The sequence below is a fragment of the Enterobacter cloacae complex sp. 677-3DZ2D5B genome (genome assembly GCF_004136695.1).
Lineage (GTDB): Bacteria > Pseudomonadota > Gammaproteobacteria > Enterobacterales > Enterobacteriaceae > Enterobacter > Enterobacter hormaechei_C.
Genome location: NZ_QFLS01000004.1, coordinates 1 through 115,343, shown reverse-complemented (window position 1 = coordinate 115,343; position 115,343 = coordinate 1). Strand labels below are relative to the sequence as shown.

Below are 115,343 nucleotides of genomic sequence, written 5' to 3'. Positions count from 1 at the left end.
CAACAAACTGTTGCAGGCAGTCCTGGCAAAACAGGAAGCCTGGGAATATGTGACCTTCGAAGACGAAGCTGAACTGCCGCTGGCGTTCAAAGCACCGACTATGGTCCTGGCGTAACGGTTAAACCCGTTTCGTAAGAAAAGCGACTGGTTCACCTGGTACTCTCTCCGACCAGGGAAGCCAGTCGTTTTTATTTCTGCCCTTCTTTAATTTGTCCCTTTCACCCCTGGCCTGTGTCGGGTGCCGAATAACGGTGTGTTCGCTGCATTATTGACCGTTTTTACCTGCTGCAAGGTGTCATTCCTGCTGCCGTGTATTGGCTTTAGTGGTAATATCTGGGCGCTAAAAAAGAATAACTAAACTCAGCCTGCACTGGCGGGCGAACGTGGTGGAGCAAGTGAGCGGAATACTGACGCGCTGGCGACAATTTGGCAGACGTTACTTCTGGCCGCATCTCTTATTGGGGATGGTCGCGGCGAGTCTCGGCTTGCCTGTGCTCAGCAACAGCGCAGACGCGGCAACGCCAGCACGTTCCACGACGACCAAACACGATCTCACCACACGGGTTAACTTCACTAATCTCGCATGGCTTGAAGCCAGCCGTCGTCCCAATTTCTCCGTTGATTACTGGCAGCAGCACGCGATTCGCACGGTTATCCGCCATCTGTCGTTCGCGATGGCGCCGCAGACGATGCCTGTTGCGGAAGAAACGCTGCCGGTCCAGGCTCAGCATCTTGCCCTGCTCGATACGCTTAATGCGCTTCTGACGCAGGACAACCAGCCGCCAGTGACCGTGAATCAGACGGCGAAAACGGATTTTGTTTCCCCTGCATCCTTCTCTGTTTCGACATGGATTAGCCAGGTTCACGGCATCCGTGCCGGGCCTCAACGCCTCAGCTAAATTAACCTTTTTCAATACCTTAATTTATCTGCCCGACTGGGGCGTTTGAGAATTTATTATGCTAATCAAATTGTTAACCAAAGTTTTTGGTAGTCGTAACGATCGTACCCTGCGCCGCATGCGCAAAGCGGTAAACGTCATCAACGGTATGGAACCGGCGATGGAGAAGCTCTCTGATGATGAACTGAAAGCAAAAACCGCGGAGTTCCGTGCGCGTCTGGAGAAAGGCGAAACCTTAGAAAGCCTGATCCCGGAAGCCTTTGCCGTAGTACGTGAGGCCAGTAAACGCGTGTTCGGCATGCGTCACTTCGACGTGCAGCTGCTGGGCGGGATGGTGCTCAACGAGCGCTGCATCGCGGAAATGCGTACCGGTGAAGGTAAAACCCTGACTGCAACGCTGCCGGCTTACCTGAATGCGCTGACGGGTAAGGGTGTTCACGTTGTTACCGTCAACGACTATCTGGCGCAGCGCGACGCCGAAAACAACCGTCCACTGTTCGAATTCCTCGGCATGACCGTGGGCATTAACATGTCCGGCCTGCCGGCACCTGCCAAGCGTGAAGCCTACAACGCGGACATCACTTACGGCACCAACAACGAATACGGCTTCGACTACCTGCGTGACAACATGGCGTTCAGCCCGGAAGAGCGCGTCCAGCGTAAACTGCACTATGCGCTGGTGGATGAGGTTGACTCCATTCTGATCGATGAAGCGCGTACCCCGCTGATCATCTCCGGCCCTGCCGAAGACAGCTCCGAGATGTACCGTAAAGTCGACAAAATCATTCCTCACCTGCTGCGTCAGGAGAAAGAAGACTCCGATACCTTCCAGGGTGAAGGTCACTTCTCCGTTGATGAAAAAGCGCGTCAGGTCAACCTGACCGAACGCGGCCTGGTGAAAATCGAAGAGCTGCTGGTTGCTGAAGGCATTATGGAAGAGGGCGAGTCTCTGTACTCCCCGAGCAACATCATGCTGATGCACCACGTAACGGCTGCACTGCGCGCGCACGCGCTGTTCACCCGCGACGTTGACTACATCGTTAAAGACGGGGAAGTCATCATCGTCGATGAACACACCGGCCGTACTATGCAGGGACGTCGCTGGTCCGATGGCCTGCACCAGGCCGTGGAAGCCAAAGAAGGCGTGGATATTCAGAACGAAAACCAGACGCTGGCATCCATCACCTTCCAGAACTACTTCCGTCTGTACGAGAAGCTGGCGGGGATGACCGGTACCGCAGATACCGAAGCGTTTGAGTTTAGCTCCATCTATAAGCTGGATACCGTGGTAGTACCTACCAACCGTCCGATGATCCGTAAGGATATGCCGGACCTGGTATACATGACTGAAGCGGAAAAAATTCAGGCGATCATCGAAGATATTCGCGAACGTACCGCGAAGGGCCAGCCGGTACTGGTGGGGACCATCTCCATCGAGAAGTCCGAAGTGGTGTCTAACGAGCTGACTAAAGCAGGCATCAAACACAACGTTCTGAACGCCAAGTTCCACGCTAAAGAAGCAGATATCGTTGCGCAGGCGGGTTACCCGGCAGCCGTAACCATCGCCACCAACATGGCGGGTCGTGGTACCGATATTATGCTCGGCGGTAGCTGGCAGGCTGAAGTGGCGGAGCTGGAAAACCCAACCCCAGAGCAAATCGCGCAGATCAAAGCCGACTGGCAAGTGCGTCACGACGCGGTGCTGGCATCCGGTGGTCTGCACATCATTGGTACCGAGCGTCACGAATCTCGTCGTATCGATAACCAGCTGCGCGGTCGTGCGGGTCGTCAGGGTGATGCCGGTTCTTCCCGCTTCTATCTGTCTATGGAAGATGCGCTGATGCGTATTTTCGCCTCTGACCGTGTGTCCGGCATGATGCGTAAACTGGGCATGAAACCTGGCGAAGCGATCGAGCACCCGTGGGTTACCAAAGCGATTGCCAACGCCCAGCGTAAAGTGGAAAGCCGCAACTTCGATATTCGTAAGCAGCTGCTGGAATATGATGACGTTGCCAACGACCAGCGTCGTGCGATCTACACCCAGCGTAACGAACTGCTGGACGTGTCCGACGTGAGCGAAACCATCAACAGCATTCGCGAAGATGTGTTCAAAGCCACTATCGACGCTCATATTCCACCGCAGTCTCTGGAAGAAATGTGGGATATCGAAGGCTTGCAGGAACGTCTGAAAAACGACTTCGATCTCGAACTGCCAATCAAAGAGTGGCTGGACAAAGAGCCTGAGCTGCACGAAGAGACCCTGCGCGAGCGTATCTACGAAACCGCGCTGGACGTCTACAAGCGTAAGGAAGAAGTGGTTGGCGCAGAGATGATGCGTCACTTCGAGAAAGGCGTAATGTTGCAGACCCTGGACTCCCTGTGGAAAGAGCACCTGGCGGCAATGGACTACCTGCGTCAGGGTATCCACCTGCGAGGTTATGCGCAGAAAGATCCGAAGCAGGAGTACAAGCGTGAATCCTTCTCCATGTTTGCTGCCATGCTGGAGTCGCTGAAGTATGAAGTTATCAGCACTCTGAGCAAAGTTCAGGTGCGTATGCCGGAAGAAGTGGAAGCGATGGAGCAGCAGCGTCGTGAAGAAGCTGAGCGTCTGGCACAGATGCAGCAGTTGAGCCATCAGACCGATGAGAGCGAAGCCGCAGCAGCAATCGCAGCGCAGACGGGCGATCGTAAAGTTGGTCGTAACGATCCGTGCCCATGCGGTTCCGGCAAAAAATACAAGGCGTGCCACGGCCGTCTGAGCTAAGAACATAACAAACTGAAAAGGCGCAGATATCTGCGCCTTTTTTATGGAAGTGACATGATGAAAACACTGCAAATTGCTGTCGGGATCATTCGCAACCCGCAAAACCAGATCTTCATTACCCAACGTGCCGCCGATGCGCACATGGCCAACAAATGGGAATTCCCCGGCGGGAAAATCGAATCAGGTGAAACGCCGGAGCAGGCGCTGGTGCGTGAGCTTCAGGAAGAGGTGGGGATCACCCCGCTTGGCGCAACGCTGTTCGATAAGCTGGAGTACCAGTTTCCGGATCGTCACATCACGCTGTGGTTCTGGCTGGTGGAAAGCTGGGAAGGTGAACCGTGGGGTAAAGAGGGGCAGCCGGGTAACTGGATTGAGCTTCAGGCCAGCGATGCGGAAAAATTCCCGCCCGCCAATGAGCCTGTGATACTCCGGCTGGTTGCACAACCGTAGGCCTGCTAAGCGAAGCGCCAGCAGGCTTTGAACGTTACTGCTGGTTTTCGCTCCAGTCATCGCTATCCGAGAGATCGCCTTCGCTCGGAATGCGTTTCTCTTCCGCCGCCCATTCGCCCAGGTCTATAAGCTGACAGCGCTTGCAGCAGAATGGGCGAAATGGACTCACTTCTCCCCAGACGACAGTTTTCCCACAGGTTGGGCAGTTTACGGTGGTTACGTCAGACATCGGCACTCCTTAACAACAGGCCAGTTCAAAATCGAGGCGTTCCGGCACGGTGCCATGTTCACTGTCCAGCGGCATAAAGCGGATCGCGAAACGGCTTTTATGTCCGGAAATTTGCGGGTAAAGCTGCTCGCTAAGAGACAGATTCAGGCGCAGAAGATCGGCGTCGTCGCCGTTATCCTGATAGAAACCGTTGAGACTGGTTTGTTTGCGGAACGGGGCAGAGTTACGCACAAGATCGAGGATCAAGGATAACGTCTGATTCATCGGCTCCAGGCTGCCCAGCCAGCTGTTCACCTGGCGATCGCGCTGTTCCTGCGGCATGTGCAACCACATATGCAGCGTTGGCAGGTCAAAGCTACAGCAACCGCCCGGTATGCTCAGGCGCTGGCGCACCAGCGCAATCAGACGATCCTCTCGTAAAAACTGGCCAACGCGCGGCGCGGCCATCAGCGTCGTGCTGCTGTTTTTCAGCTGCTGGCGTAAAGCGTCAATACGACTTTGATCCACGCCCGGTACTTCGGCCCAGGCCTGTAATTTACGCTGCTGGCGCTCCAGCTCTTTCAACAGCTCAGTGCGGACGTCACCGCGTTCAATCACATCCAGCAGATCGCCCACGTTGCGGAAAAAATGCAGCGCGGTGGCGTGATCGTTGACAGGCAGATGTTGTGAAAGCTGTTGAATAAGAAATTCTATGCGTAGCCAGGTACGCATTTTTTCGTTAAGCGGGTGCTCAAAAAGGATATGAGTCGACATTATGGTTTTTCCTGTGCAACGGCCTGCGCGGCGAAGGTCAGATACTGCGCGTGCAGACGAGCAACATCCGATGCAATGGCATCTGGTGCGCCGTTATTATCAATAACATCATCCGCAACGGCGAGGCGCGCTTCGCGCGTGGCCTGTGCGGCAAGAATTTGTTCAGCATGTTCGCGTGAAACATGGTCACGCGCCATGGTTCTCTGGATTTGCGTTTCGCGGGAAACGTCAATCACCAGCGTTCTGTCTGCTTTATTCTGAAGCTGATTTTCCACCAGTAACGGGACGACCCACAACACATAGGGCGAACGGGCTGCGGCAATTTGACGCTGAGTTTCCTGGTGGATAATGGGGTGGAGCAGGGCATTAAGCCAGGCTTTTTCCGCTGGATCGGAAAATATGCACTCACGCAGCTGCCGACGATTCAGGGTGCCGTCAGCCTGTATCACACGGCGACCAAAATGCGCTTCGATGGCGTTTAAGGCGGGTGTATTGGGTTCTACCACATGACGGGCAATGATATCGGCGTCGATAATCGTGATGCCGAGACGAGCAAACGCGTGCGCAACGGTGCTTTTACCACTACCGATGCCGCCGGTTAATGCGACGATATACCCCATTAAATCAGATCCTGGGAATTATTCAGTTTTAAAATCAGTTGCTTAAAATTCAAACTTACAACAGCCAATGTTTAGCTCTCTTTACCCGCTTTTTACCAGGTAAATTTATAGGATTGTAGCGTAAAAAAAGAGAATTTCGCAGTCTTGCGGAGCAGGTATTAGTGCGTATGATAGCGTCACTGGAGTTGTGCTTTTAATATATTTGCCTCTAACCCCAGGAATCCGCACATGCGTATCGAAGAAGATCTGAAGTTAGGTTTCAAAGACGTTCTTATCCGCCCTAAACGCTCTACACTGAAAAGTCGCTCAGACGTTGAACTCGAACGTCAATTCACCTTTAAGCATTCCGGTCAGACGTGGTCTGGCGTGCCGATTATCGCGGCCAACATGGACACCGTCGGGACCTTCGAGATGGCGACCGCACTGGCGCAATTCGACATCCTTACTGCGGTACACAAACACTACAGCGCTGAAGAGTGGGATGCGTTTGTCGCCTCCGCCTCGGCTGAAGTGGTGAAGCATGTGATGGTCTCGACCGGTACGTCTGATGCAGATTTCGAGAAAACCAAACAGATCCTGAACGCCAATCCGGCGCTGAATTTTGTCTGCATTGACGTGGCAAATGGTTATTCCGAACATTTCGTCCAGTTCGTCAGCAAGGCGCGTGAAGCCTGGCCAACCAAAACCATCATCGCGGGCAACGTGGTGACCGGTGAAATGTGTGAAGAGCTGATCCTCTCCGGAGCCGACATTGTGAAAGTGGGCATTGGCCCGGGCTCCGTTTGCACCACGCGCGTGAAAACCGGTGTGGGTTATCCGCAGCTGTCTGCGGTAATTGAATGCGCTGACGCTGCGCACGGTCTGGGCGGCCAGATCATCAGCGACGGTGGCTGCACCATGCCAGGCGATGTCGCGAAAGCCTTCGGCGGCGGCGCGGACTTCGTGATGCTCGGCGGCATGCTGGCAGGCCACGAAGAGAGCGGCGGTACCGTGGTGGAAGAGAACGGCGAGAAATTCATGCTGTTCTACGGAATGAGCTCTGAATCCGCGATGACCCGTCACGTGGGTGGTGTCGCGAAATACCGTGCGGCGGAAGGCAAAACCGTTAAGCTACCACTGCGTGGTCCGGTCGAAAACACGGCGCGCGATATCCTCGGCGGACTGCGTTCTGCCTGCACCTACGTTGGGGCTTCCCGCCTGAAAGAGCTGACTAAACGCACGACGTTTATCCGCGTTCAGGAGCAGGAAAACCGCGTTTTCAATAGCCTCTGACGGCTACGGCTGGCGCGCGTCCGTGCGCCAGCGTTACCCCGCGCTCATTGCATCCCCCAGATGGAAAATCGGCAGATACATTGCCACCACCAGCGTGCCAATAATCAGACCTGTCACGACCAGTAGCAAAGGCTCAAGAAGCGCCGCCAGATTGTCTGCCTGCTGAAATGTCTGTTCCGTATGATGGCGGGCCAGATTCATCAGCATGACATCCAGTGAACCCGACACTTCTCCGGTGCGAATGAGCTGAATACACAGTGGCGTAAAAACAGAGGCCTTCTGGAAGGAGGACCACACGGGCGTCCCCTGTTCGATATCGCTGCGTATCTCACGGATTTTCTCCTGCAAGTAGCCCCTCACAACGGTCTCCTCCACACTCTCCAGTCCTTGTAAAAAGGCAATTCCGGCCTGCTGGGTTAATGACAGCACGGTAAAAATTTGCCCCAGTTTTTGCCCACGCATCAGCGTGCCCATCACCGGTACATGTAACAGGACGTACTGCCAGCGCGGATGCCGCCGCAGCTTACAGGCGATGACAACCATTGCCACGAGCAGGGCCAAAAGGGTGAGGATATGCGCCTGAACCAAGGCCGCCAGCCCCATGACTGCCTGCGTGAGCAAAGGGAGCGGGGTGTTGAACGTTTTGTAGATTGCAGCAAACTCAGGCAAAACCAGCGTGACCATCGCCAGCACCACGAAAACGGCCAGCGTCAGGATGATCAGCGGATAGCGCAGCGCTTTCTTCACCTTTGCACTGAGCTGCTGCTGGGATTTTTGTTGCTGCGCAAGCTGACGGCAGCAGGCTTCGAGCTTACCCGTCAGTTCACCCGTCTTCACCATCGAGACATAAAGGGGGCTAAACACCTCTGGCCATTTCTTCATGGCCTCTGACAGAGCGAAACCTTCGCTCAGGTCATCAGCAAGACTGTGCAGCAGCGCCTGCCAGTGCTGCAAAGGATGCTGTTCCGCCAGCATGTGCAGGCTTTGGGACAGCGTGAGTCCGGCCTGTAGCAGCGTGGCGAGCTGGCGAAAAATATCGTAGCAGTGCTGCACCTGCCATCGGTGGCGCTGCTGGCAGCGTTTTAGCGCCAGCGGGTGCAGCTGTTTAAGCACCAGAGCCGTGTAAGCTGCGTTACGGTCGATGGCCCAGAGGGTGCCGGTTTGCACCTCCCCCTCGGTGGTCAGGGCACGCCAGCGCCAGAGCGAATTAGCAGCCATCTGGCATTCCCAGGACGCGCAACAACTCTTCGAGCGTAGTCAGCCCTTGCTCTACGGCCATGCAGCCATGCTCAAACAAAGAGGTCATTCCCGCCTGACGAGCGCTGGACCCAATCACCTCCGTGCTTGCTCCGCTGGCGATGGCCTGCCGCAGCGTGTCGTCGATGACGAGCACTTCAAAAATGGCTACGCGACCATAAAAACCGTGGTAGCAGCGATCGCAGCCGGTGGGTTGCCAGCGAGGAAGCGGCCGGGGCCACAGCGTGCGGGGTAATTCGGTGTGGCGGCTGGCTTCCTGTCGGCAGTACGGGCATAAACGGCGCACCAGCCGTTGGGCAATCACCATCGAGAGCGCCGAAGAGATCATCCAGCGCGCGACACCCATCTGTTGCAGCCGTACCAGCGTTTCAGTCGTCGAATTAGTATGGAGGGTGGACAGCACCAGATGCCCGGTTTGTGCCGCCTTAATGGCAATTTCTGCCGTTTCGCCGTCACGAATTTCACCTACCATAATGATGTCAGGATCCTGCCTGAGCAGGGCGCGCAGCACGCTCTGGAAGGTCAGCCCCGCACGCGGATTAATCTGCGTCTGGTTTAAGCCTGCAAGCGGGATTTCAACGGGATCTTCCACGCTGCAAATATTAACGTCAGGTGTATTTCGCGCCTGTAACGCGCTATACAGCGTCACCGTTTTCCCGCTACCGGTCGGGCCGGTGACCAGAATCAACCCCTGAGGGCTGTTAAGCGCCTCGGCAAAACGGGCCTGCTGGTCTGCGCTCATCCCCAGCTGTTCAAGCTCCAGAGCCTGCTGTACCTGGTGAAGCAGACGAAGCACGATTTTTTCTCCACCGCTACAGGGAAGGGTTGCGATACGAAAAGAGACGGGGACGCTTGCCAGCTCCACCGTAAACTGACCGTCCTGCGGCAGGCGGCGCTCCGCAATATCCAGTTGACCCAGCACCTTCAGGCGTGCGGCAAGCGTCGTCCCGAGGGCGGCAGAGATCGGCGGTTGAGGGTAGAGAACACCGTCGATTCGCAAACGGATCTGGTAACCGTGCTCCGTCGGTTCAATATGGATGTCAGAAGCCCGCTGGTTTACTGCCTGCTGCAAGGTTGTACTGAGCACGTCAGCGGCTGAGTTTGGCGCGATGCCCGGCAGGTGTGATGATGAGAGGGACTGAAGCCGTTTTTCCATCCGTTCAGCCGTCCAGCACTCAATATCAATACGTTTCTGCGTGGCGAAGCGTAACGCTTCCATCAGCTCAGAGGCAGGATTACCCACCACCGCAATGCTGATCATCTCGGTGTCGCTTGCGAGTAGCAGTGCGTGATGGCGCTGACAGAGCGTCATAAGCTGCTCGGTATTCATTGTCCACTCCTTTCAGTTGTTGTCGAAGCGGAAAACATCTTCACAGGCTTGTCTGAGCGCCGTGTCGGACGCAATTTTGCAGTCACGCGTCCAGCCCGTCATACCGTTACCGTCGCTCCAGATCGGTGTCATGAGCACTTCAAGTCCGTTAAGGCTTTCCTGCCCTGTTAACGATACGATCCCCTTCGCCACGCTCATCGCTGAAACGTAACGTGTGGTTGTCGGGGAGGGGATGCCATTGGTGCCTGCGTCGCAGCGATCCACACCACCACGATCCAGGGCGCAAAGCTCAATGGCGGTGCGGTAGGGGATGAACGTTTGCAGCATATCGGTGAGCGCCGCTTTTCGCAGGTAGTTCTGATAGGCCGGGACGCCAATCGCGCTCAGGATGGCAATAATGCCAATGACCACCATTAGCTCAATCAGGGTAAATCCTTGTTGTCTGTTCATGTCTGCTCCTTATGTTAAGTGGCGCTACTGTGGCAGTGACTGCGCGCAGAAACGAGGGGCAAAAGCGTGAACGTGAAGGGGCTTTCAGGGAAATGATTCAGTGTTGCAGAGAAGGACAGCGTAATTGCGAGCGGTTTCGTATTTCCCCTCTCCGGGCGGAGAGGGGGGATAATTTATTTGAAGCGCATCGAGAGGTCGAGGGCGCGGACGTGCTTGGTCAGGGCGCCTACGGAGATGTAATCGACGCCGGTTTCAGCAAATTCGCGGATGGTGTCGAACGTCACGTTGCCGGACACCTCAAGCTGCGCCTGGCCGTTTGTGCGTTTGACCGCTTCACGCATCTGCTCCGTGTCGAAGTTATCGAGCATGATGATGTCAGCCCCCGCTTTAATGGCCTCGTCCAGCTCCTCCAGCGTTTCCACTTCCACTTCGACGGGCACATCCGGATGCAGCCAGAAGGCTTTTTCCACGGCCTGACGCACCGAGCCAGAGGCAATAATGTGGTTCTCTTTGATCAGGAAGGCATCGGATAGCCCCAGACGATGGTTGGCGCCGCCACCGCAGAGTACCGCGTATTTCAGCGCGGTGCGCAGGCCCGGCAGGGTTTTACGGGTATCCAGCAGCTGCGTGCGGGTGCCTGCCAGCAGGTCAACGTAGCGGCGTACTTCACTGGCAACGCCAGAGAGCGTTTGCACAAAATTGAGCGCGGTGCGTTCACCAGTCAGCAAGACGCGGGACGGGCCGTCCAGTTCGAACAGTGGCTGATTCGCCGTGACCGCATCGCCGTCCTCAACGTGCCATGTTACCTGCACCTCGTCGCCCGCCAGTTGGGTAAAGACCTCCTCAACCCAGCGTTTGCCGCAGAAAACCCCTGCTTCACGGGTGATAACCACCGCATGCGAGCGTGTCTCTTTTGGCAACAATTGGGCGGTAATATCGTTATCGGCGCTGACGTCACCGCCGAGGTCTTCTCTCAGGGCATGGGCAACGCTTGCCGGGATATCACTATTAATACGTTCCAGAAGCGCGTCACGTCGGTGGTCGGGGTTATAGCGGCGAGGCGGCATGATAAAACTCCAAATTGGTAACGAATCATAATATTGAAACATGCTACTCTGAACCGAGTAACAGCACCATAGATAAGGAGTTCCAGCATGTTGTTAGAAAACGGATGGCTGGTGGACGCGCGGCATGTACCGTCGCCGCACCACGACTGCCGCCCGGAGGATGAAAAGCCCACACTGCTGGTGGTTCACAATATTAGTCTCCCGCCGGGTGAGTTTGGCGGTCCGTGGATCGATGCGTTATTCACTGGAACGATAGATCCCGATGCCCACCCCTTCTTTGCTGAGATTGCGCATCTGCGCGTATCGGCGCACTGTCTGATCCGTCGTGATGGCGAAGTGGTTCAGTATGTTCCTTTTGATAAGCGTGCCTGGCATGCCGGCGTGTCGAAGTATCAGGGGCGCGAGCGGTGCAATGATTTCTCCATTGGAATTGAACTGGAAGGAACGGACACCACGCCTTACACCGATGCGCAATATGAGAAACTGGTTGCTGTAACGCAAACGTTAATCGGGCGCTATCCCGCCATTGCAGACAATATTACAGGGCACAGCGACATCGCCCCCGAAAGAAAAACCGACCCCGGCCCGGCGTTTGACTGGTCCCGGTTTCACGCCATGCTTACCACGTCGTCAGATAAGGAGATAACATGACGTTGTTTACCATGCTGCTGGTTATGATCGCTGAACGCCTGTTTAAGCTCGGCGAGCACTGGCATCTGGATCATCGGCTGGAGGTGTTATTCCGCCGCATCAGGCATTTTTCCATGCTGCGCACGCTGCTGATGACGGCAGGCGTGATGGTGATTACGTTCCTGTTGCTGCGCTCGCTTTACGGCCTCTTTTTCAACGTGCCGCTGCTGGTGATGTGGATCCTGCTCGGCGTGTTGTGTATTGGCGCGGGCAAGGTGCGTTTGCACTATCACGCGTATCTGAAAGCCGCTTCCCGGGATGATGCCCACGCGCGCGGCGCGATGGCGAGCGAGTTGACGATGATCCACGGCGTACCGCCGGACTGCGATGAACGCGAGTTTCTGCGGGAGCTGCAAAACGCGCTGCTGTGGATTAACTTCCGTTACTACCTGGCGCCGCTGTTCTGGTTCGTGGTGGGCGGGCCCTGGGGGCCGGTACTGCTGATGGGTTACGCGTTCCTGCGCGCCTGGCAGACCTGGCTTGCCCGCTATCTTACGCCGCATGAACGTCTACAGTCCGGCATTGATGCCATCCTGCACGTGCTCGACTGGCTTCCGGTGCGTCTGGTAGGCGTGGTCTATGCCCTCATCGGTCACGGTGAAAAGGCGCTGCCCGCGTGGTTTGTCTCCCTTGCTGACCGTCATACCTCGCAGTATCAGGTTTTAACCCGACTGGCACAGTTCTCGCTGGCGCGTGAGCCGCACACGGACAAAGTCGCAACGCCAAAGGCTGCCGTCTCGATGGCGAAGAAAACGTCGTTTGTGGTGGTGGTGATTGTGGCGCTGCTGACGATTTACGGCACGCTGGTTTAAGCCAGCGCGCCGAAGCCGTTACGGTGTATCTGCGGGCGGGATGCCGAATTCAGGCATCCCGTTTTCGTTCCAGCGGATGAGTTTCAGGCGAGTATGGCGATTGGGATCGTAAAGCGGATCGCCTTCAATTTCAGTGTAGTTTCGCGCGTGGTAGACCAGCACATCTTCGCCTTCCGGCGTCTGCGTAAAGCTGTTATGGCCTGGCCCATACTGACGGTTTTCGTAGCTGGTGACGAACACCGGGCGCGGGGATTTATGCCAGTTAGCCGGGTTTTGCGGATCGGCATTCAGGTCTGCCCACAGTAATCCCATGCAGTAGTTCTCGTCGGTGGCGCTGGCGGAATAGCTGATAAACAGCTTATCGCCATGGAACAGCACCGCCGGGCCTTCATTGACCCAGAACCCGCGGCACTCCCAGTCATATTCCCGTTTACTGAGCATCACCGGCTCGCCTTTCAGCGTCCACGGATTTTCCATTTCACACAGGTAAAGATTCGAGTTACCGGAAATATCCGGGGCTTTTTGCGCCCATAGATACCAGCGTTTACCCTGATGAACAAAGGTGGTGGCATCCAGCGCGAAGGTGTCAAACGGGGTTTTGATTTGCCCTTTTTCTACCCACGTACCGGTGAGCGGATCGCGATCTGCGCATTCAATGGCAAACATGCGATGCTGGAACATCCCGAGATGATCGAGCGCCTGGGTATGCGTGGCGGCAAAATAGATGTACCAACTGCCGTCGATATGATGCAGTTCCGGTGCCCAGATCAGCTGGCTCATCGGGCCGGTGTCGGGCTTGCGCCAGACAACCACCTCTTCGGCATCGCGTAAACCTTCCAGCGAGTCCGCGCGGCGGATCGCCAGCCGATCGTACTCCGGTACGGAGGCGATAAAGTAATATTGCCCATCGTGACGCAGGATATACGGGTCGGCGCGTTGTTCAATAAACGGGTTTGGCCAGGTTTGCATTCGGCTTTCCTTATTTAGTCTCAGCGGCTTTGAGTTCCTGATAATCGTTCAGCTCGCGATAGTTGGTGCGACGCTTTTCCAGATCGGACTGGATCTGCTTCATGGTCTCACGGTCCACTTTCAGCAGACGTACTACGCCCGCGGTAATTAAGTATCCAATGCCAGGAATGACGGTAAAGAGCAGCACGATCCCGTTGATGGCATCCGCGCTCTGCGCTTTTGCGCCCGCATCGTAGCCGTACCAGGAGAGCAGGAAACCGACCATTGCCCCGGCAATCGCCAGACCCAGTTTCAGGAAGAAGATGTTGCCGGAGAAGCTGATCCCGGTGATACGTTTCCCGGTTTTCCATTCACCGTAGTCGTCCACGTCGGCCATCAGGGACCAGTGCAGCGGGGATGGGATCTGGTGCAGGATGTTCAGCAGGACGTAAAGCACAACAATGGTTGTCGTCGCTTTCGGGTCGAAGAAGTAGAAGGCGCAGGAGAAAATCGCAAGCGCGATGTTGGTCCAGAAGAAGACCTTCAGCTTACACCAGCGGTCGGTCAGCACTTTCGCCAGCATACTGCCGAACATCATGCCGATCACGCCCAGGCTGATAAACAGCGTGGCGAAATGGGTGCTTTGCCCCATGACCCAGGTAACGTAATACATGGTGGCCGCCATGCGGATAAAGCCAGGGCAGACGTTGCACAGGGTTAACAGCAGGATCCGCACCCACTGGTCGTTCTTCCACACGTCTTTCAGGTCGTTTTTAAGTTCGTCATGGGTTTGCACCGCCGGACGCACGCGCTCGCGCACCGTGGCGAAGCAGAACAGGAACATGCAGGTACCAATCAGCGCCAGCACGGTCATCGCCATCTGGTAGCCTTTGGCTTTGTTATCCCCACCGAACCAGTCGGCCATTGGCAGGAGCGTTAGCGACAGCAGCAGCGTGGCGATACCAACCATAACAAAACGGTAGGACTGGCAGGCAACGCGCTCTTTCGGGTCGTTGGTGATCACGCCGCCGAGCGAGCAGTACGGAATATTGATGGCGGTATAGGTCAGCGACAGCAGGAAGTAGGTGACAAAGGCATAGATAACTTTGCTGTTATAGCTCCACTCTGGCGTGGTGAACATCAGAATGCTGAACAGCGCATAGGGGAAGGCAATCCACAGCAGCCATGGACGAAACCGGCCATATTTGCTGCGGGTACGGTCAGCAATCGCGCCCATGATCGGGTCCGTTACGGCATCAATGACGCGCACGGACAGGAGTAAAACGCCAACCAGTGCAGGAGCCAGACCAAAAATATCCGTATAAAAATAGTTAACAAATAACATGATGGCGCCAAAGATAATGTTGCATCCGGCGTCACCCATGCCATAGCCGATCTTTTCTTTTACTGACAGTTTGTTGTTATTCATCGACAGCTCTCCGGGTTTCGGTATGGAGAGAATTATTCGCTGGCAAACGAATATATGCGTTGCAATATAAAGGCGGTGATATGGAGGATTTTGCTGTTGGCGCGAATTTGTGAGGAAGGTAACAAGACGCTGTACCCGCAACCGCGAGTACAGCGAGAAAACATTTAGTGCGCTTTCACCGTTTTGGCATTTTTCTGTTTCACCATATAACCCACGCCGAGGATCGCAATCCAGACCGGGATCAGGTAGACGGAAATCGCCATGCCTGGGGTGATGAGCATGATGACCAGTACAGCTGCCATGAACAGCAGGCAAACCCAGTTCCCCAGCGGATAGAGCAGGGCAGGGAAGCGCGTGGTTACGCCCTGCTGCTGCTTGGCGCGGCGGAACTTGATGTGCGCGAGGCTAATCATTGCCCAGTTAATCACCAGGGCGGAAACCACCAGCGCCATCAGCAGACCGAAGGCTGATTCCGGGGCCAGGTAGTTAATCAGCACGCACAGCGCCGTCACGACCGCCGACACGATGATGGTATTAACCGGTACGCCACGCTTATCAACGGTGAGCAGCGCTTTCGGTGCGTTGCCCTGTTGCGCCAGGCCGAACAGCATACGGCTGTTGCAGTAAACGCAGCTGTTATAAACGGAGAGCGCAGCGGTCAGCACCACGACGTTGAGCGCGTTCGCCACGAAGGTATCGCCCAGCTCGTGGAAGATGAGCACAAACGGGCTGGTATCCGCCGTGACGCGCGTCCATGGCAGCAGCGAGAGCAGCACCGCCAGGGAGCCCACATAGAAGATCAGGATGCGGTAGATAACCTGATTTGTGGCTTTCGGGATGCTCTGTTCCGGGTTGTCGGCTTCCGCGGCGGTGATGCCCACCAGCTCCAGACCGCCGAAGGAGAACATAATGATCGCCATCATCATCACCAGGCCGGTCATGCCGTGAGGCAAGAACCCGCCTTGCTCCCAAAGGTTGCGCACGGTGGCCTGCGGGCCGCCGTTGCCGCTGAACAGCAGCCAGCCGCCGAAGATGATCATCGCTACAACGGCAATCACTTTGATGATGGCAAACCAGAACTCCATCTCACCGAACACTTTTACGTTGGTGAGGTTAATGGCGTTAATCAGGACGAAGAAGGCCGCCGCAGACGCCCAGGTAGGGATCTCCGGGTACCAGAACTGAATGTATTTCCCGACGGCGGTCAGCTCGGCCATGGCAACCAGAACGTACAGAACCCAGTAGTTCCAGCCCGAGGCGAAACCTGCGAAGCTGCCCCAGTATTTATAGGCGAAGTGGCTGAATGAGCCTGCGACCGGCTCCTCAACAACCATTTCCCCTAACTGACGCATAATCAGAAATGCAATGAAACCCGCTATCGCGTACCCCAAAATAATGCCCGGACCGGCCGACTGGATAACCGATGCACTGCCCAGAAACAGGCCAGTACCAATAGCACCGCCCAGGGCGATGAGCTGTATATGGCGGTTTTTAAGGCCGCGCTTTAGCTGATCGCCATGCTGTTGAGCTTCCATTTGAAACCTCGTGTGTGGTTGTTATGTTCACGCTGTGCGTGTGTAATTATGAAAGTCCATATTCTGTATTTATTTCTTTACGGTTAACGATACCGAAAAAAGCGGAGATGGCTTCCGTTAGCGCCAGAATAGTGGTAAGCGCTAGCGAATGCACCTGCTTTATGAAGGGGCGATGACGACTTGAATAAAAAGAAACCAATTGTAAATCGGTACGTTAACCCCTCATACCCCAACCTATAGAATAGAAATGCGTCAGAAGAGGGCGAATTTTCATTTTTTGCCTTGTTGAATCGCTTCAGATTGCAAAAACCCTCGTTTCATTATGGTTAAAACTGCCTCTTTGGTAGTAACCATTTCATTTGTGCAAAGTTACATTCCTGAAACGTTAGTTCTGTAAGGTTGTTAAAATGTGCCGGGTTTACTGATTTCAATCAAAACCAATATGGACAGAAGGTGAATACTTTGTTACTTTAGCGATACGAACATGAAATTGGTAAGACCAATTGACTCCGGGCAAAAAGGCGTAAGACAGGGAATATGGCCTACAGCAAAATTCGCCAACCAAAACTTTCCGATGTGATTGAGCAGCAGCTGGAGTTTTTAATTCTCGAAGGGACACTGCGCCCGGGCGAGAAGCTCCCGCCAGAACGCGAGCTGGCAAAACAGTTCGACGTTTCACGTCCCTCTCTGCGTGAGGCGATTCAACGTCTCGAAGCAAAGGGCCTGTTGCTCCGTCGCCAGGGTGGCGGAACCTTTGTGCAAAACAGCCTGTGGCAGAGCTTCAGCGACCCGCTGGTAGAACTTCTCTCTGACCACCCAGAATCCCAGTTTGATCTGCTTGAGACCCGTCACGCGCTGGAAGGTATCGCGGCCTATTACGCCGCCCTTCGCAGCACTGATGAAGACCGCATACGTATTCGCGAGCTGCATCAGGCCATTGAACGGGCACAGCAGTCCGGCGATTTAGACGCCGAGTCCAGCGCCGTCGTCCAGTATCAAATTGCCGTCACCGAAGCGGCGCACAACGTGGTGCTCCTCCATCTGCTACGCTGCATGGAGCCGATGCTGGCCCAGAACGTTCGTCAGAATTTTGAATTGTTGTATGCCCGTCGGGAGATGCTCCCGCTGGTAAGCAACCATCGCACCCGAGTATTCGAGGCGATAATGGCCGGGGAACCGGAGCAGGCGCGCGAAGCGTCGCACCGCCATCTGGCTTTCATTGAGGAAATCTTGCTGGACCGCAGCCGTGAACAATCGCGTCGCGAACGTTCATTACGCCGCATACAGCAACGAAAGGATTAAGCGCCAGGTACTTTTAGAGCGCGGCAACTAAACGCAGAACCTGTCTTATTGTGTTTTCTGGCGAAAATACAATGGGACAGGTTCCAGACAAATCAACGTATTAGATAGATAAGGAATACCCCCATGTCAGAACGTCTCCAAAATGACGTGGATCCGATCGAAACTCGCGACTGGCTACAGGCGATCGAATCGGTCATCCGTGAAGAAGGTGTTGAGCGCGCTCAGTATCTGATTGATCAGCTGCTTTCTGAAGCACGCAAAGGCGGCGTGAAAGTGGCTTCAGGTGCAGGGGCTAGCAACTACGTAAACACGATTGCCGTCGAAGACGAACCGGAATACCCGGGCAATCTGGATCTGGAACGCCGTATCCGTTCTGCTATCCGCTGGAACGCCATCATGACCGTTCTGCGCGCATCTAAGAAAGACCTGGAACTGGGTGGCCACATGGCGTCCTTCCAGTCTTCTGCGACCATTTACGAAGTGTGCTTCAACCACTTCTTCCGTGCAGCTAACGAGAAAGACGGCGGCGATCTGGTGTACTTCCAGGGCCACATCTCTCCGGGCATCTATGCACGTGCCTTCCTGGAAGGTCGTCTGACTGAAGAGCAGATGAACAACTTCCGTCAGGAAGTTCACGGTAAGGGTCTGTCTTCTTACCCGCACCCTAAACTGATGCCTGAGTTCTGGCAGTTCCCGACCGTATCTATGGGTCTGGGTCCAATCGGTGCGATCTATCAGGCTAAATTCCTGAAGTACCTGGAACACCGTGGTCTGAAAGACACCTCTGAGCAGACCGTTTACGCCTTCCTGGGCGACGGTGAAATGGATGAGCCAGAATCTAAAGGCGCGATCACCATCGCGACCCGTGAGAAGCTGGACAACCTGTGCTTCATCATCAACTGTAACCTGCAACGTCTGGATGGTCCGGTAACCGGTAACGGCAAGATCATCAACGAACTGGAAGGCATCTTCGCAGGTGCTGGCTGGAACGTGATCAAAGTGATGTGGGGCGGTCGTTGGGATGAACTGCTGCGTAAAGACACCAGCGGTAAACTGATCCAGCTGATGAACGAAACCGTTGACGGCGACTACCAGACCTTCAAATCCAAAGACGGTGCCTACGTTCGTGAGCACTTCTTCGGCAAATATCCTGAAACCGCAGCCCTGGTTGCAGACTGGACTGACGAGCAGATCTGGGCGCTGAACCGCGGTGGTCACGATCCGAAGAAAGTTTACGCTGCACTGAAAAAAGCGCGTGAAACCAAAGGTAAAGCGACTGTGATCCTGGCCCACACCATCAAAGGTTACGGCATGGGTGATACCGCAGAAGGTAAGAACATCGCTCACCAGGTTAAGAAAATGAACATGGACGGCGTGCGTTATATCCGCGACCGTTTCAACGTTCCAGTGACCGATGAGCAGGTAGAAAAACTGTCTTACATCACCTTCCCGGAAGGGTCTGAAGAACACAAGTACCTGCACGAACGTCGTCAGGCGCTGAAAGGCTACCTGCCTGCTCGTCAGCCTAACTTCACCGAGAAGCTGGAACTGCCAGCGCTGGAAGATTTCTCTCAGCTGCTGGAAGAGCAGAACAAAGAGATCTCTACCACTATCGCTTTCGTTCGTGCCCTGAACGTGATGCTGAAGAACAAGTCGATCAAAGATCGTCTGGTTCCAATCATCGCCGACGAAGCGCGTACTTTCGGTATGGAAGGTCTGTTCCGTCAGATCGGTATCTACAGCCCGAACGGCCAGCAGTACACCCCGCAGGACCGTGAGCAGGTTGCATACTACAAAGAAGACGAGAAAGGCCAGATCCTTCAGGAAGGTATCAACGAACTGGGTGCAGGCGCATCCTGGCTGGCCGCTGCGACCTCTTACAGCACCAACAACCTGCCGATGATCCCGTTCTACATTTACTACTCCATGTTCGGGTTCCAGCGTATCGGTGACCTGTGCTGGCAGGCAGGCGACCAGCAGGCTCGCGGCTTCCTGATCGGTGGTACTTCCGGTCGTACGACCCTGAACGGTGAAGGTCTACAGCACGAAGATGGTCATAGCCACATTCAGTCTCTGACTATCCCTAACTGTATCTCTTACGATCCGTCTTACGCGTACGAAGTGGCAGTCATCATGCATGACGGCTTGCAGCGCATGTACGGTGAAGCGCAAGAGAATATTTACTACTACATCACCACCCTGAACGAAAACTACCACATGCCGGCAATGCCAGCAGGTGCCGAGGAAGGTATCCGTAAAGGTATCTACAAACTCGAAACCATCGAAGGTAGCAAAGGTAAAGTTCAGCTGCTGGGCTCCGGTTCTATCCTGCGTCACGTTCGTGAAGCAGCGCAGATCCTGGCGAAAGACTACGGTGTGGGTTCCGATGTGTACTCTGTTACCTCCTTCACTGAACTGGCGCGTGATGGCCAGGATTGTGAGCGCTGGAACATGCTGCACCCAATGGAAACCCCACGCGTTCCGTACATCGCTCAGGTGATGAACGACGCGCCAGCGGTGGCGTCTACTGACTATATGAAACTGTTCGCTGAGCAGGTTCGTACTTACGTTCCAGCTGATGATTATCGCGTACTGGGTACTGACGGCTTCGGTCGTTCTGACAGCCGCGAAAACCTGCGTCACCACTTCGAAGTTGATGCTTCCTACGTGGTTGTAGCAGCACTGGGCGAACTGGCTAAACGTGGCGAAATCGATAAGAAAGTGGTTGCAGACGCAATTACTAAATTCAACATCGATGCAGATAAAGTTAACCCGCGTCTGGCGTAAGAGGTAAAAGAATAATGGCTATCGAAATCAATGTACCGGACATCGGGGCTGATGAAGTTGAAATCACCGAGATCCTGGTCAAAGTGGGCGACAAAGTTGAAGCTGAACAGTCGCTGATCACCGTAGAAGGCGACAAAGCTTCTATGGAAGTCCCGTCTCCTCAGGCTGGCATCGTTAAAGAGATCAAAGTCTCTGTTGGCGATAAAACCGAGACTGGCAAACTGATCATGATTTTCGATTCCGCCGACGGTGCAGCAGCTGCTGCACCTGCGCAGGAAGAGAAGAAAGAAGCCGCTCCTGCTGCTGCTCCAGCGGCGGCCGCGGCAGCGAAAGAAGTGAACGTGCCTGACATCGGCGGTGACGAAGTTGAAGTCACTGAAATCCTGGTGAAAGTGGGCGATACCGTTGCGGCTGAGCAGTCACTGATCACCGTAGAAGGCGATAAAGCCTCTATGGAAGTACCAGCGCCATTCGCCGGTACCGTTAAAGAGATCAAGATCAACACCGGTGACAAAGTGTCTACGGGTTCCCTGATCATGATTTTCGAAGTGGCGGGCTCTGAAGGCGCTGCGGCTCCAGCGAAAGCGGAAGCTGCTCCGGCTCCGGCTGCTGCACCAGCGGCTGCTGGCGGCGTGAAAGACGTTAACGTACCAGACATCGGCGGTGACGAAGTTGAAGTGACCGAAGTGATGGTGAAAGTGGGCGACAAAGTTGCCGCTGAACAGTCACTGATCACCGTTGAAGGCGACAAAGCTTCCATGGAAGTGCCTGCGCCGTTCGCGGGTACCGTTAAAGAGATCAAAATCAGCACCGGCGACAAAGTCTCTACCGGCTCTCTGATCATGGTCTTCGAAGTGGAAGGCGCTGCACCTGCCGCCGCTCCTGCTGCTGCGGCTGCTCCGGCACCGGCTGCTGCACCGGCTCAGGCTGCTAAATCGGCTGCTGCCCCTGCTGCTAAAGCAGAAAAATCTGAGTTCGCTGAAAACGACGCTTATGTCCACGCGACTCCGCTGATCCGTCGCCTGGCGCGCGAATTCGGCGTGAACCTGGCGAAAGTGAAGGGCACCGGCCGTAAAGGTCGTATCCTGCGCGAAGACGTTCAGGCTTACGTGAAAGACGCGGTGAAACGCGCCGAAGCTGCACCTGCGGCAGCCGCTGGCGGCGGTATCCCGGGCATGCTGCCATGGCCGAAAGTGGACTTCAGCAAGTTCGGCGAAATCGAAGAAGTGGAACTGGGCCGTATCCAGAAAATCTCCGGTGCTAACCTGAGCCGTAACTGGGTGATGATCCCGCACGTTACCCACTTCGATAAGACCGATATCACCGATCTGGAAGCGTTCCGTAAACAGCAGAACGCCGAAGCTGAGAAGCGTAAGCTGGACGTGAAGTTCACCCCAGTGGTCTTCATCATGAAAGCGGTTGCGGCGGCGCTGGAACAGATGCCACGCTTCAACAGCTCCCTGTCCGAAGACGGCCAGAAGCTGACGCTGAAGAAATACATCAACATCGGTGTTGCGGTTGATACGCCAAATGGTCTGGTTGTTCCGGTCTTCAAAGACGTGAACAAGAAGAGCGTCACAGAGCTGTCCCGTGAACTGACCACCATCTCCAAGAAAGCGCGTGATGGTAAGCTGACTGCCGGCGAAATGCAGGGCGGCTGCTTCACCATCTCCAGCATCGGCGGCCTGGGTACCACCCACTTCGCGCCGATTGTGAACGCGCCGGAAGTGGCTATCCTCGGTGTGTCCAAGTCCGCGATGGAGCCAGTGTGGAATGGCAAAGAGTTCGTACCGCGTCTGATGATGCCAATCTCTCTGTCCTTCGACCACCGCGTGATCGACGGGGCTGATGGTGCGCGTTTCATCACCATCATTAACAACATGCTGAGCGACATTCGCCGCCTGGTGATGTAATCGAAAAGCCGGCCAATCGGCCGGCTTTTTTCTGATAATCTCATGGGGTTTTTGAGGTTATTGGTGAAAGCGATAATTCGTGAGCCGTTTGTTGTTTCAAAATTGTTAACAATTTTGTAAAATACGGGCGGATAGAACGACCCGGTGGACGACGGGTATACATTAAGAGGTCATGATGAGCACAGAAATCAAAACTCAGGTCGTAGTACTTGGGGCAGGCCCGGCAGGTTACTCCGCAGCATTTCGCGCCGCGGATTTAGGTCTGGAAACCGTCATCGTAGAACGTTACAGCACCCTCGGCGGTGTTTGTCTGAACGTCGGCTGTATCCCTTCTAAAGCGCTGCTGCACGTAGCGAAAGTTATCGAAGAAGCCAAAGCGCTGGCTGAACACGGTATCGTCTTCGGCGAGCCGAAGACCGACATCGACAAAATTCGTACCTGGAAAGAGAAAGTTATCACTCAGCTGACCGGCGGTCTGGCGGGTATGGCCAAAGGCCGTAAAGTGAAAGTGGTAAACGGTCTGGGTAAATTCACCGGTGCGAACACCCTGGAAGTGGAAGGTGAAAACGGTAAAACCGTGATTAACTTCGACAACGCGATCATCGCGGCAGGCTCTCGCCCAATCGAACTGCCATTCATTCCACATGAAGATCCACGCGTGTGGGATTCCACCGATGCGCTGGAGTTGAAAACCGTTCCTAAGCGTCTGCTGGTTATGGGCGGCGGTATCATCGGTCTGGAAATGGGTACCGTGTACCATGCGCTGGGTTCAGAGATCGACGTGGTTGAAATGTTCGACCAGGTTATCCCGGCTGCCGACAAAGACATCGTTAAAGTCTTCACCAAACGCATCAGTAAGAAATTCAACCTGATGCTGGAAACCAAAGTGACTGCCGTTGAAGCGAAAGAAGACGGTATTTACGTTTCCATGGAAGGCAAAAAAGCCCCATCCGAACCACAGCGTTACGACGCCGTACTGGTGGCTATCGGCCGTGTGCCGAACGGTAAAAACCTCGACGCGGGCAAAGCTGGCGTGGAAGTGGACGACCGTGGCTTCATCCGCGTTGACAAACAGCTGCGCACTAACGTGCCGCACATCTTTGCTATCGGCGATATCGTCGGTCAGCCAATGCTGGCGCACAAAGGTGTTCACGAAGGTCACGTTGCCGCTGAAGTTATCGCCGGCATGAAGCACTACTTCGATCCGAAAGTGATCCCATCTATCGCCTACACCGAGCCAGAAGTTGCATGGGTTGGTCTGACTGAGAAAGAAGCGAAAGAGAAAGGCATCAGCTACGAAACCGCCACCTTCCCGTGGGCTGCTTCTGGCCGTGCTATCGCGTCCGACTGCGCAGACGGTATGACCAAACTGATCTTCGACAAAGAAACTCACCGTGTAATCGGTGGTGCGATTGTCGGTACCAACGGCGGCGAGCTGCTGGGTGAAATCGGTCTGGCTATCGAAATGGGCTGTGACGCGGAAGACATCGCGCTGACCATCCACGCTCACCCGACTCTGCACGAGTCCGTGGGCCTGGCGGCAGAAGTGTTTGAAGGTAGCATCACCGACCTGCCAAACGCGAAAGCGAAGAAGAAATAAGTTTCTTCAGATGAAAAAAGCGGCCTCAGGCCGCTTTTTTTATGCACTGCGTTCAGGGGGTGACAGGCTGCCAGGTTTTATCCGGGTGGTATGCAGCGAGCGCCTGCGCTTTCTGCGCCGAATTGTTGCCGAGATTTGCCTGATAAACCTTGTCTTCCTGGTTAACGACAAAGCTCATTACCCCCGTCTGACCATAGCTTACGGGCCAGGCAACCATCGCAAAGCCATTTTTATCCGACAGAATGCGGAACCGATAGCCGTGATAGCCCATACCAGGCTCCGGCGGGCTAAAGGCGGGACCCAGCGGGCTTGGCGCTTCGCCCGGCGAGATGGGCCAGTACAGGCCGTCTTTTAGCCCTGGCGTGCTGACAATCTTCTGCGCATAGCGGTGGTTCATGGCGTAGTAGCTCCGCTGTGCGTCGACGTAGGCGTGCAGCGCTTCGATAGCCGCGAGTTCGTTGCGGCCGATTTCGCGGGTCAGGATCTCATCAGCCGCTTTCTGCATATCAAATTGCCAGCCCTCTTTTTTCTTCACTACCGGTATGGGGAGTTGCCAGCCGTTATCGCCAACTGACAGATGGGCAATATCGCCGCTGATTTCGGTACGATGGTTTATCTTCCAGTCACGCAGGAATCGAGCCACCGCCTCCGGATCAACCCCTTCAGGTGGCAGATAGTCGCGCCAGTTATCCCCCAGCAGGTCGGCCATCGCGCTCTCATTCTGCTCGCTGATGGCCTTCGTCAGGGCATTGGCCGCCTGCTCAGGTGTGGAGAAAGATTGCTGGGCGAAGGCGAAGGTGGATACCATCAACAACAGCATTCCACCGATCGGTTTCATGTTCATAGCGGCTCCCTTAACGACGGTGGAATTCATGGTGTTCGGTATGGTGTTCGGACAGCTGCTGGCGGAAGCTGGCACGCTGCTCACTGTTCAGCGACGCGTGCTGGCGGCTTTGCAGCCCGCGCTGGTGCTGGGCCTGCCAGCTGGCCGAACGGCTGTCGTTGCCGCTCAGGGCGTTTGCCCGCAGCGGCTGATGCTGAACCTGCGTCGGGCGTCTGGTTTGCGCAAGAGTATTATTCATCTGTTGTGCGTGGGGCCGCGCGCTGTCGTAGCCGCGGTAGTTGCTGCGCTGAGAGAGCTGCTTCAGTTGCTGCGCGGACGCTGAATGTTGCGGGAAATGCGCGTCGCCATGCTGTAGCTGTGTGAGCGTTTTGCCCGTCGACTGCTGTACCTGCGCCATCGCGGCCTGCCGCTGGCTATCGCGGTTGACCGGCTGCTGCCGGGTAGCGCTCAACCCGCCCGGCACTGAAGTCTGATGATAGCGGCTGGCAAGCTGGCTATTGGCGTAGGGCACGCCGTTGCGGTAGGCCGGGTTATGCTGCCAGACCTGGTGATTATCGGTACGGTGCTCGCCGGTGATCTTATTGAAGTTATTAACATTAATATTAATGTTATCGCCGTTATGCGAATAACTGCCGTGGTGATCGTCATCATGATCGTGATGATGATCGTCGTCATCGTCCCAGTCGATGTTACTGAACAGCGCATAGGTGGTGGCTACGCCGAGGCTATAGCCAAAGCCTCTGACAAAACTATTGGTAAACTGCTGGCCGGGAGACGGAGGCAGATACACCGGCGGATAGCTGGCATTTGGCCACGTGCCGTAAACGGTGGAAGGGTTGTAGGTAGGGACATAAACTACTTGTGGATCGGCTGGCTCAATTTTAATCACCGTCGGACTAGCCGACGTTGACGTCGCGGCTGTACTGGCGGAGGCTGGCGCAGATTTTTTCACGGTGGTGACGGTCTGCTGCGGGGTGGATTGCAATGTGCCTGTCTGCTGCGCCAGCAGGCGCAGACGCTGCACGGAATCCATCACATCCTTTGGCTGGGCCAGAAAGGCGTCGCCGAGGCTTTGTACCCACGACGGGTTTTCCCCCATCAGCGACATTAACTGCGGAAAGGCGACCAGCGATTTCACGCTGGCATCCCATGGCTGCCCGCTGACCGCCTGAATGGCGGCATCGCCCTGCATTTTAGGGTTGTCCTTTGACCACTGGGCGGCCTGAATCACGCTCGCCGGATAGGTTGAGGCCATCAGAATTTGCGACAGCAGCGCGTCGGGGTAGAGCGCAATGGGCGCGGTCCACTGATCGATCTGCGCGGCGGTATAGGCAGGGGTGGCCACCGGGGCAGGCTGTGCTGCCGGGTCGGGGAGCTGCGGGGCTACCGGCGCAGGTGCGGGAGCGGGTTCCGTTGCGCGGCTTTTAACGAACATGACGCCCGAGGCGGCAAACAGCCCCGCACTGCAAAGCAGAACAAGAAGATGTGGTTTAAAAGGCAACTTCATAGATTGACTCCAACGAGACGAGTGCAGTGCCGTGAGGCGTTGCTGTTGCCGCGAGTATCATTCACCCGTGTTTTACAGTTTTGACTTTTGTTGGGAAAAACTCTGAAGCATCCGGATAAAGAGTGTGAGTATTTATTACACAATTATATCGGATGGCTGAGCAGGCGACGGAAATTCAGAAGGCCGCTCTTGCGAGCGACCAGCAGCGCGTTGCCGGGGGGACGATAGACTTACGGAACTGCTTCCAGGCCCGGTGACGGGGTGCTACATCATGCTTAACGATTCAGCAAATTTTTTAATGTTGCTTTTTTGTAAACAGATTAACACTGTGCAGAAATCCTGCTATGCTGCCCGACGCGGTATCGGGCATTTACCCTACAAACTGCTGTCTCACAGGAGCGTGAAGAGAACGCCCGCCGCATATGACAATGAGAGCGAGGAGAACCGTCGTGCTAGAAGAATACCGTAAGCACGTAGCAGAACGTGCCGCCGAGGGAATTGTACCCAAACCGTTAGATGCAACCCAAATGGCCGCGCTCGTCGAGCTGCTGAAGAACCCGCCTGAGGGCGAAGAAGAATTCCTGTTAGATCTGCTGATCAACCGTGTACCGCCTGGCGTAGATGAAGCTGCCTACGTAAAAGCCGGATTCCTTGCCGCCGTTGCCAAAGGCGAAGCCACCTCCCCACTGGTTACTCCTGAAAAAGCGATTGAACTGCTCGGCACCATGCAGGGTGGCTATAACATTCATCCGCTGATTGACGCGCTGGATAACGACAAGCTGGCACCGATTGCCGCTAAAGCGCTCTCTTCAACGCTGCTGATGTTCGATAACTTCTACGATGTGGAAGAAAAAGCCAAAGCAGGCAACGTCTATGCGAAGCAGGTGATGCAGTCCTGGGCCGATGCCGAATGGTTCCTGAACCGCCCTCAGCTTGCTGAAAAAATTACCGTTACCGTCTTCAAAGTGACCGGTGAAACCAACACCGATGACCTCTCCCCGGCACCGGACGCGTGGTCTCGTCCTGATATCCCTCTGCACGCCCTGGCGATGCTGAAAAACGCCCGTGAAGGCATTGAGCCGGACCAGCCGGGCAGCGTTGGCCCGATCAAACAGATCGAAGCCCTGCAACAAAAAGGTTTCCCGCTGGCTTACGTGGGTGACGTTGTGGGTACCGGCTCTTCCCGTAAGTCCGCCACCAACTCCGTGCTGTGGTTCATGGGCGACGACATTCCGCACGTGCCAAACAAGCGCGGCGGCGGCCTGTGCCTCGGCGGCAAAATTGCGCCAATCTTCTTCAACACCATGGAAGATGCTGGCGCGCTGCCGATCGAAGTGGATGTCTCTAACCTGAACATGGGCGACGTGATTGACGTTTACCCGTATAAAGGCGAAGTGCGTAATCACGAAACTAATGAGCTGCTGGCAAGCTTTGAGCTGAAAACCGACGTGCTGATCGACGAAGTACGTGCTGGTGGCCGCATTCCGCTGATCATCGGCCGTGGCCTGACCACCAAAGCGCGTGAAGCGCTGGGTCTGCCGCACAGCGACGTGTTCCGTCAGGCGAAAGACGTGGCGGAAAGCAACCGTGGCTTCTCGCTGGCACAAAAAATGGTCGGTCGCGCCTGCGGCGTCGCTGGTATCCGTCCTGGCGCGTACTGCGAGCCGAAGATGACCTCCGTCGGCTCTCAGGACACCACCGGTCCAATGACCCGTGATGAGCTGAAAGACCTGGCGTGCCTGGGCTTCTCTTCCGATCTGGTGATGCAGTCCTTCTGCCACACTGCGGCGTATCCGAAGCCGGTTGACGTGACCACGCACCACACGCTGCCAGATTTCATCATGAACCGCGGTGGCGTGTCTCTGCGTCCGGGCGACGGCGTTATCCACTCCTGGCTGAACCGCATGCTGCTGCCGGATACCGTCGGTACCGGCGGTGACTCCCATACCCGTTTCCCAATCGGTATCTCCTTCCCGGCGGGTTCCGGTCTGGTGGCGTTTGCTGCCGCGACCGGCGTGATGCCGCTGGATATGCCGGAATCGGTGCTGGTGCGCTTCAAAGGTAAAATGCAGCCGGGTATTACCCTGCGCGACCTGGTTCACGCGATCCCGCTGTATGCCATCAAACAGGGTCTGCTGACCGTTGAGAAAAAAGGGAAGAAAAACATCTTCTCTGGCCGCATTCTGGAAATTGAAGGTCTGCCGGATCTGAAAGTTGAGCAGGCTTTCGAGCTGACCGATGCCTCCGCTGAGCGTTCGGCTGCGGGCTGTACCATCAAGCTGAACAAAGAGCCGATTATTGAGTATCTGAACTCTAACATCGTGCTGCTGAAGTGGATGATTGCAGAAGGCTACGGCGACCGTCGTACGCTGGAGCGTCGTATCCAGGGCATGGAAAAATGGCTGGCCGATCCGCAGCTGCTGGAAGCCGATGCTGACGCAGAGTACGCGGCGGTGATCGACATCGATCTGGCGGATATCAAAGAGCCAATCCTGTGTGCACCGAACGATCCGGACGACGCGCGTCCGCTGTCCGAAGTTCAGGGCGAGAAGATCGACGAAGTGTTCATCGGTTCGTGCATGACCAACATCGGCCACTTCCGTGCAGCCGGCAAGCTGCTGGATACCCACAAAGGCCAGCTGCCAACCCGTCTGTGGGTGGCGCCGCCAACCCGTATGGACGCGGCTCAACTGACCGAAGAGGGCTACTACAGCGTGTTTGGTAAGAGCGGTGCGCGTATCGAAATTCCTGGCTGTTCCCTGTGTATGGGCAACCAGGCGCGCGTAGCCGACGGCGCGACGGTGGTCTCCACCTCGACCCGTAACTTCCCGAACCGTTTAGGTACCGGTGCGAACGTCTTCCTGGCCTCTGCGGAACTGGCGGCGGTTGCGGCGCTGATTGGCAAACTGCCAACGCCGGAAGAGTACCAGACCTTTGTGGCTCAGGTGGATAAGACGGCGGTGGATACCTATCGCTACCTGAACTTCGACCAGCTCTCTCAGTACACCGAGAAGGCAGACGGGGTGATCTTCCAGACGGCGGTATAAACAGCAAAACCGTCTCTACGAGACGGTTTTTAGTGTTTGCACCCTCTCCCGTGGGAGAGGGACGGGGTGAGGGCATCAGGCCGCAGGTCTTGCTCTCACCTTTTTATTTTCATTCCTCCCACCTCCCACGCTTTTTTTCTTCCTCGCTGCTGCGATAATTACCTTAATGGCTTTGCAGAGGAAAACACTATGGATTACGAATTTCTGCGCGACATCACCGGCGTGGTGAAAGTGCGAATGTCGATGGGGCACGAAGCCGTTGGACACTGGTTTAACGAAGAGGTGAAAGAGAACCTCGCGCTGCTGGATGAAGTTGAGCAGGCGGCGGAAACGGTGAAAGGCAGTGAACGCTCCTGGCAACGCGCCGGGCACGAATACACCCTGTGGATGGATGGCGAAGAGGTGATGGTGCGCGCCAACCAGCTTGAGTTCTCGGGTGATGAAATTGAAGAGGGGATGAGCTACTACGACGAAGAGAGCCTGTCGCTGTGCGGCGTGGAAGACTTCCTGAGTGTGGTGAATGCCTACCGCGACTTTATGAAACAGAAGTAACTTCCCGAAGCGTCCCTGCTCCGGGTCACGTTTACACGGTCGGAATGTTACGGCCGTAGTAAATTTCGCGCATCTCTTTCCAGAGCAGGTCGGTAATGACCTTTCGCTCTTCCTCACTTAAATCTTCCGGCTTCGTGTGGAACATGTAGTGCTTAAGGTCGAATTCCTTAAGTAACATTTTGGTGTGGAAGATATTCTCCTGATAGACGTTCACATCCATCATGTCGTACAGCGACTTCATGTCCTCGGACATGAAGTTCTGAATGGAGTTGATCTCATGATCAATGAAGTGCTTCATGCCGTTGATATCACGGGTAAAACCGCGTACGCGATAATCAATGGTGACGATGTCCGATTCCAGCTGGTGGATTAAATAATTCAACGCATTCAGCGGTGAAATCACGCCGCAGGTGGACACTTCAATATCCGCGCGGAAGGTACACAGCCCGCCTTCCGGGTGGCTTTCCGGGTAGGTGTGCACGCAGATGTGGCTTTTATCCAGGTGAGCAACCACCACTTCCGGCAGCGGGCCGGGGTGTTCGGTTTTGTCGATAAGCTTCGGGTCAACCGGCTCTTCACTCACCAGAATGGTGACGCTCGCACCCTGAGGCTCATAATCCTGGCGCGCGATATTGAGGATGTTCGCGCCGATAATCGAGCAGGTCTCTGTCAGGATCTCGGTCAGACGGTTGGCGTTGTAGAGTTCATCGATATAGGCGATGTAACCATCGCGCTCTTCTGCTGTTTTGGCGTAGCAGATATCGTAAATACAAAAACTCAGGCTTTTGGTCAGATTGTTAAAGCCATGCAGTTTAAGCTTTTTCAATTAGTTCACCTCCTTTGAGGACAGCGCGTCTTGCAGATATTGAGGCAACGCAAAGGCTGCGGTATGAATAGCCGGATTGTAGTATCGGCACTGTAGACCTGCCTGATGGAAGCGGGCCTGAATAATTTCGGTGGAGAGATGACGTAATACGTCGTTATCCGTCGCCCAGGCAAAGGTCATGATACCGCCGTAGTACGTCGGAATGGCCGCCTGATAGAAGCTGACGTCAGCAAAATAGGTGCTCAGCTTACGGTGGCTATCAAGCGCTTCATCCTGTTGCAGGAAGCAAACGCCGTTTTGCGCCACAAAAATTCCGCCAGGCTTCAGGCAGCGCTTGCAGCCTTCGTAAAACGACGAGGTAAACAGCGACGCGCCCGGACCGATAGGGTCGGTACAGTCAGAGATAATGACATCAAACGTTTGCGTGGTCTGGTTAACAAAATTGACACCATCGTCGATAACCAGATTAAACCGCGGATCGTCATAGCTGCCGGCATTATGGTTGGGCAGATACTGGCGGCAGAACGACACGACCCCGGCGTCAATTTCCACCATGGTGATGGTTTCGACATTCTGATGGCGAGAGACTTCACGCAGCATCGCGCCGTCGCCGCCGCCGATAATCAGCACGTCCTTCGCGTGGCCGTGGGCCAGCAGCGGGACGTGGGTCATCATTTCGTGATAGATAAACTCGTCGCGCTCGGTGGTTTGCACCACGCCGTCCAGCGCCATCACGCGGCCAAAAGCGGCGTTTTCGAATATTATCAAATCCTGATGATCGGTTTTCTCATGATAGAGCACGTTATCCACGGCAAAATACTGACCAAAATGGTCGTGCAGCGTTTCTTGCCATACCGTTTTTTCGGTCATGGGGAGCACCTCCTTCGTTAACATCCATTACATCCGGCAGATGGGCGCAACACAACACCACCGTGAGGCGGTTAGCGGGTCAACAAGGGGCGTCGGGAAGGTTACTTCACGTAGGCGAGCAGGCTGAGTGAATCGCGAGCCAGCGCTTTGCATTTTTTAGCAGTGGGAATGCCAATACCGCTTAAATCACGGTAGCTGTCTTCACCGAGCGCCTTCATGTCGAAGCTGTCGTAGTTGCTGAGGTCCCATTGATTCTGCTGGGCAAAAAAGACCAGTGCGCGACGAATTTGCCCATTGGGTAAATTCTGGTAACCACAATCGTTTTTCAGAAAAACAAAAACTGCCGTCAGATCGGCCATATCTTCCGCTTCGTTTTCACTTAGCGCGTAACTGTTCGCACACATCGCCATCAGGCTGGCGAACAAAATTGTTCTGAAAAACGTCTTCATTGCCTTTACCACTGCATCACGGAAAATTAACGTTAGCATACTTGATGCCAGGCCGACGATCTTTATTATTGCCGCCGTGCTTGACCTTCCGGTAAGGGGAGGGTTTATGCTCAAAAGATCGCCTGCTGGAAATAAGGAAATGCACATGCAACGTCGTGATTTTTTAAAATTTTCTGCCGCGCTGGGGGTTGCCAGCGCGATACCTCTCTGGAGCCGCGCCGTTTTTGCCGCCGACAGACCGGCTTTACCCATTCCTGAATTACTCGCCCCAGATGCCCGCAGCCGCATTCAGCTTGTGGTGCAGGCCGGTAAAACCACGTTCGGTCAGCACGCCGCCACGACGTGGGGGTATAACGGCAATCTGCTCGGCCCGGCGTTGCAGTTACGCAAAGGGAAGGCGGTGACGGTAGACATTCATAACACGCTTGCGGAAGAGACCACGCTGCACTGGCACGGGCTGGAAGTCCCGGGCGAAGTGGATGGGGGGCCTCAGGGCGTCATCAGGCCTGGTGGTAAACGCAGCGTAACCTTTACCCCGGAACAACGCGCGGCGACCTGCTGGTTCCACCCGCATCAGCATGGCAAAACGGGCCATCAGGTGGCGATGGGGCTGGCCGGGCTGGTGCTGATTGAAGACGATGAAAGCCGCCTGCTGCGCCTGCCGAAACAGTGGGGTATCGACGATGTCCCGGTGATTGTGCAGGACAAAAAATTCAGCGCTGACGGGCAAATTGACTATCAGCTGGACGTAATGAGCGCGGCGGTAGGCTGGTTTGGCGATACGCTGCTGACCAACGGCGCGATCTACCCGCAGCATGCCGCGCCAAAAGGCTGGCTGCGCTTACGTCTGCTTAACGGCTGTAACGCCCGCTCGCTGAACTTCGCCACCAGCGATAAACGCCCGCTTTACGTAGTGGCAAGCGACGGCGGCCTGCTGCCGGAGCCGGTGAAGGTGAGCGAGCTGCCGATGCTGATGGGCGAGCGCTTCGAGGTGTTGGTGGATATCAGCGATGGCAAAGCGTTTGACCTGGTGACCCTGCCGGTCAGCCAGATGGGGATGGCCGTTGCGCCGTTTGATAAGCCGCATCCGGTCCTGCGCATTCAGCCACTACAGATCACCGCCTCCGGTACGCTGCCGGAGACCCTCACCACTCTGCCAGCACTCCCGTCGCTGGATGGGCTTACGCAGCGTAAACTTCAGCTCTCCATGGACCCGATGCTCGACATGATGGGCATGCAGGCGCTGATGAAGAAGTACGGCAATCAGGCCATGGCGGGAATGCATCACGGCCAGATGATGGGCCATATGAATATGGACCACGGCAATATGGGCGGCATGAATCACGGCGGCCATGGTTTCGATTTCCACAATGCCAACCGCATCAACGGCAAAGCGTTCGATATGAATACGCCCATGTTCGCCGCCACGAAAGGGCAGTTTGAACGCTGGATGATTTCAGGCGAAGGGGACATGATGCTGCACCCGTTCCATATCCACGGCACGCAGTTCCGTATTCTGTCTGAAAATGGTAAAGCGCCGGAGCCGCATCGCGCGGGCTGGAAAGATACGGTGAGGGTGGAAGGCGGCGTCAGCGAGGTACTGGTGAAGTTCGACCACGAGGCACCGAAAGAGTTTGCCTATATGGCCCACTGCCATCTGCTGGAGCATGAAGATACGGGGATGATGCTCGGTTTTACCGTATAAAAAAAGCCGGGTGGCGGCTTCGCCTTACCCGGCCTACATATGGAAATCGTAGGCCCGGTAAGCGTTAGCGCCACCGGGCTTTTTCGTTACTTAGCGTCGTCAGGCAGTGCATACGCGACAATATAGTCGCCCATCTTCGTGCCAAACGAACCGTGACCACCCGCGGAGATGACAACATACTGTTTGCCATTCACTTCATAGGTCATCGGCGTTGCCTGTCCACCGGCTGGCAGACGGCCTTGCCACAGTTTTTCACCGTTGGTCATGTTGTACGCGCGCAGGTAGTTATCTGCGGTTGCCGCGATAAACAGCACGTTACCGGCGGTGGAGATTGGGCCACCCAGCATTGGCATACCCATATTGAACGGCACTGGAACAGGCATCGGGAACGGCATGCTGTCCTGTGGCGTACCAATACGTTTTTTCCAGACGATCTTATTGGTCTTCAGATCCAGACCGGAGATATAACCCCAGGCAGGCTGTTTACACGGCAGACCGAACGGAGAAAGGAATGGATTCAGGGTCACACCATAAGGAACGCCATACTGCGGCTGGATACCGGCTTCGGTACCGCTGCCTTTCGCATCTTTCGGCTGCTCCATTGGGTTACCCGGACCGCGTGGGATCAGACGGGAAACGAACGGCAGCGCCATTGGGTTAGCGATGGCGACCTGACGGTTAGGGTCAACGGAGATCCCACCCCACTCGAACATCCCCAGGTTACCCGGGAAGACCAGCGTGCCCTGCTCTGAAGGCGGCGTGAAGATGCCTTCATAGCGCAGTTGATGGAACATCACGCGGCACACCAGCTGGTCAAACATGGTGGCACCCCACATGTCTGCACCGCTGAGATCTTTCTTCGGACGGAAGCTCAGGTCAGAGAACGGCTGCGTTTTGGTGACGTAGTCGCCTTTGGCCGCGCCCTGCGGAACCGGTTTTTCTGGCGCAGGAACAACCAGCTTACCGTTGCTGCGATCCAGCACGAAGATGTTGCCGGTTTTGGCCGGGGCGTAAATCACCGGAACGGTTTTACCGTTAACGGTAATGTCCGCCAGCGTCGGCTGGGACGGCATATCCATATCCCACAGATCGTGGTGAACGGTCTGGTAGCTCCATGCCAGTTTACCGGTCGTTGCGTTCAGCGCCACGATGGAGCTGGCGTAACGTTCCTGCTCCGGCGTGCGGTTACCGCCCCAGATATCCGGCGTGGTCACGCCCATCGGCAGGTAAACCAGGTCCAGCTTCGCGTCATACGCTGCCGGTGCCCAGGAGTTCGGTGAGTTAAAGGTAAAGGTGTGTTCATCGGATGGGATCGCGTTAGGATCTTTCGCGCCCGGGTCGAAGGCCCACAGCAGTTTACCGGTGTTCACGTCGAAACCACGGATAACGCCGGAGGTTTCGCGGGTAGAGAAGTTATCCGTTACCGAACCGGCAATCACGATGGTTTTATCAGTGATGATTGGCGGGGAGGTCGGCTCATACAGACCCGGCGTAGTGTCCGGCATGTTGGTCTGAAGATTCAGAATGCCTTTGTTAGCGAAGGTTTCGCACAGCTTACCGGTCTCAGCGTTGATGGCAAACAGGCGGCCATCGTTCACCGGCAGCATAATGCGGCGAGGACAGTCGGCAATGACTTCCGGGCTGGCATTATCTGCGCGCGCTTCGTGGTAAGAGACGCCGCGGCAGGTGATGTGCTGGAACGACGGGTTGGAGTTCAGCTGTGGATCAAAGTGCCATTTCTCTTTACCGGTGGCCGCGTCGAGCGCGAACAGGCGCTGGTGCGCCGTACACAGGTAGAGCATGTTGCCCACTTTAATCGGGGTCACTTCGTTGGTCAGCTCACCCGGATCGTTTGGCATCTTCAGGTCGCCGGTACGGAATACCCAGGCTTCCTTCAGGTTTTTCACGTTGTCCGCGTTGATCTGCTTCAGCGGGGAGTAGCGTTGACCTTCCTGGTTACGACCATAAGCAGGCCAGTCACCGTCCGCCACCTGCGAAATAGCCGCAGCCGGCGTGGATTCCGCGTTCAGCGTGCCATTGATCTCCTGCGGGTCGTTAAAACCGGCCCAGGTCAGGATGCCGCCACTAATCAGCAGAGCAACGACCAGACCGGCCACGGCGCCACTGGAAGGGACAATCAGACGACGCCAGACAAACGGCAGGATCAGCCAGATACCGAAGAAGACCAGAATGTCGCTGCGCGGCGTCAGCGCCCAGAAGTCGAACCCGACTTCCCAGACGCCCCAGATCATGGTTGCGAGCAGTAACGCTGCGTACAACCACAGAGCAGATTGTTTTCTGCGTAAAAGCAGGACGGTTACGCCAACCATAACCAGACCCGCTATCGGGTAGTACCAGGAGCCGCCAATCGCGACCAGCCATACGCCACCGATTAACAAATACAGCGCGCAGAATGCGGCAAACGCGGCTGTTAATGTCACCAGTAGACGCGGCTGTTTAGTTTTTGTTTCAGCCATAGAAAAGTACTCGTCAGTTTTGTTAATTATTTGCTAGCAATTAATTATAGGTATTAACAACTGTGATCGGAATCACAAATATTGCTTTTTATAACTCATACGCCAGGCTTATCCATTTACTGGTATAATGGCTGGCTTGCGTATCGATGCCGGAGCGAGAGTCATCCGCATTGAGAGATTTTCACTAAAATCATTTGGTTAGTAATATGAAACATACTGTTGAAGTGATGATCCCGGAAGCCGAGATCAAAGCGCGTATCGCCGAACTGGGTCGTCAAATCACCGAACATTACAAGGACAGCGGCAGCGAAATGGTGCTGGTCGGTTTGTTGCGTGGCTCTTTCATGTTCATGGCAGACCTGTGCCGTGAAGTGCAGGTGCCGCACGAGGTCGATTTTATGACCGCCTCCAGTTACGGCAGCGGCATGTCCACAACCCGTGATGTGAAAATCCTGAAAGATCTGGATGAAGATATTCGTGGCAAAGATGTGTTGATTGTTGAGGACATCATCGACTCCGGCAACACGCTCTCTAAAGTGCGTGAGATCCTGAGCCTGCGTGAACCAAAATCACTGGCGATTTGTACACTGCTGGATAAGCCTGAGCGCCGTGAAGTGCAGGTGCCGGTGGAGTTCGTTGGTTTCTCCATCCCGGATGAGTTCGTGGTGGGTTATGGCATTGATTACGCACAGCGTTATCGCCATCTGCCGTATGTTGGGAAAGTGGTGATTCTGGACGAATAATTGCGGGCTGATGCCCTCACCCCAGCCCTCTCCCACAGGGAGAGGGTGAAAACCCCCGGCTTTGTTATTTATGGTTAACGTGCTTAAGCTTGAGGTTGGCAATTCCCGAGCGGTAACGCTGTTCCAGCGTTTCGCGGTTGGTGGCGGTCACTTCCAGATTGCGCAGCAGGCCGTCGTGAATACCGTACGCCCAGCCGTGGATGGAGACCTTCTGCCCGCGTTTCCAGGCAGACTGCATAATCGTCGAATGGCCCAGGTTATACACCTGCTCCATCACGTTCAGCTCACACAGCGTGTCGAGACGGCGCTCCTGCGGCATTTCGCCCAGCAGTGAGCTATGTTTGAACCAGATATCACGAATGTGCAGCAGCCAGTTATCGATTAACCCCAGCTCTGTATTTTCGACTGCCGCCTGCACGCCGCCGCAGCCGTAGTGACCACAAATAATGATGTGCTCAACCTCAAGAACGTCGACGGCATACTGAACAACCGAAAGGCAGTTGAGATCGGTATGAATAACCAGGTTAGCCACATTGCGGTGAACAAACAGTTCGCCAGGTTCAAGACCGGTCAGACGTTCGGCGGGGACGCGGCTGTCAGAACATCCAATCCAGAGAAAGCGTGGGTTCTGCGCTTGCGCGAGTTTTCCAAAAAATCCGGGGTCTTCCTCCACCAGCATTTTTGACCATAGTGCATTGTTGCTGATGAGTGTATCTATGTCGTTCATGGAGGTTAGCGACCTGTAACCAAGTGATTGCGTTGCGCTACTATAGGGTAACCCGACTTTTAATGAAACCACACAACGTGTGTCAGAACTTAAGGTAAGTTGAATTCATGGCGATTGCACTGGAGCTTGAACAGCTCAAAAAAACCTACCCGGGGGGCGTTCAGGCGCTGCGCGGGATAGATCTTAAAGTCGAAGCGGGAGATTTCTACGCGCTTCTGGGGCCGAACGGGGCAGGGAAATCCACCACCATCGGGATCATCAGTTCACTGGTCAATAAAACCTCGGGCCGCGTCAGCGTGTTTGGCTACGATCTGCAAAAAGATGTGGTCAACGCCAAGCGCCAGTTGGGGCTGGTGCCGCAGGAGTTCAACTTTAACCCGTTTGAGACGGTACAGCAGATTGTTGTTAACCAGGCGGGTTACTATGGCGTGGAGCGCAAAGAGGCGCTTGAGCGCAGCGAAAAGTACCTGAAACAGCTTGATCTGTGGGAGAAACGTAACGAGCGCGCGCGGATGTTGTCCGGAGGGATGAAGCGCCGCCTGATGATTGCCCGCGCGCTGATGCACGAGCCAAAGCTGCTTATCCTTGATGAGCCGACCGCTGGCGTGGATATTGAACTGCGTCGCTCCATGTGGGGTTTCCTGAAAGATCTGAACGACAAAGGCACCACCATCATTCTGACCACGCACTACCTGGAAGAGGCGGAAATGCTGTGCCGCAATATCGGCATCATTCAGCACGGTGAGCTGGTGGAAAACACCTCGATGAAGAATCTGCTCTCCAAGCTCAAATCAGAGACCTTTATCCTCGATCTGGCGGCGAAAAGCGCGCTGCCGAAACTGGAGGGCTACAACTATCGCCTGGTCGATACCTCGACGCTGGAGGTAGAAGTGCTGCGCGAGCAGGGTATTAACAGCGTGTTCTCACAGTTGAGTGCGCAGGGCATTCAGGTATTAAGCATGCGTAACAAAGCAAACCGACTGGAAGAGCTGTTTGTCTCTCTGGTGCACGACAAACAAGGAGACAAGGCATGACGCATCTTTACTGGGTCGCGCTGAAAAGCATCTGGGCGAAAGAGATTAACCGCTTTATGCGTATCTGGGTGCAAACCCTGGTGCCGCCGGTGATCACCATGACGCTCTACTTCATCATTTTCGGCAACCTTATTGGCTCCCGCATTGGTGAGATGCACGGCTTCACCTATATGCAGTTTATCGTGCCGGGCCTGATCATGATGGCGGTGATCACCAACGCCTACGCGAACGTGGCGTCCTCATTCTTCAGCGCCAAGTTCCAGCGCAACATTGAAGAGCTGCTGGTAGCGCCAGTGCCGACGCACGTCATTATCGCCGGTTACGTGGGCGGCGGCGTGGCGCGTGGGCTGTGCGTGGGTATTCTGGTGACGGCGATTTCGCTGTTCTTCGTCCCGTTCCAGGTGCATTCGTGGCTGTTCGTGGCGCTCACATTATTGCTGACGGCGATCCTGTTCTCACTGGCTGGCTTGCTGAACGCCGTGTTCGCTAAAACCTTTGACGACATCAGCCTGATCCCGACCTTCGTACTGACGCCGCTGACCTATCTGGGCGGGGTGTTTTACTCCCTGACGCTGCTGCCGCCGTTCTGGCAGGCGCTGTCGCACCTGAACCCGATTGTCTATATGATCAGCGGCTTCCGCTTTGGTTTCCTCGGCATCACCGACGTGCCGCTGTTCACCACCGTCGTCGTGCTGGTGGTGTTTATCGTGGCGTTCTACCTGCTGTGTTGGTATTTGATCCAGCGTGGCCGTGGGCTGCGCAGCTAATCCTCTGCCTTCTGCCCGGCGACGTACCGTCTGCCGGGCGCTTTCTTTGACAGTTATCACCGTAAACTAACCTTCACTTCGGTAAACTACTCGCCTGCTAAGGAGAGACGTTATGCTGGGATGGGTGATCACCTGCCACGATGAAGTGGCGCAGGAAATGCTGCTGAAGCTGGAGGCCCGGTTTGGTCCCCTGGCGCAATGCCGTGCTGTAAATTACTGGCGAGGGTTAAGCACCAACATGCTCAGCCGGATGATGTGCGACGCGCTGCATGAAACCGACACCGGTGATGGCGTGATTTTTCTCACCGACAAATCGGGCGCGGCGCCTTACCGTTCAGCGGCGTTAATGAGCCATAAGCATGATAATTGTGAAGTGATCTCCGGTATCAGCCTGCCTTTACTCGAAGCGATGTATCCGCTGCGCGCAACGTTGAGCAGCGCTGAGTTTCGCCACGCCATTGTGGCGCAGGGCTCCCCGGGCGTGAGCAGCCTGTGGCACCAGCAGCAGAAGAACCCGCCTTTCGTTCTGCTTCACGATCTGTATAAGCATTAAACATTGGTATTGATGTCGCTTTTGCTACAATGGCGACTGATTTTCCGTATCGATTTATATCCCATGCTCATGCGCGTTATCTTTATCCTTCTGGTGCTGGTTTCCGGTGGTGCGTCTGCCAGCCTGACCAGTCAGCAAGGCCTTCCTGCCCAATATATGCAAACCACCGAAGATGCGGCCATCTGGGCGCAGGTGGGAAATGCCGTTGTGAATGTGGGGAATGTCCGCGCCGGGCAGATCCTCGCTGTCTTTCCGGCCGCGGCGGATTACTATGAATTTCGTTTCGGATTCGGCACGGGGTTTATTGATAAAGACCACCTTGAAAAAGTGCAGGGCAAACAACGTGTTGAGGATAGCCTGGGTGACTTGAACAAGCCGCTCAGTAATCAAAACCTCATCACCTGGAAAGACACGCCGGTGTATAACGCCCCCAGCAGCGGAAGCGCGCCTTTTGGCACCTTAAGCGCCAATCTTCGCTATCCGATTCTGAATAAGCTGAAAGACCGCCTGAACCAGACCTGGTTTCAAATTCGCATCGGTAATCGTCTGGCGTGGATCAGCAGCCTCGATGCACAGGAAGATAACGGGCTACCGGTTCTGACTTACCATCATATTTTGCGTGATGAAGAGAACACCCGTTTTCGACATACCTCCACGACGACCAGCGTACGTGCGTTTAATAATCAGATGGCCTGGTTACGCGATCAAGGCTATACCACGCTGACGATGTACCAGCTTGAAGGGTACGTGCGTAACAAGATGAACCTACCCGCGAAAGCAGTGGTGATCACCTTTGATGATGGTCTCAAATCGGTGAGCCGCTACGCGTACCCTGTTCTGAAAGAATATGGCTTCAACGCGACGGCGTTTATAATTTCATCACGTATCAAAGGCCATCCGCAGAAGTGGGATCCAAAATCGCTACAGTTTATGAGCGTTCAGGAAATCAAGGGCATCCAGGATGTGTTCGACATTCAGTCTCACACCCATTTCCTGCATCGCGTGGATGGCTATAAACACCCCATCCTGTTGAGCCGTAGCTATCACGTGATCCTGTTTGATTTTGAACGATCACGTCGTGCACTGGCGCAGTTCAACCCGCGCGTGTTGTATGTGTCGTATCCGTTTGGCGGCTATGACAATAAAGCGATTAAAGCGGCGAACGATGCGGGGTTTCATCTGGCGGTGACCACGGTGAAAGGGAAGGTGAAGCCGGGGGATAATCCGTTCCTGCTGAAGCGTTTGTATATATTAAGAACGGACTCACTGGAGACGATGTCGCGGCTGATCAGTAATCAGCCGCAGGGATAGCGGTTAGTCGTATGAAAGGGTGAATACGCCGGTGGCTTTAAACGACCCCGGTTTCACTGTGCTTCCGTTTGCTACCAGTTGAGCAACATAATTAATTTGCTTGGATTCCGGGGTTTGGTAATCCGTTATGACATAGGATGAGTCAGGATTATTCGGCAGGAGTTGAGAGGTTCCGTTATACATAATTTTCACGCCTGCGCCCTCAGCTCCGGACGAAAGCGTATTTCCAAGAAGATCATTATTTTTTCCGGTTAGCTTTGAGGTGGTGAGTTTGGTTGTGATATTTGCCACACTGGTACAATTGCTTAAGCTAATTGAAAAAGGGATATCCTTAACCCGATTGTTTTTAATGTCTGAAACATAATATTCTCCCAGGTTAACATCATTAGTGCCATCTGAAAGCATGGCCATGTCGCAGGTTGGAAGAACGATCGGGATCTGGAATGAGTCTTCGTTGACCACAAATGTCCATGGTTGGTTGTTAGAATCATTTGGATTACCAATAGCCATTTTACCCAGAGTGCCGGGTTTGGGTCTGATTGAGGTTTCTTTGTTCGGGTTGCCTCTGTAACCTGCATCAATATAAATTTGAACTGAGGTGTTTATCCATTTTTCATCCCAGGGATCAGAATTTCCGGAGGATGCAACGGTAGTCCAGTCAGTAGTATTCATAGCGAAATAGCCACCCATGCCTCCATCACTTTCTGCGGTGTGGACCCTTACGGAATAATAAATCCCCGGAATATTTGTTTCAAACATAGCCCTGCCATAACTGCTCCCCTTTAGCAAGGTCGGGTTTGTTTGTGACACGAGGTTAAAACCATCGTTCCCTGGACCACATTCGGCCTGAATGCCCGGTGTCAGGTTAACGTTAAAAAGAGTACTGGCATAATTACCCGGAGGGGGAAGACGTACGGTGCCACCTGAGTATTCGGAATTGATCAGCGTGGTTGTGCCGCCTTTTCCATTATTCATGCGACACTCAGCTGCCCAGCAGGAGTGGCTGAGGGTTAATAACACGCTCGCCATGGCAAACGCCATTGTGCCTTTCACGGTGAAACCCTGTCTTATAAAGTTGAACATTCTCATCCTTTTTCCTGTTCTGATTATTATTCGTAAGTGACGTCAACTAATACTTTACTGGTAACGACACCACCAGCCACTACGCCAATATTTTGATATCGGGCATAGAACTGATAATCCGTTAAAAATGCAGTATCCTGACCGCTTACGTCATAAGTGATTTTTGACGTGCCGTCGTTGTTTAAAACATTCTTTTTATATCTTTCAGAGAAAACGACGACGCCGACATTTTTTGCCGCGCCTGCGGCGGTATCATCACTTTTGAAAACCTGATTTTGTCCTGGCCAGAAACCCGACTGCGGCGAAAAGCTAAAACTCAGCTTTTTAGCCGTACTGCTGTCTCCATAGCAATCATCTACATGGATCTTAAAAGGCGTACCGCCTGCATCATCGGTTGCAGTAAAACGATCGCTACCATCCGGGTTATAAAACCAGCTGCGCATTACATTGGGGAGATAAATTTCGCCGTCATTTTCCACGGTCATCTTACAAGTGCTATTAACAATGTTAGCGGTAATATTTACGTCTAATCCTGAGCTTGCCTGGCCTACGCCAGGCAAGATGCCACCAGCCAAGCCCATAAGCAACACAAGACCGGGCTGGTATAAAGTAAACGGTGATTGTTGCATGCTGGTTCCTGGTATTATGGATAAGTGATAGTAAACGTGACTGGCGCATTAACCGCCCCCGCGCCTACTTCAGCAATGGTTTGGCCTTGTCCGATAACGATACGGGAATTCATCGGGAATTCACCGGTACCATCAGTAATGGTGACATCCTTAGCAGCCGGAGGCGTGTTGCAGCTCATAAGCTCGCCAGTATCGACAACACCCGACCAGATCTCAAAGCCCGTTGCTAAGCCGCCGGAGTAAGAATCACCCGTCTTGTTGACGCCACTGCATTCACCACCAGCGCCTTTCGCAGCGGACACCGTTGCCCTGGTTACTCCAGAACAGTTGGTGAAACTAATCTTGAGCGGCTCGACACGGGTTTTGTTCACCAGATCGGATTTGTATACGTCGCCGAACGCAATTTCAGTGGAAGCTGTGCCTGCATCGTTAAGTACTTTTGCGGTACATGTGCCTGATACAATTTTTGATTTAATCGTTAATTCGACACTAGGGGTGCCTGTAATAGCTGCGCTTGCCATTCCCGAGAACAGAAGGGCAGAAACGGACAGGGCGATAAAAGTAAAATTGAATTTCATAATGTTGCTCCGTTTTCCTGCACTAATCACTCGTAGATAAATTCAAAGGTCGCCACGGCCTGAAAATCACCTATGGTCATCCTGTTTTCCTGTGTTTCACGTAAGGTGGCCACCAGAGCAACTTCCTTATTCTGGATTTCTGTCGGACTCCAGACCAGGCGCTCGTTATCGTCCTCAGAGTTAATGATAAACGGGGCATCCGGTGCGCTGGCTCTGGCAATCTCAACAGCAGAGTAGTCTGCACCTCCGTCGATTTTTTGTATTTGGTTAATAAGGCCTGAGTACAAATATCCAGATCTTGTTCCCGATACTTTGGTTTTCAATGAGGTCAGTGATGCCGGGCATTCAACGAGCACAATTTTGAAATTGGCATTTGCCGTTCCGGCTTTGACATCATCTAAACGTACCTGTCCGTTATTACCGATAGTCAGCATTTGCTGCGTATCTGAACCCGTATCGCCGACCAGTTTCATATCGCAGGTGGTTTCGCGGATATTGGCAGTAAAGTTAACATTGAGATCGGCTGCCGCAGCAGAACCTGACATCGCTAACATTGCTAATGCGATTAATGAATAACCGCAATGATTTTTCTTCATATTATTTCCCATGGGTGTGATTCCCTGTTTTAACATCATTACATTTGGCACTGTTGATTACTCAGAATCGTGGTTAAGCCTGCTTTCTTCGCATTTTCAGGAATCTGATAATGCACCGTGCAGGAGCTGGAACCATCGCTTCCCCATACCACCCGGAGAGCGCCTTTGTTTTCCACACCGCGTACATAAGCTTGTCCTGCCTGGCCTACCGTTCCGATAGATTCGTTTTTCTCATTCAGAACGTCAGCACCTAGCGGAATAAAGCCGTTATCAGAACGTTGTAATTCCAGAACAAGCGAACGGCCTTCATCCGTTTCAAAATTCACAAATACAACGGAGCCATTGCGAGGTACGGCAACTGCGCTTGTATTTTTGATTTCAACGTCTGCTTCGAGAGTGCTGATATCGAGCGATACTCGGTTTTCTCTGTAGGCTGACATATACGGCATAATCCCGTACCCGGAACTGTTAATGCGGCTTTGGCCGTAACCCAGCCGAGCACCCGTTGCGCCACTTGCTTTTACCAGCGCAAGTGAATCCGTTTCGCCGATACTGCCTGATGTAAATACAACGCCACCCGAGTGAACAACCATTCCGCCGTTATAACTCGCGGAATACTGTTTACTATTGTCATCGCCAAAGGACGCCGAGACACCGAGCGGCCCGTAAGGACTGTTCCATGAGCTATAGCCACTGACCTGGTTCAGGTTGCCGTAGTTGCCCCCGCTTGATGAGGCGCTAACGGAATAGCTCACTTCACTGTTTTTGGAGTTGCCGCTTGCCGTAGAGTTAAAACTGGTACCGCCTTTTAAATCAGTGCGCAGGCTCATGTTGACGTTATTAAATCCGCCTGACTGCGCGTTATCCTTATTGAATATGCTGAATGGAATACTGACGTTTAAATAAACGCTGTCATCCTTTTCCCCTGTTTCGTTGTACGTGCGTTGCACAGAAACGCTATAGCTACCGTAAGCAAAACTATTGTTGTAACCCACGCTGTAGTCGGAAGTGGAGCTGGAATTATTCCAGTAATCCTGCCAGGTACCGCTAATATAGAGTGAGCCGTATTCATCACCGTTAACATTCAATGGCTGGTTCAGGCTGACCTGTATCTGGTTTTTGGTACGCTGATAATCAGCATAAAGCTCGGCATTGCTGTCATAAGATCGATTGCCATATTCCTCGTGGTGAATACTGTCCTGCAATGAGGCGGCATCGTTAAGGCTGAGATAATCTTCTGTTGAGAAGCGATAAGCTGCCACGTTAAGAGATGTGTTAGTGGCTTCAAGCATTTTGCTGTAGGTCAGCCGATAACTCTGCCCTTTAAGCGTGTCCAGCCCGTCGATATCGGCATAGGACCCGGTAACATCTAAAGCGAATGCACCAATACGGGTATTCATAGCCAGACCAAGCAGGCCGGCGTAGAAATCCATATCCGTATATTGCGCACCCACGTAACCGGTAAAGGTATTATTCAGACCATACGCGTAAGTTGCGTAGCCAACGTTTGGCTTATCATGCAATGAATCATCATTCAGCTCACCTATACCCACATCCCAGCGGCTGGAGCCAGGGCGGAGCATTTGTGTAACTGAGGAGAACGGAACGGTAAACGTCCGTTTACTTCCATCGGCTTCCTCTACAGTGACAATCAAATCATTACCATAGCCTGTTGTACTGAGGTCATTGATCTCGAAAGCACCGGGTGGAACGGTGGTTTCATAGATTTTATTGCCGCTTTGCATAACGCTAACTTTGGCATTACTGTTTGCCACACCACGAATTACTGGCGCGTAGCCAGAGGTGCCTTGCGGGAGCATGCGGTCATCGTTATACATACGCGCACCACGCAGGCTCACCGAGTCAAAGACATCACCGCGTGTGTAGGAATCACCCATTACCATCTGTGCGTTAAGTGGTGTGATGTCTCGCTGGAGGTATATATCCTGGCTGGAATAATGTGTGCCATTATCACTGTCCCAGTTCAGACTGCCGCGAGAACGTAAACGCCACGGCCCCACGTTCAGGCCATAATGCAAGCCCGCATAAGCGGTATCTGAATTGGTGCCGTTTGACTCGCTGTGCCAGGTATTAAGATCGTATGAAAGTAATCCGGCCGGAACACCATTATCCCATAATGAAGGATCGACATACCCTGCTGGAAGCTTAAGTACGTAGATTTGCGGGAAATTAAGATCCATTTCCTGCTTGCTACTATCAAAATTTTCAGAAGCACCGGGATAATATTTTTTGATATCTACGCAAGACGTTTCGTCGTCTTTGACATCATCGCCTAATATGCTGGTATCAACGCCTGCCTGTGTCAGCGTGAGTTTAGTCAGACATGCTGAGGCACGTGGCGTTTTGTTATCAATGAACGCCATCTCGACCGTGGATTTTGAATTGCCATTCAAATTCACTTTTACACGGTAAGTACCTGGCAGAACTGGGTTGCCATAAGCATAACGATCGACATTGATACCTCCACCATTATCGATAAGGAACTGGTCATTAAATTCAATGGCCGATTCTGTTTCGGATGAGGTGTCTACAGCTTTTTTTTCAGTCTCGCTGGCATGCAGAGGAAATGCTGCACAGATTGCGAGACATAAAATTGATCGTTGAAATAGCATGCTTCATCCAGACAAGTCGTCGTATGAATGCTATGAATCATTCATACGTATTATATTTATAATGTGGCAGTGATGCGGTTATTAGTTTACTTTGCTTTCAAAAGTATCAGAGCCGCCATTGTCATTAATGGTTTCGTAAGCAACAGTGCCGGTGGCAGTACTACCTAAACCTTTTACCTGCATTATTTGAGTACTAAACGGTAAAATAGATTTATGCTCAACCTGGTACTCTTTATTTGCTGATTTCAGCTTTACATTTGAAATAGAAACGTTGTAAGGGGAATCATTGTGTGCAATCAGGTTTAGCGTATTACCTTGTTTTTGTTGCGACCACGTTACCCTGGCTGCTGCATTTCCTGGCGTACCTTTCAGGCCGTCAGGTCGGAAAAAGAGTTTAATACGTGTGCGGAATGCCAGCTGGAGCTGGTTAGGATTTTCACCGTCTTTCACTTTTGACTTCGGTGGAATCTCGAGCACATTGAACCAGAATAGGGATTCGCGATCTTGCGGCAATGAACCACCCAGGTACGAGATCCGAACGGATTGACCTTTTTGGGGATCAATTCGGGATACTGGTGGAGTAATTATAAACGGTAGTTTTAATTCCTGTGGATTGGTGTCATCGCGACCGTCATCGAGCCATGATTGAACTAATAGTGGCTTTTTGCCACGGTTGTCTAAAGAAACAATGACATCTTTTTGCGACTGCTGATAAACAATACGTGTTCCCGAAATAACGATATCTGCGCTTGCCTGGAATGACGCGACAGCAGCAACTGTAAAGCAGGCAGCTTTAAATCCTTTATAAAATGATGTGCTTAACATTTTTCCACTTCCTGTTGGAATGATATCAATAGTCCCCTGACGTACGTCAGGGGATAATATGAGCATTTTATCTATGCTTTTAAAATTACTCGTAGATCATGGTGAATGCAGCTTGTGCCTGAACCACACCAGCTGACACTGGGTTGTTGGCCGCATCCCAGTTCTGACCTTGGGTATACGCTACACGGTAGTAAAGTGCGCCTGCGCCTGTGGTATCAATCGTTGCTTTCTGGGTATTGTTGGTCTGATCCAGTTTGATCTGATCGGTAGCGGAGTTGCCATCGTTTGACAGTACCAGATTGACGTTTTTAGCGGCGCCTTGAGTGTTTGATGGTGGAACCAGCAGACCGCCGGAAGTTGAAGAAGAACCCGCCCAGGAATCAAACTGAGCGGATGCCTGTTTGACGGTAGCAGAATCACAACCTGTCAGGGTGAGGGAGAATTTCTTTTCTCCCAGGGTGCTGGTGGTACCCAGCGCATTAGCGAAGTCTTTTACAAACACGGTATCCAGGTTAACGTCAAAATCATTACCATCCTGGTCAATCTTCTGATCCAGGGATACTTTACAGGTGTTATTAGAAACCATACCGTGGAAAGTAATAGTGCCTGTATCTGAAGGAATATCAGCTGCCATTGCAGAACCCGCACTCAGAACCATTGCTACTACAGTTGCCAGACCTAATTTATTAAAAGACATTTTTTATATCCATATTTAAATGCTAGAAAAGTGCACATAAGCAAGGCTTATGTTCGTTCCGAACAGATGCTTCGGGAAAAGGATTCTAAGTGATGAGTAATGGTTGTGAGAAGCCGTTAGATGTTAGAAATACTTAAACGATCTTTAAGCCAATGTGATTATTTAATAGTGAGTGATAATAATTGTTCATCATTTTGATGATCAGGTGTTCGGCGGGGTGACTTTAATATATTAATAAAAATATATAAAAAGAACGCTATTCATTTTAATTATGTATAAATTACCCAACCTATTTTGCCGGGTAATTTATAACAGTACTATTGGCTTAGGCAACCTGCACCGGAATCGCCTTCGCGGTACGTTTCATCTCATTATCGCCTTCAAAGTAGGCCACTTTAGGCTGCCAGCGACGTGCTTCTTCGTCAGACATCATCACAAAGCTGGCAATAATGACGATATCGCCTACGTCCGCGCAGTGCGCTGCTGCCCCATTAACGGAGATGATTTTAGATCCGCGTTCAGCGGCAATCGCGTACGTTGAAAAGCGTTTGCCGTTATTAACGTTCCAGATATCAATAGCTTCGTTTTCGAGAATACCCGCCGCGTCGAGAAAATCCTGGTCGATCGCGCAGGAGCCTTCATAGTGCAGGTCGGCCTGGGTGACTTTCACACGGTGAAGCTTACCTTGTAGCATTTTGCGAATCATTACGTTTACCTTTCACTTCCGGGTAGTAAAACTACGCCAGTTCAACCACTTTGTTATCGATAAGGCGGGCCTGGCCGAGCCATGCCGCCACCAGAATTACCGCACGTTTGCTGGTCTCTGTAAGCGCCAGAAGCGTATCGGCATCCCGAATTTGAACGTTGTCAGCACGAAGACCTTTCTCGTTCAGCGCCTGTTCAGCCAGAGCGATAATTTCTTCTGCGGTTAACTCTTTTGCCAGCAGTTGCTCTGCCATGGTATTCATGACTTTGCTTAAACCCGGCGCAATTTTACGCTGTTCGGCGGTCAGATAGCCGTTACGGGAGCTGAGCGCCAGGCCATCTTTCGCACGCACAATCGGTACGCCGATTATCTCAATGTCGTAGCCCATATCGGCAACCATTTTGCGGATCAGCGCCAGCTGCTGGAAATCTTTCTCGCCAAAACAGGCGATGTCCGGCTGCACCAGGTTAAACAGCTTGCTGACGATGGTAGAAACGCCACGGAAATGGCCCGGGCGGCTGGCGCCCTCCAGCATGGTCGAAATACCCGGCACATCGACGTAGGTCGATTCAGTGGTGCCCTGGGGATATACATCTGCGGGGGCCGGAGCGAAGACGATATCCGCATGACGTTTTTTGAGCTTCTCGCAATCTTCCTGCAAGGTACGTGGGTAACGCGCCAGATCGTCTTCGCGATCGAACTGCATCGGGTTAACGAAGATACTGACTACCACAATATCTGCACGGGCTCTCGCTTCATCGACCAGCTTCATATGGCCGTCGTGCAGGTTGCCCATGGTTGGAACAAGGGCGATACGTTTACCTTCCTGACGTGCACGGCGGATATGCTGGCGCAGCAGCGGCAGAGTTTCTATGATTAGCACACCTGGACTCCTTAATGGAAACTGTGTTCTTCGCCCGGATAAACGCCGGACTCAACCTCGGCAATATACTGCCGCACAGCAGCACGCATGTCGCCTGCTTCTGTCAGGAAATTTTTAGCAAATTTTGGAATGTGGCCGCCGGTGATCCCGAAGGCGTCGTGCATGACCAGAATCTGGCCATCGGTGACGTTGCCCGCGCCGATGCCGATCACCGGAATCGACAGCGCCTCAGTGATACGCTTAGCCAGCTCAACCGGTACACACTCCAGCACCAGCAGCTGTGCGCCCGCGGCTTCCAGCGCCACGGCATCATCAAACAGCGTCTGCGCCGCATCGCCTCGGCCCTGCACCTTATATCCGCCAAAGATGTTGACAGACTGCGGCGTCAGCCCCAAATGACCACAAACCGGCACGGCGCGTTCGGTAAGCATTTTTACCGTATCGACCAGCCAGGCGCCGCCTTCGATTTTGACCATATTGGCGCCAGCACGCATCACTGTCGCCGCATTTTCAAAGGCCTGTTCCGGGGTGGCATACGCCATAAACGGCAGATCGGAAAGCAGCAGGCAGGCGGGCGCACCCCGGCGCACGGCGCGGGTATGGTAAGCAATATCCTCGACCGTGACCGGCAGAGTGGAATCATGTCCTTGTACCGTCATCCCTAACGAGTCCCCGACCAGCATGACGTTGATCCCTTCTTCGGCAAACAGTTTTGCGAAGCTGTAGTCATACGCGGTGATAGTGGCGAAGCGTTTTTTTTCCTGTTTGCATTTCTGCAATAAGGAGATGGTGGTTGGTTTCATACTGTTTCCTGATGGCCCAATAGCGAATCTTTGCGCATTCTAACAGTAACATTCGAGGGAACAATGATTTTAGGCAATCGATTAACCGCAAATAAGGAATGGTTAATCGATGCAGAGGCGGGATTACCAGCGGGTCGGTTTATCCGCGTTGAGATTTTGCAGAACGGCTTGCAGCGAGGCGCCGTCAGGGAAGGTGAGATCGGGCGCGACTTCAAACAGCGGCCAGAGCATAAACCCGCGGTTTTTCATGTCGTAATGCGGAACGGTGAGGCGTTCGGTGTTAATCACCTCGTGGCCGAAAAGCATAATATCGAGATCGAGGGTGCGCGGTCCCCAGCGTTCGGCTTTGCGGACGCGACCCTGCTGTAGCTCAATACGCTGGGTATTATCCAGCAGCGTTTCTGCGTCAAGGGTCGTTTCCAGCACCACGGCGGCGTTCAGATAATCAGGCTGATCCTGCGGGCCGAGCGGCGGCGTACGGTAAAATGAGGACAGCGCGACGATGCGGCTTTGCGGGATCTCCCCCAGCGCCTGCACGGCAGCGTTAACCTGCTCCAGCGGAGAGGCCAGATTGCTGCCGATGGCGATATACGCAAGGGTCATGCCGTGCCTTCACGACGCGGTGCGCGTTTGCGCGGGCGACGGTGACGACGGCGCGGTGCCGGCTCATCATCGAGATCCGTAAGCATATCTTTCTGCTCTGGTGGTGCAGAGACCTGAAATTCTCCCCACCACTGCGCCAGGCGCTGTAGCTCCTGGTTTCTTTCGACTTCAGCACGCAGAGAGAGCAAATCGAACGCGGCGCGGAACTTAGGATGCTCCATCAGCTTCCAGGCGCGTTTACCCTGACGGCGGGACATACGCAGCTGAAGCTGCCAGATATCACGCACCAGCGTGGTAATACGTTTCGGGATCGCCAGCGTGCGACAGCCTTCGTCCAGCACGTCGTTTGCCGCCAGCGCGAACGCATCATAATAGGCGAGACCACTCTCCTGAGTGATGCGCTGCGCCGTTTCCAGCAGCGGATACCAGAACATGGCCGCGAACAGGAACGCTGGATTCACGCGCATATCGTTATGAATACGGGTATCCGTGTTCTTCAGCACCTGTGCAATCATCCTCTCCATTGCGCTGTCACCGTTTTCGGTGAAGTAGCGGGTAATGGTCGGGAACAGCGGCTGGAACAGGTTGTATTCACGCAGCAAATTGTAGGTTTCAAACCCGTAGCCTGCCTGGAGCAGCTTTAACGACTCCTCAAACAGACGGGCAGGGGGGACGTCGTTAATCAGCGTCGCCAGGCGCGGGATCGGCTCTGCGGTTTCCGGACTGATACGCATGTTCAGCTTGGCGGCGAAACGCACGGCGCGCAGCATTCGGACCGGATCTTCGCGATAGCGCGTTTCCGGCGTGCCGATCAGGCGAATCAGGCCGTCTTTCAGATCCTGCATACCGCCGACGTAATCGCGCACGGTAAAATCCGCCACGCTGTAGTAAAGGCTGTTGATGGTGAAATCGCGACGCTGAGCATCTTCTTCAATAGAGCCGAAGATGTTGTCGCGCAGCAGCATGCCATTTTGGCCGCGCTGGGAAGTCGTGCGATCGTTGACGCCCGCTTCGTGGTGACCGCGGAAGGTCGCCACTTCAATGATTTCTGGTCCAAACATCACGTGCGCCAGACGGAAACGGCGGCCAACCAGACGGCAGTTGCGGAATAATTTACGCACCTGCTCAGGCGTGGCGCTGGTCGTCACGTCGAAATCTTTTGGTTTTTTGCCCAGCAGTAAATCGCGCACCCCGCCGCCGACGAGATAGGCCTCGTAGCCTGCTTTATTCAGACGATAGAGCACCTTGAGGGCATTTTCACTGATATCTTTGCGGGAAATATTGTGCTGCTCACGCGGAATGACCGACATGTGTGGCTGTGCAATAGCGTCGTTCGCCATGCTCTCTTCGCGGCTCAGCACTTTACGGCAAAAATTAGCGACTCGGGTAAAAATAGTACACCTCGTAGTGTGTTTTGTTATCAAAAAAGCGGCTAATCATAGCTCAGCGCAACGCATTTGAGAATGCTGGATTTTTGGCACGGCCATAAGCGCCCAGTCAGCAATTGCCGTTTTCAGCAATTCATCCAGACTCAGATCCTGCCATTCCTGCGTTACATTCTGGTTGAGAAATCGCAGCGCGTCGATCAAAACCGGGCGCGGATCGCCGTCAGGCAGCGCCGGGGCATGATTCTGTTTCGACAGCTTATTTCCCTGATCATTGACTGCCAGCGGCAGATGGATGTAATCCGGCACCGTCCAGCCAAACTGCTGGTAAAGCGATATTTGCCGCACGGTAGGCTCAACCAGATCCGCCCCGCGCACGATTTCCGTAACGCCCTGGAAATGGTCATCAACAACCACCGCCAGGTTATAGGCAAACAAACCATCACGACGGTGAATAATAAAATCTTCACGCGCCAGGCGTTCATCCGCCTGAATGGTTCCTGAGAGAACGTCGGTAAACTGCGTCACCGGAGAACGCTGTATCAGCCGTACGGCAGCATTCTCAGGACCGTTGTGCCGCGTACGACAGTGGCCGTCGTAAACGCCACCCACGCTTTGAATTCGCGCCCGCGTGCAGGTGCAGTTATAGGAAAGGCCCTGTTCAGCAAGCCACGCCAGACGTTCACGGTAGGCATCATGGCGTTGAGACTGCCAGAGTACGTCGCCGTCCCAGTGAAGACCGTAATGTTCCAGCTGACGCAGAATAGTTTCTGCTGCACCGGGAACTTCACGCGGAGGATCGATATCTTCAATGCGGACCAGCCATTGACCCTGACGGGCGCGAGCCTGTAGGTAGCTGCCAAGCGCGGCAATTAATGAGCCGAAGTGTAATTCACCGGAGGGAGATGGCGCAAAGCGCCCGATATAGTGAGATTCAGACATATCAACGGTAACAAGGCGGGAGAGACTCCCGCCTTAGCAGAGTAGTGAGAGGGCAGGCGTTAGCCAGCCATCTGTTTTTCGCGGATTTCTGCCAGCGTTTTACAGTCGATGCACAGATCGGCTGTTGGACGCGCTTCCAGGCGACGAATACCGATTTCAACACCGCAGGATTCGCAGTAGCCAAAATCTTCGTCCTCGACCTTCTTCAGCGTTTTTTCGATCTTTTTGATCAGTTTGCGCTCGCGGTCACGGTTACGCAGTTCGAGGCTGAACTCTTCTTCCTGAGCGGCACGGTCGACCGGGTCCGGGAAGTTAGCAGCTTCGTCCTGCATATGTGTAACGGTGCGATCGACTTCATCCCTGAGTTGATTACGCCATGCTTCAAGAATACGCTTGAAGTGCGACAGCTGGGCTTCGTTCATATACTCTTCGCCCGGCTTCTCTTGATACGGCTCCACCCCAGCGATGGCGAGAATACTCAGGGACGATGTTTTACGGTTTTGCCCTTCTTGCATGTTGCTTCTCCTTAACACGCACTATCGATCCCCGTGTTGGGGGAAAAATCAGGTCGCTATAAATAGCAGATGCTTTTCCGTATGGCAATTATCTAAACGTAACACTTGACAACCCTGTGAGGAAAAGCGTATTTGCGCACGCGGCCAGAACACTTATTAGTCAATCGTCTAATCCCTTATAAGACAATGGGAAGAGAGGATCTCAGAGTCATATTATCGGCAGAAAGTTCCGCTTTATAAGCGAAAATCTCTACCCCCTGCTTTTGTGCCTCATTCAACAATTGCGCGTATTTAGGATCAATATGACGGGCCGGGGAAAACCGTTCAATGGCTGAATGCAGAACCGCAAACAGCAACACGGCGCGCTTGCCCGCCGCCGCTACACTCATTAGCTCTCGCAGATGCTTCTGGCCACGTAGCGTTACCGCATCCGGAAAGAAGCCGTTTTCCTGTTCCGCTAACGTCACTGATTTCACTTCAATATAGCACTCAGGGCGGTCTTCCGCCTGTAACATAAAATCAATTCTGCTGCCTTCATCGCCATATTTCACTTCGCTTTTTTGCGTGCCGTAACCCACCAGTTCAGGAAGCATTCCATTTGTCAGAGCTTCCTTAACCAGCTGATTTGCGCGCAGGGTATTAACGCAAATAAATGCCCCGCTTTGCGTCTCGGTCATTTCCCAGGTATGGGGATATTTGCGTTTAGTATTTTCTGATGTGGAATACCAGACCGTGTCACCCGGCGTGGCGCAACCGGTCATGGCGCCGGTGTTAGGGCAGTGCAGCGTGAGCGTTTCGCCCGCAGGGGTGATCACATCAGCGAGAAAGCGTTTGTAACGCTGGATCAGCGTGGCGGGCTGGAGTGCAGGACTAAACTTCATCAGGATTCCTTAACGTGTCGCCCAGCGTCCAGCGCTGGAGCGGAGTATAGCGGGTGCGTCCTTGTACAAAGGCAGATTCGTACAGCGCAAATTCATTCACCTGAAAGGACCAGTGAAAGCCCGGTGGCGGGATGGCAACGGCCTGACCCGCATCGCGCAGCAGGGTAATGTGGGGATGAAACGGCTGCGGGCTCTGATAACAGCCGCTGCGCGCGGCCTGCGCCCGCAGCATGTTGGCGAGCTGTAGCAGTCCGCGAGGGGGCTGCCGCGTCCCCAGCCAGACCACCCGAGAGCGCAGCCATTGCCCGGCATCGTCAAGATGCAGCGTAAACCCCGGCTGCGAAATGCGTCCGGCCATTGCGCTTAACGCGCGCTGCTTTTCAGCGCTTACTTCACCAAGAAAGGCTAACGTCAGGTGCATATTGGCGGCGACGACGGGGCGGCCCGCTTCCGCGGGGAAGTGGCTGGCGCGCCAGCGAACAATCTGCCGTTGAAGCGTGGTGGGTAATTCAATGGCGAAGAATAGCCGTTTAGACTCAGACATGCGCAAGACTCGGTAATGATATGCGCCGATGCTACAATGTACGCCGATTAATGTTAACCCTCTGGAGCCGTAAGTGTCCTCTTTGCCCGTCGCCGTCGTCCTTCCTGAGCTACTCGCAGCCTTAGAACATGCGCCACAGGTTTTGCTCAGCGCGCCCACCGGAGCGGGTAAATCCACCTGGCTGCCCCTGCAAATTCTGCGCGATGGGAACATCAGCGGGAAAATTATCCTGCTGGAGCCGCGCAGGCTGGCGGCGCGCAATGTGGCGCAGCGCCTGGCGGAACTGCTGAATGAAAAACCGGGTGAGACGGTAGGGTACCGGATGCGCGCCGAAACCTGCGTTGGACCATCCACGCGGCTGGAAGTGGTCACCGAAGGTATTCTTACCCGTATGTTGCAAAACGATCCGGAGCTGACCGGCGTCGGGCTGGTGATCCTTGATGAATTTCACGAGCGCAGCCTCCAGGCCGATCTGGCCCTTGCGCTGCTGCTCGACGTTCAGCAGGGGCTGCGCGACGACCTTCGGCTGCTGATTATGTCGGCGACGCTGGATAACGAGCGGCTCCGGCAGACGCTCCCTGACGCGCCGATGATCTCCTCTGAAGGGCGTGCGTTCCCGGTCGAGCGCCGCTATCAGCCGCTGCCTGCCCATCAGCGTTTTGACGAAGCGGTTGCCATCGCCACCGCCGAATTGCTCCGCCAGGAGCCCGGCTCGCTGCTGCTGTTTTTACCCGGCGTAGGCGAAATCCAGCGCGTACAGGAGCAGCTGGCATCCCGGGTGAACAGTGACGTTATGCTGTGCCCGCTCTACGGCGCGCTGCCGTTGGCTGACCAGCGCAAGGCGATCCTTCCCGCACCGGCGGGGCAGCGCAAAGTGGTGCTGGCAACCAATATCGCGGAAACCAGTTTGACCATCGAAGGCATTCGCCTGGTGGTGGACAGTACGCTGGAGAGGGTGGCCAGTTTTGATCCGCGTTCCGGGCTGACCAGGCTGCTGACGCAGCGCATCAGCCAGGCCTCAATGGTGCAGCGCGCAGGGCGAGCAGGGCGTCTTGAGCCGGGTATTTGCCTGCATTTAACCAGCGCCGAGCAGGCGGAGCGTGCGGCATTCCAGAGCACGCCTGAGATTTTACAAAGCGATCTCTCCGGACTGGTGATGGATCTGATGCAGTGGGGCTGTCCGGACCCTGACCAGCTCACCTGGCTTAATCCTCCGCCTGTCGTCAACCTTTCCGCCGCGCGCAGTCTGCTGACCCAGCTTGGCGCGCTGGAAGGCGAGCGACTGACGGCGCGCGGCCAGAAAATGGCGGCGCTGGGCAACGATCCACGTCTGGCGGCAATGCTGGTAGCAGCACAGGGCGACGATGAAATTGCCACGGCGGCAAAACTGGCGGCTATTCTTGAGGAGCCGCCGCGCGGTGGCGGCAGCGATCTGGGACAGGCCTTTTCACGCCATCAGGGAAACTGGCAAGAGCGGGCGCAGCAGCTGTGTAAACGCCTGAATTGCCGGGGCGGTTCGCCTGACAGCGATAAAGTTATCCCTCTGCTGGCCCAGGCCTTCCCGGACAGAATCGCGCGCCGTCGCGGGCTGGATGGTCGCTATCAGCTGGCAAATGGGATGGGCGCGATGCTGGACAGCGATGACGCCCAGACGCGTCATGAATGGCTGATCGCGCCGCTCTTACTCCAGGGCAGCCACTCCCCGGACGCGCGTATTTTACAGGCGGTTGCCGTGGATATTGACCTCCTGACGCGTGCCTGCCCGCAGCTGCTTCAGCAATCTGACATCGTGGAATGGGATGATACCCAGGGCACGCTGAAGGCGTTCCGTCGTAGCCAGATTGGTAAACTGACGCTCGGGACGAAACCGCTGGCGAAGCCGTCGGAGGAAGAGTTACACCAGGCGATGCTGAATGGCATTCGGGAAAAAGGGCTGAGCGTACTGAACTGGACGCCGGAGGCTGAACAATATCGTATACGTCTGCACTGCGCCGCGAAGTGGCTGCCGGAACAGGGGTGGCCAGCGGTGGATGATGAGACGCTGCTCGCGACGCTTGAACAGTGGCTGTTGCCGCAGATGAGCGGCGTACACTCCCTGCGCGCCCTGAAGGCGCTTGATGTTAAGGCAGCGTTACAGAATTTACTGGACTGGTCGTTACGTCAACGTCTGGATAGTGAACTGCCTGGGCATTACACTGTGCCAACCGGGAGCCGGATTGCCATTCGTTATCATGAGGATAATCCGCCGGCGCTGGCGGTTCGGATGCAGGAGATGTTTGGTGAGGCCACCACGCCGTCCATTGCTGAAGGCCGTGTGCCGTTAGTGCTTGAGCTGCTTTCGCCTGCGCATCGTCCCTTGCAGATCACCCGCGACTTGGGAGCGTTCTGGGCGGGGAGCTATCGTGAAGTGCAGAAAGAGATGAAAGGGCGATATCCCAAACACGTCTGGCCGGACGATCCGGCGAATACCGCGCCGACACGGCGCACGAAAAAATATTCGTAATGGGGAAAGTGCGGGCTGATGCCCTCACCCCGGCCCTCTCCCACAGGGAGAGGGAGAAACAAACTTTGAGAGATTTCTTCTTTCACTGACCTGTGCAAGATAAGAAAATCTGGCCTTTGCGCCTGAATGTTGCGGAGAAAAAGCATGGCGGGGAATGACCGCGAGCCAATAGGACGTAAGGGAAAGCCGACGCGTCCGGCGAAAGAAAAGGTAAGCCGTCGTCGCCTCAGAGATGAGGAGTATGACGATGACTATGAAGACGATTATGAGGATGAAGAACCGATGCCGCGTAAAGGGAAAGGCAAAGGGCGTAAGCCTCGTGGTAAGCGCGGCTGGTTCTGGCTGCTGCTGAAGCTGTTCATTGTTTTTGTTGTCCTGATCGCGATTTACGGCGTTTATCTGGATCAGAAGATCCGCAGCCGTATTGACGGGAAAGTCTGGCAATTGCCTGCGGCAGTATACGGCCGCATGGTGAACCTTGAGCCGGACATGTCCATCAGCAAGAACGAGATGGTGAAGCTGCTGCAAGCCACGCAGTATCGTCAGGTCACGAAAATGACCCGTCCAGGCGAATTTACCGTCCAGGCGAAAAGTATTGAGATGATCCGCCGTCCGTTCGACTTCCCGGACAGTAAAGAAGGGCAGGTGCGCGCGCGTCTGACCTTTGACGGCGATCGTCTGGAAACCATTGAGAACATGGATAACGATCGCCAGTTCGGTTTCTTCCGTCTCGATCCGCGTCTCATCACCATGCTGTCGTCCGCAAACGGCGAACAGCGGCTGTTCGTGGCGCGTAACGGCTTCCCGGATTTGCTGGTGGATACCCTGCTGGCAACCGAAGATCGCCACTTCTACGAGCACGACGGTATCAGCCTTTACTCCATTGGTCGTGCGGTACTGGCGAACCTGACCGCCGGGCGTACGGTGCAGGGGGCGAGTACCCTGACCCAGCAGCTGGTGAAAAACCTGTTCCTCTCCAGCGAGCGCTCTTACTGGCGTAAAGCCAACGAAGCGTACATGGCCGTGCTGATGGATGCGCGCTACAGCAAGGATCGTATTCTTGAGCTGTACATGAACGAGGTGTACCTCGGTCAGAGCGGCGATAACGAGATCCGCGGCTTCCCGCTGGCGAGCCTGTACTACTTTGGCCGTCCGGTAGAAGAGCTGAGCCTTGACCAGCAGGCGCTGCTGGTGGGCATGGTGAAAGGCGCGTCGATCTACAACCCGTGGCGTAACCCGAAACTGGCGCTGGAGCGTCGTAACCTGGTGCTGCGTCTGCTGCAACAGCAGCAGGTCATCGACCAGGAGCTGTACGACATGCTGAGCGCGCGTCCGCTGGGCGTTCAGCCGCGCGGTGGGGTGATCTCTCCGCAGCCTGCCTTTATGCAGATGGTGCGTCAGGAGTTGCAGTCTAAGCTCGGAGATAAAGTGAAAGATCTCTCAGGCGTGAAGATCTTTACCACCTTTGATTCCGTGGCGCAGGATGCGGCAGAAAAAGCGGCGGTAGAAGGTATTCCGGCGCTGAAAAAGCAGCGTAAGCTGAGCGATCTGGAAACCGCGATGGTAGTGGTTGACCGTAACACCGGCGAAGTTCGTGCCATGGTGGGCGGTGCTGAGCCGCAGTATGCGGGCTATAACCGCGCAATGCAGGCGCGTCGTTCGATTGGTTCACTGGCAAAACCGGCGACTTATCTGACCGCGCTGAGCCAGCCGAACCTCTATCGACTGAACACCTGGATTGCCGATGCGCCAATCTCCCTGCGCCAGCCTAACGGCCAGGTATGGTCACCGCAGAACGATGACAGACAGTTCAGCGGTCAGGTGATGCTGGTGGATGCGTTAACCCGCTCGATGAACGTGCCAACGGTTAACCTCGGGATGGCGCTGGGCCTGCCAGCCATCACCGACACCTGGCAGAAGCTGGGCGTACCGAAAGATCAGCTGCACCCTGTGCCAGCGATGATCCTGGGGGCGCTTAACCTGACGCCAATCGAAGTGGCGCAGGCGTTCCAGACCATCGCCAGCGGCGGTAACCGAGCGCCGCTCTCCGCTCTGCGTTCGGTGATTGCCGAAGATGGCTCCGTGCTGTATCAGAGCTTCCCGCAGGCGGAGCGCGCTGTTCCGGCGCAGGCGGCCTATATGACGCTGTGGACCATGCAGCAGGTGGTTCAGCGCGGTACCGGTCGTCAGCTGGGGGCGAAGTATCCTGGTCTGCATCTGGCGGGTAAAACCGGGACCACCAACAACAATGTCGATACCTGGTTCGCCGGTATTGATGGTCGTGAAGTTGTCATCACCTGGGTGGGGCGCGATAACAACCAGCCGACCAAACTGTATGGCGCGAGCGGTGCGATGTCGATTTACCAGCGCTACCTCGCGAATCAGTCTCCGGTGCCGCTGAACCTCGTTGCTCCGGAAGATATCGTCGATATGGGCGTGGACAGCTCGGGTAACTTCATTTGCGGCGGTGGCGTGCGTACGCTGCCGGTCTGGACGACCAACCCGGATGCGCTGTGCCAGCAAAGCCAGCCAGAAGAACCGACAGGTAACCCGTTCGATCAGTCTTCTCAACCTCAGCAGCCGCAGCAGCAACAGCCGCAGCAGCAGGAAGAGAAGAAAGACAGCGACGGCGTCGCCGGCTGGATCAAGGATATGTTCGGCGGGAACTAACCTACTGATACCCCCTTCTCAGGAAGGGGGTATTTTTTCACCTCAGTAACTCATTTCCTTAACCCTGTTTACAATCCTTATTAACGACCCATTTTCCGTTGATTATTTCTTAAACCCTCAATTCTTGTAGGGCCGCATATCGCTTGCTATGCCGTCAGCGTTTCGCATATTATTCTGCGGTCATAATAATAATTCTCGTTTACGTTATCATTCACCTTTTCCATCAGAGATCCATCATGGCGCTTTCCAATACTGCTCAGCCAATTAACACGTCGCTGCGTAAACTCGCAGTCGTCGTAGCCACAGCGGTTGCCGGCATGTCTGCTTACGCACAGGCCGCTGAAACCCCCAAGAAAGAAGAAACCATCACCGTGACTGCCGCACCGGCTGCACAGGAAAGTGCCTGGGGTCCTGCACCGACGATTGCAGCAAAGCGCACTGCAACGGCGACGAAAACCGATACACCGATCGAGAAAACCCCGCAGTCTATTTCCGTGGTTACACGTGAAGAGATGGACATGAAACAGCCGGGAACGGTTAAACAGGCGCTGGCCTATACCCCAAGCGTTTTCGCAACGCGCGGCGCATCAACAACTTACGATGTGGTTTCGATTCGTGGTTTTACGACCTCCAGCACCGTGAATACCAACCAGTATCTGGATGGTATGAAGTTGCAGGGAGACAACTACTCTGAAGCGTCCATGGACCCGTACTTCCTTGAGCGCGTAGAGCTGCTGCGTGGCCCGACGTCTGTACTGTATGGCAAAAGCCATCCGGGCGGCGTAGTGAGTATGGTCAGCAAGCGTCCAACCACGGAACCGTTGAAAGAAATTCAGTTCAAAATGGGGACGGATAACCTCTGGCAGACCGGGTTTGATTTCAGCGACGCGATTGACGATGACGGCGTGTGGTCCTACCGTCTGACCGGTCTGGGGCGCAGTGAAAATGCGCAGCAGGAAATGGTGAAGTCTACTCGTTACGCGATTGCGCCGTCTTTCAGCTGGCGTCCTGATGATAAAACCGATTTCACTTTCCTGAGCAACTTCCAGAGCGATCCGGATGCGGGTTACTACGGCTGGCTGCCGCGTGAAGGTACCGTTGTGCCTTACTATGATGCTAACGGAAAAGCGCACAAACTGCCGACCGACTTCAACGAAGGCGATGAAGACAATAAGATCTCCCGTCGTCAAAAAATGGTGGGTTACAGCTTCGCGCATGAATTCAACGACACCTTCACCGTGCGTCAGAACCTGCGTTATACCAAAATCAACACGCTTTACCGTTCAGTTTACGGTAACGGCTATATCGCCCCGGCCCAGATCAGCCGCGCGTACGTGCGCTCAGATGAAGACCTCAACTCGTTCACGGTTGATACACAGCTCCAGTCGAAATTCGCGACCGGCGCCGTTGACCATACCCTGCTGACAGGTGTGGATTACCTTCGTATGCGCAATGACATTGATGCTGACTACGGTACCGCCGATCCGATCAGTATGAACAATCCGCAGCACGGCAATGCGAACGTTAATGTGAACTTCCCGTATGCCATGCTCAATCGCCAGGAGCAGACCGGGCTCTATGCGCAGGATCAGGCGGAATGGGATAAGTGGGTACTCACCCTGGGTGGCCGCTATGACTTTGCGAAAACGTCTGCCTTTAACCGTAATAACGGAACCACCGCGGAAATTAACGATCAGGCATTTACCTGGCGCGGGGGGATTAACTACCTGTTCGACAACGGGATTACACCATACTTCAGCTACAGTGAATCTTTCGAACCGCTCTCTGGCACTACTCAGGGTGGTAAACCGTTCGATCCGGCACGCGGCAAGCAATATGAAGCGGGCGTGAAGTATGTTCCAAAAGATCTGCCTGTTGTGGTGACGGCAGCGGTATACCAGCTGACCAAGAACAATAACCTGACCGCCGATCCGGCGAACCCGACCAGCGGCTTCAGCGTGCAGGGCGGTGAAATTCGCTCCCGTGGCTTTGAGCTGGAAGCGAAAGCGGCGGTGTCGGCTAACGTGAACGTGACGGCGGCCTACAGCTACACCGATGCGGAATACACCCACGATACCTGGTATGAAGGTCGTCGTCCGGCAGAAGTACCGCGCAACATGGCATCCCTGTGGGCGGATTACACCTTCCACGAGACGGCGCTGAGTGGCCTGACCGTCGGTGCAGGCGCGCGTTACATCGGTAACACGGTGACGTACTACTCCTCAGCGTCGCCTAAAGCCTATGAGTCCTTTAACGTCGCGGGTTATGCCCTGGCGGATGCGACCGTGAAATACGATCTGGCGCGCTTCGGTCTGCCGGGCTCTTCCGTCGGCGTCAACGTGAACAACATCTTTGACCGTGAATACGTCTCCAGCTGCTACAGCGAGTATGCATGCTACTGGGGAGCAGGACGCCAGGTTGTTGCCACGGCGACCTTCCGCTTCTAACCTCTTTATGGGCACGGTTCGCCGTGCCCTTTTTATTTAAGTTGGCTGACATGCAGGATAACAAAACGCAATCCGACTCCACCTTCACGCTCAATAATCTCTCCTTTCGCGTACCCGGGCGCACCTTGCTGCATCCGCTCTCTTTGACGTTTCCCGCAGGTAAAGTGACCGGTTTAATCGGGCACAATGGTTCCGGTAAATCGACGCTGCTGAAGATGCTGGGCCGTCATCAGCCACCGTCCGAGGGCGACATTTTGCTGGATGACCAGCCGCTGGCGAGCTGGAGCAGTAAGGCCTTTGCCCGCAAGGTGGCCTATCTGCCGCAGCAGTTGCCGCAGGCGGAGGGGATGACGGTGCGCGAACTGGTGGCGATTGGACGTTATCCGTGGCACGGTGCGCTCGGGCGTTTTGGCGTTGCTGACAGAGAGAAAGTGGAAGAGGCGATTGCGCTGGTCGGGTTAAAACCGCTGGCGCACCGTCTGGTGGATAGCCTGTCCGGTGGCGAACGTCAGCGCGCGTGGATCGCGATGCTGGTGGCCCAGGACAGCCGCTGCCTGCTGCTCGACGAACCTACCTCCGCGCTGGATATTGCCCACCAGGTGGACGTGCTGGCGCTGGTGCACCGTTTAAGCCAGCAGCGCGGCCTGACGGTGATTGCCGTTCTGCATGATATCAACATGGCGGCACGCTATTGCGACTATCTGGTAGCGCTGCGCGGCGGTGAAATGATCGCTCAGGGTACGCCTGCCGAACTGATGCGTAGCGAAACGCTGGAACATATCTACGGTATTCCTATGGGCATCCTGCCTCACCCGGCCGGGGCTGCACCCGTGAGCTTTGTCTACTGATGCTGGATTCAACATTCATTAGCCGCCGTCGCCTGCTGACGGCCATGGCGCTCTCACCGCTGCTGTTAAAGATGGGCCCGGCCCGCGCTGCCGCTATCGATCCGCACCGCATCGTGGCGCTGGAGTGGTTGCCCGTTGAACTGATGATGGCGCTGGGCGTGACGCCTTACGGTGTGGCCGATATTCCCAACTACACCCTGTGGGTGAATGAGCCAAAACTGCCGGACTCCGTCATCGACATCGGTCTGCGTACGGAGCCGAACCTTGAGCTTCTCACCCAGATGAAACCGTCTTATTTATTCTGGTCTGCGGGGTATGGTCCGTCGGAAGAGACCATGGCGAAGATTGCGCCCGGACGGGGCTTTTCCTTTAGCGACGGTAAAAAGCCGCTGACCATGGCAAAAAATTCCATCCACGAGATGGCGCAGTTCCTCAACCGTGAGGCTCAGGCGAAAAAACACCTCGATGAATTTGATGCGCTGATTGATTCCCTTAAGCCGCGCTTTGCCCGCCGTGGCGATCGGCCTTTGCTGATGGTGACCCTGCTGGATGCCCGCCATATGCTGGTCTTTGGAAATAACTGTCTGTTCCAGGAAGTGCTCGACAGCTTTGGCATTCGCAATGCCTGGGAAGGCGAGATGACGTTCTGGGGCAGTACCGCCGTGGGGATTGACCGTCTGGCGGCGTTTCGTGATGTGGACGTGCTGTGCTTCGATCACGGGAACGAGCGCGAAATGCAAACCCTGATGGCGACCCCGCTCTGGCAGGCAATGCCGTTCGTCCGCGAGCAGCGCTTCCTGCGCGCGCCAGCGGTATGGTTCTACGGCGCGACGCTGTCGGCAATGCATTTTGCCCGCGTGCTGGACAATGCACTGGGAGGCAAGGCATGAGCACGCGTATGGCCCGTTTCCCGATGTTACTGTTAGCAATCATTTTTCTGGCTGCCCTGGCGTTAACCGGCTTTAACCTGACCACGGCGTTGCCGCGCGATCAGTGGGCAGCCGCGTTTTCCGCACCGGATATCGATAATATTCAGCAAATGCTGTTCCACTACAGCCTGCTGCCGCGTCTGGCTATCTCCCTGCTGGTCGGGGCGGGACTGGGACTGGTGGGCGTACTGTTTCAGCAGGTGCTACGTAACCCGCTGGCGGAGCCGACCACGCTGGGCGTGGCGACGGGGGCTCAGTTGGGGATCACCGTCACCACTCTCTGGACCCTGCCGGGAGCGTTAACCTCGCAGTTTGCCGCGCTGGCAGGCGCATGCGTGGTCGGTGCGCTGGTCTTTGGCGTGGCCTGGGGAAAACGTCTCTCGCCGGTCACGCTGATCCTCGCGGGGCTGGTCGTCAGCCTCTACTGTGGGGCGATCAACCAGCTGCTGGTGCTGTTTCACCACGACCAGCTGCAAAGCATGTTTATGTGGAGTACCGGAACGCTCACCCAGACCGACTGGAGCATCGTCCAGCGCCTGTGGCCTCAGCTGTTTGGCGGCGTGGTGCTGACACTGCTGCTGCTGCGTCCGCTCACGCTGATGGGCCTGGACGACGGCGTGGCGCGCAATCTCGGGCTGGCGCTGTCGCTGGCGCGTCTGGCGGCCCTGACCCTGGCGATTGTGCTCAGCGCGTTACTGGTTAACGCCGTCGGCATCATCGGCTTTATCGGCCTGTTTGCGCCGCTGCTGGCAAAAATGCTCGGCGCACGCCGTCTGCTGGCGCGCCTGATGCTGGCGCCGCTGATTGGTGCGCTGATCCTCTGGCTTTCCGATCAGCTCATTCTCTGGCTGGCGCGCGTCTGGATGGAAGTTTCCACGGGCTCGGTGACGGCCCTGATCGGCGCGCCGCTGCTGCTGTGGCTCTTGCCGCGCCTGCGCAGCATTAGCGCCCCGGCAATGGATGCCGGCGATAAAGTACATGCTGAGCGTCAGTCGGTGGTGTGGTTCAGCCTTGCCGGACTGGCAGTGCTGGTTATCGCCTCGTTTGCCGCACTCTCGCTGGGACGCGACGCCACGGGCTGGCACTGGGCGACGGGGGATTTGCTGCATGAACTCATGCAGTGGCGCTGGCCGCGGATCTTCTCCGCGCTGATTGCGGGCGTCATGCTGGCGGTGGCGGGCTGTATTATCCAGCGTCTCACCGGCAACCCGATGGCAAGCCCGGAAGTATTAGGGATCAGCTCCGGGGCCGCGTTTGGCGTAGTGTTGATGTTGTTCCTCGTGCCGGGAAATGCATTCGGCTGGCTGATGCCTGCCGGGAGTATCGGTGCGGCAGTCACGCTGATGATTATCCTGATCGCCTCCGGGCGAGGTGGTTTCTCACCTCACCGCATGCTGCTGGCCGGGATGGCGCTCAGCACCGCGTTTACTATGCTGCTGATGATGTTGCAGGCGAGCGGCGATCCGCGCATGGCGCAGATCCTGACCTGGATTTCCGGTTCAACATACAACGCCACCGGCAGTCAGGTGGTGCATACCGGGATTGTGATGATCGTGCTGCTGGCGATTGTGCCGCTGTGCCGCCGCTGGATGACCATTCTGCCGTTGGGTGGGGATACCGCTCGCGCGGTCGGGGTGGCGCTGACGCCAACGCGCATCGCCCTGTTGCTGCTGGCCGCGTGCCTGACGGCGACGGCCACCATGACTATCGGCCCGCTCAGTTTTGTCGGATTAATGGCGCCGCATATCGCCCGTATGATGGGCTTCCGCAGGACTTTGCCACATATCGTGATCTCTGCGCTGACGGGCGGGGCGATCCTGGTCTTTGCTGACTGGTGCGGAAGGATGGTGCTGTTCCCGTATCAGATCCCGGCGGGCCTGCTGTCGACCTTTATCGGCGCGCCGTACTTTATCTATCTGTTGAGAAAGCAGAGTCGGTAATAAAAGTAAACGGCAATCCTTGGATTGCCGTTTTAGCGTTTGCTCCCTCTCCCTTGAGGGAGAGGGCTGGGGTGAGGGGGAACATACGGCTCTGGTGGTCATTCCGTTCACGTTATGTTCCTTGCTACTCTGTCACGACATGGCCGGTGAACGTGCCAGGGTGGCTCAGTCGCCACCACCCTGGCGACCCGGGCTTCCGGCGGAAAATCGCCGCTTCGCGGTACCTTCGGCTTATTCCTTCCGGCTTATCGGGGACGGGCGGAGGTAACATCCCTGTAAAGCCCGCCCTCTCGGCGCATCCCTGCGCCTCACCCCGTCCTACAGGAAACGCCTCAGCGATTTACAGCCGGACCGAGGCATCGCTGAAAGCCCTCAGTTATTCTGAGGCAACGTTATCGCTTTTGCTTTCAAATTACTGGGGAACCCTCTCCCCTGTGGGAGAGGGTTGGGGTGAGGGCATCAGGCCGCACATTTTACAGCTTCGCAAACACCTTACGCGCTGCGTCGATGGTGTTATTGATATCTTCTTCGCTGTGCGCCACGGACATAAAGCCCGCTTCAAACGCTGACGGGGCCAGATACACGCCTTCTTCCAGCATCAGGTGGAAGAAGCGTTTGAAGCGTTCCACGTCGCATTTCACCACGTCCTGATAGCAGGTCACGGTTTTCGCCTCGGTGAAGAAAATCCCGAACATCCCGCCGACGTGGTTTACCACCAGCGGAATACCCGCGTCTTCTGCGGCTTCCAGCAGGCCGTTTGCCAGCTGCGTCGTCCGGTCCGTCAGGGTTTCGTGGATGCCCGGCTGCGCCACTTCGGTCAGACAGGCAAAGCCCGCCGCCATCGCAATCGGGTTACCGGAGAGCGTACCCGCCTGGTAAACCGGACCGGTTGGCGCCAGCGCGTCCATTACGTCCTTACGGCCGCCAAACGCGCCGACAGGCATGCCGCCGCCAATGATTTTGCCGAGGCAGGTCAGATCCGGCTCGACGCCGTAGTATGACTGCGCCCCCGCCAGTGCGACGCGGAAACCGGTCATCACTTCGTCGATGATCAGCAGCGCGCCGAACTCATCGCACAGCGCGCGCAGGCCCGGCAGGAAATCCGGCTGCGGTGGGATACAGTTCATGTTGCCCGCCACCGGTTCGACGATAATGCAGGCGATCTCCTGCGGATACTGCTCGAACGCTGCGCGAACGGTGTCCAGATCGTTATAGGTGCAGGTGAGGGTGTGTTTTGCGAAGTCAGCCGGCACGCCCGGAGAGTTAGGCTGACCGAGCGTCAGCGCGCCGGAACCGGCTTTTACCAGCAGGCAGTCGGCGTGGCCATGGTAACAGCCTTCGAACTTGATAATCTTGTCACGGCCGGTAAAGCCGCGCGCCAGACGGATGGCGCTCATGGTCGCTTCCGTACCGGAGTTCACCATACGCACCATGTCCATCGTTGGCACCAGTTCGGTGACCAGCTCCGCCATTTTGACTTCCATCTCGGTTGGCGCACCGAAGCTCAGGCCGCGCTGAGCGGCTTCAATCACCGCGTTGCGGATCGCCGGGTGGTTGTGGCCCAGTACCATCGGGCCCCAGGAGCCGACGTAATCGACATAGGCTTTACCATCCACATCATACAGATATGCGCCATCCGCACGTTCGATAAACAGCGGGGTGCCACCCACGCCGGTAAAGGCGCGCACCGGTGAGTTTACGCCGCCTGGGATAAGCTCGCGGGCTGCGCTGTAGAGGTTTTCAGACTTGCTCATGGCGTCGTTCCTGGTTCGTAGAAATAAGTTAAGGAGACTATTCTAAGTGATCCGGATGAGGTTATAAAATTTTTGCCCCGTAAAGGGCTTAACAATTGTTAAGTATTTTTCAGGGGACGAGGGGACTGTCTCTGGTAAAATCCCTGCGGCCATTTGTATGACGAAACAGAACAGGTAATGAACGAGAACACTCCGTCTTTTGAACAACAGCAGTTTACGCGCGCGAAGCGCCGGGTCAGCATCCGGCGGCTGCTCAACCGTGACAAAACCCCGTTGGCCATTCTGCTGGCAGCCGCCGTGGTCGGTACGCTGGCCGGGCTGGTGGGGGTCGCATTCGAGAAAGCGGTCAACGCGGTGCTCAACTGGCGCATAGGTACCGTCGCCAGCTTTGCCGATCGGGAATGGCTGGTCTGGGTGTGGGCCTTTGGCCTTTCGGCGCTGTTTGCCATGGTGGGGTATTTTCTGGTGCGTAAATTCGCACCTGAAGCAGGTGGCTCGGGGATCCCTGAAATTGAGGGGGCGCTGGAGGAGCTACGCCCGGTTCGCTGGTGGCGGGTGCTTCCTGTGAAATTTATCGGCGGGATGGGAACCCTCGGGGCGGGCATGGTGCTCGGTCGGGAAGGGCCAACGGTACAGCTGGGCGGTAACGTCGGGCGCATGGTCGGCGATCTGTTCCGTATGCGCAGCGCCGAAGCACGGCATACGCTGCTGGCGACGGGGGCCGCAGCGGGGCTGTCTGCGGCGTTTAACGCGCCGCTGGCGGGTATCCTGTTTATCATTGAAGAGATGCGCGCCCAGTTCCGCTACAACCTGATCTCCATTAAAGCGGTGTTTACCGGCGTGATTATGTCGAGCATTGTCTTTCGCGTCTTTAATGGCGAAGGGGCGGTGATTGAAGTTGGCAAGCTAACCAATGCGCCGGTCAATACTTTGTGGCTGTATCTGGTTCTTGGGATGATTTTTGGCGTCGTTGGCCCGCTTTTTAACACCCTGATTTTACGGGCTCAGGATATGTTTCAGCGCATCCATGGCGGAAATACCACGAAATGGGTGCTGGTGGGGGGCCTGCTTGGCGGCGTGTGCGGGATCCTCGGCTTTATCGAACCGAACGCGGCGGGCGGCGGTTTCGGGCTGATTCCCATTGCCGCGGCGGGGAATTTCAGCGTGGGGCTGCTGCTGTTTATGTTTATCTCGCGGGTTATCACGACCGTGCTGTGCTTCTCCTCCGGCGCACCGGGCGGCATATTTGCCCCGATGCTGGCGCTGGGAACGCTGCTGGGCACGGCGTTTGGCATGGCGGCAGCGGTTGGCTTCCCGGCCTATCATCTGGACGCGGGGACGTTTGCGGTGGCGGGAATGGGGGCGCTGCTGGCGGCCTCCCTGCGCGCGCCGCTTACCGGGATCGTACTGGTGCTGGAAATGACCGACAATTACCAGCTCATTTTGCCAATGATCATTACCTGTCTCGGCGCGACACTATTAGCCCAATTCCTGGGTGGAAAACCGCTATACTCCACCATTCTTGCCCGTACCCTGGCGAAACAGGAAGCTGAACAGGCCCTTAAGCAGAATACTTGAATGAATTACCAGGGTATTAGATAATGACAAAAAGAATTGGGTGATTTTTGCCCAATAGCAGTCGCAGTATTCATGGGAGCATAAGATGAGTGATGACGTAGCGTTGCCGCTGGAATTTACCGAAGCAGCAGCGAAAAAAGTGAAAACCCTGATTGCCGACGAGGACAATCCGGATCTGAAACTGCGTGTTTATATTACCGGCGGCGGCTGTAGTGGCTTCCAGTATGGTTTTACCTTTGACGACCAGGTTAACGATGGTGATATGACTATCGAGAAACAGGGCGTCGCGCTGGTGGTTGACCCGATGAGCCTGCAATATCTGGTGGGCGGTTCAGTGGACTACACTGAAGGTCTGGAAGGTTCGCGCTTTGTGGTGACTAACCCGAATGCGACCAGCACCTGCGGGTGTGGTTCTTCGTTCAGTATTTAAGCCTGGACGCAGATTGTAGGCCCGGTAAGCGAAGCGCCACCGGGCTTATAAACGATACCTATCTTGAATTTTCATCCAGTGCAAACGTCGGCAGCTTCAGGTGCCAGCGTATCGCCGCTAAACGGATCACCAGCGTTACCACCATCCCCAGCATCGCCGCGTTTTCCAGCGGGACAGCAAAGGTGTAATACGCCGTGGCGTGAACAATCCCCCCGATGATACAGGCCGTCGCGTAGATTTCCGTTCGCAGGATCATCGGGACTTCTCGCGCCAGTATGTCGCGAATAATCCCTCCGCCCACGCCGGTTAACACGCCCATACAGATCGCCACCAGCGGGCCAGTCCCGGCAATAAAGGCTTTATTCACGCCTATTCCCACAAAGACCGCCAGACCGACAGCATCCAGCACCGGTAATATCCATTTTGGCAGTCTGCGAGGCTGACGAACCAGCACGATGGTTAACAGGCAGGTGACCATCGCCACCACCAGATCCGTGGGATCTTTTACCCAAAATACCGGGCCATTTGCCAACGCCATATCGCGGATCGTTCCGCCTCCCACCGCCGTAACGACGCCGAGTACCAGTACGCCAAAAGGATCCATGCGTAGTTTTCCGGCAAGCAAAACGCCGGAGATAGCAAAAACGGCTGTGCCAAGAATATCCAGCCAATACACGAGCATCGTTAAATCCTCGAAGGGGGTATTTATCTGTTTGAGTGACTCTTTGCCAGTTCGGCGCAGAGTTGTTTTGCGGCGAGGATAATACGCGGGCTGGCGCGTTCAAACCAGTCGCTGTTGAGTGCGATGACCGGAATTTTAAGCTGCCGATGCCAGAATTGTTCTATTTTAGGAATCTCGCTCGCATTTCCGACCACCACAATGGCCTGCGGTTGTCGCGCCAGAACCTGCTCACGACTGACCTGGGGCCAGGGGACCCGGCTTTCGGCAAAGATATTTTCACCTCCACAGGTTTCAAGCACCTGGTTCTGGATCGAACCTTTCCCGGTAGTGAACAGCGGCTGGCTGCCAAATTGCAGAAAAACGCGTTGTTTCGGTTGCGTGCCGTATCGGGCTTTTAGCGCGGCATAGTCGTTGAGCATCTGCTGTGCAGCCTGTCCGGCGCGTTGGGGGGTAGGGCTGAAGGGCGCGAGGTCACGGAGGGTTTGCGCCACCTGTTCGATGCTCACCGCGTCCACCCATTTAACCGTTATTCCCAGCGAAGAGAGCTGGTTTACCTGCCGTTCGGCATTACCGCCGCGCCAGGCGAGTACCAGATCGGGCTTTAGCGCAACGATGCGTTCCAGATTCATTCCCTGCCAGGTGGCAACCTGTTCGATTTGGGCGGCCTGCGGTGGATAATCGGAAAAGCTGCTCACCGCAACGGGCGTGATCCCGGCGGCAAACGCCAGTTCCGTATTGGCAGGGGAGAGTGTGATCACCCGCAGCGCGGCGATGAGCCAGGCCGGAGCGAACAGAAGCAGGGCGACCAGCGCCCTGAATGACACCTTACCCACGCGCCAGTTTCTGCACCAGGGTTTCCACCATCACGGTGGACTGCTTGGCCGCAACGGCCAGGAACTCGTCGAAGCTGATGTGGGACTGCTGGTCCGCTACGTCAGAGATCGCGCGAACGACCACGAACGGCACGCTGAAGTTATGGCACACGTGCGCAATGGCCGTGGCTTCCATCTCAACGGCCACAGCCTGCGGGAAGTTATGACGGATTTTCGCCAGACCAACAGAGCCGTTGATAAAGGCATCGCCGCTGACGATCAGGCCACGCACCGCATTGAGGTTCAGCTCGTTGATGCAGCTTTCAGCGGCGGCAATCAGCTTATCATCCGCTTTAAACCCGGCCGGGCAGCCCGGAAGCTGACCATATTCGTAGCCGAATGCGGTGACGTCTGCATCGTGGTAACGCGCTTCGTCGGAAACCACGATATCGCCCACTTTCAGCGTCGGCGCCAGACCGCCCGCAGAACCTGTATTAATGATAACGTCAGGCTTGCAGCGCTCAAGCAGCAGGGTCGCGCCCAGTGCCGCTGCAACTTTACCGATGCCTGATTTCAGCAGAGCCACGTCAACACCGTTCAGCTGGCCGGTGTAGATCTCACAGCCACCGAGGGAGAGGGTCTGACGGTTCTCAATTTTGTCACGCAGCAGCGTAACTTCTTCTTCCATTGCACCAATAATGCCGATTTTCATAGATTTACTCGCGATGTGCCTTGTTAAGATGCATAGTCTATCATGCGGTTAAGGGGAAACGCATTCTCACGCGGGGGAGCACATGGCACCAATCGATTTTCGCACCAAAATTAACTGGCACCGACGTTTCCGTTCGCCACAGGGCGATAAGAGCGAACATGAGATCCTGCGCATTTTTGAAAGCGATCGCGGACGCATCATCAATTCGCCCGCCATCCGCCGGTTACAGCAAAAAACCCAGGTGTTCCCGCTGGAGCGTAACGCCGCGGTGCGTACGCGGTTAACGCACTCCATGGAAGTGCAGCAGGTGGGGCGCTACATTGCGAAAGAGATCCTCAGCCGCCTTAAAGAGCAACGTTTGCTGGAAACCTACGGACTGGATGAACTGACCGGCCCGTTCGAAAGCATCGTTGAGATGGCCTGCCTGATGCACGATATCGGCAATCCTCCCTTTGGTCATTTCGGCGAGGCCGCCATCAATGACTGGTTTAAACAGCGGCTTTTTCCCTCTGATGCCATAAGCCAGCCGCTCAGCGATGACCGCTGTTTGGTACGCGATTTACGCCTGCGTGAAGGTGAAGATAGCCTGAACGAGCTGCGCCGTAAGGTGCGCCAGGATCTGTGTCATTTCGAAGGTAACGCGCAGGGGATCCGTTTGGTGCACTCCCTGATGCGGATGAATCTGACCTGGGCCCAGGTGGGCTGTATTCTTAAATACACGCGTCCCGCGTGGTGGACCGGAGAAACGCCCGCCACGCATAGCTACCTGATGAAAAAACCGGGCTATTACTTATCGGAAGAAGCATATATCGCGCGGTTGCGTAAAGAACTGTCTCTGACCCCCAATGGCCGTTTTCCATTGACATGGATTATGGAAGCGGCTGATGACATTTCTTATTGCGTGGCCGATCTGGAAGACGCGGTGGAAAAAAGAATATTCAGCGTCGAGGAGCTGTATCAGCATCTTCATGATGCCTGGGGAGAGCATGAAAAAGGTTCTCTGTTTGCACAGGTCGTCGAGAATGCCTGGGATAAATCGCGTTCAAATTCGCTGAGCCGCAGTACCGAAGATCAGTTCTTTATGTATTTGCGAGTAAACACGCTGAATAAACTGGTGCCGTATGCAGCCGCCCGTTTCATTGATAATTTGCCGATGATATTTAGCGGGGAATTTAATCACGCCCTGCTGGAAGATGAGAGCAGTTTTAGCCAGCTTCTTGAATTATATAAAAACGTGGCTGTCCGCCATGTTTTCAGCCACCCGGATGTCGAGCAGCTGGAGCTGCAAGGATACCGGGTTATCAGCGGGTTGCTGGAGATTTATGGCCCGCTGCTCCAGCTGACGGTCGATGAGTTTAGCGAGCTGGTCGAAAATGAACGTGTTCGCCGCCTGCCGATTGAATCTCGTCTCTATCAGAAGCTTTCAACGCGCCACCGGCTGGCATACATTGAAGCCGTCAGTAAAATAGATCGTCATTCTTCCCAATGGCCAGTCATGGAATATTATTATCGCTGTCGTCTTATCCAGGACTATATCAGCGGGATGACAGATTTGTATGCCTGGGATGAATACCGCAAGCTTATGGCCGTTGAATAAGCCATGAGTTTTGTAAAGACGACCAATAAATTTTTACTTTTTCCATAAACTTAATCCCGGAACTAAGCGGTATAAAACGAATCTGAGTTACACAGCAATTTTGCGTTATCTGGTAAATCGAGATTGAGAAACATGAAAAAAACCACATTAGCAATGAGTGCACTGGCTCTGAGTTTAGGTTTAGCGCTGTCCCCTCTGGCGATGGCGGCCGAGACAGCTTCCTCGGCAGCGACTGCGCAGCAGATGCCAAGCCTGGCCCCGATGCTCGAAAAAGTGATGCCATCGGTGGTGAGTATTAACGTTGAGGGCAGCACAACCGTCAATACGCCGCGTATGCCGCGTAATTTCCAGCAGTTCTTCGGCGACAATTCGCCGTTCTGCCAGGACGGTTCGCCATTTCAGAGCTCCCCGTTCTGTCAGGGCGGCGGTGCAGGGGATGACGGCATGGGCGGCGGCCAGCAGCAGAAATTCATGGCACTCGGCTCGGGCGTGATTATTGATGCAGCCAAAGGCTACGTGGTGACCAATAACCACGTGGTAGATAATGCTAACACCATTAAGGTGCAGATGAGCGATGGCCGTAAATTCGATGCTAAAGTGGTCGGTAAAGACCCGCGTTCCGATATCGCGCTGATTCAAATCCAGGATCCGAAGAACCTGACGGCGATTAAGCTTGCCGACTCTGACGCGCTGCGCGTGGGTGACTACACCGTCGCCATCGGTAACCCGTTTGGTCTGGGCGAAACCGTGACCTCGGGTATCGTCTCGGCGCTGGGACGTAGCGGCCTGAATGCGGAAAACTATGAAAACTTCATCCAGACGGATGCGGCCATTAACCGTGGTAACTCCGGCGGTGCGCTGGTTAACCTGAATGGTGAACTGATCGGTATCAACACCGCTATCCTGGCACCGGACGGTGGCAACATCGGTATCGGCTTTGCTATCCCGAGCAACATGGTGAAAAACCTGACTGCGCAGATGGTGCAATATGGACAGGTGAAACGCGGTGAGCTGGGTATCATGGGTACCGAGCTGAACTCCGAGCTGGCGAAAGCAATGAAAGTAGACGCTCAGCGCGGCGCATTCGTAAGCCAGGTCATGCCGAACTCCTCGGCGGCGAAAGCCGGCATTAAAGCGGGTGACGTGATCACTTCGCTGAACGGTAAACCGATCAGCAGCTTTGCCGCCCTGCGTGCGGAAGTGGGTTCTATGCCAATCGGCAGTAAAGTGACCCTCGGCCTGCTGCGTGAAGGTAAGCCGGTTAACGTGAGCCTGGAACTGCAACAGAGCAGTCAGAATCAGGTGGATTCCAGCACCATCTTCAGCGGTATTGAAGGTGCTGAGATGAGCAACAAAGGGGCAGATAAAGGCGTGGTGGTGAACAACGTGAAAGCAAACTCACCTGCTGCCCGTATCGGCCTGAAAAAAGGTGATGTGATCATGGGCGCTAACCAGCAGCCGGTGAAAAACATCGCTGAACTGCGCAAAATCCTCGACAGCAAGCCGTCCGTGCTGGCACTGAATATTCAGCGTGGTGATACTTCTATTTATCTCCTGATGCAGTAATCATCTTAAGCCCCTGTTCGCAGGGGCTTTCTCGTTTCTGTGACCTTTCCCACAACTCCATACATCTCTCTCTGCCTTTGGGCATCTGCACAATGCAGCCTTAGCTGAACTTCCCTATGCTTGAGCTCTGCTCACGGGAGGGTTTTATGGCTGGCTGGCATCTTGATACCAAAATGGCGCAGGATATCGTGGCGCGAACCATGCGCATCATTGATACCAATATCAACGTAATGGATGCCCGTGGGCGCATTATCGGCAGCGGCGATCGTGAGCGTATTGGGGAATTGCACGAAGGGGCGTTGCTGGTGCTCTCTCAGGGGCGCGTGGTCGACATCGATGACGCCGTGGCGAAACATCTGCACGGGGTTCGTCAGGGGATCAACCTGCCGCTGCGTCTGGAAGGAGAGATTGTTGGCGTTATCGGTCTGACCGGCGATCCTGAATCGCTGCGTAAATACGGTGAGCTGGTCTGCATGACGGCGGAGATGATGCTGGAGCAGTCGCGTCTGATGCACCTGCTCGCCCAGGACAGCCGCCTGCGTGAAGAGCTGGTGATGAATTTGATCCAGGCGGAGGAGCACACGCCTGCCCTGAGCGAGTGGGCGCAGCGTCTGGGTATCGACCTGAATCAGCCGCGCGTGGTTGCCGTTATTGAGGTGGATAGCGGCCAGCTTGGCGTGGACAGCGCTATGGTGGAGCTACAGCAGCTGCAAAACATGCTGGCGACGCCGGAGCGTAACAACCTGGTGGCAATCGTCTCTTTAACGGAAATGGTGGTGCTCAAGCCTGCGCTTAATCAGTTTGGCCGCTGGGACGCGGAAGATCATCGTCGCCGCGTTGAGCTGCTCATCGAGCGCATGAAGGAGAACGGACAGCTCCGTTTTCGCGTCGCGCTGGGAAATTACTTTACCGGGCCGGGGAGTATCGCCCGTTCATGGCGAACGGCGCGCACCACCATGATGGTGGGTAAACAGCGCATGCCGGAGAGCCGCAGTTATTTCTATCAGGATCTGATGCTGCCGGTCCTGCTCGACAGCCTGCGCGGTGGCTGGCAGGCCAACGAGCTGGCGCGCCCGCTGATGCGTCTGAAAGCGATGGACAACAACGGGCTGCTGCGCCGCACGTTGCAGGCGTGGTTCCGGCATAACGTGCAGCCGCTGGCAACGTCAAAAGCGCTGTTTATTCACCGTAATACGCTGGAGTATCGGCTTAACCGGATCTCGGAACTGACGGGGCTGGATTTAGGGAATTTTGACGACCGGCTACTGCTGTATGTGGCGTTGCAGCTGGATGAGCAGAGATAAGGTTGTGTGCGGTTTTCACCCTCTCCCTGTGGGAGAGGGCCGGGGTGAGGGCATCAGACCGCACCGGAATAACTTATTTCCGCGTCAATTTCTCAAGATCCGCTTCAATCTCGCTGATCTTATTGGTGACAACGCTTTCCAGGTGACGCAGGTCGTCAAGGATCTTACGTTTCAGATCGACTTCGCTGCGATCGCGCTGGCAGATTTGATCGAGTTCGTCGATCACGTAGCGCAGGTTAGGGCTGATTTCCTGTACTTCTTTATATCCCTGACCGATACCGTCAGCGACAACGGTCTTACGCTGGCGAGGGTATTTAAACTTCACGCTTTTGGCGAAGAACTCTCCTTTGTCCTTGTGAAAATAGATTTTCAAAATATCGTTATTGGCTTCCTGGCGAAGACTATAACGATCAATTTCATCAGGATTGGTAATGCCCAGACTTTTCAGATTATCGTACATAGCGGTACCCTTGATCTCAACATAACCTATGAATAATTAACGAAAAAATCTATTTTCGCCACCTTCGGATATAAAAAAAGCGGGGTTGCCCCCGCTTTTTGTTATACCCGATTAATCGATGGTGCGCAGCAGTTCATTGATGCCTACTTTACCGCGCGTTTTCGCGTCCACTTTTTTCACGATGACCGCGCAATACAGGCTGTATTTGCCATCTTTAGACGGCAGGTTGCCGGAAACCACAACGGAACCGGCTGGAACGCGGCCGTAGTGAATTTCACCGGTTTCGCGATCGTAAATACGGGTGCTCTGGCCAATGTACACGCCCATGGAGATCACAGAACCTTCTTCGACGATCACGCCTTCAACCACTTCGGAACGTGCGCCGATGAAGCAGTTGTCTTCGATGATGGTTGGGTTAGCCTGAAGTGGCTCAAGAACGCCACCGATGCCCACGCCGCCGGACAGGTGAACGTTTTTACCGATCTGCGCGCAGGAGCCGACGGTAGCCCAGGTGTCCACCATGGTGCCTTCGTCAACGTAGGCGCCGATGTTCACGTAGGATGGCATCAGCACGGTGTTGCGTGCGATGAATGCCCCCTGACGAACGGCTGCCGGTGGTACTACGCGGAAGCCCTCTTTCTGGAAGCGCGCTTCGTCGTAATCCGCAAATTTCATTGGCACTTTATCGAAGTAGCGGCTTTCTGCTCCGTCGATAACCTGGTTATCGTTGATGCGGAAAGAGAGCAGCACAGCTTTCTTCAGCCATTGATGAGTAACCCACTGACCGTCGATTTTTTCTGCCACGCGCAGCGCGCCGGAATCCAGCAGGGAAATAACCTGGTTTACCGCTTCACGGGTCACGGTATCCACATTTGCCGGAGTGATGTCGGCGCGACGCTCAAAAGCGGACTCAATAACGTTCTGTAACTGCTGCATTGTTTACTCTTTCCATTTCACTAAAAAACACGTCACCCTTTATCGTTTGGATTGAGGGCTGCTGTCAACCGTTGTTGCACTTCAAGTTGCAGGTCATTATTAAGGGCACGCCGGTCGGCCGTCGCGATTATAAATAAATCTTCTACTCGTTCGCCAATCGTTGTAATTCGGGCGCCGTGAAGCGAAATTCCCAGATCGGCAAAAACCTGGCCGACGCGGGCGAGTAGCCCTGGCTGGTCGAGCGCAATCAACTCAAGGAACGATTTACGGTCGGTATGGGTCGGCAGGAAATTGACCTCGGTATCGACGGTAAAGTGGCGCAGTTTTGCCGCCTGACGGCGCGGCTGCGGAGGTTGCCAGCTGCGCTGCGTAATCGCCTGCTCAAGGCCAAAGCGTATCCCCTCATGCCTGTCCGACGACAGCGGGCTGCCGTCCGGCTCCAGCACAATAAAGGTGTCCATCGCCATGCCGTCGCGGGTGGTAAAAATCTGCGCGTCGTGAACGCTCAGGTTACGCCTGTCCAGCTCGGCACAGACCGCTGCAAACAAATAAGGCCGGTCCGGGCTCCAGATAAAGATCTCCGTCCCGCCGCGCGTGGCCTGCGGGCTAAGCAGAATCATCGGTTTCGTCAGGTCGTGCTTCAGCAGATGCCGGGCGTGCCAGGCAAGCTGGTTTGGGCTGTGGCGTACAAAGTAGTTGGCGCGACAGCGCGCCCAAATCTGATGCAGCGCCTCTTCGTTGATGTTATCCATGCGCAGCAGGGCCAGCGCCTGCAACTGATGGTGGCGCACACGCTCGCGCATGTCCGGGGTATTCTGCATCCCGCGACGCAGCTGTTTTTCGGTAGCGAAATACAGCTCGCGCAGCAGGCTCTGCTTCCAGCTGTTCCACAGGGTTTCGTTGGTGGCGCAGATATCGGCTACCGTCAGGCAGACCAGGTAGCGCAGGCGGTTCTCCGTTTGCACTTCCTCGGCGAACTGCTTGATCACTTCCGGATCCTGAATATCACGACGCTGAGCGGTAACCGACATCAGCAGATGATGGCGAACCAGCCAGGCGATAAGCTGCGTTTCACGCGAGTTCAGGCCGTGCAGCTCGGCAAATTTCAGCACGTCCTGGGCACCGAGTACGGAGTGGTCGCCGCCGCGACCTTTGGCGATATCATGGAACAGAGCAGCGATCAGGATCAGCTCCGGGTGTGCCAGACGTGGCCACAGATCAACGCACAGCGGATGGCGGGATCGCGTCTCTTCTTTAGCGAAACTTTCCAGCTTCAGCATGACGCGGATCGTGTGCTCATCCACCGTATAGGCATGAAACAGGTCGAACTGCATCTGCCCGACAATATGCGACCACTGAGGCATATAGGCCCACAGCACGCTGTGACGGTGCATTGGCAGCAGTCCGCGGCTGACGGCGCCCGGATGACGAAGCATCCTCAGGAACAACGAGCGCGCCTCCGGGATGTAACACAGCGGCTGCTTCAGATGACGCCGTGCATGGCGCAGATGACGCAGGGTAGTGGAGTAGATCCCGGTGATCGTGCTGTTGCGCACCATGGTATAGAACATTCGCAGGATCGCTTCCGGTTCGCGAATGAACAGCGTTTCATCGCGCAGATCGATCAGCGTGCCGCGCAGCTGAAATTCGTCATCAATCGGACGCGGTTTTTCGTCTGCCGTCAGCGCGAGGATCGCCTCATCGAACAGCTGTAACAGCATCTGGTTCAGCTCAGAGACGCGGCGGGTGACGCGGAAGAAATCCTTCATCATTTGCTCGACCGGCTCGTTGCCCTCGCCCTGATAATTCAGGCGCTGCGCCACGCTGAGCTGTCGGTCAAACAGCAGGCGGTTATCGTAGCGGGTGACTTCCAGGTGCAGGGCAAAACGGATGCGCCACAGCAGATGCAGACACTCATTGAGTTCGTTACGTTCGGCTTTGGTCAGAAAACCAAACCCGACCATTTCGTCCAGCGATGTTGCCCCAAAATGGCGACGGGCGACCCATTGCAGCGTGTGGATATCGCGCAGGCCACCGGGGCTGCTTTTAATATCCGGTTCGAGATTATAGCTGGTACCGTGATAGCGCTGGTGGCGCTGGTTTTGTTCTTCGACTTTCGCAGCGAAGAATTTTTCCGAAGGCCAGAAGCCGTCGCTAAAGATGTGCTTTTGCAGTTCGAGGAACAGCGCCACGTCGCCAATCAGGAGGCGGGTTTCAATCAGGTTGGTGGCGACGGTCAGGTCAGATAACCCTTCCAGCAGACACTCTTCCAGCGTGCGTACGCTGTGGCCCACTTCCAGCTTTACGTCCCAGAGCAGGGTCAACAGTTCACCGATTTTCTGCGCCCGATCGTCCGGCAGTTTTTTACGGCTTAAGATCAGCAGGTCGATATCAGAGAGCGGATGCAGTTCACCCCGGCCATAGCCGCCAACAGCAACCAGCGCGACGTCGCTCACCTGTCCGAAACCGTAGTAGATCCAGAGACGTTGCAGAAGCTGGTCGATAAATTCGGTGCGCGCTTCAATGAGCTGCTCGGCCGAAACGCCTGCGTCAAATGCGTTACCCAGCCAGCGATGGAAAACCTCCATGTGGGCTTTGATGTGCGCGCAGGACAGTTCATGCGGTGGCCAGACGCCCGGGTTATCAGGCTGGTCGGGGAGGGTGGGAAGTGCTGTGTTAGCATACTGTTCGGGTAAGAGATTACTCATCGTGCGCCACCCATAAGAAAAAGCTATCGCCATTAAAAAAGCCGGCATTCGCCGGCTTCTTATCACTCAATGTTCGTCAGTATCGCCGGGATGGTGTCATCCTTGCGCAACGTCATAATTTCGCAGCCGTTGTCTGTAACCACAATAGTATGCTCGTACTGGGCAGACAAGCTTCTGTCTTTGGTTTTTACCGTCCAGCCATCTTTCATGGTACGGATGCGGTAATCACCTGCGTTGACCATTGGCTCGATCGTGAAGGTCATGCCCTTTTGCAGCACCACGCCGCCGTCGTCTGCATCGTAGTGCAGAACCTGCGGTTCTTCATGGAACACACGACCAATACCGTGACCGCAATATTCGCGCACCACGGAGAAACCTTCCGCTTCCACAAATTTCTGGATTGCGGCGCCGATGGTGCGCAGGCGGATGCCCGGCTTCACCATTTTCAGCGCCAGGTAGAGGCTCTCTTGCGTTACTTTGCACAGACGCTCGCCCAGAATCGTTGGCTTGCCAACGATGAACATCTTAGAGGTGTCGCCGTGGTAGTCGTCTTTGATGACGGTCACGTCGATGTTGACGATGTCGCCATCTTTCAGCAGCTTCTCGTCATCCGGAATGCCGTGGCAAACCACTTCATTAATAGAGATGCAGACGGATTTCGGGAAACCGTGATAGCCAAGGCAGGCGGAGACCGCGTGCTGTTCGTTGACGATATAGTCGTTACAGATGCGATCCAGTTCGCCAGTGCTGACGCCCGGTTTCACAAACGGCTCAATCATTTCCAGCACGTCCGCGGCCAGACGACCGGCGACGCGCATCTTTTCAATTTCTTCAGGTGTCTTAATAGAGATAGCCATGTAATCTGTCCATCGGTGTCGATTTTTTCGACAATACTAGTGTAAGTGTTGTCAATGGTATCAGTCAGGCGCACCCCGTGCCAAATTGAGAATCATTAACAGCACACTCCGCCAACAATTATTGGTTTCTGGCCGTGTTTTGTGATATAAAGCGCGCCGGACTTCCGATCCATCTCAGATACACAGGCTGGACGGGAGCGACAAATCTCACTTTGTGTAACAACACACACGTATCGGCACATATTCCGGGGTGCCCTTCGGGGTCGGTAATATGGGATACGTGGAGGCATAACCCCAACTTTCAATATAGAGGTTTTAAACATGGCAACTGTTTCCATGCGCGACATGCTCAAGGCTGGTGTTCACTTCGGTCACCAGACCCGTTACTGGAACCCGAAAATGAAGCCTTTCATCTTCGGCGCACGTAACAAAGTTCACATCATCAACCTTGAGAAGACTGTACCAATGTTCAACGAAGCCCTGGCTGAGCTGAACAAGATCTCTTCCCGTAAAGGTAAGATTCTGTTCGTTGGTACTAAGCGCGCTGCAAGCGAAGCTGTGAAAGATGCTGCTAACAGCTGCGACCAGTTCTTCGTGAACCATCGCTGGTTGGGCGGCATGCTGACCAACTGGAAAACTGTTCGTCAGTCCATCAAGCGCCTGAAAGATCTGGAAACCCAGTCTCAGGACGGTACTTTCGATAAGCTGACTAAGAAAGAAGCGCTGATGCGCACTCGTGAACTGGACAAGCTGGAAAACAGCCTGGGCGGTATCAAAGATATGGGCGGCCTGCCAGACGCGCTGTTCGTAATCGATGCAGACCACGAGCACATCGCAATCAAAGAAGCTAACAACCTGGGTATCCCGGTATTCGCTATCGTTGATACCAACTCCGATCCGGACGGTGTTGACTTCGTTATCCCGGGTAACGACGACGCAATCCGTGCTGTTAGCCTGTACCTGAGCGCTGTAGCTGCTACCGTTCGTGAAGGCCGTTCCCAGGATCTGGCTTCTCAGGCGGAAGAAAGCTTCGTAGAAGCTGAATAATAAGGTTTTACCCCTTATTAGTACCGTGTATGAATAGGGGCCCATTATCGGCCCCTTTTTTCAATTTATACTGTTTGGCTCCCGGCCGGGCAGTTCACATCTCCCGAGGATTTAAGAATGGCTGAAATTACCGCATCCCTGGTAAAAGAGCTGCGTGAGCGTACTGGCGCAGGCATGATGGATTGCAAAAAAGCGCTGACCGAAGCGAACGGCGACATCGAGCTGGCAATCGAAAACATGCGTAAATCCGGTGCGATCAAAGCAGCTAAGAAAGCAGGCAACGTTGCTGCTGACGGCGTGATCATCACCAAAATCGACGGCAACTACGGCATCATTCTGGAAGTTAACTGCCAGACTGACTTCGTTGCTAAAGATGCTGGTTTCCAGGCATTTGCTAACAAAGTTCTGGACGCAGCGGTTGCAGGCAAAATCACTGACGTTGAAGTTCTGAAAGCACAGTTCGAAGAAGAGCGTGTTGCGCTGGTTGCTAAAATCGGTGAGAACATCAACATCCGTCGCGTTGCTTCCCTGGAAGGCGACGTTCTGGGCTCTTACCAGCACGGCGCGCGTATCGGTGTTCTGGTTGCGGCTAAAGGCGCTGACGAAGAGCTGGTTAAACAGCTGGCAATGCACATCGCTGCAAGCAAACCAGAATTCGTTAAGCCAGAAGACGTGTCTGCTGAAGTGGTAGAGAAAGAGTACCAGGTTCAGCTGGACATCGCGATGCAGTCTGGTAAGCCAAAAGAAATCGCAGAGAAAATGGTTGAAGGCCGCATGAAGAAATTCACCGGCGAAGTTTCTCTGACTGGCCAGCCTTTCGTAATGGATCCAAGCAAGTCTGTTGCTCAGCTGCTGAAAGAGCACAACGCTGATGTAACTGGCTTCATCCGCTTCGAAGTGGGCGAAGGCATCGAGAAAGTTGAGACTGACTTCGCAGCAGAAGTTGCTGCAATGTCCAAGCAGTCTTAATGATTGAAAAGGAGCCGCCTGAGGGCGGCTTCTTTTTGTCACCCGTCTCACGAAATCAGACAGGCTCCAGTATCGCTGTGCTGATTTGCGACATATCATGTCGCCAGAATTAACCCCATCTTAATCGTTGACAGTCTCAGGAAAGAAACATGGCTACCAATGCAAAACCCGTGTACAAACGCATTCTGCTTAAGCTGAGTGGCGAAGCGCTGCAAGGATCGGAAGGCTTCGGTATTGACGCAAGCATCCTTGATCGCATGGCACAGGAAATCAAAGAACTGGTCGAACTGGGTATTCAGGTTGGCGTGGTCATTGGCGGTGGCAACCTTTTCCGTGGTGCTGGTCTGGCGAAAGCGGGGATGAACCGCGTAGTGGGCGACCACATGGGTATGCTGGCAACCGTGATGAATGGCCTGGCGATGCGTGATGCGCTTCATCGCGCCTATGTGAACGCTCGCCTGATGTCCGCTATTCCTTTGAATGGCGTATGCGATAACTACAGCTGGGCAGAGGCCATCAGCCTGCTGCGCAACAACCGCGTGGTGATCCTCTCCGCCGGTACGGGTAACCCGTTCTTTACCACCGATTCCGCAGCCTGCCTGCGCGGTATCGAAATCGAAGCCGATGTGGTGCTGAAAGCGACCAAAGTAGATGGCGTGTTTACTGCCGACCCGGCAAAAGATCCTTCAGCGACCATGTACGATCAGCTGAGCTACAGCGAAGTGCTGGAAAAAGAGCTAAAAGTGATGGATCTTGCCGCCTTTACGCTGGCTCGTGACCACAAACTGCCGATCCGTGTCTTCAATATGAACAAGCCTGGCGCGCTGCGTCGCGTTGTTATGGGCGAAAAAGAAGGCACTTTGATCACGGAATAATTTCCGTCGGCGATAAATACAGGTAAGATTCCGCTTTATTTCGACGTGGTATCTTACCCGGGCGCGCCTTTGGCGTTGTCATGAATTAAACGCGACTATACTTAGCACACCTGTAGCGCTGTGCTGGCGGATAGTCTGCCTGAGACAAGTTTTCAAGGATCCGTAACGTGATTAACGACATCAGAAAAGATGCTGAAGTACGCATGGACAAATGCGTAGAAGCGTTCAAAAACCAAATCAGCAAAATCCGTACTGGCCGAGCTTCCCCAAGCCTGCTGGATGGCATCATCGTAGAATACTACGGTACGCCTACGCCACTGCGTCAGCTGGCGAGCGTGACGGTAGAAGATACCCGTACCCTGAAAATCAACGTGTTCGATCGCTCAATGAGCCCGGCCGTTGAAAAAGCGATCATGGCATCTGACCTGGGTCTGAACCCAAGCTCAGCGGGCGCGGATATTCGCGTTCCACTGCCTCCGCTGACGGAAGAGCGTCGTAAAGACCTGATCAAAGTGGTTCGCGGTGAAGCTGAGCAGGGTCGCGTTTCCGTACGTAACGTGCGTCGCGATGCGAACGATAAAGTGAAAGCCCTGCTGAAAGAAAAAGAGATCAGCGAAGACGACGATCGTCGTTCTCAGGACGACATTCAGAAAATGACCGACGCGGCGATCAAGAAAATTGATGCGGCGCTGGCAGAAAAAGAAGCGGAACTGATGCAGTTCTGATTTTCGCTGTACACTTATAAACGCCGTTCAGAAGGACATTGAGTCTTGCTGGCGGCGTTTTGCTTTTATCTGATCTAACTTTTGGGCATCTCATGAAGCATCTCACTCTCCTCGGCTCGACCGGCTCTATCGGTTGCAGCACTCTCGACGTTGTACGTCATAATCCTGACAGCTACACCGTAGCCGCGCTTGTGGCCGGAAAAAACGTGCAGCGAATGGTCGAACAGTGCCTGGAGTTTACCCCCCGTTTTGCGGTGATGGATGATGAAGAGAGCGCCCGCCAGGTAAAAGCGCTGTTGCAGGAGAAGGGCTGCCGTACCGAGGTGCTCAGCGGGCAACAGGCGGCGTGCGATATGGCCGCGCTTGATGAAGTTGATCAGGTTATGGCGGCAATCGTCGGGGCGGCGGGTCTTCTGCCGACGCTTGCCGCGATCGATGCGGGAAAAGATGTCCTGCTTGCGAACAAAGAGTCGCTGGTCACCTGCGGACGCCTCTTTATGGAGGCGGTAAAACAGCGTGGGGCGCGTCTTTTGCCGGTCGATAGCGAGCACAACGCCATTTTTCAGAGTTTACCCCAACCTTTTCAACAAAACCTGGGGTACGCTGACCTGGAGCAGAATGGCGTTGTGTCGATTCTGCTTACCGGGTCTGGTGGCCCGTTCCGTGAAACGCCACTGTCTGAATTGAGCGCAATGACGCCGGATCAGGCATGTCGTCATCCGAACTGGTCAATGGGGCGTAAGATCTCCGTCGATTCGGCCACCATGATGAACAAAGGTCTGGAATACATTGAAGCTCGCTGGCTGTTCAATGCGTCGGCGAAACAGATGGAAGTGCTGATCCACCCGCAGTCGGTGATTCACTCGATGGTGCGCTATCAGGACGGCAGCGTGCTGGCCCAGCTGGGCGAACCGGATATGCGTACGCCAATTGCTCATACAATGGCGTGGCCAAACCGCGTAAAATCGGGCGTTAAGCCTCTCGATTTTTGCAAGCTGAGTTCACTGACGTTTAGCGAGCCTGATTACGACCGTTATCCCTGTCTGAAACTGGCGATGACGGCCTTCGATCAGGGGCAGGCGGCGACAACGGCGCTTAATGCAGCCAATGAAGTGACCGTTGAAGCATTCCTGAACCAGCAGATCCGCTTTACTGATATCGCCGCGTTGAATTTATCCGTGCTGGAGATGATGGATTTGCGTGAGCCGCAGAGCGTGGAAGAGGTGCTGGCCGTGGATGAACAGGCACGCATTGTTGCGCGTAAACAGGTGACACGTCTCGCAAGCTGGTGATAAAGCAAGCACTAGTCGTCGTGCTATTTGTTAGCGTTGGGCTTCAGTGATATAGTCTGCGCCACCTGATCGCAGGTATTTGGCTTTAAGTGGTCAGGTAAGCCGTGGTTTGACACGGCTTTTTTATGTATAGGCTTCAGTATTCCTGTGTACCGTTAAATCCTTTCAGGGACTAAAAACGCGTTATGTTGTCTGCGAATCAACCAATAAGCGAAAACTTGCCAGCACATGGCTGTCGCCATGTTGCAATCATCATGGATGGCAATGGCCGCTGGGCGAAAAGACAAGGGAAGATACGAGCCTTTGGGCATAAAGCTGGGGCGAAATCTGTTCGCCGCGCCGTTTCTTTTGCCGCCAATAACGGCATTGATGCGTTAACGCTCTATGCTTTTAGCAGTGAGAACTGGAATCGACCTGCGCAGGAAGTGACTGCGTTGATGGAACTGTTCGTGTGGGCGCTCGATAGCGAAGTAAAAAGCCTGCACCGCCACAACGTCCGCTTGCGTATTATTGGCGAAACCAGTCGTTTTAACTCACGTTTGCAGGAACGGATTCGCAAAGCAGAAGCGCTGACGGAAAATAATACCGGCCTGACGCTCAATATCGCGGCGAATTACGGCGGACGCTGGGATATTATCCAGGGGGTTCGGCATCTGGCTGAGCAGGTTCAGGAAGGGCTGTTAAGACCCGACCAGATTGATGAAGAGGCGCTGAGTCAGCAAATCTGCATGAATGAACTGGCACCCGTGGATTTGGTTATAAGGACAGGGGGGGAGCATCGCATTAGTAACTTTTTGCTGTGGCAAATTGCCTACGCCGAACTTTACTTTACGGATGTTCTTTGGCCAGATTTTGATGAACAAGACTTTGAAGGTGCGCTGCATGCCTTTGCCAATCGAGAGCGTCGTTTCGGCGGCACCGAGCCTGGTGGCGATAACGCCTGATGGGGGTAGCTTTTGCTGAAGTATCGCCTGATTTCCGCTTTTGTATTAATACCCGTCGTCATCGCAGCGCTGTTTTTACTGCCTCCGGTGGGATTCGCTATTGTTACGCTGGTGGTGTGTATGCTCGCCGCGTGGGAATGGGGGCAGCTTAGCGGCTTTACCTCGCGCACTCAGCGGGTATGGCTGGCGGTACTCTGTGGTTTTTTACTGGCCCTGATGCTGTATACCTTGCCTGAATATCATCACGATGTTCACCAGCCGCTGGTTGCCGGATCCTTATGGATATCGCTGGCCTGGTGGATTGCTGCGCTTGTTTTAGTGCTTTTCTATCCGGGCTCTGCGGCGATCTGGCGTAACTCTAAAGTGTTGCGCCTTATTTTCGGTCTGCTCACGATTGTTCCCTTTTTCTGGGGGATGGTTGCGCTGCGCGCCTGGCACTATGACGAAAACCACTACAGCGGCGCGATATGGCTGCTTTATGTGATGATTCTCGTCTGGGGGGCTGACTCCGGGGCCTATATGTTTGGTAAACTATTCGGCAAACATAAACTGGCGCCAAAGGTTTCTCCGGGCAAAACCTGGCAAGGCTTCATTGGCGGCCTGTTTACGGCAGCGATTATCTCCTGGGGCTATGGCGTCTGGGCGAATCTTGAGGTTGCCCCCTCCACGCTGCTGGTATGTTCGATTTTCGCGGCGCTGGCATCGGTGCTGGGTGATTTAACCGAGAGTATGTTTAAGCGTGAAGCAGGGATTAAGGACAGTGGTCACCTGATTCCAGGACATGGCGGAATACTGGATCGCATTGACAGCCTTACCGCGGCTGTTCCTGTATTTGCTTGCCTGCTTTTACTGGTGTTTGGGACGATATAACGGAAGGTTTTATGCTGAGCATTCTCTGGAATCTGGCGGCGTTCATTGTTGCACTGGGTGTACTGATTACCGTGCATGAATTTGGCCATTTCTGGGTTGCCCGGCGCTGTGGTGTGCGGGTGGAGCGATTCTCGATTGGCTTTGGCAAATCGCTCTGGAAGCGTACCGATAAGCATGGCACCGAGTTTGTCATTGCTCTGATTCCCCTGGGCGGCTATGTCAAAATGCTCGACGAACGCGTTGAGCCTGTCGCCCCGGAACTTCGCCATCGCGCGTTTAACAATAAAACTGTTGGACAACGTGCTGCCATCATCGCTGCCGGCCCGGTAGCCAATTTCATCTTCGCTATCTTCGCCTACTGGCTGGTGTTTATCATCGGCGTGCCTGGCGTGCGCCCGGTCGTGGGCGAAATCACCACGGGTTCTATTGCGGCAACGGCGCAAATTACACCGGGAATGGAACTTAAAGCGATTGATGGTATCGAAACCCCTGATTGGGATGCCGTGAGGTTACAACTGGTTGCCAAAATCGGTGATGAGCAGACAACCGTCAGCGTATCGCCATTTGGTTCCGACCAGCGGCAGGAAAAAGTGCTGGATTTACGCCACTGGCGCTTTGAGCCAGACAAAGAGGACCCTGTCGCCGCACTCGGGATTCGACCGCGCGGCGCGCAGATCGAGCCGGTATTAGCCGAAGTACAGGCCAAATCGGCAGCGAGTAAAGCAGGTTTACAAGCGGGTGACAGGATCGTTAAAGTCGATGGTCAGCCATTAACACAATGGATGACCTTTGTTACTCTGGTGCGCGATAATCCAGGCAAGCCGCTCGCGCTGGAAGTGGAAAGGCAGGGGAGTTCGCTCTCACTGACTCTCACCCCGGATACCAAATCGGGCGGCGGTAAGGCGGAAGGGTTTGCCGGCGTTGTGCCGAAAGTGATCCCACTGCCAGATGAGTACAAGACAATACGCCAGTATGGGCCGTTTAGCGCCATCGTTGAGGCCACGGATAAAACATGGCAGCTGATGAAGCTTACGGTCAACATGTTGGGGAAATTGATAACCGGTGATGTGAAACTGAACAACCTCAGTGGGCCAATTTCGATTGCTCAGGGGGCTGGGATGTCAGCGGAGTTCGGGGTGATTTACTATCTCATGTTCCTTGCGCTGATTAGCGTGAACCTGGGGATAATCAACCTGTTCCCGCTTCCCGTACTAGATGGGGGCCATTTGCTGTTTTTAGCGATTGAAAAGCTAAAAGGCGGACCGGTATCCGAGCGAGTTCAAGACTTTAGTTATCGCATTGGCTCGATTTTGCTGGTGCTGTTAATGGGGCTTGCACTTTTCAATGATTTCTCTCGGTTGTAAGAGAGTTAGTTAGGAAGAACGCATAATAACGATGGCGATGAAAAAGTTGCTCATAGCGTCGCTGCTGTTTAGCAGCGCGACCGTATACGGTGCTGACGGGTTCGTAGTGAAAGATATTCATTTCGAAGGCCTTCAGCGTGTCGCCGTTGGTGCGGCCCTCCTCAGTATGCCTGTGCGCCCCGGCGATACGGTTAATGATGAAGATATCAGTAACACCATCCGTGCTCTGTTTGCCACTGGCAACTTTGAGGACGTCCGCGTCCTGCGCGATGGTGATACGCTGGTGGTTCAGGTAAAAGAACGTCCAACGATTGCCAGCATCACTTTCTCCGGCAACAAGTCGGTGAAAGATGACATGCTCAAGCAGAACCTTGAGGCATCGGGTGTTCGTGTGGGGGAATCTCTGGACCGCACAACCCTTGCAGACATTGAAAAAGGTCTGGAAGATTTCTATTACAGCGTCGGTAAATACAGCGCGAGCGTTAAAGCGGTTGTTACACCGCTGCCACGTAACCGTGTCGACCTGAAACTGGTCTTCCAGGAAGGTGTTTCTGCGAAGATCCAGCAGATCAACATCGTGGGTAACCACGCGTTCAGCACCGACGAACTGATCTCCAACTTCCAGCTGCGTGACGAAGTGCCGTGGTGGAACGTGGTGGGCGATCGTAAATACCAGAAACAGAAACTGGCGGGTGACCTTGAAACCCTGCGCAGCTACTATCTGGATCGCGGTTACGCCCGTTTCAACATCGATTCAACTCAGGTGAGTCTGACTCCGGACAAGAAAGGTATCTACATTACCGTTAACATCACTGAAGGCGATAAGTACACGCTTTCAGGTGTTGAAGTCAGCGGCAACCTGGCAGGACATTCAGCTGAAATTGAATCTCTGACCAAAATTCAGCCGGGCGATCTGTACAGCGGATCTAAAGTCACCAAAATGGAAGACAGCATTAAGAAGCTGCTCGGCCGTTATGGTTATGCGTATCCGCGTGTGCAAACGCAGCCGGAAATTAACGACACGGATAAAACCGTTAAGCTGCACGTTAACGTTGATGCGGGCAACCGTTTCTATGTGCGTAAGATCCGCTTCGAAGGTAACGATACCTCTAAAGACTCCGTTCTGCGCCGTGAAATGCGCCAGATGGAAGGGGCATGGCTGGGAAGCGATCTGGTAGACCAGGGTAAAGAGCGTCTGAACCGTCTGGGCTATTTCGAAACGGTCGATACCGATACTCAGCGTGTACCAGGTCGTCCGGATCAGGTTGATGTTGTTTATAAAGTTAAAGAACGTAATACCGGTAGCTTCAACTTCGGTATTGGTTACGGTACTGAAAGTGGCGTGAGCTTCCAGGTCGGTGTTCAGCAGGATAACTGGCTGGGTACGGGCTACTCTGTCGGTATCAACGGGACGAAAAACGACTACCAGACCTACTCTGAGTTCTCTGTTACCAACCCATACTTCACCGTTGACGGTGTAAGCCTGGGCGGTCGTATCTTCTATAACGACTTTAAAGCGGATGACGCGGACCTCTCCTCGTATACCAACAAGAGTTACGGTCTGGATGGTACGCTCGGCTTCCCGGTTAACGAATACAACACCCTGCGCGCAGGTTTAGGGTACGTGCATAACGACCTGTCCAACATGCAACCGCAGGTGGCGATGTGGCGTTACCTGGACTCCATCGGTCAGTCGGCGAGTACGTCCAGCGATGACAACGGTTTCGCCGCGGATGACTTCACCTTCAACTACGGTTGGACCTACAACCGTCTTGACCGTGGCTACTTCCCGACGGAAGGTTCACGTGTCAACCTGAACGGTAAAGTGACTATCCCGGGCTCGGATAACGAGTTCTACAAGGTCACGCTGGATACGGCGTCCTACTTCCCAATTGATGAAGATCACAAGTGGGTTGTTCTGGGTCGTACCCGTTGGGGTTATGGTGACGGTATTGGAAGCAAAGAACTGCCGTTCTATGAAAACTTCTACGCCGGTGGTTCAAGCACCGTGCGTGGCTTCCAGTCCAATAACATTGGTCCGAAAGCGGTTTATTACGGCGGTAATGACGAAGATAACTGCGCAAGCCGTGATCCTAAGCAAGTATGTAGCTCTGATGACGCAGTAGGTGGTAACGCTATGGCCGTGGCGAGCCTCGAGTTCATCACGCCTACGCCGTTTATCAGCGACAAGTACGCAAACTCTGTCCGCACCTCCTTCTTTATGGATGCAGGTACAGTGTGGGACACCAACTGGGAGAACACCGCCCAGATGCGTGCGGCGGGGGTTCCGGACTACAGCGATCCGAGCAACATTCGCATGTCCGCAGGTATCGCATTACAATGGATGTCACCGCTGGGGCCGTTGGTCTTCTCTTACGCCCAGCCGTTTAAGAAATACGATGGAGACAAAGCGGAGCAGTTCCAGTTTAACATTGGTAAAACCTGGTAATAATCCGCTGCAATGGAATGCGTTGGCAGTGTAGCGCTGACAACCGGCGATCGGTAAAACGATCGCCTTGCCACGCAAAGAACGGTACCCCTCGGGTGCCAATGGGATGGTAAGGAGTTAATTGTGAAAAAGTGGTTATTAGCTGCAGGTCTCGGTTTAGCGATGGCAACTTCTGCTCAGGCAGCGGATAAAATTGCAATCGTCAACATGGGTAATTTGTTCCAGCAGGTTGCACAGAAAACCGGTGTTTCTGCAACGCTGGAAAACGAATTCAAAGGCCGTGCGAGCGAACTGCAACGTATGGAAGGTGATCTTCAGTCCAAGATGCAGCGTCTTCAGCGTGATGGTTCTACCATGAAAGCGAGCGAGCGCAGCAAACTGGAAAAAGACGTCATGTCTCAGCGCCAGACCTTCTCTCAGAAAGCGCAGGCTTTCGAGCAGGATCGTCAGCGTCGTTCTAACGAAGAGCGTGGCAAACTGGTGACGCGTATTCAGTCTGCCGTTAAAGCAGTCGCAGCCGATCAGAGCATCGATCTGGTTGTTGATTCGAACGCCGTTGCATTCAACAGCAGCGATGTTAAAGACATCACCGCTGATGTTCTGAAACAGGTTAAATAAGTAATGCCTTCAATTCGACTGGCTGATTTAGCTCAGCAGTTGGATGCAGAATTACACGGTGATGGCGATATCGTCATCACCGCTGTTGCGTCCATGCAATCTGCTAAAGCAGGCACTATTACCTTCATGGTAAGCCCTAAGTACCGTGAACACCTGGCCCAGTGCCAGGCGTCTGCCGTTGTTCTGACGCAGGACGATCTTCCGTTTGCCACTAGCGCTGCACTGGTAGTGAAAAATCCCTACCTGACCTATGCGCGCATGGCCCAAATTCTTGATACCACGCCGCAGCCGGCACAGAACATTGCAGCCAGTGCTGCGATTGATCCGACGGCTCAGCTGGGTAACAACGTATCAGTCGGCGCAAACGCCGTTATCGAATCCGGCGTCGTGCTGGGTGATAACGTGGTGATTGGCCCAGGCTGCTTTGTTGGAAAAAATACGAAAATTGGCGCAGGGACTCGTCTGTGGGCCAATGTCTCTGTCTACCATGAGGTTGAGATTGGCGAGAATTGTCTCGTACAGTCCAGCACGGTGATTGGTTCTGACGGATTTGGTTACGCTAACGATCGGGGTAACTGGGTTAAGATCCCTCAGCTGGGTCGCGTGATTATCGGCGATCGTGTGGAGATCGGCGCTTGCACCACCATCGACCGCGGTGCGCTTGACGACACCATTATTGGTAACGGTGTTATCATAGACAACCAGTGCCAGATTGCACATAACGTTGTGATTGGCGACAATACCGCAGTTGCGGGTGGTGTTATCATGGCAGGCAGCCTGAAAATTGGCCGTTACTGCATGATTGGCGGTGCCAGCGTGATCAATGGCCATATGGAAATATGCGACAAAGTCACGGTGACGGGGATGGGCATGGTGATGCGTCCAATCACTGAGCCTGGCGTTTATTCCTCCGGTATTCCGCTGCAACCGAACAAGGTCTGGCGTAAAACAGCTGCACTGGTGATGAATATTGATGATATGAGCAAGCGACTCAAAGCGATTGAGCGCAAAATCGATCAACAAGACTAAGCGTTCATCCGTTTAACGCTAAATTTCCCGGCCTGTCGGCTTTGTTTATAAACCGGCAGGCCGTGTTATTATTGCTACTTAGTACATTTGACAGGAAGAGTATTTTGACTACTGACACTCATACTCTGCATATTGAAGAGATTTTAGAACTTCTGCCGCACCGCTATCCGTTTTTACTGGTAGACCGTGTGCTGGATTTTGAAGAAGGTCGTTTTCTGCGCGCAGTGAAAAATGTCTCCGTTAACGAGCCGTTCTTCCAGGGGCACTTCCCTGGTAAGCCTATCTTCCCGGGGGTATTGATCCTGGAAGCGATGGCACAGGCTACCGGTATTCTGGCGTTTAAAAGCGTAGGTAAACTGGAACCGGGTGAACTCTATTACTTCGCGGGTATCGATGAAGCGCGGTTCAAGCGTCCGGTCGTGCCTGGTGATCAAATGATCATGGAAGTCACTTTTGAAAAAACGCGTCGCGGCCTGACTCGCTTCAAAGGCGTAGCTATGGTTGACGGCAAAGTTGTTTGCGAAGCGACAATGATGTGTGCGCGTAGCCGGGAGGCCTGATACGTGATTGATAAATCCGCCTTTATTCATCCTACCGCCATTGTGGAAACGGGTGCCATCATTGGTGCCAATGTCCACATCGGCCCGTTTTGTATTGTTGGACCCCATGTCGAAATTGGTGAGGGTACAGTACTGAAATCTCACGTTGTCGTGAATGGTCATACCACCATTGGCTGCAACAATGAGATCTATCAGTTCGCCTCCATCGGCGAAGTTAACCAGGATCTCAAGTATGCTGGCGAACCGACCCGCGTGGAAATCGGCGATCGTAACCGCATTCGCGAAAGCGTCACCATTCATCGTGGTACAACGCAAGGCGGTGGATTGACGAAGGTGGGCAGCGACAACCTGTTTATGGTTAATGCGCACATTGCGCACGACTGTACCGTGGGTAGCCGCTGTATTCTCGCCAACAACGCAACGCTGGCGGGACACGTATCGGTCGATGATTTCGCCATTATTGGCGGCATGACCGCAGTCCATCAGTTCTGCATCATTGGTGCACACGTGATGGTCGGCGGATGCTCCGGTGTGGCGCAGGACGTCCCACCGTTTGTGATTGCGCAGGGCAACCATGCCACGCCGTTTGGCGTGAACATTGAAGGTCTCAAGCGTCGTGGCTTCAGCCGCGAAGCGATTACCGCGATCCGCAACGCGTACAAATTGCTGTACCGTAGCGGTAAAACGCTGGAAGAGGCTAAGCCGGAAATTGCCGAGCTGGCGAATAAGCACCCTGAAGTGAAAACGTTCATGGAATTCTTTGAACGTTCAACCCGTGGTCTGATTCGTTAATGGTCGACAGTCGTCCGCTTACCATCGCCCTGGTCGCCGGAGAAACCTCCGGCGATATTCTTGGTGCAGGTCTTATCCGCGCGCTTAAAGCCCGTGTACCCAATGCCCGCTTTGTGGGCGTGGCTGGGCCGCTAATGCAGGCCGAAGGCTGCGAAGCCTGGTATGAAATGGAAGAGCTGGCTGTGATGGGCATCGTCGAGGTGCTGGGCCGCTTGCGTCGCCTGCTGCATATCCGCGCCGACCTTACCCGCCGCTTTACCGACCTCAAGCCCGATGTATTTGTCGGCATTGATGCGCCTGATTTCAATATTACCCTTGAAGGGAACCTGAAAAAGCAGGGGATCAAAACGATCCATTACGTCAGCCCATCCGTGTGGGCGTGGCGACAGAAACGCGTTTTCAAAATCGGACGGTCCACCAATCTGGTGCTGGCTTTTCTGCCTTTCGAAAAAGCGTTTTACGACAGATTTAATGTCCCGTGCCGTTTTATCGGTCATACCATGGCGGATGCCATGCCACTGGATCCGGATAAAAACGCGGCGCGTGACGAACTGGGCATCCCGCATGATGTGCATTGTCTGGCGCTGCTGCCAGGAAGCCGGGGTGCGGAAGTTGAAATGCTCAGTGCCGATTTCCTGAAAACGGCGCAAATTCTTCGCAAGACTTACCCCGATCTTGAAGTGGTCGTGCCGCTGGTGAATGCCAAACGCCGGGAGCAGTTTGAGCGTATCAAAGCCGACGTCGCCCCGGATCTTCACGTCCGCTTGCTGGACGGAAAAGGGCGGCAAGCTATGTTTGCGAGCGATGCCGCACTGCTGGCTTCCGGCACGGCTGCGCTGGAGTGTATGCTGGCAAAATGCCCAATGGTGGTCGGTTATCGCATGAAGCCGTTTACCTTCTGGCTGGCAAAACGTCTGGTAAAAACAGATTACGTATCTCTGCCAAACCTGCTTGCGGGTCGCGAGCTGGTGAAAGAGCTCTTGCAGGATGAATGTCAGCCGCAGGCGCTGGCAGATGCGCTGCTGCCGCTGCTGGCCAACGGTAAAACCAGCCACCAGATGCATGATACCTTCCGTGAACTGCATCAACTGATCCGCTGTAATGCTGATGAGCAGGCGGCCGATGCGGTGCTGGAGTTAGCACAATGATGGAATTTATTTATCCCCATACCCACCTCGTTGCCGGTGTGGATGAAGTCGGTCGTGGCCCGTTAGTGGGTGCCGTTGTGACCGCGGCGGTGATCCTCGATCCAGCCCGCCCGATCGTTGGCCTGAACGACTCGAAAAAACTGAGCGAAAAGCGTCGTTTAGCGCTGTTCGATGAAATTAAAGAGAAAGCGCTGGCCTGGAGTCTCGGGCGCGCAGAACCGCATGAGATTGACGATCTAAACATTCTGCACGCTACCATGCTGGCGATGCAGCGTGCCGTTGCGGGCCTGAAGATTGTGCCTGAGTATGTACTGATCGACGGTAACCGTTGCCCGGCGCTGCCGATGCCTTCCATGGCTGTTGTTAAAGGCGATAGCCGCGTCGCAGAAATCAGTGCGGCGTCAATCATTGCCAAAGTGACGCGCGATGCTGAAATGGCCGCGCTGGACCTCACTTATCCCGCGTATGGTTTCGCCCAACACAAGGGATATCCAACGGCTTTCCATCTGGAAAAGCTGGCTGAACATGGCGCAACTGAACATCATCGGCGCAGCTTTGGCCCGGTGAAACGCGCGCTGGGACTGGTGTCCTGAATCAAGACGCAAGCAATTAAGTAACGCGGGATTTGAAGATGGCTGAACCACGTTTCGTACACCTGCGGGTGCATAGCGACTACTCCATGATCGATGGGCTGGCAAAGACCGGGCCGCTGGTAAAAAAGGCGGCCTCGCTTGGCATGCCTGCGCTGGCGATCACCGATTTTACCAACCTGTGTGGCCTGGTGAAGTTCTACGGAACGGCGCATGGCGCAGGATTAAAGCCCATCGTCGGTGCGGATTTTCATGTGCAGAGCGACCTGCTCGGCGATGAGATGACGCAAATTTCCGTGTTAGCCATGAATAACACGGGCTATCAGAACCTCACTCTGCTGATCTCAAAAGCCTACCAGCGCGGCTACGGCGCACTGGGCCCATGGATTGACCGCGACTGGCTGGCAGAGCTGAACGAAGGTTTGCTGCTGATCTCCGGTGGTCGTATGGGGGATGTCGGCAAATGTCTGCTGCGCGGTAACAACGCGCTGGTGGATCAGTGCGTCTCGTTCTACGAAGAGTATTTCCCGGATCGCTATTACCTGGAGCTGATCCGTACCGGGCGTGCGGACGAAGAGAGCTATCTGCATGCGGCCGTCGCCCTGGCGGAAGCGCGTGGCCTGCCTGTAGTGGCCACCAACGATGTGCGCTTCCTTGAGGCGGGCGATTTTGACGCGCATGAAATTCGCGTCGCTATCCACGACGGCTTCACCCTCGACGATCCGAAACGCCCGCGCAACTACTCATCGCAGCAGTACATGCGCAGCGAAGAGGAGATGTGTGAGCTTTTCTCGGACATCCCGGAAGCGCTGGAAAACAGCGTAGAGATTGCCAAGCGCTGTAACGTCACCGTGCGTCTCGGCGAATACTTCCTGCCGCAGTTCCCGACGGGCGACATGACCACCGAAGATTTCCTGGTCATGAAATCGAAAGAGGGTCTGGAAGAGCGTCTGGAATTCCTTTTCCCGGATGAAGCGGTCCGTAAAGAGAAGCGTCCTGAATATGACGAGCGCCTGGATATTGAACTCCAGGTGATCAACCAGATGGGGTTCCCTGGCTACTTCCTGATCGTGATGGAGTTCATCCAGTGGTCGAAGGATAACGGCGTGCCGGTAGGCCCGGGCCGTGGTTCCGGTGCCGGCTCGCTGGTGGCGTACGCACTGAAAATCACCGACCTCGATCCGTTGGAATTCGACCTGCTGTTCGAACGTTTCCTCAACCCGGAACGTGTCTCCATGCCCGACTTTGACGTCGACTTCTGCATGGAAAAACGCGACCAGGTGATTGAGCACGTGGCCGATATGTACGGTCGTGATGCGGTTTCACAGATCATTACCTTCGGGACGATGGCGGCGAAAGCGGTTATCCGCGACGTGGGCCGCGTTCTGGGCCACCCGTACGGTTTTGTCGATCGTATCTCTAAGCTGGTCCCGCCCGATCCGGGCATGACCCTGGCGAAAGCCTTTGAAGCCGAACCTCAGCTGCCGGAAATCTACGAAGCCGACGAAGAGGTGAAAGCGCTGATCGACATGGCGCGCAAGCTGGAAGGCGTCACGCGTAACGCCGGTAAGCATGCGGGGGGCGTGGTTATCGCCCCGACCAAAATCACCGACTTCGCGCCGCTGTACTGCGATGAAGCGGGCCAGCATCCGGTCACCCAGTTCGACAAGAACGACGTGGAATACGCCGGGCTGGTGAAGTTTGACTTCCTCGGCCTGCGTACGCTCACCATCATCAACTGGGCGCTGGAGATGATCAACGCCCGTCGCGAGAAGAACGGCGAACCGCCGCTGGATATCGCGGCTATCCCGCTTGATGACAAGAAAAGTTTCGACATGCTGCAACGCTCGGAGACGACAGCCGTCTTCCAGCTTGAATCCCGCGGCATGAAAGATTTGATTAAGCGTCTGCAACCCGACTGCTTCGAAGATATGATCGCGCTGGTGGCCCTGTTCCGTCCGGGGCCGTTGCAGTCGGGGATGGTGGATAACTTTATCGACCGTAAGCACGGGCGCGAAGAAATTTCCTACCCGGACGTTCAGTGGCAGCATGAAAGCCTGAAACCGGTACTGGAGCCAACCTATGGCATCATCCTGTATCAGGAACAGGTGATGCAGATCGCCCAGGTACTTTCGGGTTATACCCTTGGCGGCGCAGACATGCTGCGTCGTGCGATGGGTAAGAAAAAGCCGGAAGAGATGGCCAAGCAGCGCTCCATCTTTGAAGATGGAGCGAAGAAAAACGGCATCGATGGCGAACTGGCGATGAAAATCTTCGACCTGGTGGAGAAATTCGCCGGGTACGGATTTAACAAATCTCACTCCGCCGCCTATGCTTTGGTTTCGTATCAGACGCTGTGGCTGAAAGCTCACTATCCCGCTGAGTTTATGGCAGCGGTAATGACTGCCGATATGGACAACACCGAGAAGGTGGTTGGCCTGGTGGACGAGTGCTGGCGCATGGGGCTGAAGATCCTGCCGCCGGATATTAACTCGGGCCTGTATCATTTTCACGTTAACGATGACGGGGAAATCGTCTATGGGATCGGCGCGATCAAGGGCGTGGGTGAGGGGCCGATCGAGGCGATCATTGAAGCGCGTAACAACGGCGGCTACTTCCGTGAGCTGTTCGATCTGTGCGCCCGTACCGATACCAAAAAACTGAACCGCCGCGTGCTGGAAAAACTGATCATGTCCGGCGCGTTTGACCGTCTGGGGCCACACCGCGCCGCGCTGATGAACTCGCTCGGCGATGCGCTGAAGGCGGCCGATCAGCATGCGAAAGCGGAAGCCATTGGCCAGGCGGATATGTTCGGCGTGCTGGCGGAAGAGCCAGAGCAGATCGAGCAGTCCTATTCCAACTGCCAGCCGTGGCCAGAACAGGTAGTGCTGGATGGAGAGCGGGAAACGTTAGGTCTGTACCTGACGGGGCACCCAATCAACCAGTATCTTAAAGAAATTGAGCGCTATGTCGGCGGCCACAGGCTTAAAGACATGCATCCGACAGAACGTGGTAAAATCACCACGGCTGCGGGGCTCGTGATTGCTGCAAGGGTAATGGTCACCAAGCGCGGCAATCGTATCGGCATCTGTACCCTGGATGACCGTTCCGGGCGTCTGGAGGTGATGTTGTTCACCGACGCGCTGGATAAATACCAGCAATTGCTGGAAAAAGACCGCATACTTATCGTCAGCGGACAGGTCAGCTTTGATGACTTCAGCGGGGGGCTTAAAATGACCGCCCGCGAAGTGATGGACATTGACGAAGCCCGGGAAAAATATGCTCGCGGGCTTGCTATCTCGCTGACGGACAGGCAAATTGATGACCAGCTTTTAAACCGACTCCGTCAGTCTCTGGAACCCCACCGCTCGGGGACCATTCCAGTACATCTCTACTATCAGAGGGCGGATGCACGCGCGCGGTTGCGCTTTGGTGCAACGTGGCGTGTCTCTCCGAGCGATCGTTTACTGAACGATCTCCGTGGCCTCATTGGTTCGGAGCAGGTGGAACTGGAGTTTGACTAATACAGGAATACTATGAGTCTGAATTTCCTTGATTTCGAACAGCCGATTGCAGAGCTGGAAGCGAAAATCGATTCTCTGACAGCCGTGAGCCGTCAGGATGAAAAACTGGATATTAACATCGACGAAGAAGTGCATCGTCTGCGCGAAAAAAGCGTAGAACTGACGCGCAAAATCTTTGCCGATCTCGGCGCATGGCAGATCGCCCAGCTGGCGCGACATCCACAGCGTCCGTACACCCTGGATTATGTCCGCCTGGCGTTTGACGAATTTGACGAACTGGCAGGCGACCGCGCATACGCTGACGATAAAGCTATCGTCGGCGGTATCGCGCGTCTGGATGGACGTCCGGTGATGATCATTGGTCATCAGAAAGGCCGTGAAACCAAAGAGAAAATCCGTCGTAACTTCGGTATGCCAGCACCAGAAGGCTACCGTAAGGCCCTGCGTCTGATGGAGATGGCTGAGCGTTTCAATATGCCAATCATCACCTTCATCGACACGCCGGGTGCTTACCCGGGGGTTGGTGCTGAAGAGCGTGGTCAGTCTGAAGCCATCGCACGCAACCTGCGCGAGATGTCTCGCCTGAAAGTGCCGGTCATCTGTACCGTTATCGGTGAAGGTGGGTCCGGCGGTGCGCTGGCAATTGGCGTGGGCGATAAAGTGAATATGCTACAGTACAGTACCTATTCCGTTATCTCTCCGGAAGGCTGTGCCTCCATCCTGTGGAAAAGTGCCGATAAAGCGCCGCTGGCTGCTGAAGCGATGGGCATCATTGCCCCACGTCTGAAAGAGCTGAAGCTGATCGACACCGTTATCCCTGAACCGCTGGGTGGCGCGCATCGTAAGCCGGAAGTGATGGCTGCTTCCCTGAAAGCGCAGCTGCTGGCAGACCTGGCGGACCTGGACGTGCTGAGCACAGAAGATCTGCTCAACCGTCGTTATCAGCGTCTGATGACCTACGGTTACGCGTAAGCCTCACAATTATCCTAAAAGCCGCACATTGTTGCGGCTTTTTTTATACCTGCCGTTTACCTTAACTATGCTTATCTGATGTTTTTCAAGGAGGTAAACCATGAACATCATTGCCATCATGGGGCCACACGGCGTCTTTTATAAAGACGAACCCATCAAGGAGCTGGAGCAAGCCCTTAAAGCACGCGGATACCAGCTGATCTGGCCGCAAAACAGCGCCGACCTGCTGAAATTTATCGAACACAATCCGCGCATCTGTGGCGTGATATTCGACTGGGACGAATACGACATGGAGTTGTGCAGCGATATCAATAAGCTCAACGAATATCTTCCGCTGTACGCCTTTATCAACACTCACTCGACCATGGACGTGAGCGCGCATGATATGCGTATGGCGCTGTGGTTCTTCGAATACTCACTCGGCGTTGCCGAGGACATTGCAACCCGCATTCAGCAGTACACCGGTGAATACCTCGATAACATCACACCGCCGTTTACGCGCGCATTGTTCACCTATGTGAAAGAAGGGAAGTACACCTTCTGTACGCCAGGCCATATGGCGGGAACGGCCTATCAAAAAAGCCCGGTGGGATGCCTGTTCTACGATTTCTTCGGCGGTAACACGCTGAAGGCGGACGTGTCGATTTCGGTCACCGAGTTAGGCTCTCTGCTGGATCATACCGGCCCGCATCTGGAAGCCGAAGAGTACATCGCCCGGACCTTTGGCGCCGAGCAAAGCTACATGGTGACCAACGGTACCTCAACCTCGAACAAAATCGTCGGGATGTACGCCGCGCCTGCCGGCAGTACGCTGCTGATTGACCGAAACTGCCATAAATCACTGGCGCATTTGCTGATGATGAGCGATGTGGTGCCGCTCTGGCTGTCTCCCACGCGTAATGCGCTGGGGATCCTCGGCGGCATTCCTCGCCGTGAGTTCGCGCATGAAGCCATTGAGAATAAGATCGCGGCTATCCCCGAGGCAAGCTGGCCTGTGCATGCGGTGATCACCAACTCCACCTATGACGGGCTGCTTTACAACACGAACTGGATCAAGCAGACGCTGGACGTGCCGTCGATTCACTTTGACTCCGCGTGGGTGCCTTACACTAATTTCCACCCGATTTACTCGGGTAAAAGTGGGATGAGCGGCGAGCGGGTGCCGGGCAAGGTGTTCTTCGAAACGCAGTCGACGCACAAAATGCTGGCCGCGTTTTCCCAGGCGTCTCTCATTCACATCAAGGGTGAGTACGACGAGGACACCTTCAACGAAGCTTTCATGATGCACACGACCACGTCGCCAAGCTACCCGCTGGTGGCGTCCATCGAAACGGCGGCGGCGATGCTGCGCGGTAATCCAGGTAAACGCCTGATCAATCGTTCGGTGGAGCGGGCGTTGCATTTCCGAAAAGAGGTTCAGCGACTTAAAGATGAAGCGGACGGCTGGTTCTTTGATATCTGGCAGCCGGAAGAGATTGATGAGGCAGAATGCTGGCCCGTCGCGCCGGGGGAGAGCTGGCACGGTTTTCGGGATGCTGATGCGGACCACATGTTCCTCGATCCGGTTAAGGTGACAATCCTGACGCCGGGCATGGATGAGCAGGGTGTGATGGGTGAGGAAGGGATCCCGGCAGCGCTGGTGGCGAAGTTCCTTGATGAGCGCGGCGTGGTGGTGGAGAAAACCGGCCCCTATAATCTGCTGTTCCTGTTCAGCATCGGGATCGATAAAACCCGCGCGATGGGGCTGCTCAGGGGACTGATGGAGTTTAAGCGCGCATACGATCTGAACCTGCGGGTGAAGAACATGCTGCCGGATCTCTACGCGGAAGATCCTGACTTCTACCGCAATATGCGTATTCAGGATCTGGCCCAGGGGATTCACAGGCTGATCCGCCAGCACGATCTGCCGCGCCTGATGTTGCAGGCATTTGATGTTCTGCCTGAAATGAAGCTGACGCCGCATAGGGCGTGGCAGCGCCAGGTGAAAGGGGAGGTTGAAACCGTTGAGCTGGAGAACCTGGTCGGGCGGGTATCGGCCAACATGATCCTGCCTTATCCGCCGGGCGTGCCGCTGCTGATGCCGGGTGAAATGATCACTGAGGAGAGCCGGGCGGTGCTCGATTTCCTGCTGATGCTCTGTTCGGTGGGGCGCCACTATCCCGGCTTTGAAACGGATATTCATGGCGCGAAACGCGACGATAACGGCGTGTACTGGGTGAGAGTCCTAAAATAAAAGGGGCCGCTTGCCAGGGGCGGGTTGTCGGTTGTAACGTTCAGGGCATCATAAAAAGGAGAAACTATGCTGGGTTTAAAAGCGGTTCATCATATTGCGATCATTGCCACCGATTATGCGAAAAGTAAGGCATTCTACTGCGACGTTCTCGGCTTTACGCTGTTGAGCGAGGCCTACCGTGAGGAGCGCGACTCCTGGAAAGGCGATCTGGCGTTAAACGGTCAATATGTGATTGAGCTGTTCTCTTTTCCTTTCCCGCCAGCGCGTCCTTCACGCCCGGAAGCCTGCGGCCTGCGCCACCTGGCCTTCAGCGTCGATGACCTGGACAGCGCGGTAAAACATCTGGAAGCCCACGGCGTGGCCTGCGAAGCGATTCGTGTCGATCCCTTTACCGATAAACGTTTCACTTTTTTCAACGATCCGGACGGCCTGCCGCTGGAGCTTTATCAGCAGTAATCGCCGTCATGTGTGATAATGCCCGTTCAGTTCGGGCATTTTTTATGTGTAATTTCCTATGACCTTACCCGCTATCGCGCACGCCGTTTCACCCTACCGCCAGCTGCTGGTGGGGTTCAGCGGTGGCCTGGATTCCACCGTTTTGCTGCACCGCCTTAAGCTCTGGCGCGACCGTGAGCCTGACGTCCAGCTGCGGGCGATGCATATCCATCACGGCTTAAGCCCCCATGCCGACGACTGGGTGGCGCACTGCGAAGCGGTGTGCTCAGGGTGGGAGATCCCGCTGATCGTTGAACGCGTCACGCTTGAGGATGAGGGGCTGGGTATTGAGGCGCAGGCGCGGAAAGCCCGCTACGCCGCGTTTTCTGGCGCATTACAGCCTGGAGAAGCGTTGGTCACCGCGCAGCATCTGGACGACCAGTGCGAGACGTTTTTACTGGCGCTCAAGCGGGGCAGCGGGCCTGCGGGTTTATCCGCCATGCCTGAGCGCGCTGATTTTGCTGAAACAGAGCTCATCCGCCCGCTACTGGGTGAGACGCGCGCATCACTGGAAGCCTGGGCGCAGCAGCATCATCTGTGCTGGATTGAAGACGACAGCAATCAGGACGACAGTTACGACCGTAACTTCCTGCGCCTGCGCGTCTTACCGCTGCTGAGTGAGCGCTGGGCGCATTTTTCCGAAGCGGCGGCCAGAAGCGCCATGCTGTGTGCTGAACAGGAAAGCTTGCTGGATGAGTTGCTGAGCGGGGAGTTGAATACACTGATTACCGCTGACGGTGCCCTGAACGTTGCGCCGTTGAAGGTGATGAGCCCCGTGCGTCGGGCTGCTCTGATTCGCCGCTGGCTGGCTTACCACCGTGCGGTTATGCCGTCCCGGGCGATGCTCAACCGTATCTGGGAGGAAGTTGCACAGGCGAGGGAAGATGCCGCACCGTGTATACACCTGAATGGTTATGACGTCAGGCGTTATAAAGGGCAACTCTGGTGGGTAAAATCTGTGCCGTCGCTGGCTGACGTTGTGCTCGACTGGCCGTCGCCGGAAAAAGCATTAACGCTACCGATGAATGCCGGTGTCGTTGCGTTAAGTCATTCGGGCAATGTGCGTCTACCTGAGCCGGACGAGAACGTTACCATACGCTTCAGGGCCAGCGGCATGCTGCATATCGTCGGTCGTAACGGCGGGCGTAAGCTGAAGAAAATCTGGCAGGAACAGAACGTTCCGCCCTGGCGACGTGATACCACGCCGCTTCTGTTTTACGGCGACACGCTCATCGTGGCGGCAGGGGTGTTCATCACTGAAGAGGGGTGGGCTGAAGCGGGTGTTAATTTTGAATGGAAAGCGTAACGGGCAGCCTGGCTGCCCGTTGGTTATCAGGATTCGCTCACCACGACGGTGCCGATTTCCGGATGGCTGAAACTGGCAATTTTGTCGAGGCGTAGCTCACGCGTTGCACCTGCATCTTCCACAACCAGGTATTCCACATTTTTACGGGAAACCAGATCGCTGGCCTTTGCCTTTAGCACTTCGCCATCTTTTAGCTCCAGCGTCAGTATTAAATGATGCTGGCAGGCGAGTTCGAGGTTGTCATAGTCATCACAATTGATGGGTTGATAAGTATCATTCATCGACATAATCGCTCACCAGTAAATTCGCCGCAGCATACGCTGCTTTTTCCCTGACCGATTCAGAAAGGCTCTCATCAGAGGCCACTTCATTTAGCACGTTCAATACACAGCCCAACGCATCCGGAATGTACCCCAGATCTCCGCTGGCGATCTCCGCATACCGTCTGCGAATCAACTCACAATAATTATTCACATCACCTCCTGCCAGCGTACTGACTTACTGTGAGATATCATTAAGCCTACGAAGTTAAACTCGGTTTAGCAAGGTGACTATACCATACTCATTTAAGCAATATCAGCGCCTTGATAAGAGTGAGCCACCACCTCGTAACAGCCTTTTGCCGCGGTTTTCGCTACAATGTACGCCTGATTCGAAAGGAGTTCTCTCATGGCGCTGAAAGCGACTATTTATAAAGCTGTGGTCAATGTGGCGGATCTTGACCGTAACCAGTTTCTGGATGCGTCATTGACGCTGGCGCGTCACCCTTCTGAAACCCAGGAGCGCATGATGCTGCGCCTGCTGGCGTGGATTAAGTATGCCGACGAGCGTCTGCAATTTACCCGTGGTTTAAGCGCGGAAGATGAACCGGAAGCCTGGCTGCGCAACGATCATCTGGGTATCGATTTATGGATTGAGCTTGGCCTGCCGGATGAACGCAGGATCAAAAAGGCCTGCACCCAGTCTGCTGAAGTGGCGTTGTTTGCCTACAACCAGCGCGCGGCGGAGATCTGGTGGCAACAAAATAAAAATAAATGTGCGCAGTTCAAAAATCTCACCGTCTGGTATCTGGATGATGAACAGCTGGCGCAGTTGAGTGCGTTCGCCAGCCGGACGATGGCGCTACAGGCAACAATTCAGGACGGTGCCATCTGGCTTTCCGATTCTCAGAATAATCTGGAAATTCATCTCACGGCCTGGCAGCCCGCATCATGATTGTATTGTCCCGAAATGTCAGCATCCCTGATAACGAGCTGGAGATCACCGCTATCCGGGCCCAGGGCGCAGGGGGGCAGCACGTTAACAAGGCCTCAACGGCTATCCATTTGCGCTTTGACATTCGGGCCTCCAGCCTGCCAGAGTATTATAAAGAAAGCCTGCTTGCCGCCAGCCATCACCTGATCACCAGCGAGGGTGTGATAGTGATTAAAGCGCAGGAGTATCGCAGCCAGGAGCTTAACCGGGAAGCGGCAATTGCCCGGCTGGTCGCGGTCATCAAAGAGCTGACGGCTGTACAAAAAAGTCGCCGGGCAACACGTCCAACGCGGGCATCGAAAGAACGTCGGTTGTCATCGAAGGCGCAGAAATCCACCGTAAAATCACTGCGTGGCAAAGTCCGTCACCCATAATGTGACGAAAGGGATACCCTTTTCATAAGGAAAGTATTGTGAAAAAAGCATTATTATCAGCGCTGGCCGTGACAAGCCTGTTTGCGCTTTTTGGCTGTAATAACCGTTCGGAAACGCAGGTACTACAGCCAACGCAAAATGAAGAATTAAAGCCGATGCAGCAAAGCTGGCGCGGCGTATTACCGTGTGCAGATTGCGAGGGCATCGAAACCTCTCTGTTCCTGCAAAAAGATGGCACCTGGGTCATGAACCAGCGTTACCAGGGGGCGAAAGAACCGTCTTCTTTTGCATCTTACGGAACATGGGCGCGTACGGCTGAGAAGCTGGTATTGACGGATACCACGGGCGATAAAACCTTCTTCCGCGCCAAAGGCGAGGGGATGGAGATGCTCGATCGCGAAGGCAATCCGATTGAATCCCAGTTCAACTACACGTTGGCCCCGGTGAAAGCGACCCTGCCAGCCACCCCAATGGCGATGCGAGGAATGTATTTCTACATGGCGGATGCGGCGATCTTCACTGACTGTGCAACCGGGAAGAAAGTCAGCGTGGCGAACAATGCCCAGCTGGAGCGAGACTATGCCGTTGCGCGCGGCAACGACAGTAAGCCAGTGTTGCTGACGGTTGAAGGGCATTTTACGCTGGAGCCAAACCCGGATAGCGGCGAGCTGGTGAAAACGCTAGTGGCAGATAAAGACGCGAAGTTTGCTGCGGGGAAAGACTGCGACAGTAAATAAGATATAGCCATTAAAAAACCCCGCACTGGCGGGGTTTTTTGTTTCTTAACCTTTGATGGCTTTCACCAGGTAATCAAGAATATCGCCCGTCTTGATCATCTGTTTTTCGCCGTTGCGACGGTACTTGTATTCAATCTCGTCGCTGTCGAGGTTACGGTCGCCAATGACGATGGTGTGTGGAATACCGATCAGTTCCATGTCAGCAAACATCACGCCAGGACGCTCTTTACGGTCATCCATTAGCACGTCGATACCTTTCGCGCTCAGCTCAGCGTAGAGTTTCTCAGCCAGCTCCTGCACACGGTAAGACTTGTGCATGTTCATTGGCAGGATCGCTACCTGGAAAGGCGCGATGTTATCCGGCCAGACGATTCCGCGTTCGTCATAGTTCTGCTCGATAGCGGCAGCAACAACGCGCGTTACGCCAATGCCGTAGCAGCCCATGGTCAGAACCTGGTTACGACCATCTTCGCCCTGAACGGCAGCGTTCATTGCGCGTGAGTACTTATCGCCCAGCTGGAAGATGTGGCCTACTTCGATACCGCGTTTGATCATCAGGATACCCTTGCCGTCCGGGCTTGGATCGCCTGCGACCACGTTACGGATGTCAGCCACTTCCGGCGTCGCCACGTCCCGATCCCAGTTGATGCCGAAGTAGTGTTTACCGTCGATGTTTGCGCCCGCAGCGAAGTCGCTCATCGCCGCAACGGTGCGGTCAATGACCACCGGAACAGGCATGTTCACCGGGCCCAGAGAACCAGGACCTGCATTCACCACGGCGCGGATCTCCGCTTCCGTTGCGAAGGTCAGCGGGCTGGCAACCTGCGGCAGCTTCTCGGCTTTCACTTCGTTCAGCTCGTGATCGCCTCGTACCAGCAGGGCAACCAGTGGATAAGCGCTACCTTCAGCCGATTTCACCAGCAGGGTTTTCACGGTTTTTTCGATCGGCAGAGTAAACTGCTCAACCAGCTCGGCGATGGTTTTCGCGTTTGGCGTATCAACCAGCGTCATCTCTTGCGTTGCCGCGCCGCGTGGTTCTTTTGGTGCCAGCGCTTCTGCAAATTCGATGTTCGCGGCGTAATCAGAGGAGTCAGAGAAGATCACATCGTCTTCGCCGCTCTGCGCCAGAACCTGGAATTCATGGGAGGCGCTACCGCCGATTGAACCGGTATCAGCCTGTACAGCACGGAAATCCAGCCCCATGCGGGAGAAGATTTTACTGTAGGCCGCGTACATTTTGTCGTAGGTCTCTTGCAGCGATTCCTGAGAAGTATGGAAAGAGTAAGCATCTTTCATCAGGAACTCGCGAGAACGCATGACGCCAAAGCGTGGACGCACTTCGTCACGGAACTTGGTCTGGATCTGGAAGAAGTTCAGCGGCAGCTGTTTGTAAGAGCTCAGCTCGTTACGGATCAGATCGGTGATCACTTCTTCATGCGTTGGGCCGAGGACGAATGGACGATCGCCACGATCGGCAATACGCAGCAGTTCAGGACCGTACTGCTCCCAGCGACCGCTCTCCTGCCACAGTTCAGAGGGCTGAACGACCGGCATTAACACCTCGATAGCACCGGCGTTGTTCATCTCTTCACGCACGATGTTTTCGACTTTTTTCAGGACGCGCACGCCGGTCGGCAGCCAGGTGTATAACCCGGAGGCCAGCTTGCGGATCATCCCGGCGCGCAGCATCAGCTGGTGGCTGATCACCTCGGCGTCGGCAGGTGTCTCCTTCAGAGTGGAGAGCAGATATTGGCTAGTACGCATGTTGTTACGGTTCCATTTCGACGATTGGAACAGGCTGAAACACCAGCCTGACACAAAAAAAGTGGTTTAGTTTACCAGTGTGGCAAAGATGCCAAAAGAGAGGAGAACAAAATTACCTGGGTTCCAGGGCAAACACTTCAAAACCCGCCGCAGTCACGCGCCAGCGCACGTTAAAGTCCAGCAGCCAGACGGCGTACGTTTTCCCGGCTTCCTCTTCTTTGCGGTAGGCGGGACGGGGGTCCTGCGCCAGCACTTCAACGATAAAGTCACGCAGACGAGGATAACGCTTTTCCAGCTCGCTGATTTGCGTCGTTATTTCAGACGTGAAGTGAACCGGCATATCTGCCTGCGGTGCGTCCTGAGCGTAGCTTGCCCGGGCATCCGGCAGCGCTTCGGCGAAGGGCAGGTAAGGCTTAATATCTATGACCGGTGTGCCATCAACCAGGTCAAGGCTACCTAACTCCAGGATCACCTGATCTCTCTGACAACGTATGCCTTTCAGCTCGACCAGCGACATTCCGATGGGGTTGGGACGAAAGGTTGAGCGGGTGGCAAAGACCCCCATTCTGGCATTTCCGCCCAGACGAGGAGGACGCACAGTGGGACGCCAGCCGCCTTCCATGGTCTGGTGAAACACAAAGACCACCCATAAATGGCTGAACGCCTCAAGCCCGCGCACTGCATCGGCCTGGTTATACGGCGCGACAAGATGAAGCTCGCCGCCGCCGTGAATGACCAGACCCGGCTGACGCGGCACGGCGAACTTTTCTTTATAAGGGGAGCGGATAACGCCTATCTGCTCGAACTGAAATGAACTCATTTCGCCGTAATGTTAAGCGCAGAACCGATACATACCGCCTGACGATAGCAACCTGGTGTGCCGCTGGTGACTTCACAGCTGTGCAGCAACACCGCGTTGGCTTTCATTTTCGACGCGTTGATTTGCATACGCTTGCGGGCTGTCGGAATATTGGGTGGAGAGTCCTGATTCGTTGCCTGGCAGGATTCGCCGCTCACTTCGCCCAGTTCACGGAATGGCTTACCGACCAGCTCGTCGGCTTTGGTAATAATACGTACCGGCGCAGCGCGAGGCGCTTTCGGTTTTGCTGGCTCCGCTTTTGGCGGGGTTGCAGTGCTTTGAACAGGTTCAACAGGAGATCTGCTTAGCATAGAACAGCCGCTCAGCATCAGTGCTAAAAGACAGATCGGTAAAGCACGCATAATAATTCCTCAGTGGATAATCAAAACGTCAGATATTGAAGCAGTTGACCGCACAAATGACAAGACGGGCAAATGCCCGTCTTGATGATATTACACTGCCGGGAGATTACCAGCCTTTAACCGCGCCGCCGTTAAACACCTTATTGGCTTCCTGGTACACTTCTTCAGACTGATATGCCTGTATGAATTTCTTCACATTCTCCGCGTCTTTGTTGTCTTCGCGAGTCACGATCAGGTTGACGTACGGGGAATCTTTATCTTCAACGAAGATGCCATCTTTCGCTGGGGTCAGGCCGATCTGGCTGGCGTAAGTGGTGTTGATCACGGCCAGGGCGATCTGCGCATCGTCCAGAGAACGTGGCAGCTGTGGTGCTTCCAGCTCAACAATTTTCAGATTTTTCGGGTTTTCGGTTACGTCCAGAACGGTCGGTAACAGGCCAACGCCTTCTTTCAGTTTAATCAGGCCCACTTTCTGTAGCAGAAGCAGGGAACGGCCAAGGTTGGTTGGGTCGTTAGGGACGGCAACCTGTGAACCCGGCTGGAGTTCATCCAGAGATTTAATTTTCTTGGAGTAGCCGGCAATCGGGTAAACGAAGGTGTTACCGACAGCAACCAGTTTGTAGCCGCGATCTTTGATCTGCTGATCCAGGTACGGTTTATGCTGGAAGGCGTTAGCGTCAATGTCGCCTTTGCTCAGCGCTTCGTTCGGCAGAACGTAATCGTTGAAGGTCACCAGTTCAACGTCCAGGCCATATTTCTCTTTAGCGATTTTCTGCGCGGCCTCAGCAACCTGCTGTTCTGCACCGACGATAACGCCTACTTTGATGTGGTTTGGATCTTTTTCGTCCTGACCGCAACCCACCAGTGCCAGCGAGCCAATCAGTGCGCCTACTGCTGCGAAGGTCTTAAATTTAAACGCCATGTTATATCCTTAACTCGTCGAGTTTGTGTTGTTTGTAACGTTATTTATGCGTAACAGCCCGGACGATACGATCGCCAGAGAATTGAATTAAGTAAACCAGCACAACCAGCAATACCAGAACGGTATTCATTACGGTAGCGTTATAGCCAATATAGCCGTACTGATATCCAATCTGGCCTAAACCGCCAGCACCTACGGCGCCGCCCATTGCGGAATAACCGACCAGCGTGATAAGCGTGATGGTTGCTGCGTTCACCAGCCCAGGCAGCGCCTCTGGCAGCAGAACTTTGCGAACGATCTGCATTGGTGTTGCACCCATCGCGCGGGAAGCTTCAATCAGGCCTGTTGGGATTTCCAGCAGGGCGTTTTCCACCATACGGGCGATAAACGGTGCCGCGCCTACTGTCAGCGGGACAATTGCCGCCTGCAAACCAATCGACGTCCCGACGATCACGCGAGTAAACGGAATCATCCACACCAGCAGAATAATGAACGGAATAGACCGGAAAATGTTCACCAGCGCAGAGAGCGTGCGATACAGCTTCGCGTTTTCAATAATTTGACCCGGGCGCGTGACGTACAGCAACACGCCGACCGGCAGCCCAATCACAAAACCAAAGAAGCCCGATACGAAGGTCATTGCCAGCGTTTCCCAAACGCCGCGAACCAGTAGCCACATCATCGGCTCAGACATAACCCAGTACCTCTACTTTTACGTGATGTTCTTGCAGCCAGGCAATTGCCGCCTGGGTTTCTTCCTGTGTGCCGTGCATTTCCGTCAGCATAATGCCGAACTTCACGCCACCGGCGTAATCCATCTGCGCGCTAATAATGTTGTTATTAACGTTAAAGCGACGCGCGGTTTCGGAAAGCAGCGGTGCGTCAACGGACTGACCCGTAAACTCCATGCGCAGCATTGGAACGCTGTCTGCAACGGCTTCTGTTTTCAGTCGTTCCAGATAATCTTCCGGAATATCAAGATGCAGTGTGGACTGAATGAACTGCTGAGCCAGCGGCGTTTTCGGGTGCGAGAAGACTTCGCTCACCGTGTCCTGCTCAATCAGCTCACCGTTGCTGATGACTGCTACACAGTCGCAGATACGTTTCACTACATCCATTTCATGCGTAATAAGGAGGATAGTCAGGCCCAGACGACGGTTAATGTCTTTTAACAGTTCCAGAATAGAGCGCGTGGTAGCCGGATCTAATGCGCTGGTGGCTTCATCGCACAGCAGCACTTTTGGGTTGCTTGCCAGCGCGCGAGCGATTGCTACTCGCTGTTTTTGCCCGCCGGACAAATTTGCCGGGTAGCTGTCATGTTTATCACCCAGACCAACCAGATCGAGCAGTTCGGTGACGCGACGCGTAATTTCTTCTTTTGGTGTGTTATCCAGCTCCAGGGGTAACGCAACGTTACCGAAAACGGTGCGTGAGGCCAGCAGGTTAAAGTGCTGGAAAATCATGCCAATCTGGCGACGCGCTTTGGTGAGTTCTTTTTCTGAGAGAGCGGTAAGCTCCTGGCCGCCAACTTCTACGCTGCCCTGGGTTGGGCGCTCAAGCAGGTTAACACAACGGATCAGCGTACTTTTACCTGCACCCGATGCGCCAATGACGCCATAAATCTGACCAGCAGGCACATGCAGGCTGACGTTGTTCAGCGCCTGAATGGTTCGGTTCCCCTGCTGGAACACTTTGGTGATATTGGAAAGTTTAATCATTAGATTATTTTTATCGTAAGTAAGTTAGCCGTGGCATTTTCTTCTGCCAGATACGGGGAATGACCGTAAACAAAATGGATGTTAAGGCATCCAGACGTCTAAATCAATCCACCTCTTTGCGATGAGCACTTTATTGCGCTGCGATTCATGAGATACTAACCGAACAAGCCTTTTTCAGGAGCAAACCGGTGGCAAAATCTGTACCCGCAATTTTTCTCGATCGTGACGGCACTATTAATGTGGATCACGGTTACGTCCATGAGATTGATGAGTTCGAATTTATCGAGGGCGTAATAGATGCCATGCGCCAGTTGAAAGAGATGGGCTATGCGCTGGTGGTGGTAACTAACCAGTCCGGTATCGCCCGAGGTAAATTTACCGAAGCGCAGTTCGAGACGCTGACGGAATGGATGGACTGGTCTCTGGCCGATCGCGGCGTCGATCTTGATGGCATCTATTATTGTCCGCATCACCCGCAGGGAAGTGTAGAGGCGTATCGTCAGACCTGCGATTGCCGTAAGCCACACCCGGGCATGTTTATCTCTGCAAAGGAATTCATGCACATTGATATGGCCGCATCTTATATGGTGGGCGATAAACTGGAAGATATGCAGGCAGCAGCGGCGGCAGGTGTAGGTACCAAAGTATTAGTGCGTACCGGTAAACCGGTCACCCCAGAAGCAGAAAATGCAGCCGACTGGGTGATAACTAGTCTGGCAGAACTGCCAAAAGAGATTAAAAAGCACCAAAAATAGGCGTTTTGGCGAAAAGGTGAGCGGTTGAAATAAAAATGCATTTTTCCGCTTGTCATTCCTCGGCGGCTCCCTATAATGCGCCTCCATCGACACGGCGGATGTGAATCACTTCACAGATAACCCGGTCGGTTGAAGAGAAAAAATCCTGAAAATCAGGGTTGACTCTGAAAGAGGAAAGCGTAATATACGCCACCTCGCAACGGTGAGCGAAAGCCGCGTTGCACTGCTCTTTAACAATTTA

Annotated in this window: 103 protein-coding genes (1 of these 103 running past the window's edge); 54 read left to right on the top strand and 49 right to left on the bottom strand. The window is 54.6% G+C overall.

Features of this window, described 5'->3' with window-relative positions:
- The 4 genes from lpxC to mutT form a co-directional block, all read left to right on the top strand.
- Positions 1-115, top strand: the 3' portion of a protein-coding gene (gene lpxC, locus DD597_RS06320) for a UDP-3-O-acyl-N-acetylglucosamine deacetylase (RefSeq protein ID WP_003856337.1). The gene continues 803 nt to the left of window position 1, outside the view; the window shows 115 of its 918 coding nt (coding positions 804-918); its start codon lies beyond the left edge, outside the window; it ends in the stop codon at positions 113-115.
- A 280-nt stretch (positions 116-395) separates the two neighbouring features.
- Positions 396-899, top strand: a complete 504-nt coding sequence (gene secM, locus DD597_RS06315) for a secA translation cis-regulator SecM (protein ID WP_032628081.1) — start codon at positions 396-398, stop codon at positions 897-899.
- Positions 900-957: 58 nt separating this feature from the next.
- Complete coding sequence (gene secA, locus DD597_RS06310; protein ID WP_003856335.1) at positions 958-3,663, top strand: preprotein translocase subunit SecA; 2,706 nt, start codon at positions 958-960, stop codon at positions 3,661-3,663.
- Between the two features lie 57 nt (positions 3,664-3,720).
- Positions 3,721-4,113 (top strand): 8-oxo-dGTP diphosphatase MutT, encoded by a 393-nt coding sequence (mutT, locus tag DD597_RS06305; RefSeq protein WP_003856333.1) that lies wholly within the window; start codon positions 3,721-3,723, stop codon positions 4,111-4,113.
- 34 nt (positions 4,114-4,147) lie between these two features.
- On the opposite strand, the gene yacG is transcribed toward mutT, so the two are convergent.
- The 3 genes from yacG to coaE are packed head-to-tail and all read right to left on the bottom strand — an operon-like array spanning position 4,148 to position 5,715.
- Entirely contained in the window at positions 4,148-4,342 is a 195-nt protein-coding gene (gene yacG / locus DD597_RS06300; RefSeq protein ID WP_003856332.1) for a DNA gyrase inhibitor YacG, read from the bottom strand.
- A 9-nt stretch (positions 4,343-4,351) separates the two neighbouring features.
- Positions 4,352-5,095 (bottom strand): cell division protein ZapD, encoded by a 744-nt coding sequence (zapD, locus tag DD597_RS06295; protein ID WP_003856329.1) that lies wholly within the window; start codon positions 5,093-5,095, stop codon positions 4,352-4,354.
- Positions 5,095-5,715, bottom strand: coding sequence for a dephospho-CoA kinase (gene coaE / locus DD597_RS06290; protein WP_003856328.1), 621 nt, complete (start codon positions 5,713-5,715; stop codon positions 5,095-5,097). Before coaE ends, zapD begins: the two co-directional genes overlap by 1 nt.
- A 228-nt stretch (positions 5,716-5,943) precedes the next feature.
- Between coaE and DD597_RS06285 the strand changes: the two genes are divergently transcribed.
- Entirely contained in the window at positions 5,944-6,987 is a 1,044-nt protein-coding gene (locus DD597_RS06285; RefSeq protein WP_003856327.1) for a GMP reductase, read from the top strand.
- A gap of 33 nt (positions 6,988-7,020) precedes the next feature.
- Here DD597_RS06285 and hofC read toward each other — a convergent pair whose 3' ends face one another.
- From hofC to nadC, 4 genes are all read right to left on the bottom strand, one after another.
- Positions 7,021-8,205, bottom strand: coding sequence for a protein transport protein HofC (gene hofC / locus DD597_RS06280; RefSeq protein WP_129256022.1), 1,185 nt, complete (start codon positions 8,203-8,205; stop codon positions 7,021-7,023).
- Positions 8,195-9,574: a type II secretion system protein GspE gene (gene gspE / locus DD597_RS06275; RefSeq protein WP_129256021.1), complete on the bottom strand. Its 1,380-nt coding sequence runs from the start codon at positions 9,572-9,574 to the stop codon at positions 8,195-8,197. The genes hofC and gspE overlap by 11 nt, the downstream gene beginning before the upstream one ends.
- A gap of 12 nt (positions 9,575-9,586) precedes the next feature.
- Complete coding sequence (gene ppdD / locus DD597_RS06270) at positions 9,587-10,024, bottom strand: prepilin peptidase-dependent pilin (RefSeq protein ID WP_023315399.1); 438 nt, start codon at positions 10,022-10,024, stop codon at positions 9,587-9,589.
- Between the two features lie 173 nt (positions 10,025-10,197).
- A complete protein-coding gene (gene nadC, locus DD597_RS06265; protein ID WP_032608506.1) occupies positions 10,198-11,091 on the bottom strand; it encodes a carboxylating nicotinate-nucleotide diphosphorylase in 894 nt (297 codons plus the stop codon).
- Between the two features lie 87 nt (positions 11,092-11,178).
- On the opposite strand from nadC, the gene ampD reads away from it, so the two are divergent.
- A complete protein-coding gene (ampD, locus tag DD597_RS06260; RefSeq protein ID WP_003856321.1) occupies positions 11,179-11,742 on the top strand; it encodes a 1,6-anhydro-N-acetylmuramyl-L-alanine amidase AmpD in 564 nt (187 codons plus the stop codon).
- Positions 11,739-12,593, top strand: coding sequence for a beta-lactamase regulator AmpE (ampE, locus tag DD597_RS06255; protein WP_023324156.1), 855 nt, complete (start codon positions 11,739-11,741; stop codon positions 12,591-12,593). The genes ampD and ampE overlap by 4 nt, the downstream gene beginning before the upstream one ends.
- Before the next feature lie 18 nt (positions 12,594-12,611).
- Here ampE and DD597_RS06250 read toward each other — a convergent pair whose 3' ends face one another.
- The 3 genes from DD597_RS06250 to aroP form a co-directional block, all read right to left on the bottom strand.
- Positions 12,612-13,562 carry a family 43 glycosylhydrolase gene (locus DD597_RS06250; protein WP_129256020.1) on the bottom strand — a complete coding sequence of 317 codons (951 nt, stop codon included), beginning with the start codon at positions 13,560-13,562 and terminating at the stop codon, positions 12,612-12,614.
- Between the two features lie 10 nt (positions 13,563-13,572).
- Positions 13,573-14,970, bottom strand: coding sequence for a glycoside-pentoside-hexuronide (GPH):cation symporter (locus tag DD597_RS06245; RefSeq protein ID WP_023315402.1), 1,398 nt, complete (start codon positions 14,968-14,970; stop codon positions 13,573-13,575).
- A gap of 164 nt (positions 14,971-15,134) precedes the next feature.
- The gene (gene aroP, locus DD597_RS06240) at positions 15,135-16,505 is read right to left on the bottom strand and encodes an aromatic amino acid transporter AroP (protein WP_003856317.1); all 1,371 of its coding nucleotides are present in this window, start codon (positions 16,503-16,505) and stop codon (positions 15,135-15,137) included.
- A 537-nt stretch (positions 16,506-17,042) separates the two neighbouring features.
- Between aroP and pdhR the strand changes: the two genes are divergently transcribed.
- The 4 genes from pdhR (at position 17,043) to lpdA (ending at position 24,107) form a co-directional block, all read left to right on the top strand.
- The gene (pdhR, locus tag DD597_RS06235) at positions 17,043-17,807 is read left to right on the top strand and encodes a pyruvate dehydrogenase complex transcriptional repressor PdhR (protein WP_023315403.1); all 765 of its coding nucleotides are present in this window, start codon (positions 17,043-17,045) and stop codon (positions 17,805-17,807) included.
- 123 nt (positions 17,808-17,930) lie between these two features.
- On the top strand, positions 17,931-20,594 hold the full coding sequence (aceE, locus tag DD597_RS06230) for a pyruvate dehydrogenase (acetyl-transferring), homodimeric type (protein WP_003856315.1): 2,664 nt from the start codon (positions 17,931-17,933) through the stop codon (positions 20,592-20,594).
- 14 nt (positions 20,595-20,608) lie between these two features.
- Positions 20,609-22,507 carry a pyruvate dehydrogenase complex dihydrolipoyllysine-residue acetyltransferase gene (gene aceF, locus DD597_RS06225; RefSeq protein ID WP_129256019.1) on the top strand — a complete coding sequence of 633 codons (1,899 nt, stop codon included), beginning with the start codon at positions 20,609-20,611 and terminating at the stop codon, positions 22,505-22,507.
- A gap of 175 nt (positions 22,508-22,682) precedes the next feature.
- Complete coding sequence (gene lpdA / locus DD597_RS06220) at positions 22,683-24,107, top strand: dihydrolipoyl dehydrogenase (protein ID WP_003856313.1); 1,425 nt, start codon at positions 22,683-22,685, stop codon at positions 24,105-24,107.
- A gap of 52 nt (positions 24,108-24,159) precedes the next feature.
- On the opposite strand, the gene DD597_RS06215 is transcribed toward lpdA, so the two are convergent.
- Together DD597_RS06215 and DD597_RS06210 are read right to left on the bottom strand one after the other, a co-directional pair.
- On the bottom strand, positions 24,160-24,951 hold the full coding sequence (locus DD597_RS06215) for a DUF2950 family protein (RefSeq protein WP_058656387.1): 792 nt from the start codon (positions 24,949-24,951) through the stop codon (positions 24,160-24,162).
- Positions 24,952-24,961: 10 nt separating this feature from the next.
- Positions 24,962-26,458: a DUF3300 domain-containing protein gene (locus DD597_RS06210; RefSeq protein ID WP_129256018.1), complete on the bottom strand. Its 1,497-nt coding sequence runs from the start codon at positions 26,456-26,458 to the stop codon at positions 24,962-24,964.
- 449 nt (positions 26,459-26,907) lie between these two features.
- On the opposite strand from DD597_RS06210, the gene acnB reads away from it, so the two are divergent.
- A complete protein-coding gene (gene acnB / locus DD597_RS06205) occupies positions 26,908-29,505 on the top strand; it encodes a bifunctional aconitate hydratase 2/2-methylisocitrate dehydratase (protein WP_023315407.1) in 2,598 nt (865 codons plus the stop codon).
- A 189-nt stretch (positions 29,506-29,694) separates the two neighbouring features.
- Entirely contained in the window at positions 29,695-30,057 is a 363-nt protein-coding gene (gene yacL, locus DD597_RS06200; protein WP_032608514.1) for a protein YacL, read from the top strand.
- Between the two features lie 31 nt (positions 30,058-30,088).
- Here the strand turns inward: yacL and speD are convergent, their stop codons facing one another.
- The 3 genes from speD to DD597_RS06185 all read right to left on the bottom strand — a co-directional run bounded on the left by speD (position 30,089) and on the right by DD597_RS06185 (position 32,202).
- A complete protein-coding gene (gene speD, locus DD597_RS06195; protein WP_032608515.1) occupies positions 30,089-30,883 on the bottom strand; it encodes an adenosylmethionine decarboxylase in 795 nt (264 codons plus the stop codon).
- A complete protein-coding gene (gene speE / locus DD597_RS06190; RefSeq protein WP_045330972.1) occupies positions 30,884-31,753 on the bottom strand; it encodes a polyamine aminopropyltransferase in 870 nt (289 codons plus the stop codon).
- A gap of 101 nt (positions 31,754-31,854) precedes the next feature.
- Positions 31,855-32,202, bottom strand: coding sequence for a YacC family pilotin-like protein (locus DD597_RS06185; protein ID WP_003856306.1), 348 nt, complete (start codon positions 32,200-32,202; stop codon positions 31,855-31,857).
- A 145-nt stretch (positions 32,203-32,347) separates the two neighbouring features.
- Here DD597_RS06185 and cueO point away from each other — a divergent pair, with 145 nt between their 5' ends.
- A complete protein-coding gene (gene cueO, locus DD597_RS06180; RefSeq protein ID WP_048243508.1) occupies positions 32,348-33,907 on the top strand; it encodes a multicopper oxidase CueO in 1,560 nt (519 codons plus the stop codon).
- Between the two features lie 86 nt (positions 33,908-33,993).
- Here the strand turns inward: cueO and DD597_RS06175 are convergent, their stop codons facing one another.
- Complete coding sequence (locus DD597_RS06175) at positions 33,994-36,384, bottom strand: glucose/quinate/shikimate family membrane-bound PQQ-dependent dehydrogenase (RefSeq protein ID WP_003856304.1); 2,391 nt, start codon at positions 36,382-36,384, stop codon at positions 33,994-33,996.
- Positions 36,385-36,590: 206 nt separating this feature from the next.
- On the opposite strand from DD597_RS06175, the gene hpt reads away from it, so the two are divergent.
- Complete coding sequence (hpt, locus tag DD597_RS06170; RefSeq protein ID WP_003856303.1) at positions 36,591-37,127, top strand: hypoxanthine phosphoribosyltransferase; 537 nt, start codon at positions 36,591-36,593, stop codon at positions 37,125-37,127.
- 64 nt (positions 37,128-37,191) lie between these two features.
- Here hpt and can read toward each other — a convergent pair whose 3' ends face one another.
- Positions 37,192-37,854, bottom strand: a complete 663-nt coding sequence (gene can / locus DD597_RS06165; protein ID WP_003856301.1) for a carbonate dehydratase — start codon at positions 37,852-37,854, stop codon at positions 37,192-37,194.
- 107 nt (positions 37,855-37,961) lie between these two features.
- Here can and DD597_RS06160 point away from each other — a divergent pair, with 107 nt between their 5' ends.
- The 4 genes from DD597_RS06160 (at position 37,962) to DD597_RS06145 (ending at position 41,519) form a co-directional block, all read left to right on the top strand.
- Positions 37,962-38,888, top strand: a complete 927-nt coding sequence (locus DD597_RS06160) for an ABC transporter ATP-binding protein (protein ID WP_003856300.1) — start codon at positions 37,962-37,964, stop codon at positions 38,886-38,888.
- Positions 38,885-39,655 carry an ABC transporter permease gene (locus DD597_RS06155; protein ID WP_003856297.1) on the top strand — a complete coding sequence of 257 codons (771 nt, stop codon included), beginning with the start codon at positions 38,885-38,887 and terminating at the stop codon, positions 39,653-39,655. Before DD597_RS06160 ends, DD597_RS06155 begins: the two co-directional genes overlap by 4 nt.
- Before the next feature lie 112 nt (positions 39,656-39,767).
- Positions 39,768-40,208, top strand: coding sequence for a PTS sugar transporter subunit IIA (locus tag DD597_RS06150; protein WP_003856295.1), 441 nt, complete (start codon positions 39,768-39,770; stop codon positions 40,206-40,208).
- Positions 40,209-40,271: 63 nt separating this feature from the next.
- Positions 40,272-41,519, top strand: a complete 1,248-nt coding sequence (locus DD597_RS06145) for a polysaccharide deacetylase family protein (RefSeq protein ID WP_032608523.1) — start codon at positions 40,272-40,274, stop codon at positions 41,517-41,519.
- A 3-nt stretch (positions 41,520-41,522) separates the two neighbouring features.
- Here the strand turns inward: DD597_RS06145 and DD597_RS06140 are convergent, their stop codons facing one another.
- From DD597_RS06140 to thpR, 16 genes are all read right to left on the bottom strand, one after another.
- The gene (locus DD597_RS06140) at positions 41,523-42,608 is read right to left on the bottom strand and encodes a fimbrial protein (protein WP_058648415.1); all 1,086 of its coding nucleotides are present in this window, start codon (positions 42,606-42,608) and stop codon (positions 41,523-41,525) included.
- 20 nt (positions 42,609-42,628) lie between these two features.
- A complete protein-coding gene (locus DD597_RS06135) occupies positions 42,629-43,231 on the bottom strand; it encodes a fimbrial-like protein (protein ID WP_045895257.1) in 603 nt (200 codons plus the stop codon).
- 14 nt (positions 43,232-43,245) lie between these two features.
- Positions 43,246-43,809, bottom strand: coding sequence for a fimbrial protein (locus tag DD597_RS06130; RefSeq protein ID WP_058648414.1), 564 nt, complete (start codon positions 43,807-43,809; stop codon positions 43,246-43,248).
- A 26-nt stretch (positions 43,810-43,835) separates the two neighbouring features.
- Positions 43,836-44,405 carry a fimbrial protein gene (locus DD597_RS06125; RefSeq protein ID WP_058658821.1) on the bottom strand — a complete coding sequence of 190 codons (570 nt, stop codon included), beginning with the start codon at positions 44,403-44,405 and terminating at the stop codon, positions 43,836-43,838.
- 38 nt (positions 44,406-44,443) lie between these two features.
- Positions 44,444-47,038: an outer membrane usher protein gene (locus tag DD597_RS06120; protein WP_045350395.1), complete on the bottom strand. Its 2,595-nt coding sequence runs from the start codon at positions 47,036-47,038 to the stop codon at positions 44,444-44,446.
- 81 nt (positions 47,039-47,119) lie between these two features.
- Complete coding sequence (locus tag DD597_RS06115; RefSeq protein WP_023324168.1) at positions 47,120-47,863, bottom strand: fimbrial chaperone; 744 nt, start codon at positions 47,861-47,863, stop codon at positions 47,120-47,122.
- An 85-nt stretch (positions 47,864-47,948) separates the two neighbouring features.
- Complete coding sequence (locus DD597_RS06110) at positions 47,949-48,560, bottom strand: fimbrial protein (protein ID WP_023324169.1); 612 nt, start codon at positions 48,558-48,560, stop codon at positions 47,949-47,951.
- Between the two features lie 325 nt (positions 48,561-48,885).
- Positions 48,886-49,266, bottom strand: a complete 381-nt coding sequence (gene panD / locus DD597_RS06105; protein WP_003856284.1) for an aspartate 1-decarboxylase — start codon at positions 49,264-49,266, stop codon at positions 48,886-48,888.
- Positions 49,267-49,297: 31 nt separating this feature from the next.
- Positions 49,298-50,149, bottom strand: coding sequence for a pantoate--beta-alanine ligase (panC, locus tag DD597_RS06100; protein WP_129256017.1), 852 nt, complete (start codon positions 50,147-50,149; stop codon positions 49,298-49,300).
- An 11-nt stretch (positions 50,150-50,160) separates the two neighbouring features.
- Complete coding sequence (panB, locus tag DD597_RS06095) at positions 50,161-50,952, bottom strand: 3-methyl-2-oxobutanoate hydroxymethyltransferase (protein ID WP_003856280.1); 792 nt, start codon at positions 50,950-50,952, stop codon at positions 50,161-50,163.
- A 123-nt stretch (positions 50,953-51,075) separates the two neighbouring features.
- Complete coding sequence (gene folK, locus DD597_RS06090; RefSeq protein WP_129256016.1) at positions 51,076-51,555, bottom strand: 2-amino-4-hydroxy-6-hydroxymethyldihydropteridine diphosphokinase; 480 nt, start codon at positions 51,553-51,555, stop codon at positions 51,076-51,078.
- Positions 51,552-52,949 (bottom strand): polynucleotide adenylyltransferase PcnB, encoded by a 1,398-nt coding sequence (gene pcnB, locus DD597_RS06085; RefSeq protein WP_071785222.1) that lies wholly within the window; start codon positions 52,947-52,949, stop codon positions 51,552-51,554. The genes folK and pcnB overlap by 4 nt, the downstream gene beginning before the upstream one ends.
- A gap of 42 nt (positions 52,950-52,991) precedes the next feature.
- Complete coding sequence (gluQRS, locus tag DD597_RS06080; RefSeq protein WP_129256015.1) at positions 52,992-53,882, bottom strand: tRNA glutamyl-Q(34) synthetase GluQRS; 891 nt, start codon at positions 53,880-53,882, stop codon at positions 52,992-52,994.
- Positions 53,883-53,941: 59 nt separating this feature from the next.
- Positions 53,942-54,397: an RNA polymerase-binding protein DksA gene (dksA, locus tag DD597_RS06075; RefSeq protein ID WP_001155232.1), complete on the bottom strand. Its 456-nt coding sequence runs from the start codon at positions 54,395-54,397 to the stop codon at positions 53,942-53,944.
- A 176-nt stretch (positions 54,398-54,573) separates the two neighbouring features.
- The gene (gene sfsA, locus DD597_RS06070) at positions 54,574-55,278 is read right to left on the bottom strand and encodes a DNA/RNA nuclease SfsA (protein WP_003856251.1); all 705 of its coding nucleotides are present in this window, start codon (positions 55,276-55,278) and stop codon (positions 54,574-54,576) included.
- Positions 55,268-55,822 (bottom strand): RNA 2',3'-cyclic phosphodiesterase, encoded by a 555-nt coding sequence (gene thpR / locus DD597_RS06065; RefSeq protein ID WP_003856249.1) that lies wholly within the window; start codon positions 55,820-55,822, stop codon positions 55,268-55,270. The genes sfsA and thpR overlap by 11 nt, the downstream gene beginning before the upstream one ends.
- A gap of 73 nt (positions 55,823-55,895) precedes the next feature.
- Here thpR and hrpB point away from each other — a divergent pair, with 73 nt between their 5' ends.
- The 6 genes from hrpB to fhuB all read left to right on the top strand — a co-directional run bounded on the left by hrpB (position 55,896) and on the right by fhuB (position 67,159).
- On the top strand, positions 55,896-58,325 hold the full coding sequence (gene hrpB / locus DD597_RS06060) for an ATP-dependent helicase HrpB (protein WP_023324172.1): 2,430 nt from the start codon (positions 55,896-55,898) through the stop codon (positions 58,323-58,325).
- A gap of 144 nt (positions 58,326-58,469) precedes the next feature.
- Positions 58,470-60,995 (top strand): bifunctional glycosyl transferase/transpeptidase, encoded by a 2,526-nt coding sequence (gene mrcB / locus DD597_RS06055; RefSeq protein ID WP_003856245.1) that lies wholly within the window; start codon positions 58,470-58,472, stop codon positions 60,993-60,995.
- Positions 60,996-61,231: 236 nt separating this feature from the next.
- Positions 61,232-63,442, top strand: a complete 2,211-nt coding sequence (gene fhuA, locus DD597_RS06050; RefSeq protein WP_003856244.1) for a ferrichrome porin FhuA — start codon at positions 61,232-61,234, stop codon at positions 63,440-63,442.
- 50 nt (positions 63,443-63,492) lie between these two features.
- Positions 63,493-64,290 carry a Fe3+-hydroxamate ABC transporter ATP-binding protein FhuC gene (gene fhuC, locus DD597_RS06045; protein ID WP_003856242.1) on the top strand — a complete coding sequence of 266 codons (798 nt, stop codon included), beginning with the start codon at positions 63,493-63,495 and terminating at the stop codon, positions 64,288-64,290.
- Positions 64,290-65,180, top strand: coding sequence for a Fe(3+)-hydroxamate ABC transporter substrate-binding protein FhuD (gene fhuD, locus DD597_RS06040; protein WP_058656376.1), 891 nt, complete (start codon positions 64,290-64,292; stop codon positions 65,178-65,180). Before fhuC ends, fhuD begins: the two co-directional genes overlap by 1 nt.
- A complete protein-coding gene (gene fhuB, locus DD597_RS06035; protein WP_032661643.1) occupies positions 65,177-67,159 on the top strand; it encodes a Fe(3+)-hydroxamate ABC transporter permease FhuB in 1,983 nt (660 codons plus the stop codon). Before fhuD ends, fhuB begins: the two co-directional genes overlap by 4 nt.
- A 473-nt stretch (positions 67,160-67,632) precedes the next feature.
- Here fhuB and hemL read toward each other — a convergent pair whose 3' ends face one another.
- A complete protein-coding gene (gene hemL, locus DD597_RS06030; RefSeq protein WP_063855426.1) occupies positions 67,633-68,913 on the bottom strand; it encodes a glutamate-1-semialdehyde 2,1-aminomutase in 1,281 nt (426 codons plus the stop codon).
- A 177-nt stretch (positions 68,914-69,090) separates the two neighbouring features.
- Here hemL and clcA point away from each other — a divergent pair, with 177 nt between their 5' ends.
- Both clcA and erpA read left to right on the top strand, forming a co-directional pair.
- Positions 69,091-70,491, top strand: a complete 1,401-nt coding sequence (gene clcA / locus DD597_RS06025) for a H(+)/Cl(-) exchange transporter ClcA (protein ID WP_032608537.1) — start codon at positions 69,091-69,093, stop codon at positions 70,489-70,491.
- 85 nt (positions 70,492-70,576) lie between these two features.
- Complete coding sequence (gene erpA / locus DD597_RS06020; protein ID WP_003856230.1) at positions 70,577-70,921, top strand: iron-sulfur cluster insertion protein ErpA; 345 nt, start codon at positions 70,577-70,579, stop codon at positions 70,919-70,921.
- 58 nt (positions 70,922-70,979) lie between these two features.
- Here the strand turns inward: erpA and DD597_RS06015 are convergent, their stop codons facing one another.
- The 3 genes from DD597_RS06015 to mtnN are packed head-to-tail and all read right to left on the bottom strand — an operon-like array spanning position 70,980 to position 73,127.
- A complete protein-coding gene (locus DD597_RS06015; RefSeq protein WP_003856227.1) occupies positions 70,980-71,603 on the bottom strand; it encodes a TRIC cation channel family protein in 624 nt (207 codons plus the stop codon).
- A gap of 23 nt (positions 71,604-71,626) precedes the next feature.
- Positions 71,627-72,436: a vitamin B12 ABC transporter substrate-binding protein BtuF gene (gene btuF, locus DD597_RS06010; protein WP_129256014.1), complete on the bottom strand. Its 810-nt coding sequence runs from the start codon at positions 72,434-72,436 to the stop codon at positions 71,627-71,629.
- Positions 72,429-73,127 (bottom strand): 5'-methylthioadenosine/S-adenosylhomocysteine nucleosidase, encoded by a 699-nt coding sequence (mtnN, locus tag DD597_RS06005; protein WP_003856223.1) that lies wholly within the window; start codon positions 73,125-73,127, stop codon positions 72,429-72,431. The genes btuF and mtnN overlap by 8 nt, the downstream gene beginning before the upstream one ends.
- An 82-nt stretch (positions 73,128-73,209) precedes the next feature.
- On the opposite strand from mtnN, the gene dgt reads away from it, so the two are divergent.
- The 3 genes from dgt (at position 73,210) to DD597_RS05990 (ending at position 77,594) form a co-directional block, all read left to right on the top strand.
- Complete coding sequence (gene dgt / locus DD597_RS06000; RefSeq protein ID WP_129256013.1) at positions 73,210-74,724, top strand: dGTPase; 1,515 nt, start codon at positions 73,210-73,212, stop codon at positions 74,722-74,724.
- A 132-nt stretch (positions 74,725-74,856) separates the two neighbouring features.
- Positions 74,857-76,290, top strand: a complete 1,434-nt coding sequence (gene degP, locus DD597_RS05995) for a serine endoprotease DegP (RefSeq protein WP_023303104.1) — start codon at positions 74,857-74,859, stop codon at positions 76,288-76,290.
- 146 nt (positions 76,291-76,436) lie between these two features.
- Positions 76,437-77,594, top strand: coding sequence for a CdaR family transcriptional regulator (locus DD597_RS05990; RefSeq protein WP_058659254.1), 1,158 nt, complete (start codon positions 76,437-76,439; stop codon positions 77,592-77,594).
- Positions 77,595-77,667: 73 nt separating this feature from the next.
- On the opposite strand, the gene DD597_RS05985 is transcribed toward DD597_RS05990, so the two are convergent.
- From DD597_RS05985 to map, 4 genes are all read right to left on the bottom strand, one after another.
- Entirely contained in the window at positions 77,668-78,054 is a 387-nt protein-coding gene (locus DD597_RS05985) for a DUF3461 family protein (protein ID WP_003856216.1), read from the bottom strand.
- A gap of 111 nt (positions 78,055-78,165) precedes the next feature.
- Positions 78,166-78,990: a 2,3,4,5-tetrahydropyridine-2,6-dicarboxylate N-succinyltransferase gene (gene dapD, locus DD597_RS05980; RefSeq protein ID WP_003856214.1), complete on the bottom strand. Its 825-nt coding sequence runs from the start codon at positions 78,988-78,990 to the stop codon at positions 78,166-78,168.
- Between the two features lie 32 nt (positions 78,991-79,022).
- Positions 79,023-81,698: a bifunctional uridylyltransferase/uridylyl-removing protein GlnD gene (gene glnD, locus DD597_RS05975; RefSeq protein WP_129256012.1), complete on the bottom strand. Its 2,676-nt coding sequence runs from the start codon at positions 81,696-81,698 to the stop codon at positions 79,023-79,025.
- A 62-nt stretch (positions 81,699-81,760) separates the two neighbouring features.
- A complete protein-coding gene (map, locus tag DD597_RS05970) occupies positions 81,761-82,555 on the bottom strand; it encodes a type I methionyl aminopeptidase (RefSeq protein ID WP_003856208.1) in 795 nt (264 codons plus the stop codon).
- Between the two features lie 321 nt (positions 82,556-82,876).
- Between map and rpsB the strand changes: the two genes are divergently transcribed.
- From rpsB to tilS, 20 genes are all read left to right on the top strand, one after another.
- Entirely contained in the window at positions 82,877-83,602 is a 726-nt protein-coding gene (gene rpsB / locus DD597_RS05965) for a 30S ribosomal protein S2 (protein ID WP_003856207.1), read from the top strand.
- A 117-nt stretch (positions 83,603-83,719) separates the two neighbouring features.
- Complete coding sequence (gene tsf, locus DD597_RS05960; protein WP_003856196.1) at positions 83,720-84,571, top strand: translation elongation factor Ts; 852 nt, start codon at positions 83,720-83,722, stop codon at positions 84,569-84,571.
- A gap of 149 nt (positions 84,572-84,720) precedes the next feature.
- Positions 84,721-85,446: a UMP kinase gene (gene pyrH, locus DD597_RS05955; RefSeq protein ID WP_003856194.1), complete on the top strand. Its 726-nt coding sequence runs from the start codon at positions 84,721-84,723 to the stop codon at positions 85,444-85,446.
- A 167-nt stretch (positions 85,447-85,613) separates the two neighbouring features.
- On the top strand, positions 85,614-86,171 hold the full coding sequence (gene frr / locus DD597_RS05950) for a ribosome recycling factor (protein ID WP_003856180.1): 558 nt from the start codon (positions 85,614-85,616) through the stop codon (positions 86,169-86,171).
- A 92-nt stretch (positions 86,172-86,263) separates the two neighbouring features.
- The gene (gene ispC / locus DD597_RS05945) at positions 86,264-87,463 is read left to right on the top strand and encodes a 1-deoxy-D-xylulose-5-phosphate reductoisomerase (protein WP_023315432.1); all 1,200 of its coding nucleotides are present in this window, start codon (positions 86,264-86,266) and stop codon (positions 87,461-87,463) included.
- A gap of 185 nt (positions 87,464-87,648) precedes the next feature.
- On the top strand, positions 87,649-88,407 hold the full coding sequence (gene ispU, locus DD597_RS05940) for a (2E,6E)-farnesyl-diphosphate-specific ditrans,polycis-undecaprenyl-diphosphate synthase (RefSeq protein ID WP_003856176.1): 759 nt from the start codon (positions 87,649-87,651) through the stop codon (positions 88,405-88,407).
- A 12-nt stretch (positions 88,408-88,419) separates the two neighbouring features.
- Positions 88,420-89,277: a phosphatidate cytidylyltransferase gene (gene cdsA / locus DD597_RS05935; RefSeq protein ID WP_003856175.1), complete on the top strand. Its 858-nt coding sequence runs from the start codon at positions 88,420-88,422 to the stop codon at positions 89,275-89,277.
- An 11-nt stretch (positions 89,278-89,288) separates the two neighbouring features.
- On the top strand, positions 89,289-90,641 hold the full coding sequence (rseP, locus tag DD597_RS05930) for a sigma E protease regulator RseP (RefSeq protein WP_003856174.1): 1,353 nt from the start codon (positions 89,289-89,291) through the stop codon (positions 90,639-90,641).
- A gap of 31 nt (positions 90,642-90,672) precedes the next feature.
- Positions 90,673-93,090, top strand: a complete 2,418-nt coding sequence (bamA, locus tag DD597_RS05925) for an outer membrane protein assembly factor BamA (RefSeq protein WP_003856172.1) — start codon at positions 90,673-90,675, stop codon at positions 93,088-93,090.
- Between the two features lie 123 nt (positions 93,091-93,213).
- Complete coding sequence (skp, locus tag DD597_RS05920) at positions 93,214-93,708, top strand: molecular chaperone Skp (protein WP_003856169.1); 495 nt, start codon at positions 93,214-93,216, stop codon at positions 93,706-93,708.
- A 3-nt stretch (positions 93,709-93,711) separates the two neighbouring features.
- On the top strand, positions 93,712-94,737 hold the full coding sequence (gene lpxD / locus DD597_RS05915; RefSeq protein WP_003856168.1) for a UDP-3-O-(3-hydroxymyristoyl)glucosamine N-acyltransferase: 1,026 nt from the start codon (positions 93,712-93,714) through the stop codon (positions 94,735-94,737).
- A 104-nt stretch (positions 94,738-94,841) separates the two neighbouring features.
- Positions 94,842-95,297: a 3-hydroxyacyl-ACP dehydratase FabZ gene (fabZ, locus tag DD597_RS05910; protein WP_003856165.1), complete on the top strand. Its 456-nt coding sequence runs from the start codon at positions 94,842-94,844 to the stop codon at positions 95,295-95,297.
- A 3-nt stretch (positions 95,298-95,300) separates the two neighbouring features.
- A complete protein-coding gene (gene lpxA / locus DD597_RS05905) occupies positions 95,301-96,089 on the top strand; it encodes an acyl-ACP--UDP-N-acetylglucosamine O-acyltransferase (RefSeq protein WP_003856164.1) in 789 nt (262 codons plus the stop codon).
- Positions 96,089-97,237: a lipid-A-disaccharide synthase gene (lpxB, locus tag DD597_RS05900; protein WP_003856161.1), complete on the top strand. Its 1,149-nt coding sequence runs from the start codon at positions 96,089-96,091 to the stop codon at positions 97,235-97,237. The genes lpxA and lpxB overlap by 1 nt, the downstream gene beginning before the upstream one ends.
- On the top strand, positions 97,234-97,830 hold the full coding sequence (gene rnhB, locus DD597_RS05895; protein ID WP_003856158.1) for a ribonuclease HII: 597 nt from the start codon (positions 97,234-97,236) through the stop codon (positions 97,828-97,830). Before lpxB ends, rnhB begins: the two co-directional genes overlap by 4 nt.
- 38 nt (positions 97,831-97,868) lie before the next feature.
- Entirely contained in the window at positions 97,869-101,351 is a 3,483-nt protein-coding gene (gene dnaE / locus DD597_RS05890; protein WP_003856156.1) for a DNA polymerase III subunit alpha, read from the top strand.
- A 12-nt stretch (positions 101,352-101,363) separates the two neighbouring features.
- Positions 101,364-102,323 carry an acetyl-CoA carboxylase carboxyl transferase subunit alpha gene (gene accA, locus DD597_RS05885; RefSeq protein ID WP_003856154.1) on the top strand — a complete coding sequence of 320 codons (960 nt, stop codon included), beginning with the start codon at positions 101,364-101,366 and terminating at the stop codon, positions 102,321-102,323.
- Between the two features lie 100 nt (positions 102,324-102,423).
- Complete coding sequence (locus DD597_RS05880) at positions 102,424-104,556, top strand: lysine decarboxylase LdcC (protein WP_003856152.1); 2,133 nt, start codon at positions 102,424-102,426, stop codon at positions 104,554-104,556.
- A 66-nt stretch (positions 104,557-104,622) separates the two neighbouring features.
- Positions 104,623-105,012, top strand: a complete 390-nt coding sequence (locus DD597_RS05875) for a VOC family protein (protein WP_003856151.1) — start codon at positions 104,623-104,625, stop codon at positions 105,010-105,012.
- A gap of 58 nt (positions 105,013-105,070) precedes the next feature.
- Entirely contained in the window at positions 105,071-106,357 is a 1,287-nt protein-coding gene (gene tilS / locus DD597_RS05870) for a tRNA lysidine(34) synthetase TilS (RefSeq protein ID WP_129256011.1), read from the top strand.
- 26 nt (positions 106,358-106,383) lie between these two features.
- On the opposite strand, the gene rof is transcribed toward tilS, so the two are convergent.
- A complete protein-coding gene (gene rof, locus DD597_RS05865; RefSeq protein ID WP_003856148.1) occupies positions 106,384-106,644 on the bottom strand; it encodes a Rho-binding antiterminator in 261 nt (86 codons plus the stop codon).
- The gene (locus DD597_RS05860; protein WP_003856146.1) at positions 106,631-106,831 is read right to left on the bottom strand and encodes a YaeP family protein; all 201 of its coding nucleotides are present in this window, start codon (positions 106,829-106,831) and stop codon (positions 106,631-106,633) included. The genes rof and DD597_RS05860 overlap by 14 nt, the downstream gene beginning before the upstream one ends.
- 195 nt (positions 106,832-107,026) lie before the next feature.
- Here DD597_RS05860 and DD597_RS05855 point away from each other — a divergent pair, with 195 nt between their 5' ends.
- Genes DD597_RS05855 through nlpE form a run of 3 tightly spaced genes read left to right on the top strand, consistent with a single transcriptional unit; the run spans position 107,027 to position 108,722 of the window.
- Complete coding sequence (locus DD597_RS05855; protein ID WP_003856144.1) at positions 107,027-107,572, top strand: YaeQ family protein; 546 nt, start codon at positions 107,027-107,029, stop codon at positions 107,570-107,572.
- A complete protein-coding gene (arfB, locus tag DD597_RS05850) occupies positions 107,569-107,985 on the top strand; it encodes an alternative ribosome rescue aminoacyl-tRNA hydrolase ArfB (protein ID WP_003856142.1) in 417 nt (138 codons plus the stop codon). The genes DD597_RS05855 and arfB overlap by 4 nt, the downstream gene beginning before the upstream one ends.
- Before the next feature lie 38 nt (positions 107,986-108,023).
- Positions 108,024-108,722: an envelope stress response activation lipoprotein NlpE gene (gene nlpE, locus DD597_RS05845; protein WP_003856140.1), complete on the top strand. Its 699-nt coding sequence runs from the start codon at positions 108,024-108,026 to the stop codon at positions 108,720-108,722.
- Between the two features lie 45 nt (positions 108,723-108,767).
- On the opposite strand, the gene proS is transcribed toward nlpE, so the two are convergent.
- The 6 genes from proS to metN form a co-directional block, all read right to left on the bottom strand.
- The gene (gene proS / locus DD597_RS05840) at positions 108,768-110,486 is read right to left on the bottom strand and encodes a proline--tRNA ligase (RefSeq protein ID WP_045333695.1); all 1,719 of its coding nucleotides are present in this window, start codon (positions 110,484-110,486) and stop codon (positions 108,768-108,770) included.
- A gap of 112 nt (positions 110,487-110,598) precedes the next feature.
- Entirely contained in the window at positions 110,599-111,306 is a 708-nt protein-coding gene (tsaA, locus tag DD597_RS05835) for a tRNA (N6-threonylcarbamoyladenosine(37)-N6)-methyltransferase TrmO (RefSeq protein WP_003856135.1), read from the bottom strand.
- Complete coding sequence (gene rcsF, locus DD597_RS05830; RefSeq protein WP_003856133.1) at positions 111,303-111,707, bottom strand: Rcs stress response system protein RcsF; 405 nt, start codon at positions 111,705-111,707, stop codon at positions 111,303-111,305. Before rcsF ends, tsaA begins: the two co-directional genes overlap by 4 nt.
- Positions 111,708-111,813: 106 nt before the next feature.
- Positions 111,814-112,629, bottom strand: a complete 816-nt coding sequence (gene metQ / locus DD597_RS05825; RefSeq protein WP_003856132.1) for a methionine ABC transporter substrate-binding lipoprotein MetQ — start codon at positions 112,627-112,629, stop codon at positions 111,814-111,816.
- A gap of 40 nt (positions 112,630-112,669) precedes the next feature.
- A complete protein-coding gene (locus DD597_RS05820) occupies positions 112,670-113,323 on the bottom strand; it encodes a methionine ABC transporter permease MetI (RefSeq protein ID WP_003856130.1) in 654 nt (217 codons plus the stop codon).
- A complete protein-coding gene (metN, locus tag DD597_RS05815) occupies positions 113,316-114,347 on the bottom strand; it encodes a methionine ABC transporter ATP-binding protein MetN (RefSeq protein WP_003856124.1) in 1,032 nt (343 codons plus the stop codon). The genes DD597_RS05820 and metN overlap by 8 nt, the downstream gene beginning before the upstream one ends.
- Before the next feature lie 188 nt (positions 114,348-114,535).
- Here metN and gmhB point away from each other — a divergent pair, with 188 nt between their 5' ends.
- Complete coding sequence (gene gmhB, locus DD597_RS05810; protein ID WP_061856040.1) at positions 114,536-115,102, top strand: D-glycero-beta-D-manno-heptose 1,7-bisphosphate 7-phosphatase; 567 nt, start codon at positions 114,536-114,538, stop codon at positions 115,100-115,102.
- The last annotated feature ends 241 nt before the right edge of the window (positions 115,103-115,343 follow it).

Bases quoted from the DNA above. Each gene is read 5' to 3' on its own strand.
- yacL (WP_032608514.1), top strand. From the start codon at position 29,695: ATGGATTACGAATTTCTGCGCGACATCACCGGCGTGGTGAAAGTGCGA.
- lpxB (WP_003856161.1), top strand. From the start codon at position 96,089: ATGGTCGACAGTCGTCCGCTTACCATCGCCCTGGTCGCCGGAGAAACC.
- tsaA (WP_003856135.1), bottom strand. From the start codon at position 111,306: ATGAGTTCATTTCAGTTCGAGCAGATAGGCGTTATCCGCTCCCCTTAT.
- erpA (WP_003856230.1), top strand. From the start codon at position 70,577: ATGAGTGATGACGTAGCGTTGCCGCTGGAATTTACCGAAGCAGCAGCG.
- aroP (WP_003856317.1), bottom strand. From the start codon at position 16,505: ATGGAAGCTCAACAGCATGGCGATCAGCTAAAGCGCGGCCTTAAAAAC.
- DD597_RS06285 (WP_003856327.1), top strand. From the start codon at position 5,944: ATGCGTATCGAAGAAGATCTGAAGTTAGGTTTCAAAGACGTTCTTATC.
- sfsA (WP_003856251.1), bottom strand. From the start codon at position 55,278: ATGAAGTTTAGTCCTGCACTCCAGCCCGCCACGCTGATCCAGCGTTAC.
- DD597_RS06015 (WP_003856227.1), bottom strand. From the start codon at position 71,603: ATGCTCGTGTATTGGCTGGATATTCTTGGCACAGCCGTTTTTGCTATC.
- hpt (WP_003856303.1), top strand. From the start codon at position 36,591: ATGAAACATACTGTTGAAGTGATGATCCCGGAAGCCGAGATCAAAGCG.
- DD597_RS06115 (WP_023324168.1), bottom strand. From the start codon at position 47,863: ATGTTAAGCACATCATTTTATAAAGGATTTAAAGCTGCCTGCTTTACA.
- DD597_RS06130 (WP_058648414.1), bottom strand. From the start codon at position 43,809: ATGAAATTCAATTTTACTTTTATCGCCCTGTCCGTTTCTGCCCTTCTG.
- ampE (WP_023324156.1), top strand. From the start codon at position 11,739: ATGACGTTGTTTACCATGCTGCTGGTTATGATCGCTGAACGCCTGTTT.
- DD597_RS06120 (WP_045350395.1), bottom strand. From the start codon at position 47,038: ATGCTATTTCAACGATCAATTTTATGTCTCGCAATCTGTGCAGCATTT.
- DD597_RS06245 (WP_023315402.1), bottom strand. From the start codon at position 14,970: ATGAATAACAACAAACTGTCAGTAAAAGAAAAGATCGGCTATGGCATG.
- tsf (WP_003856196.1), top strand. From the start codon at position 83,720: ATGGCTGAAATTACCGCATCCCTGGTAAAAGAGCTGCGTGAGCGTACT.
- mrcB (WP_003856245.1), top strand. From the start codon at position 58,470: ATGGCGGGGAATGACCGCGAGCCAATAGGACGTAAGGGAAAGCCGACG.
- folK (WP_129256016.1), bottom strand. From the start codon at position 51,555: ATGACCCTTGCGTATATCGCCATCGGCAGCAATCTGGCCTCTCCGCTG.
- DD597_RS05985 (WP_003856216.1), bottom strand. From the start codon at position 78,054: ATGTACGATAATCTGAAAAGTCTGGGCATTACCAATCCTGATGAAATT.
- aceF (WP_129256019.1), top strand. From the start codon at position 20,609: ATGGCTATCGAAATCAATGTACCGGACATCGGGGCTGATGAAGTTGAA.
- hemL (WP_063855426.1), bottom strand. From the start codon at position 68,913: ATGAGCAAGTCTGAAAACCTCTACAGCGCAGCCCGCGAGCTTATCCCA.
- lpxD (WP_003856168.1), top strand. From the start codon at position 93,712: ATGCCTTCAATTCGACTGGCTGATTTAGCTCAGCAGTTGGATGCAGAA.
- DD597_RS06160 (WP_003856300.1), top strand. From the start codon at position 37,962: ATGGCGATTGCACTGGAGCTTGAACAGCTCAAAAAAACCTACCCGGGG.
- DD597_RS06145 (WP_032608523.1), top strand. From the start codon at position 40,272: ATGCTCATGCGCGTTATCTTTATCCTTCTGGTGCTGGTTTCCGGTGGT.
- tilS (WP_129256011.1), top strand. From the start codon at position 105,071: ATGACCTTACCCGCTATCGCGCACGCCGTTTCACCCTACCGCCAGCTG.
- DD597_RS06250 (WP_129256020.1), bottom strand. From the start codon at position 13,562: ATGCAAACCTGGCCAAACCCGTTTATTGAACAACGCGCCGACCCGTAT.
- dgt (WP_129256013.1), top strand. From the start codon at position 73,210: ATGGCACCAATCGATTTTCGCACCAAAATTAACTGGCACCGACGTTTC.
- DD597_RS05855 (WP_003856144.1), top strand. From the start codon at position 107,027: ATGGCGCTGAAAGCGACTATTTATAAAGCTGTGGTCAATGTGGCGGAT.
- pyrH (WP_003856194.1), top strand. From the start codon at position 84,721: ATGGCTACCAATGCAAAACCCGTGTACAAACGCATTCTGCTTAAGCTG.
- zapD (WP_003856329.1), bottom strand. From the start codon at position 5,095: ATGTCGACTCATATCCTTTTTGAGCACCCGCTTAACGAAAAAATGCGT.
- dapD (WP_003856214.1), bottom strand. From the start codon at position 78,990: ATGCAGCAGTTACAGAACGTTATTGAGTCCGCTTTTGAGCGTCGCGCC.
- map (WP_003856208.1), bottom strand. From the start codon at position 82,555: ATGGCTATCTCTATTAAGACACCTGAAGAAATTGAAAAGATGCGCGTC.
- cueO (WP_048243508.1), top strand. From the start codon at position 32,348: ATGCAACGTCGTGATTTTTTAAAATTTTCTGCCGCGCTGGGGGTTGCC.
- panB (WP_003856280.1), bottom strand. From the start codon at position 50,952: ATGAAACCAACCACCATCTCCTTATTGCAGAAATGCAAACAGGAAAAA.
- DD597_RS06155 (WP_003856297.1), top strand. From the start codon at position 38,885: ATGACGCATCTTTACTGGGTCGCGCTGAAAAGCATCTGGGCGAAAGAG.
- DD597_RS06135 (WP_045895257.1), bottom strand. From the start codon at position 43,231: ATGCAACAATCACCGTTTACTTTATACCAGCCCGGTCTTGTGTTGCTT.
- gluQRS (WP_129256015.1), bottom strand. From the start codon at position 53,882: ATGTCTGAATCTCACTATATCGGGCGCTTTGCGCCATCTCCCTCCGGT.
- ispU (WP_003856176.1), top strand. From the start codon at position 87,649: ATGTTGTCTGCGAATCAACCAATAAGCGAAAACTTGCCAGCACATGGC.
- DD597_RS05820 (WP_003856130.1), bottom strand. From the start codon at position 113,323: ATGTCTGAGCCGATGATGTGGCTACTGGTTCGCGGCGTTTGGGAAACG.
- proS (WP_045333695.1), bottom strand. From the start codon at position 110,486: ATGCGTACTAGCCAATATCTGCTCTCCACTCTGAAGGAGACACCTGCC.
- secA (WP_003856335.1), top strand. From the start codon at position 958: ATGCTAATCAAATTGTTAACCAAAGTTTTTGGTAGTCGTAACGATCGT.
- speE (WP_045330972.1), bottom strand. From the start codon at position 31,753: ATGACCGAAAAAACGGTATGGCAAGAAACGCTGCACGACCATTTTGGT.
- dksA (WP_001155232.1), bottom strand. From the start codon at position 54,397: ATGCAAGAAGGGCAAAACCGTAAAACATCGTCCCTGAGTATTCTCGCC.
- DD597_RS06210 (WP_129256018.1), bottom strand. From the start codon at position 26,458: ATGAAGTTGCCTTTTAAACCACATCTTCTTGTTCTGCTTTGCAGTGCG.
- fhuA (WP_003856244.1), top strand. From the start codon at position 61,232: ATGGCGCTTTCCAATACTGCTCAGCCAATTAACACGTCGCTGCGTAAA.
- arfB (WP_003856142.1), top strand. From the start codon at position 107,569: ATGATTGTATTGTCCCGAAATGTCAGCATCCCTGATAACGAGCTGGAG.
- DD597_RS06215 (WP_058656387.1), bottom strand. From the start codon at position 24,951: ATGAACATGAAACCGATCGGTGGAATGCTGTTGTTGATGGTATCCACC.
- DD597_RS06140 (WP_058648415.1), bottom strand. From the start codon at position 42,608: ATGAGAATGTTCAACTTTATAAGACAGGGTTTCACCGTGAAAGGCACA.
- nadC (WP_032608506.1), bottom strand. From the start codon at position 11,091: ATGCCGCCTCGCCGCTATAACCCCGACCACCGACGTGACGCGCTTCTG.
- DD597_RS06110 (WP_023324169.1), bottom strand. From the start codon at position 48,560: ATGTCTTTTAATAAATTAGGTCTGGCAACTGTAGTAGCAATGGTTCTG.
- fhuD (WP_058656376.1), top strand. From the start codon at position 64,290: ATGCTGGATTCAACATTCATTAGCCGCCGTCGCCTGCTGACGGCCATG.
- aceE (WP_003856315.1), top strand. From the start codon at position 17,931: ATGTCAGAACGTCTCCAAAATGACGTGGATCCGATCGAAACTCGCGAC.
- ispC (WP_023315432.1), top strand. From the start codon at position 86,264: ATGAAGCATCTCACTCTCCTCGGCTCGACCGGCTCTATCGGTTGCAGC.
- DD597_RS05990 (WP_058659254.1), top strand. From the start codon at position 76,437: ATGGCTGGCTGGCATCTTGATACCAAAATGGCGCAGGATATCGTGGCG.
- rpsB (WP_003856207.1), top strand. From the start codon at position 82,877: ATGGCAACTGTTTCCATGCGCGACATGCTCAAGGCTGGTGTTCACTTC.
- coaE (WP_003856328.1), bottom strand. From the start codon at position 5,715: ATGGGGTATATCGTCGCATTAACCGGCGGCATCGGTAGTGGTAAAAGC.
- yacG (WP_003856332.1), bottom strand. From the start codon at position 4,342: ATGTCTGACGTAACCACCGTAAACTGCCCAACCTGTGGGAAAACTGTC.
- metN (WP_003856124.1), bottom strand. From the start codon at position 114,347: ATGATTAAACTTTCCAATATCACCAAAGTGTTCCAGCAGGGGAACCGA.
- rof (WP_003856148.1), bottom strand. From the start codon at position 106,644: ATGTCGATGAATGATACTTATCAACCCATCAATTGTGATGACTATGAC.
- rcsF (WP_003856133.1), bottom strand. From the start codon at position 111,707: ATGCGTGCTTTACCGATCTGTCTTTTAGCACTGATGCTGAGCGGCTGT.
- mtnN (WP_003856223.1), bottom strand. From the start codon at position 73,127: ATGAAAATCGGCATTATTGGTGCAATGGAAGAAGAAGTTACGCTGCTG.
- panD (WP_003856284.1), bottom strand. From the start codon at position 49,266: ATGATTCGCAAAATGCTACAAGGTAAGCTTCACCGTGTGAAAGTCACC.
- lpdA (WP_003856313.1), top strand. From the start codon at position 22,683: ATGAGCACAGAAATCAAAACTCAGGTCGTAGTACTTGGGGCAGGCCCG.
- degP (WP_023303104.1), top strand. From the start codon at position 74,857: ATGAAAAAAACCACATTAGCAATGAGTGCACTGGCTCTGAGTTTAGGT.
- rseP (WP_003856174.1), top strand. From the start codon at position 89,289: ATGCTGAGCATTCTCTGGAATCTGGCGGCGTTCATTGTTGCACTGGGT.
- fhuC (WP_003856242.1), top strand. From the start codon at position 63,493: ATGCAGGATAACAAAACGCAATCCGACTCCACCTTCACGCTCAATAAT.
- thpR (WP_003856249.1), bottom strand. From the start codon at position 55,822: ATGTCTGAGTCTAAACGGCTATTCTTCGCCATTGAATTACCCACCACG.
- rnhB (WP_003856158.1), top strand. From the start codon at position 97,234: ATGATGGAATTTATTTATCCCCATACCCACCTCGTTGCCGGTGTGGAT.
- dnaE (WP_003856156.1), top strand. From the start codon at position 97,869: ATGGCTGAACCACGTTTCGTACACCTGCGGGTGCATAGCGACTACTCC.
- hofC (WP_129256022.1), bottom strand. From the start codon at position 8,205: ATGGCTGCTAATTCGCTCTGGCGCTGGCGTGCCCTGACCACCGAGGGG.
- ampD (WP_003856321.1), top strand. From the start codon at position 11,179: ATGTTGTTAGAAAACGGATGGCTGGTGGACGCGCGGCATGTACCGTCG.
- DD597_RS05880 (WP_003856152.1), top strand. From the start codon at position 102,424: ATGAACATCATTGCCATCATGGGGCCACACGGCGTCTTTTATAAAGAC.
- bamA (WP_003856172.1), top strand. From the start codon at position 90,673: ATGGCGATGAAAAAGTTGCTCATAGCGTCGCTGCTGTTTAGCAGCGCG.
- accA (WP_003856154.1), top strand. From the start codon at position 101,364: ATGAGTCTGAATTTCCTTGATTTCGAACAGCCGATTGCAGAGCTGGAA.
- gspE (WP_129256021.1), bottom strand. From the start codon at position 9,574: ATGAATACCGAGCAGCTTATGACGCTCTGTCAGCGCCATCACGCACTG.
- mutT (WP_003856333.1), top strand. From the start codon at position 3,721: ATGAAAACACTGCAAATTGCTGTCGGGATCATTCGCAACCCGCAAAAC.
- pdhR (WP_023315403.1), top strand. From the start codon at position 17,043: ATGGCCTACAGCAAAATTCGCCAACCAAAACTTTCCGATGTGATTGAG.
- DD597_RS05875 (WP_003856151.1), top strand. From the start codon at position 104,623: ATGCTGGGTTTAAAAGCGGTTCATCATATTGCGATCATTGCCACCGAT.
- DD597_RS06175 (WP_003856304.1), bottom strand. From the start codon at position 36,384: ATGGCTGAAACAAAAACTAAACAGCCGCGTCTACTGGTGACATTAACA.
- metQ (WP_003856132.1), bottom strand. From the start codon at position 112,629: ATGGCGTTTAAATTTAAGACCTTCGCAGCAGTAGGCGCACTGATTGGC.
- ppdD (WP_023315399.1), bottom strand. From the start codon at position 10,024: ATGAACAGACAACAAGGATTTACCCTGATTGAGCTAATGGTGGTCATT.
- DD597_RS06150 (WP_003856295.1), top strand. From the start codon at position 39,768: ATGCTGGGATGGGTGATCACCTGCCACGATGAAGTGGCGCAGGAAATG.
- clcA (WP_032608537.1), top strand. From the start codon at position 69,091: ATGAACGAGAACACTCCGTCTTTTGAACAACAGCAGTTTACGCGCGCG.
- DD597_RS06125 (WP_058658821.1), bottom strand. From the start codon at position 44,405: ATGAAGAAAAATCATTGCGGTTATTCATTAATCGCATTAGCAATGTTA.
- can (WP_003856301.1), bottom strand. From the start codon at position 37,854: ATGAACGACATAGATACACTCATCAGCAACAATGCACTATGGTCAAAA.
- glnD (WP_129256012.1), bottom strand. From the start codon at position 81,698: ATGAGTAATCTCTTACCCGAACAGTATGCTAACACAGCACTTCCCACC.
- DD597_RS06185 (WP_003856306.1), bottom strand. From the start codon at position 32,202: ATGAAGACGTTTTTCAGAACAATTTTGTTCGCCAGCCTGATGGCGATG.
- fhuB (WP_032661643.1), top strand. From the start codon at position 65,177: ATGAGCACGCGTATGGCCCGTTTCCCGATGTTACTGTTAGCAATCATT.